The sequence below is a fragment of the Conexibacter sp. CPCC 206217 genome (genome assembly GCF_030646165.1).
GTDB lineage: Bacteria > Actinomycetota > Thermoleophilia > Solirubrobacterales > Solirubrobacteraceae > Conexibacter.
In genome coordinates this window covers 509,350-623,590 of the sequence record NZ_JAUTDO010000002.1, presented here as the reverse complement: position 1 = coordinate 623,590, position 114,241 = coordinate 509,350, and the positions used below count along the sequence as shown (strand labels likewise).

At 72.3% G+C, this 114,241-nt stretch carries 97 protein-coding genes and 1 pseudogene (2 of these 98 running past the window's edge); 77 read left to right on the top strand and 21 right to left on the bottom strand.

The genetic code is table 11. From position 1 onward, the window contains the following. From Q7L65_RS07555 to Q7L65_RS07530, 6 genes are all read left to right on the top strand, one after another. Positions 1-518, top strand: partial view of a LysR family transcriptional regulator gene (locus Q7L65_RS07555; protein ID WP_304719979.1) — the 3' portion only. 394 nt of this gene lie to the left of the window's left edge; 518 of the gene's 912 nt are visible here — the last part of the coding sequence; its start codon lies off the left edge, out of view; it ends in the stop codon at positions 516-518. Between the two features lie 130 nt (positions 519-648). Next, a complete protein-coding gene (locus tag Q7L65_RS07550; RefSeq protein ID WP_304719977.1) occupies positions 649-1,572 on the top strand; it encodes an alpha/beta hydrolase in 924 nt (307 codons plus the stop codon). Between the two features lie 194 nt (positions 1,573-1,766). Continuing rightward, positions 1,767-2,570 carry a CDP-alcohol phosphatidyltransferase family protein gene (locus Q7L65_RS07545; protein WP_304719975.1) on the top strand — a complete coding sequence of 268 codons (804 nt, stop codon included), beginning with the start codon at positions 1,767-1,769 and terminating at the stop codon, positions 2,568-2,570. A gap of 54 nt (positions 2,571-2,624) precedes the next feature. After that, positions 2,625-4,202 carry a triacylglycerol lipase gene (locus Q7L65_RS07540; protein WP_304719974.1) on the top strand — a complete coding sequence of 526 codons (1,578 nt, stop codon included), beginning with the start codon at positions 2,625-2,627 and terminating at the stop codon, positions 4,200-4,202. A gap of 411 nt (positions 4,203-4,613) precedes the next feature. Beyond that, on the top strand, positions 4,614-5,642 hold the full coding sequence (locus Q7L65_RS07535; RefSeq protein ID WP_304719972.1) for a dimethylarginine dimethylaminohydrolase family protein: 1,029 nt from the start codon (positions 4,614-4,616) through the stop codon (positions 5,640-5,642). Next, the gene (locus Q7L65_RS07530; RefSeq protein ID WP_304719971.1) at positions 5,629-6,903 is read left to right on the top strand and encodes a hydantoinase/carbamoylase family amidase; all 1,275 of its coding nucleotides are present in this window, start codon (positions 5,629-5,631) and stop codon (positions 6,901-6,903) included. Before Q7L65_RS07535 ends, Q7L65_RS07530 begins: the two co-directional genes overlap by 14 nt. A gap of 3 nt (positions 6,904-6,906) precedes the next feature. Here Q7L65_RS07530 and Q7L65_RS07525 read toward each other — a convergent pair whose 3' ends face one another. Next, the gene (locus Q7L65_RS07525) at positions 6,907-7,335 is read right to left on the bottom strand and encodes an Lrp/AsnC family transcriptional regulator (RefSeq protein ID WP_304719970.1); all 429 of its coding nucleotides are present in this window, start codon (positions 7,333-7,335) and stop codon (positions 6,907-6,909) included. 120 nt (positions 7,336-7,455) lie between these two features. Here Q7L65_RS07525 and Q7L65_RS07520 point away from each other — a divergent pair, with 120 nt between their 5' ends. Further along, on the top strand, positions 7,456-8,913 hold the full coding sequence (locus Q7L65_RS07520) for an aminotransferase class I/II-fold pyridoxal phosphate-dependent enzyme (protein WP_304719969.1): 1,458 nt from the start codon (positions 7,456-7,458) through the stop codon (positions 8,911-8,913). A gap of 27 nt (positions 8,914-8,940) precedes the next feature. Here Q7L65_RS07520 and Q7L65_RS07515 read toward each other — a convergent pair whose 3' ends face one another. The 3 genes from Q7L65_RS07515 to Q7L65_RS07505 all read right to left on the bottom strand — a co-directional run bounded on the left by Q7L65_RS07515 (position 8,941) and on the right by Q7L65_RS07505 (position 11,404). Next, on the bottom strand, positions 8,941-9,843 hold the full coding sequence (locus Q7L65_RS07515) for an arginase family protein (protein WP_304719968.1): 903 nt from the start codon (positions 9,841-9,843) through the stop codon (positions 8,941-8,943). Between the two features lie 155 nt (positions 9,844-9,998). Further along, on the bottom strand, positions 9,999-10,922 hold the full coding sequence (locus tag Q7L65_RS07510) for a LysR family transcriptional regulator (RefSeq protein ID WP_304719967.1): 924 nt from the start codon (positions 10,920-10,922) through the stop codon (positions 9,999-10,001). Continuing rightward, positions 10,919-11,404: a DUF6265 family protein gene (locus tag Q7L65_RS07505; protein WP_304719965.1), complete on the bottom strand. Its 486-nt coding sequence runs from the start codon at positions 11,402-11,404 to the stop codon at positions 10,919-10,921. The genes Q7L65_RS07510 and Q7L65_RS07505 overlap by 4 nt, the downstream gene beginning before the upstream one ends. 216 nt (positions 11,405-11,620) lie before the next feature. Here Q7L65_RS07505 and Q7L65_RS07500 point away from each other — a divergent pair, with 216 nt between their 5' ends. From Q7L65_RS07500 to Q7L65_RS07460, 9 genes are read left to right on the top strand one after another with little or no spacing between them, the layout of a single operon-like run. After that, a complete protein-coding gene (locus Q7L65_RS07500; protein ID WP_304719963.1) occupies positions 11,621-13,306 on the top strand; it encodes an ABC transporter substrate-binding protein in 1,686 nt (561 codons plus the stop codon). Between the two features lie 36 nt (positions 13,307-13,342). After that, on the top strand, positions 13,343-14,299 hold the full coding sequence (locus tag Q7L65_RS07495) for an ABC transporter permease (RefSeq protein ID WP_304719960.1): 957 nt from the start codon (positions 13,343-13,345) through the stop codon (positions 14,297-14,299). Beyond that, a complete protein-coding gene (locus Q7L65_RS07490) occupies positions 14,296-15,168 on the top strand; it encodes an ABC transporter permease (RefSeq protein ID WP_304719958.1) in 873 nt (290 codons plus the stop codon). The genes Q7L65_RS07495 and Q7L65_RS07490 overlap by 4 nt, the downstream gene beginning before the upstream one ends. Then, complete coding sequence (locus Q7L65_RS07485) at positions 15,165-17,225, top strand: ABC transporter ATP-binding protein (RefSeq protein WP_304719957.1); 2,061 nt, start codon at positions 15,165-15,167, stop codon at positions 17,223-17,225. Before Q7L65_RS07490 ends, Q7L65_RS07485 begins: the two co-directional genes overlap by 4 nt. Beyond that, positions 17,226-18,032 (top strand): hypothetical protein, encoded by an 807-nt coding sequence (locus tag Q7L65_RS07480; protein WP_304719956.1) that lies wholly within the window; start codon positions 17,226-17,228, stop codon positions 18,030-18,032. It begins immediately after the preceding gene. Then, a complete protein-coding gene (locus Q7L65_RS07475; RefSeq protein ID WP_304719954.1) occupies positions 18,029-18,955 on the top strand; it encodes a dihydrodipicolinate synthase family protein in 927 nt (308 codons plus the stop codon). Before Q7L65_RS07480 ends, Q7L65_RS07475 begins: the two co-directional genes overlap by 4 nt. Further along, on the top strand, positions 18,937-20,595 hold the full coding sequence (locus Q7L65_RS07470) for a thiamine pyrophosphate-binding protein (protein WP_304719952.1): 1,659 nt from the start codon (positions 18,937-18,939) through the stop codon (positions 20,593-20,595). Before Q7L65_RS07475 ends, Q7L65_RS07470 begins: the two co-directional genes overlap by 19 nt. After that, complete coding sequence (locus Q7L65_RS07465) at positions 20,592-21,317, top strand: ribonuclease activity regulator RraA (protein WP_304719951.1); 726 nt, start codon at positions 20,592-20,594, stop codon at positions 21,315-21,317. The genes Q7L65_RS07470 and Q7L65_RS07465 overlap by 4 nt, the downstream gene beginning before the upstream one ends. Further along, positions 21,314-22,867: an aldehyde dehydrogenase (NADP(+)) gene (locus Q7L65_RS07460; protein ID WP_304719950.1), complete on the top strand. Its 1,554-nt coding sequence runs from the start codon at positions 21,314-21,316 to the stop codon at positions 22,865-22,867. Before Q7L65_RS07465 ends, Q7L65_RS07460 begins: the two co-directional genes overlap by 4 nt. 23 nt (positions 22,868-22,890) lie before the next feature. On the opposite strand, the gene Q7L65_RS07455 is transcribed toward Q7L65_RS07460, so the two are convergent. Next, positions 22,891-24,372 (bottom strand): amidohydrolase family protein, encoded by a 1,482-nt coding sequence (locus Q7L65_RS07455; protein WP_304719949.1) that lies wholly within the window; start codon positions 24,370-24,372, stop codon positions 22,891-22,893. A 172-nt stretch (positions 24,373-24,544) separates the two neighbouring features. On the opposite strand from Q7L65_RS07455, the gene Q7L65_RS07450 reads away from it, so the two are divergent. The 13 genes from Q7L65_RS07450 to Q7L65_RS07390 all read left to right on the top strand — a co-directional run bounded on the left by Q7L65_RS07450 (position 24,545) and on the right by Q7L65_RS07390 (position 40,041). Continuing rightward, positions 24,545-25,717, top strand: a complete 1,173-nt coding sequence (locus Q7L65_RS07450) for a flavin reductase (RefSeq protein WP_304719947.1) — start codon at positions 24,545-24,547, stop codon at positions 25,715-25,717. Between the two features lie 84 nt (positions 25,718-25,801). Then, positions 25,802-27,022, top strand: coding sequence for a Xaa-Pro peptidase family protein (locus Q7L65_RS07445; RefSeq protein ID WP_304720251.1), 1,221 nt, complete (start codon positions 25,802-25,804; stop codon positions 27,020-27,022). Beyond that, complete coding sequence (locus tag Q7L65_RS07440) at positions 27,019-28,215, top strand: acyl-CoA dehydrogenase family protein (protein WP_304719946.1); 1,197 nt, start codon at positions 27,019-27,021, stop codon at positions 28,213-28,215. The genes Q7L65_RS07445 and Q7L65_RS07440 overlap by 4 nt, the downstream gene beginning before the upstream one ends. After that, positions 28,215-28,994, top strand: a complete 780-nt coding sequence (locus tag Q7L65_RS07435; protein ID WP_304719943.1) for an HpcH/HpaI aldolase/citrate lyase family protein — start codon at positions 28,215-28,217, stop codon at positions 28,992-28,994. Before Q7L65_RS07440 ends, Q7L65_RS07435 begins: the two co-directional genes overlap by 1 nt. A 66-nt stretch (positions 28,995-29,060) precedes the next feature. Further along, entirely contained in the window at positions 29,061-30,209 is a 1,149-nt protein-coding gene (locus Q7L65_RS07430; protein ID WP_304719941.1) for an ATP-binding protein, read from the top strand. After that, on the top strand, positions 30,202-30,915 hold the full coding sequence (locus Q7L65_RS07425; RefSeq protein WP_304719937.1) for a response regulator: 714 nt from the start codon (positions 30,202-30,204) through the stop codon (positions 30,913-30,915). Before Q7L65_RS07430 ends, Q7L65_RS07425 begins: the two co-directional genes overlap by 8 nt. Positions 30,916-31,174: 259 nt before the next feature. After that, positions 31,175-32,680: a sugar ABC transporter ATP-binding protein gene (locus tag Q7L65_RS07420; RefSeq protein WP_304719934.1), complete on the top strand. Its 1,506-nt coding sequence runs from the start codon at positions 31,175-31,177 to the stop codon at positions 32,678-32,680. Then, a complete protein-coding gene (locus Q7L65_RS07415; RefSeq protein ID WP_304719931.1) occupies positions 32,670-33,710 on the top strand; it encodes an ABC transporter permease in 1,041 nt (346 codons plus the stop codon). The genes Q7L65_RS07420 and Q7L65_RS07415 overlap by 11 nt, the downstream gene beginning before the upstream one ends. Further along, entirely contained in the window at positions 33,707-34,753 is a 1,047-nt protein-coding gene (locus Q7L65_RS07410) for an Ldh family oxidoreductase (RefSeq protein WP_304719928.1), read from the top strand. Before Q7L65_RS07415 ends, Q7L65_RS07410 begins: the two co-directional genes overlap by 4 nt. Further along, positions 34,746-35,963, top strand: a complete 1,218-nt coding sequence (locus tag Q7L65_RS07405) for an iron-containing alcohol dehydrogenase (RefSeq protein ID WP_304719926.1) — start codon at positions 34,746-34,748, stop codon at positions 35,961-35,963. Before Q7L65_RS07410 ends, Q7L65_RS07405 begins: the two co-directional genes overlap by 8 nt. Further along, a complete protein-coding gene (locus tag Q7L65_RS07400) occupies positions 35,960-37,348 on the top strand; it encodes an NAD-dependent succinate-semialdehyde dehydrogenase (RefSeq protein ID WP_304719924.1) in 1,389 nt (462 codons plus the stop codon). The genes Q7L65_RS07405 and Q7L65_RS07400 overlap by 4 nt, the downstream gene beginning before the upstream one ends. 32 nt (positions 37,349-37,380) lie before the next feature. After that, a complete protein-coding gene (locus Q7L65_RS07395) occupies positions 37,381-38,769 on the top strand; it encodes an amidohydrolase family protein (protein WP_304719922.1) in 1,389 nt (462 codons plus the stop codon). Positions 38,770-38,853: 84 nt separating this feature from the next. Further along, the gene (locus Q7L65_RS07390; protein WP_304719919.1) at positions 38,854-40,041 is read left to right on the top strand and encodes a sugar ABC transporter substrate-binding protein; all 1,188 of its coding nucleotides are present in this window, start codon (positions 38,854-38,856) and stop codon (positions 40,039-40,041) included. Positions 40,042-40,068: 27 nt separating this feature from the next. Here Q7L65_RS07390 and Q7L65_RS07385 read toward each other — a convergent pair whose 3' ends face one another. Genes Q7L65_RS07385 through Q7L65_RS07375 form a run of 3 tightly spaced genes read right to left on the bottom strand, consistent with a single transcriptional unit; the run spans position 40,069 to position 43,113 of the window. Continuing rightward, positions 40,069-41,952 (bottom strand): helix-turn-helix domain-containing protein, encoded by a 1,884-nt coding sequence (locus Q7L65_RS07385; RefSeq protein WP_304719914.1) that lies wholly within the window; start codon positions 41,950-41,952, stop codon positions 40,069-40,071. Between the two features lie 31 nt (positions 41,953-41,983). After that, positions 41,984-42,544, bottom strand: a complete 561-nt coding sequence (locus Q7L65_RS07380; RefSeq protein ID WP_304719913.1) for a hypothetical protein — start codon at positions 42,542-42,544, stop codon at positions 41,984-41,986. Between the two features lie 2 nt (positions 42,545-42,546). Then, complete coding sequence (locus Q7L65_RS07375) at positions 42,547-43,113, bottom strand: hypothetical protein (protein WP_304719911.1); 567 nt, start codon at positions 43,111-43,113, stop codon at positions 42,547-42,549. A 337-nt stretch (positions 43,114-43,450) separates the two neighbouring features. On the opposite strand from Q7L65_RS07375, the gene Q7L65_RS07370 reads away from it, so the two are divergent. Then, positions 43,451-44,872, top strand: coding sequence for a hypothetical protein (locus Q7L65_RS07370; RefSeq protein ID WP_304719908.1), 1,422 nt, complete (start codon positions 43,451-43,453; stop codon positions 44,870-44,872). Between the two features lie 102 nt (positions 44,873-44,974). On the opposite strand, the gene Q7L65_RS07365 is transcribed toward Q7L65_RS07370, so the two are convergent. After that, entirely contained in the window at positions 44,975-48,349 is a 3,375-nt protein-coding gene (locus tag Q7L65_RS07365; protein ID WP_304719906.1) for a hypothetical protein, read from the bottom strand. 195 nt (positions 48,350-48,544) lie between these two features. Here Q7L65_RS07365 and gcvT point away from each other — a divergent pair, with 195 nt between their 5' ends. From gcvT to Q7L65_RS07330, 7 genes are read left to right on the top strand one after another with little or no spacing between them, the layout of a single operon-like run. Continuing rightward, a complete protein-coding gene (gcvT, locus tag Q7L65_RS07360; RefSeq protein ID WP_304719903.1) occupies positions 48,545-49,615 on the top strand; it encodes a glycine cleavage system aminomethyltransferase GcvT in 1,071 nt (356 codons plus the stop codon). Next, positions 49,615-50,007 carry a glycine cleavage system protein GcvH gene (gcvH, locus tag Q7L65_RS07355; RefSeq protein ID WP_304719901.1) on the top strand — a complete coding sequence of 131 codons (393 nt, stop codon included), beginning with the start codon at positions 49,615-49,617 and terminating at the stop codon, positions 50,005-50,007. Before gcvT ends, gcvH begins: the two co-directional genes overlap by 1 nt. Continuing rightward, complete coding sequence (locus tag Q7L65_RS07350) at positions 50,004-50,288, top strand: hypothetical protein (RefSeq protein ID WP_304719898.1); 285 nt, start codon at positions 50,004-50,006, stop codon at positions 50,286-50,288. The genes gcvH and Q7L65_RS07350 overlap by 4 nt, the downstream gene beginning before the upstream one ends. Further along, a complete protein-coding gene (gcvPA, locus tag Q7L65_RS07345) occupies positions 50,273-51,652 on the top strand; it encodes an aminomethyl-transferring glycine dehydrogenase subunit GcvPA (protein ID WP_304719895.1) in 1,380 nt (459 codons plus the stop codon). Before Q7L65_RS07350 ends, gcvPA begins: the two co-directional genes overlap by 16 nt. After that, positions 51,649-53,157 (top strand): aminomethyl-transferring glycine dehydrogenase subunit GcvPB, encoded by a 1,509-nt coding sequence (gcvPB, locus tag Q7L65_RS07340; RefSeq protein WP_304719893.1) that lies wholly within the window; start codon positions 51,649-51,651, stop codon positions 53,155-53,157. Before gcvPA ends, gcvPB begins: the two co-directional genes overlap by 4 nt. After that, the gene (gene ilvA / locus Q7L65_RS07335) at positions 53,157-54,395 is read left to right on the top strand and encodes a threonine ammonia-lyase (protein ID WP_304719890.1); all 1,239 of its coding nucleotides are present in this window, start codon (positions 53,157-53,159) and stop codon (positions 54,393-54,395) included. The genes gcvPB and ilvA overlap by 1 nt, the downstream gene beginning before the upstream one ends. Before the next feature lie 46 nt (positions 54,396-54,441). Beyond that, on the top strand, positions 54,442-55,155 hold the full coding sequence (locus Q7L65_RS07330) for a FadR/GntR family transcriptional regulator (protein WP_304719888.1): 714 nt from the start codon (positions 54,442-54,444) through the stop codon (positions 55,153-55,155). 34 nt (positions 55,156-55,189) lie between these two features. Here the strand turns inward: Q7L65_RS07330 and Q7L65_RS07325 are convergent, their stop codons facing one another. Both Q7L65_RS07325 and Q7L65_RS07320 read right to left on the bottom strand, forming a co-directional pair. Next, positions 55,190-56,146 (bottom strand): LysR family transcriptional regulator, encoded by a 957-nt coding sequence (locus Q7L65_RS07325; RefSeq protein ID WP_304719886.1) that lies wholly within the window; start codon positions 56,144-56,146, stop codon positions 55,190-55,192. A 10-nt stretch (positions 56,147-56,156) separates the two neighbouring features. Next, a complete protein-coding gene (locus Q7L65_RS07320) occupies positions 56,157-57,326 on the bottom strand; it encodes a TDT family transporter (protein ID WP_304719884.1) in 1,170 nt (389 codons plus the stop codon). 345 nt (positions 57,327-57,671) lie between these two features. Between Q7L65_RS07320 and Q7L65_RS07315 the strand changes: the two genes are divergently transcribed. Genes Q7L65_RS07315 through Q7L65_RS07285 form a run of 7 tightly spaced genes read left to right on the top strand, consistent with a single transcriptional unit; the run spans position 57,672 to position 65,032 of the window. Next, positions 57,672-58,733, top strand: coding sequence for an LLM class flavin-dependent oxidoreductase (locus tag Q7L65_RS07315; protein WP_304719882.1), 1,062 nt, complete (start codon positions 57,672-57,674; stop codon positions 58,731-58,733). Positions 58,734-58,793: 60 nt separating this feature from the next. After that, a complete protein-coding gene (locus Q7L65_RS07310) occupies positions 58,794-59,849 on the top strand; it encodes an ABC transporter substrate-binding protein (RefSeq protein WP_304719879.1) in 1,056 nt (351 codons plus the stop codon). A 45-nt stretch (positions 59,850-59,894) separates the two neighbouring features. After that, positions 59,895-60,920 (top strand): sugar ABC transporter substrate-binding protein, encoded by a 1,026-nt coding sequence (locus Q7L65_RS07305; RefSeq protein WP_304719876.1) that lies wholly within the window; start codon positions 59,895-59,897, stop codon positions 60,918-60,920. After that, positions 60,917-62,425 carry a sugar ABC transporter ATP-binding protein gene (locus tag Q7L65_RS07300; RefSeq protein WP_304719872.1) on the top strand — a complete coding sequence of 503 codons (1,509 nt, stop codon included), beginning with the start codon at positions 60,917-60,919 and terminating at the stop codon, positions 62,423-62,425. Before Q7L65_RS07305 ends, Q7L65_RS07300 begins: the two co-directional genes overlap by 4 nt. Continuing rightward, positions 62,422-63,471, top strand: coding sequence for an ABC transporter permease (locus Q7L65_RS07295; protein WP_304719870.1), 1,050 nt, complete (start codon positions 62,422-62,424; stop codon positions 63,469-63,471). The genes Q7L65_RS07300 and Q7L65_RS07295 overlap by 4 nt, the downstream gene beginning before the upstream one ends. Further along, the gene (locus tag Q7L65_RS07290) at positions 63,468-64,028 is read left to right on the top strand and encodes an NADPH-dependent FMN reductase (RefSeq protein ID WP_304719867.1); all 561 of its coding nucleotides are present in this window, start codon (positions 63,468-63,470) and stop codon (positions 64,026-64,028) included. The genes Q7L65_RS07295 and Q7L65_RS07290 overlap by 4 nt, the downstream gene beginning before the upstream one ends. Positions 64,029-64,030: 2 nt before the next feature. Then, a complete protein-coding gene (locus Q7L65_RS07285; RefSeq protein ID WP_304719864.1) occupies positions 64,031-65,032 on the top strand; it encodes a flavin reductase in 1,002 nt (333 codons plus the stop codon). A gap of 37 nt (positions 65,033-65,069) precedes the next feature. Here Q7L65_RS07285 and Q7L65_RS07280 read toward each other — a convergent pair whose 3' ends face one another. From Q7L65_RS07280 to Q7L65_RS07265, 4 genes are all read right to left on the bottom strand, one after another. Beyond that, complete coding sequence (locus Q7L65_RS07280; protein WP_304719860.1) at positions 65,070-66,389, bottom strand: NHL repeat-containing protein; 1,320 nt, start codon at positions 66,387-66,389, stop codon at positions 65,070-65,072. 2 nt (positions 66,390-66,391) lie between these two features. Further along, positions 66,392-67,348, bottom strand: coding sequence for a hypothetical protein (locus tag Q7L65_RS07275; RefSeq protein WP_304719859.1), 957 nt, complete (start codon positions 67,346-67,348; stop codon positions 66,392-66,394). 177 nt (positions 67,349-67,525) lie between these two features. Next, entirely contained in the window at positions 67,526-67,963 is a 438-nt protein-coding gene (locus Q7L65_RS07270; protein WP_304719857.1) for a hypothetical protein, read from the bottom strand. 51 nt (positions 67,964-68,014) lie between these two features. After that, on the bottom strand, positions 68,015-69,277 hold the full coding sequence (locus tag Q7L65_RS07265; protein WP_304719855.1) for a ubiquitin family protein: 1,263 nt from the start codon (positions 69,275-69,277) through the stop codon (positions 68,015-68,017). 252 nt (positions 69,278-69,529) lie between these two features. Here Q7L65_RS07265 and Q7L65_RS07260 point away from each other — a divergent pair, with 252 nt between their 5' ends. Together Q7L65_RS07260 and Q7L65_RS07255 are read left to right on the top strand one after the other, a co-directional pair. Next, on the top strand, positions 69,530-70,582 hold the full coding sequence (locus Q7L65_RS07260) for a GGDEF domain-containing protein (RefSeq protein WP_304719852.1): 1,053 nt from the start codon (positions 69,530-69,532) through the stop codon (positions 70,580-70,582). Further along, positions 70,572-72,350: a bifunctional diguanylate cyclase/phosphodiesterase gene (locus Q7L65_RS07255; protein ID WP_304719850.1), complete on the top strand. Its 1,779-nt coding sequence runs from the start codon at positions 70,572-70,574 to the stop codon at positions 72,348-72,350. The genes Q7L65_RS07260 and Q7L65_RS07255 overlap by 11 nt, the downstream gene beginning before the upstream one ends. A gap of 117 nt (positions 72,351-72,467) precedes the next feature. On the opposite strand, the gene Q7L65_RS07250 is transcribed toward Q7L65_RS07255, so the two are convergent. Further along, positions 72,468-73,724 carry a Zn-dependent hydrolase gene (locus Q7L65_RS07250; RefSeq protein ID WP_304719848.1) on the bottom strand — a complete coding sequence of 419 codons (1,257 nt, stop codon included), beginning with the start codon at positions 73,722-73,724 and terminating at the stop codon, positions 72,468-72,470. A gap of 464 nt (positions 73,725-74,188) precedes the next feature. Between Q7L65_RS07250 and hydA the strand changes: the two genes are divergently transcribed. The 15 genes and pseudogenes from hydA (at position 74,189) to Q7L65_RS07175 (ending at position 90,483) form a co-directional block, all read left to right on the top strand. Continuing rightward, positions 74,189-75,610 (top strand): dihydropyrimidinase, encoded by a 1,422-nt coding sequence (gene hydA, locus Q7L65_RS07245; RefSeq protein WP_304719845.1) that lies wholly within the window; start codon positions 74,189-74,191, stop codon positions 75,608-75,610. Then, positions 75,607-76,428: a mycofactocin-coupled SDR family oxidoreductase gene (locus Q7L65_RS07240; RefSeq protein WP_304719843.1), complete on the top strand. Its 822-nt coding sequence runs from the start codon at positions 75,607-75,609 to the stop codon at positions 76,426-76,428. The genes hydA and Q7L65_RS07240 overlap by 4 nt, the downstream gene beginning before the upstream one ends. Beyond that, on the top strand, positions 76,425-77,360 hold the full coding sequence (locus tag Q7L65_RS07235) for an urea carboxylase-associated family protein (RefSeq protein ID WP_304719841.1): 936 nt from the start codon (positions 76,425-76,427) through the stop codon (positions 77,358-77,360). The genes Q7L65_RS07240 and Q7L65_RS07235 overlap by 4 nt, the downstream gene beginning before the upstream one ends. Continuing rightward, complete coding sequence (locus Q7L65_RS07230; RefSeq protein WP_304719838.1) at positions 77,357-78,202, top strand: urea carboxylase-associated family protein; 846 nt, start codon at positions 77,357-77,359, stop codon at positions 78,200-78,202. The genes Q7L65_RS07235 and Q7L65_RS07230 overlap by 4 nt, the downstream gene beginning before the upstream one ends. A gap of 4 nt (positions 78,203-78,206) precedes the next feature. Beyond that, a complete protein-coding gene (locus Q7L65_RS07225) occupies positions 78,207-79,817 on the top strand; it encodes an APC family permease (protein WP_304719836.1) in 1,611 nt (536 codons plus the stop codon). Beyond that, a complete protein-coding gene (locus Q7L65_RS07220; protein ID WP_304719834.1) occupies positions 79,814-80,791 on the top strand; it encodes a metallophosphoesterase in 978 nt (325 codons plus the stop codon). The genes Q7L65_RS07225 and Q7L65_RS07220 overlap by 4 nt, the downstream gene beginning before the upstream one ends. 27 nt (positions 80,792-80,818) lie before the next feature. Continuing rightward, positions 80,819-81,529, top strand: a pseudogene (locus tag Q7L65_RS07215) (nucleotidyltransferase family protein); the annotation flags it as partial. Continuing rightward, on the top strand, positions 81,526-82,554 hold the full coding sequence (locus tag Q7L65_RS07210) for a LacI family DNA-binding transcriptional regulator (RefSeq protein ID WP_304719829.1): 1,029 nt from the start codon (positions 81,526-81,528) through the stop codon (positions 82,552-82,554). The pseudogene Q7L65_RS07215 and the gene Q7L65_RS07210, both read left to right, overlap by 4 nt. A gap of 227 nt (positions 82,555-82,781) precedes the next feature. Further along, on the top strand, positions 82,782-83,801 hold the full coding sequence (locus tag Q7L65_RS07205; protein WP_304719827.1) for a thiamine pyrophosphate-dependent dehydrogenase E1 component subunit alpha: 1,020 nt from the start codon (positions 82,782-82,784) through the stop codon (positions 83,799-83,801). Further along, the gene (locus Q7L65_RS07200; protein WP_304719825.1) at positions 83,798-84,847 is read left to right on the top strand and encodes an alpha-ketoacid dehydrogenase subunit beta; all 1,050 of its coding nucleotides are present in this window, start codon (positions 83,798-83,800) and stop codon (positions 84,845-84,847) included. The genes Q7L65_RS07205 and Q7L65_RS07200 overlap by 4 nt, the downstream gene beginning before the upstream one ends. Before the next feature lie 42 nt (positions 84,848-84,889). Further along, positions 84,890-85,795, top strand: a complete 906-nt coding sequence (locus tag Q7L65_RS07195) for a mycofactocin-coupled SDR family oxidoreductase (RefSeq protein WP_304719823.1) — start codon at positions 84,890-84,892, stop codon at positions 85,793-85,795. A 35-nt stretch (positions 85,796-85,830) separates the two neighbouring features. Beyond that, complete coding sequence (locus Q7L65_RS07190) at positions 85,831-86,766, top strand: urea carboxylase-associated family protein (protein ID WP_304719821.1); 936 nt, start codon at positions 85,831-85,833, stop codon at positions 86,764-86,766. Further along, positions 86,763-87,542, top strand: a complete 780-nt coding sequence (locus tag Q7L65_RS07185; RefSeq protein WP_304719819.1) for an urea carboxylase-associated family protein — start codon at positions 86,763-86,765, stop codon at positions 87,540-87,542. Before Q7L65_RS07190 ends, Q7L65_RS07185 begins: the two co-directional genes overlap by 4 nt. After that, entirely contained in the window at positions 87,542-89,677 is a 2,136-nt protein-coding gene (locus Q7L65_RS07180) for an acetate--CoA ligase family protein (RefSeq protein WP_304719817.1), read from the top strand. Before Q7L65_RS07185 ends, Q7L65_RS07180 begins: the two co-directional genes overlap by 1 nt. Then, on the top strand, positions 89,674-90,483 hold the full coding sequence (locus tag Q7L65_RS07175; RefSeq protein WP_304719815.1) for an enoyl-CoA hydratase/isomerase family protein: 810 nt from the start codon (positions 89,674-89,676) through the stop codon (positions 90,481-90,483). Before Q7L65_RS07180 ends, Q7L65_RS07175 begins: the two co-directional genes overlap by 4 nt. Positions 90,484-90,493: 10 nt before the next feature. Here the strand turns inward: Q7L65_RS07175 and Q7L65_RS07170 are convergent, their stop codons facing one another. After that, positions 90,494-90,832: a helix-turn-helix transcriptional regulator gene (locus Q7L65_RS07170; protein WP_304719813.1), complete on the bottom strand. Its 339-nt coding sequence runs from the start codon at positions 90,830-90,832 to the stop codon at positions 90,494-90,496. A 62-nt stretch (positions 90,833-90,894) separates the two neighbouring features. Between Q7L65_RS07170 and Q7L65_RS07165 the strand changes: the two genes are divergently transcribed. Further along, entirely contained in the window at positions 90,895-91,779 is an 885-nt protein-coding gene (locus tag Q7L65_RS07165; protein ID WP_304719810.1) for a cyclase family protein, read from the top strand. Positions 91,780-91,889: 110 nt separating this feature from the next. Here the strand turns inward: Q7L65_RS07165 and ccrA are convergent, their stop codons facing one another. After that, a complete protein-coding gene (gene ccrA, locus Q7L65_RS07160) occupies positions 91,890-93,131 on the bottom strand; it encodes a crotonyl-CoA carboxylase/reductase (protein WP_370552524.1) in 1,242 nt (413 codons plus the stop codon). A gap of 206 nt (positions 93,132-93,337) precedes the next feature. Here ccrA and Q7L65_RS07155 point away from each other — a divergent pair, with 206 nt between their 5' ends. Genes Q7L65_RS07155 through Q7L65_RS07140 form a run of 4 tightly spaced genes read left to right on the top strand, consistent with a single transcriptional unit; the run spans position 93,338 to position 98,657 of the window. After that, complete coding sequence (locus Q7L65_RS07155) at positions 93,338-94,918, top strand: ABC transporter substrate-binding protein (protein ID WP_304719806.1); 1,581 nt, start codon at positions 93,338-93,340, stop codon at positions 94,916-94,918. Positions 94,919-94,927: 9 nt separating this feature from the next. Beyond that, positions 94,928-95,899 carry an ABC transporter permease gene (locus tag Q7L65_RS07150; protein ID WP_304719803.1) on the top strand — a complete coding sequence of 324 codons (972 nt, stop codon included), beginning with the start codon at positions 94,928-94,930 and terminating at the stop codon, positions 95,897-95,899. After that, positions 95,896-96,804 carry an ABC transporter permease gene (locus Q7L65_RS07145; protein WP_304719801.1) on the top strand — a complete coding sequence of 303 codons (909 nt, stop codon included), beginning with the start codon at positions 95,896-95,898 and terminating at the stop codon, positions 96,802-96,804. Before Q7L65_RS07150 ends, Q7L65_RS07145 begins: the two co-directional genes overlap by 4 nt. Beyond that, positions 96,801-98,657, top strand: coding sequence for an ABC transporter ATP-binding protein (locus Q7L65_RS07140; RefSeq protein ID WP_304719799.1), 1,857 nt, complete (start codon positions 96,801-96,803; stop codon positions 98,655-98,657). The genes Q7L65_RS07145 and Q7L65_RS07140 overlap by 4 nt, the downstream gene beginning before the upstream one ends. Positions 98,658-98,776: 119 nt before the next feature. Here Q7L65_RS07140 and Q7L65_RS07135 read toward each other — a convergent pair whose 3' ends face one another. After that, positions 98,777-99,196: a nuclear transport factor 2 family protein gene (locus Q7L65_RS07135; protein ID WP_304719797.1), complete on the bottom strand. Its 420-nt coding sequence runs from the start codon at positions 99,194-99,196 to the stop codon at positions 98,777-98,779. Positions 99,197-99,263: 67 nt separating this feature from the next. Continuing rightward, the gene (locus Q7L65_RS07130; RefSeq protein ID WP_304719796.1) at positions 99,264-100,511 is read right to left on the bottom strand and encodes an EAL domain-containing protein; all 1,248 of its coding nucleotides are present in this window, start codon (positions 100,509-100,511) and stop codon (positions 99,264-99,266) included. 271 nt (positions 100,512-100,782) lie between these two features. Between Q7L65_RS07130 and Q7L65_RS07125 the strand changes: the two genes are divergently transcribed. The 11 genes from Q7L65_RS07125 to Q7L65_RS07075 are packed head-to-tail and all read left to right on the top strand — an operon-like array spanning position 100,783 to position 113,346. Then, positions 100,783-102,585: a hydantoinase B/oxoprolinase family protein gene (locus tag Q7L65_RS07125; RefSeq protein ID WP_304719794.1), complete on the top strand. Its 1,803-nt coding sequence runs from the start codon at positions 100,783-100,785 to the stop codon at positions 102,583-102,585. Continuing rightward, the gene (locus Q7L65_RS07120) at positions 102,582-104,738 is read left to right on the top strand and encodes a hydantoinase/oxoprolinase family protein (RefSeq protein ID WP_304719792.1); all 2,157 of its coding nucleotides are present in this window, start codon (positions 102,582-102,584) and stop codon (positions 104,736-104,738) included. Before Q7L65_RS07125 ends, Q7L65_RS07120 begins: the two co-directional genes overlap by 4 nt. A gap of 4 nt (positions 104,739-104,742) precedes the next feature. Next, entirely contained in the window at positions 104,743-105,894 is a 1,152-nt protein-coding gene (locus tag Q7L65_RS07115) for an ABC transporter substrate-binding protein (protein WP_304719791.1), read from the top strand. A gap of 4 nt (positions 105,895-105,898) precedes the next feature. Next, complete coding sequence (locus Q7L65_RS07110) at positions 105,899-106,753, top strand: ABC transporter ATP-binding protein (protein ID WP_304719788.1); 855 nt, start codon at positions 105,899-105,901, stop codon at positions 106,751-106,753. Further along, entirely contained in the window at positions 106,750-107,679 is a 930-nt protein-coding gene (locus Q7L65_RS07105) for an ABC transporter substrate-binding protein (RefSeq protein WP_304719787.1), read from the top strand. Before Q7L65_RS07110 ends, Q7L65_RS07105 begins: the two co-directional genes overlap by 4 nt. Beyond that, positions 107,676-108,473, top strand: a complete 798-nt coding sequence (locus Q7L65_RS07100) for an ABC transporter permease (RefSeq protein WP_304719785.1) — start codon at positions 107,676-107,678, stop codon at positions 108,471-108,473. Before Q7L65_RS07105 ends, Q7L65_RS07100 begins: the two co-directional genes overlap by 4 nt. Continuing rightward, the gene (locus tag Q7L65_RS07095) at positions 108,470-109,321 is read left to right on the top strand and encodes an ABC transporter permease (RefSeq protein ID WP_304719784.1); all 852 of its coding nucleotides are present in this window, start codon (positions 108,470-108,472) and stop codon (positions 109,319-109,321) included. Before Q7L65_RS07100 ends, Q7L65_RS07095 begins: the two co-directional genes overlap by 4 nt. Beyond that, positions 109,318-110,091 (top strand): FCD domain-containing protein, encoded by a 774-nt coding sequence (locus tag Q7L65_RS07090; protein WP_304719782.1) that lies wholly within the window; start codon positions 109,318-109,320, stop codon positions 110,089-110,091. The genes Q7L65_RS07095 and Q7L65_RS07090 overlap by 4 nt, the downstream gene beginning before the upstream one ends. Continuing rightward, the gene (locus Q7L65_RS07085; protein WP_304719780.1) at positions 110,088-111,566 is read left to right on the top strand and encodes an amidohydrolase family protein; all 1,479 of its coding nucleotides are present in this window, start codon (positions 110,088-110,090) and stop codon (positions 111,564-111,566) included. Before Q7L65_RS07090 ends, Q7L65_RS07085 begins: the two co-directional genes overlap by 4 nt. Continuing rightward, on the top strand, positions 111,563-112,114 hold the full coding sequence (locus tag Q7L65_RS07080; protein ID WP_304719779.1) for a hypothetical protein: 552 nt from the start codon (positions 111,563-111,565) through the stop codon (positions 112,112-112,114). The genes Q7L65_RS07085 and Q7L65_RS07080 overlap by 4 nt, the downstream gene beginning before the upstream one ends. After that, positions 112,111-113,346, top strand: coding sequence for a Zn-dependent hydrolase (locus Q7L65_RS07075; protein WP_304719778.1), 1,236 nt, complete (start codon positions 112,111-112,113; stop codon positions 113,344-113,346). The genes Q7L65_RS07080 and Q7L65_RS07075 overlap by 4 nt, the downstream gene beginning before the upstream one ends. A 66-nt stretch (positions 113,347-113,412) precedes the next feature. On the opposite strand, the gene Q7L65_RS07070 is transcribed toward Q7L65_RS07075, so the two are convergent. Next, positions 113,413-114,241, bottom strand: partial view of a carboxypeptidase-like regulatory domain-containing protein gene (locus Q7L65_RS07070; RefSeq protein ID WP_304719776.1) — the 3' portion only. 2,501 nt of this gene lie beyond the right edge of the window; the window shows 829 of its 3,330 coding nt (coding positions 2,502-3,330); its start codon lies off the right edge, out of view — the gene reads right to left on this strand; the stop codon is at positions 113,413-113,415.

Sequence of the window (114,241 nt, the reverse complement as noted above, 5' to 3'; positions counted from 1 at the left end):
AGATCGTGCCGATGCTGCGCGCCGGCGCGCTCGACCTCGTGCTGAGCCGCGGCAGCGGGCGCGGCGAAGGGCTCCACAGCGCGCCGCTGCGCCCGACGCCGATGATCCTCTGCCTGCCCGCCGACCACCCGCTCGCGCGCGCCCCCGGCGAGGCGGCGGAGGGCGCGGACGGCGACCCGGATCCGATTCCGCTGATCGCGCTGCACGGCGAGCGGCTGATGACCTGGAGCCCGCCCGGCACCTCCTACACCGACGCGCTGCTGAGCGCCTTCGCCGACGCGGGCGCGACGATGACGCCGGTCGAGACGCGCGTCACCGGCGGCGGCGCGGCGCTCGCCGAGCTGTCGGAGATGGGCGCGGTCGCGCTGATGCCGGCCGGCACCGTCCCGCCGCCCGGCGTCGTCGTGCGCGAGCCCGCGCCGCCGATCGCGGTCCCGCTCACGCTGCTGTGGTCGGCCGCCCGCCCGTCGCCGGCGGCGAGCACGCTGACGATGCGGATGGGGACCTCCGGGGGGTGACGCGAGGGGCGCGGCGCGGGTTCTGGCAGGCCGACCGCCGGCCACCGGCTCTTCCGCGGCCCCGCGCGGCTCGCGCCATCGCGGCCGTCGGCGAACTGCCCGCAGCGCCGCCGCGGCTTACGCTGTGGCGATGAGCGACCTTCCCGACACGATCGCCGCCGACGTCCGCGCGGTCCTCGACGGTCTCGGGCCCGCCCCGACAGGCGCGCCGACGGCGGCCGCCTCGCGCCAGCGCCTGATCGACGAGACCCCGGCGATGTGGCCGCACCCGGAGCCGGTCGACGAGATCGCCGACGTGCTGGTGCCCTCGCCGGACGGCGGCGTGCCCGCGCGCCGCTACCGTGCGGGCGCGACCGACGGCCCGGTCGTCGTCTTCTTCCACGGCGGCGGCTGGATGAGCGGCGACCTCGACACCCACGACGGCCTCTGCCGCGCGATCGCGGTCCGCGCCGGGGCGACCGTGCTGGCCGTCGACTACCGCCGCACCCCCGAGCACCGCTTCCCCGCGGCGCTCGATGACGCGATCGCCGCGACGCGGTGGCTGGCGGCCGAGACCGGCCGTGCGCCGATCGTGATGGGCGACAGCTCCGGCGCCACGCTTGCGCTTGGAGTGGCGCTCGCCGCGCGCCGGGCGGCTGCCCAGCAGCCCGCCGGCATCGTCCTGATCTACCCGCCGCTGGAGCCGCGCACGGACTCGCCGTCGCACGTCCGCTTCGCCGACGGCCCGCGGCTCACGCAGGCCGCGATGGCGTGGTTCTGGCGGGAGTACCTCGGCGCGCAGGACACCGACGACGAGCTGGCCGCCCCGGCGCGCGCGTCCGACCTGCGGGGCTTGCCGCCGACGCTGATCGCGCTCGCCGACCACGATCCCCTCCACGACGAGGGCGCCGATTTCGCCCGCCGTCTCGCGGCGGCGGGCGTCGAGGTCGAGACGATCGCACCGGCCGGCATGGTCCACGGCTTCGCCCGTCTGCAGGAGACGGCCGGCGCCCAGCTCGTGTTGGACGCGGTCGCCGCGGCGACGCGGCGTTGGACCGCGGAGCGCGCCGGTTAGTGGCGTGTCAGGCCACGGTTGCCGGTGAGGGCGCTCGGCGCGAGCATGCGACGCACGTACGGCCGGATCCATCTGAGCACTGCGGCTCCGATCGTGGCTGGACCGTCCCATCCTGAGCTGGCGCGTCGGCGCGCGCCGCCAGTTGGCGCGTCAAGCGCCTGTAACGATCTTGCTGACCGGCGGTAGATAGCAGTATGAACGCTACTGACCAACGGTCGACAACGGCCGACACCGAGGCGCGTCGCACGTCGGCCGCCACCGACGCCCCGACCGCGGGCGTCAACGCGACCCGCGAGCCGAGCTTTCTGCTGGCCAAGCCGGAGAAGCGCGTCCTGCGAGCGATCGCACGACGCCTTCCCCGCTGGATCCTGCCCGACGACCTGACGCTGCTCGGCGTCGTCGCGGCGGCGGCGATCTGCGTCGCGTATCTGCTGTCCAACGGCAGCGACGCCTGGCTGTGGGTCGCCAGCGGCCTGCTCGTCGTCCACTGGCTCGGCGACTCGCTCGACGGCACGCTTGCGCGCGTGCGCGGGATCCAGCGGCCGCGCTACGGCTACTACCTCGACCACCTCGTCGACGCGGGCGCGACGGCGGCGATCGCGATCGGCCTCGGGTTGTCGCCGTACATGCTGCTGTCCGTCGGCATGCTGCTCGGCGTCGCCTACCTCGTCCTCTCCGTCAACGTCTACCTCGAGAGCCAGGCGCTCGGCCGCTTCTCGATCGGCTACGGCCTGATCGGCCCGACCGAGGTGCGTGTCCTCCTGATCGCCCTCAACACCGCGCTCGCACTCGGGCTCAACCTCCGCTTCGACGTGTTCGGCACCGACATCACCGCGCTCGACGTCACGGGCGTCGTGCTCGCCGCCGGCATGCTCGTCCTGCTGATCGGCCGCGCACTGAGAAACCTGCGCGAGCTGGCGGTCGCGGAGCCGGCGGCGCCGCGCGGACCGTTCCTCCACCGCTCCGTGCGCGGTCGCATCGCCACCCCTGCCCGCTGACCGTGCGACGCCAGCGCTCGACAGCGATCGGCCGCTTGCGTAGCGTCCCGCGCCATGCACGCTTCACGTCAGCTCCTCGCCTGTCTCGCCGCGGCTGTGCTCTTCGCTGCCGCCGCTCCGTCGCTCGCCGCCGCGGCGCCGGCCCCCGACAGCGCCGTCGTGTTCGTCTCCGGCTTCACGACGACGACGCCGTTCACCTCGTCGGCGCCGCAGTGCGCCGGCCAGGAGGGTCCGACGTGGGGCGCGCCGACGGGTGCGCCCGAGCAGTTGCGCGCGGCCGGGTACGCGGTCTTCACCGCGCCGGTCGGCAACCACGGCAAGGTGACGGCGCCGTGCACCGCGCCGGGGCAGCCGGTCCCGCCCGGCAGCGCCACGATCGACTCCAACGGCGACGTCGACGCCAACGGCCAGGCGCTGCTGACCTTCCTCAGCTTCCTGCGCGTCGACTACGGGATCACGAACGTCCAGTTGGTCGGGCACTCCGACGGCGGCCTGTGGTCGCGCTCGGCGATCACGCAGTACCCGACCGCGACCGCAGCGACGCCGACGATCCAATCGCTGACGACGCTCGGCACGCCGCACACCGGCTCGTTCGGCGCCGACCTGGCCGAGTACGTCCACGACGGCCGGTGCGACACGACCGGCATCGAGCAGGACATCTGCGAGGTGGTGCTGCCGGTCCTCGACGACCTGATCGCGAACCTCGGCGACGACGCCCTCAAGGAGCTGTCGAGCAGCTACCTCGCGGGCTGGAACAGACAGCAGACGATCGGCTGCCCGGTGACGGTCGTCGCCGGCACCTACGTCTCGCTGCCGTCATGGATCGGCTGGGCCGTGCCGAACTACTACGCCCCCGACGACGGCATCGTCGGCGAGGCGAGCGGCCTGAACGAGAACTCCCTGTCGCTCACGCTTCAGCAGATCTCGGCCGCCCCCTTCCAGACGATCGACGGCGGCGCGTTCCCGGTCGTCCACTCGGCGACGCTGTCGTCGCTGCTCGGCACCCCGAACACGCTGACGAACTACGCCGCGATCGCGACCCAGGTGCAGAACACGATCGCCTCGCCGCCCGGGTCGGCGGCGTGCGTCGGCGGGAGCGCGGGTGCGGCGAAGGCGGCTGGGGCCTCCCGGGCGGCGGCTGCCGTCAAGCCCTCCAGCGGCACCCTCCGCTCCCGCTTCGCGACACTGCTCGCGCCCGACAGAGCCGGCCGCTTCGCGGCGCGTCCGCGCGACATCGCGCTGCTGCCGGGCCGTGCCCGTGTCCGCTGCGGCAGACGATCGCTGGCGGCCGTTCCGTTGCTCGGCTCGCGCCGTCTGTTCGTGACCGTGCTGCCGCGCTGCAGAGGCGGGATCGCCGTGAGCGGTCGCAGAGCGCTGATCGTCCGCAGCGATGCCGCGGCGCGCTCGCTCGAGGTCGGCTGGAGAGGCACCGCCGTGAGCGCGACGGTCCGTGGCCGCGGCCTGCGCGACGTCCGGATCGAGACGAAGACCGGCACGCGCTGGCGGCCGCTGCCGAGATCCGGCCGCGCGCTGCTCCCGCTCACGTCCGCCGGCGCGCGCGTCCCGGTCCGCGCGATCGCCCGCGACGCCCGGGGCCACCGCTACGTCGCGACGGCGCAGCTGGCTCGCTGAGGAGCGACGGCGGACCGCGGGCTGCCGCACACGAAGGCAGCTGAGCAGCAGGGCGCCCCGGCCCTCCCTCGTGGGCCGGGGCGTGTCCTGCCGTGGTGGAGATGGCAGCGTCGTGCAGAGTTTGCACCCCCTGCACGCGTCGACAGACTGTCTATCGGCGTATCTGTCGCAGCGTTGAGGTGTGTCGATGTAGCCGGCGCGCAGGCGACGTCGAGAAACAGCGTGATTCATGATCCGCCCGCTCCGTGCGCGGAGTCGGATCGAGCGTGCCGATGGGAGCTGTCGATTCACCGATTGATCGCCGCGGCGCGGTGCGGGAGATTTAGCCGCGCTCCGCCGCGTGCGCCGCTGCTCACGCAGGCGGCCCGCGCCGATCGTCACGACGCCCTCTCACCGCCTGGACCTGCTCACATGACCGCACTGACTCCTTCGCTCGATGCCCTGCACGGTTACGCTCGTCTGCCGAGCGGCTTTCATCAGCTGTTGACCCCGCCGCAGCCGGATCCGCCGTTTCACGACCGCGACGAGCTGGAGCGGACGTGGGGCTGCCGGTGGGGCGCTGACGACGAGATCGCGAAGCTGCGGCGGGTGCTCGTCCGGCGGCCGGGACGGGAGCTGGCCGCGGTGCGCGCCGACGCCTACCGCCCGCAGCTCGACGCGCTCGTCGACGACGGCGGTGCCTGGCACTGGACCGGGTCCGCTGCGCCGGACCTGCAGCTGCTGCAGGCGCAGCACGCGGGTCTGGTCGCGGCGCTGGAGCGCGAGGGGGTCGAGGTGACGGTCGCCGAGCCGCTCGATCCGCGTCTGACGAAGGCGATGTACGTGCGCGATCCGGTCGTCACCGTCCGCGGCGGAGCGATCGTCGGCCGCCCGGCGCCGCGCATGCGGCGGGGCGAGGAGGCGGCGATCACGCGCGAGGTCGCCGCGCTCGGCATGCCGATCCTCGGCACGATCGTCGGCAGCGGCACGCTCGAGGGCGGCTCCTTCGCGAAGCTGCGGCCGGGGCTTGCCGCGCTCGGTACGTCGGTTCGCTGCAACGACGACGGTGCCGAGCAGCTGCGGGAGCTGCTGCGGCGGATCGGCTGGGAGCTGCTCGTGGTCCCGCTGCCGGGCTTCGTCGTCCACCTCGACATCCACTTCGCGATGGTCGACGTCGATCGCGCGCTCGTGAACGCCGAGGGCCTGCCGTACACGTTCATGGAGGAGCTGGCGCGACGCGGAATCGAGTGCATCTGGGCCGATCCCGACGAGCCGTGGGCACTGAACCTGCTCGCGCTCGCGCCCGGCCGCGTGCTCACCTCCGAGAGCGCGCCGCGCACGGCCGAGCTGCTGCGCGGCCACGGCGTCGAGGTCGTCACGATCCCCTACGACGAAGCCCACAAGAACGGCGGGGGCGTCCACTGCTCGACGCAGGAGCTGCTGCGTGATGACGCCGCCTGAGCGCCTCGTCGACCACGTCGACGGCTGGCGGGTGGTGCGCGACCTGCGGGTGCTGGCGAGAGCGACCTCCTCGCGCTCCGGCGCCCAGCGCGTCGCGTGGACCAAGCCCTGGAGCGACGCGCGCGACTGGCTGCGCGAACGCCTCTCCGGTCTTCCGGTCGCGATCGATCGCGACGAGGCCGGCAACGTCTGGGCGGAGCTGACCGGACCGCCGGGCGCGCCGGTGGTCGCGGTCGGCAGCCACTTGGACTCCGTCCCGGACGGCGGGTGGCTGGACGGTGCGCTCGGCGTCGTGGCGGGCGTCGAGCTGCTGCGCGCGGCCTGTGTCAGCCGCTGGGACGGCGCGACGCTGCGGCTGGTCGACTGGGCGGACGAGGAGGGTGCGCGCTTCGGGCACAGCCTGCTCGGTTCGAGTGCCGCGACCGGGTTGCTGGACGCGACCGCGGCGGCGAGGCTGCGCGACCGCGACGGCGTCACGCTCGCCGTGGCGGTGCGCAAGCTGGGACTCGACGTCACGACGATGCACAGGTCGGCCGCGCGCGTGGCCGACCTCGATGCCTTCCTCGAGCTCCACATCGAGCAGGGGCCCGTGCTCGAGCGGGCCGGCGCGGCGCTCGCCGCGCCGGCCGGCTCGGTCGCGATCTCGCGGCGCCGCTTCGTCTTCTCCGGCGCCGCCGGTCATGCCGGCACGACACCGCTGGAGGCGCGGCGCGACGCCGGCGCGGCGGCCGCGCGACTGCTGCTGGCCGTGCGCGAGGTCGCGCGCGATCACGGCGGCCTTGCGACGTGCGGCACGCTGGCGTTGTCGCCCGGCGTGGCGACGGCAGTCGCGGCGGGCGCGGCGCTGATGCTCGACGAGCGGCACGCGCTCGACGAGCGACTTGCGGCGATGGTCGAGGACTCCTCCGCCGTCGCGCGCGAGATCGCCGCCGACGAGGGCGTCGAGCTGGTCGTCGAGCCGGTGTGGTCGTTTCCCGCGGTCAGCTTCGACGCGTCGCTCGTCGCGGCCGCCGTGAGGGCTGCGGCGGCCGAGGCTCCGGTCGCCGCGGACGTCGAGCTCGTGTCCGGGGCGTTGCACGACGCCGTCGCGCTCGCGCGCGCTGGCGTGCCGGTCTCGATGTTGTTCGTCCGCAGTCGCGCAGGCGTCAGCCACAGCCCGGCCGAGGACAGCCACGAGCTCGACATCGTCGCCGGGACGCGCGCGCTCGCCGCGCTCGCCGACGAGGCGGCGCGGCGCGCCCGCTTCCGCTCCCGCGCCTGAACGTCACTGCGGTCGCGTGAGCGGCCGCTGCTCGAACGCGGTCGAGAGCACGATCGAGGTCGTCGGCTCGCCATAGCGCATCAGCTCGTCGATCAGCAGCTCGAGCGCGTCGATCGACGCGACGCGGACCTTGACGATGAAAGCGTCCCCGCCGGTGAGCCGGTGGCATTCGACGATCTCCGGGTACTCCAGCGCCGCCCGGCCGAAGTCGCGCGCCCGCGTCTGCAGGCGGATGAACGCGGTGATCGGCCGGCCGAGCGCCGCGTGGTCGACGCGTGCGCCGAAGCCGGTGATCACGCCGCGGTCGCAGAGGCGGCGCACGCGCTCGATCGTCGCGCTCGGGCTCAGCCCGACGCGCCGGGCCAGCGCGCGCATCGACAGGCGCCCGTCGCGCTCCAGCGCCTCGACGATCAGCCGGTCGAGCTGATCCACCGGCACCACGCTCGCGCGTTCGCGAAGATCGGCGACGACCGGACGTTTGTCTGGTCTGGTGCCCGGCGCGGCGCGCGAACAGCGTGGGCGCGCGGGCATCGCGACCGTAGCGTTTGCGTCATGAGAACGACGATCTCGCCGCCGCCTGCCGCGAGCGCCCCGACACGGCTCGCGGACGCGCTCGACGAGGTGCTGGCCGCCGACCTCGCCCACTTCGCGCCCCCGGGGCACAAGCGCAGCGCCGCGATGCCCTTCGCGCAACTGCTGCGCCACGACATCCAGCTGCTCAACGGCGTCGAGGACCAGCGGCTCTCGCGACGGCTGCTGCGCCAGGCCGAGGAGGCGCTGGCGGATGCCTGGGGAGCCAGTTGGGCGCGCCTCTCGGTCCAGGGCTCGACGCATGCCAACACGGCACTCTGCCTCGCGCTCGCGCGTGACGGCGGCGAGCTGGTCGTCGCTCGCCACGCGCACAAGTCGGTGCTCGCCGGGCTCGTCGTCTCGGGCCTGCGGCCGCGCTGGGTCGTGCCGGAGATCGACGCCGCCGGCGTCGTCGGCGGCATCGACCCGGATCGCTTCGCGGCCGCGCTGCGGGCCGCCGCCGACCCGGTCGGCGCGCTCGTGGTCGAACCGGCGTACACCGGCGGCATCTCGGACCTCGACGCGCTGCGAGCGCATGCCGCCGCACGCGGCGTGCCGCTGCTGGTCGACCAGGCGTGGGGCGCCCACCTCGGCTTCCATCCCGAGCTGCCGCCGTCGGCGCTGTCGCTCGGCGCCGACGTCGCGGTCATCAGCCTCCACAAGACGCTGCCGGCGTTCACGCCTGCGGCCGCCATCCTCGCCGGGCCGGGCGCGCCGGACCGCGGGCGGCTCGAGCTGGCGTTCGACGCGCTGCACACCACCAGCCCCTCCGCCGCGGTGCTCGCGAGCGCCGACCGCGCCCGCGCGTTCATGCAGCGCGACGGCAGCGCCCGCCTGCAGGCCGCGCTGGAGCTGGCGACCGCGCTGCGCCTGCGGATCGACGCGCTGCCGGGCGTGCGCTGCGACGATCCCGCAGCACCCCCGCCGGGCGCGCGCTGGAGCGATCCGCTGAAGCTCGTGATCGACGTCGGCGCGGCCGGCGTCGGCGGATTGGAGCTGGACCGGCGCCTGCGCGCGTCCGGCGTGCAGGTCTCGATGGCTGCGCCCCGCCAGCTCGTCGTGCTGATCACGGTCGCCGACGACGCGCGCGCCGCCGACCGCCTCGTCGTCGCGCTGGAGCGGGCGCTCGCCGACGGCGCGGACGGGAGCCTCAGCGGTGGCGCGTCGAGCGCGACGGCGCTCGCGCTCGCGCTGCCGCCGGTCGCGCTGACGCCGCGCGAGGCGTTCCTGGCCGCACACGACACGGTCCCGCTGAGGGCGGCCGCCGGTCGCATCGCCGGGGAGCTGGTCGCCCCGTACCCGCCCGGGGTCGCGGCGATCGTTCCCGGTGAGCTGATCGCCGCGGACACCGTCGAGGCGCTGTGCGAGCTGGCGGCGGCGGGCGTGCGCATGACCGGCTGCGCCGATCCCGCCCTGCGAACGCTGCGCGTGGTCGCATGAGCGAGCGGGGCGACGCCTGCGGGACGGCTACCGCGCAGGGTCCGCGACACGATCGCTGACGAGCGCGGGGGCCGTCGCGCGGGCGCGGGCGACCGCGAAGTCGAGCACGAGGCGGGCCGCGATCCCGGCGGTGACCCCGAGCGGGTCGCGCATCGGATTCAGCTCGGCGACGTCGAGCGCGTCGACGTGCGGCGCGAGGCGGCGCACGACCGCGCTGACGAACGCGAACGGGAGGCCGCCGGGCTCCTGGTGACCGACGCCGGGCGCGACGCCCGGATCGAGGCAGTCGAGGTCGACGGTCAGGTACAGGCGTGCGCCGTCGGCGGTCGCCGTCGCCAACGCCGCTTCGGCCACCTGGTCGGCGCCGCGCGCCACCGCCTGCGCGGCCGTCAGCTGCGTGATGCCCTTCTCGCGGCACCAGGCATGGAACTCCGGGTAGTTGAAGCTGCGCAGCCCGATCTGCACGAGCCGCCGCGCGGAACCCTGCTCCAGCTCGATCGCCCGCCGCATCGGACTGCTCTGCGACAGCCGCCCCTGCGCGGGCGAGTCGTCGACGAGATCGAGATGCGCGTCGAGCTGGACGACGCCGAAGCGCTCGGAGCGGTCGGCGAGCGCCTGCACCGCGGGGATCGTGATCGAGTGGTCGCCGCCGATCACGATCGGGATCTCGCCGGCGTCATGCGCCGCGCCGATCAGCTCCGCGGCGGCCGCGAAGGTCGCCTCGGTGTCATGGCCCGCGATCGCGACGTCGCCGCGATCGCGCAGCCGCAGGCCGCCGAGGTCCACGACGTCGCCCGCCTCGACGTCCCAGATGCGATCGCCGCGGACGCGATCGAGCCACCAGCCGATCGCCCCGCGCACCGCGTCGGGTCCGTAGCGGCCGCCGGGCGCGCCCAGGGACGCGCCGCCGTCCCACGGGAAGCCGATCAAGCTCAGCCGACACGTCGGCGCTGCCGATCCTGAGAACGAAGCCTGAGCCACACCTGCTCCTTGTCGAGTTCGAGGGCGCCCCGCAGGGGCGGGGCGGCGATGCTAGCCCCGGCCCGGCCTCGATCTCTCGTGTCGATCAATCGAGAAGATCGATGTCACGCCCCGCGCACGGCCTCTTCCCACGAGGTGATCGCTCGCAGGTGGCGCATGAACGCCGTCGCCGCCACGGAGCTGCCGTCGCCGAGCACGATCGCCGAGACGTCGCGTGCGACCGGCTCGCCCTGCAGCGGCACGAGCGCGAGATCGCCGCGCAGCCTCGGCACCGCCAGCTGCGGGATCAGCGCGATCCCCAGCTCGGCGGCGACCCAGTCGCCGGTGACGGTGTAGTCGTCGGTGCGCCCGGCGATGCGCGGCTCGAAGCCGACGCGCTGACCGGCGCGCATCAGCAGCCGGTGGCACGGATGCTCGTCCGAGCTGGCGGTTATCCAGCCCTCGCCGGCCAGCTCGGAGATCTCGACCGCGTCGCGGTCCGCGCAGGGATGGCCGGCCGGCAGCAGCAGCACGAAGGGGTCGGAGAAGAGGCGCACGACCGACAGGCCCGGGACGGGGCGGACCCAGTACTCGGGCGTCGTGTAGACGACGGCGACGTCGAGCCGCCGCTCGCGCACGTCGTCGACGGCGGCGGACGGGATGTCGCACTGCTCCAGCGAGATGCCGACGCCGGGGTGCTCGTTGCGGAACGCGCGCAGGATCCGCGGCACGAACGTCATCCCGGCGGTGCCGAAGGTCGACATCCGCAGCATCCCCTCGCGCAGCGACGCGGAGTCCTGCACGGCGCGCTCGGCGGCGACGAGCTGGCTCAGGATCAGCTCGGCATGGTCGAGCAGGACGCGGCCGCGGTCGGTCAGCTCGACGCCGCGGCGGCTGCGCACGAAGAGGATCGTCCCGAGCTGCTCCTCGAGCGCGGCGAGGTGGTGGGAGACGGTCGACTGGCTGTGGCCGAGCACGTGCGCGGCGCCGCCGAAGGAGCCTTCGCGCGCCACCGCCTCGAAGACGCGCAGGTGGTTGCTGCTGATCATGGGAGGAGCGTGCCGCGGTCGGCGGGAGCGGGTGCTTGCAGCGGCGCGGCGCGGTGCTGCTGGGGAAAGATCTCCATGCGCCCGTCGGCTTCGCGCTCGAGCGACGTGTAGAGGCGGTCCGGGTGGGTGCGGCGGTAGGTGATGCGGGCGAGCCGCCCGTCCTCCTGCCCCTCGAAGATCGCCTCGTCGGCGCGCGAGCGGACGAGCAGCCAGCGAACCGGGCGACCGACCTGGCGCGGCGCCAGGCCGTGCGGCCCGAAGGCCCGCAGCGACAGCATCACGCCGCTGGGGCTCGGCTCGATCGTGAGGAACTCGAACAGCTGCACGCCGCCCGGCCCCGACCAGCAGTACATCCCCATCATCACGTCGCGCGAGACGCGCGTCCACGTCTCCTCGATGGCGTCCTGCGAGCGGGCGCCGATCCAGCGTCCGACCATGAACGCCAACGCGTCCAGTGGCGCCTCGTCATCGTGGTTGGTCACGCCGCCAGCGTACTCGCTCGACGGATTGATGCAACGATGTTCTCGATCTAGTCGATAGAAGGGATGCAATCCATCGATTGCCAGGATTCGCGTGTCCCGCCTACACTCGCCGCTCGCCGGATGCGCTTGGGGTCGTCGTCCGGTGAGGGCCGGCCGCCCGTCAGGCCGGCGCCGAGGTGAAGGTCCAAGCGAGCGGATGAACTGATGGGAGTGGCGATGTTGCGAGAGGACGCGCGGCTTGCGCAGATGCGCAGCCAGCACAGTGAGTTGGAGAACCACCTGATCGACGAGCTGCTGGCGGCTCGCGTCGACCGCCGCGGCTTCGTGCGGCGGGCGACGGTGCTCGGGATGTCGATGCCGGCGGTCGCGGCGGTGCTCAGCGCATGCGGCAGCGACGACGGCCCGAGCGCCGGCACCGGGACCGGTGGCGGCACCGGCGCGGGCGTCAGAGGCGGCCTGCTGAGAGCCGGCGCGATCACGCCGGGTCGCGCCGTCGACCCGCTCAAGCTCGGCGACACCGGTTCGGTGACGCTGCTGTCGCAGACCGGCGAGTACCTCGCGCTCTCATACGGCGAGCCGGACCTCAAGCCCGTGCTCGCCGAGAGCTGGGAGCCGAACGCCGACTCCAGCGTGTGGACGTTCAAGATCCGCCAGGGCGTCAGATTCAACGACGGCCGGCCGATGACGACCAGAGACGTGGCGGCGACGTTCAACCGCCTCGCCGACCCGAGAAACGGCACCAACGCGCTCGAGGTCTTCGACGGGATCCTCTCCCCGGGCGGCACCAGAGCGGTCGACGCGACGACGGTCGTCTTCGAGCTCGACCAGGCCAACGGCTCGTGGCCGTGGCTGGTCTCCTCCGACAACTCCAGCGCGATCATCCTGCCGGCCGACTACGACGGCGACTGGGAGAGCACGTTCATCGGCACCGGCCCGTGGAGAAAGGAGTCGTACACCCCCAAGGTGCGGGCGTCGTTCGTGCGCAACGACGACTACTGGGGAGAGCCTGCGCTGGCGGACCGCCTGGAATACACGCTGTTCGAGGACGAGGTCGCGATGGTGCTCGCGCTGCAGGCGGGCAACGTCGACCTGATCGGCAGCTTCAGCGTCGGCGCCGGTCAGTCGCTGCTGAGAAGAGACGGGCGCTTCACGGTCAACGCGATCAAGTCGGCCGCCCACTCGAACTGGACGCTGCGGACCGACAGACCGCCGCTCGACGATCCGCGCGTGCGGCGCGCGCTGGCGCTCTCGCTCAACCGCGACGAGCTGGTCAGAGAGCTGCTGAAGGGCTACGCGGACCTCGGCAACGACAGCCCCTTCGCGCCGGTCTTCCCGATGACGAACACCGACGTCCCGCAGCGTGCGCAGGACATCGAGCAGGCGAAGGCGCTGCTGTCGCAGGCCGGGCTGACCGACGGGTTCGACCTCGAGGTGACGGTCTGGAACGTCGGCGTCAACGCCGCCTACGCCCAGTTGGCGCAGAACTCCGCCAGAGACGCCGGCATCCGCCTGAGACTGACGATGCAGGACACCGCCACGTTCCTCGGCACCGGCGAGTTCGGCAGCTCCCCCCAGCTGGACGTGATGTCCGGCATCGGCGACTGGGGCAGCCGCGGCGTCCCCAACGCGTACCTGACCGCGCAGCTGTCGCCGGGCGGAGTGCGCAACGCGGCGCACTGGAGAAGCGCCGACTACGCGCGGCTGCTGAGAACGTACATGGGCGAGTCCGACCTGCAGGCGCAGCGTCGCACGGCCGGCCAGATCCAGGAGCTGCTGCTCGAGCAGACGCCGGTGATCTACGCCTTCTTCCCCAACTACCTGACCGCCACCACCGCCAGCGTGCAGGGCGTCGTGCCGACCGCGATGGGCCACATGCTGCTCGCGCAGGCATCGAGAGCCTGACGCGCTGAGCCTCTGCTCGCAGGGCACCATCCGACGATGACGCGATTCCTGATCCGCCGCGCCGGCCTCGGCCTGATCACGCTCTGGCTGTTGAGCGTGGGCGTGTTCCTCGGTGCGCAGGTGCTGCCGGGCAATCCGGCGCGGGCGATCCTCGGCCAGGACGCGGCGCCGGCCGCGGTGGCGCAGCTCAACAGCCAGCTCGGCTACGACCGGCCGCTGCTGGAGCGCTACTTCGACTGGCTCGGCGGCGTCCTGACCGGCGACTTCGGCACCTCGTACCTCTATCAGTCCTCCGCCGGCGATCTGATCGCCACCGCGCTCGGCAACTCGCTCAAGCTCGGTCTCTTCGCGGTCGTGCTGATCGTGCCGCTGTCGCTGGCGGGCGGCGTCTTCGCGGCGCTGCACCGCGGCAGATTCGCCGACAAGGCGATCACGTTCGGCGGGATGGTCGTCTCCGTGCTGCCGGAGTTCGTCACCGGCATCGTCCTGCTGCTGGTGCTCGGCATCTGGTGGCCGGTGCTGCCGATCACCGCGACCGCGCCGGCCGGCGCCGGACCGCTGGAGGAGCTGAAGTACCTCGTGCTGCCGGCGCTGGCGCTGATGGCGGGGCTGTTCGGCTACATCGCGCGCGTCGCCCGCGCCGGGACGATCGAGGTGCTCGACGCCGACTCGACGCGCACGGCGACCGTCAAGGGGCTGCCGCGGCGCCAGGTGATCCGGCGTCACGTGCTGCGTAACGCGCTGCTGCCGAGCATCACGGTCACCGCGACGCAGATCGGCTACATGGTCGGCGGGCTGGTCGTGATCGAGCGGCTGTTCAACTACCAGGGCCTCGGGCTGCTGATCTTCAACGCGGCGCAGCGCAAGGACTTCCCGCTGCTGCAGGGCGCGGTGCTGATCGTCGGTGCGCTGTACATCGTGCTGACGCTGCTGGCCGACGTCGTGCAGGCGGTCGTCAACCCGCGTGTGCGCGCACAGGTGACGGGCCGATGACCGCGACCTCCACGCCCTTGGCGGCGCCGTCCGCGCGCCGCGCCCGCCGCGTCGCGACGGTCCGGGCGCTGCTGCGCCGCCCGAGCTTCCTGATCGGCGCCGGGATCCTGCTTTTCTGGGTCCTCTGCGCCCTCTTCGGGCAGGCGCTCGTGCCCGACGACCCGTACGCGACCAACCCGGCCGACTCGCTGGCGGCGCCGTCCGCGGCGCACTGGTTCGGGACCGACGCGCTCGGGCGCGACGTCTTCTCGCGCGTGATCGTCGGGGCGCGCGCGATCCTCACGATCTCGCTGCTGGCGGCCGGCCTGGCGACGCTGCTGGGCACGACGATAGGGCTCGTGATGGGCTACGTCGGCGGGCTCGTCGACGACGCGCTCTCACGCCTGGCCGAAGCGGTGATGGCGCTCCCGAGCGTGATCCTCGCGCTGCTGGCGCTGACCGCGCTCGGCCCGTCGAACCTGACGCTCGTGGTCGTCGTCGGCTTCGCCTACAGCTGGGTGATCGCCCGCACCGTGCGGGCGGCCGTGCTGACCGAGCGCGAGGGCGAGTACGTCGCCGCCGCGCGCGTGCGCGGCGAGCGGGCGCCCTACATCATGTTCGGCGAGATCCTGCCGAACGTCGTGCCGATCGTGATCGTCGAGTTCACGGTGCGCGTCGGCATGGCGGTCTTCAGCGTCGCGAGCCTCTCGTTCCTCGGCTTCGGCGTCCAGCCGCCCTCGCCCGACTGGGGGCTGCAGATCGCCGACTCCTACGGCGTGCTCGCCGCGGGCGCGTGGTGGACGGCGCTGTTCCCGGCGCTGGCGATCGCGTCGCTGGTCGTCTCCGTCTTCCTCGTCGCAGACAACGTCCAAGGAGCGCTGAGCGAGTGACCGCATCGATCGCCCCGGCCGCCGCCGCGGTCCGTGCCGAGCAGCTCGACGTCGTCTACCGCGTCCGCGGCCGCGACCGCCGCGTGATCCGCGGGCTCGACCTCGCGATCGCCCCCGGCGAGTCGTACGGCCTCGTCGGCGAGTCCGGCTGCGGCAAGTCGACGATGGCGCTCGCGCTCGTCGGCGCGCTGCCCGCGAACGGCCGCGTCAGCGGCGGCGCCCTCACGGTCGCCGGCCGTGACGTCGGCGCCGCGCGCGGCGAGGAGCTGCGGAGGCTGCGCACCGACGTCGTGGCGATGGTCTACCAGTCGCCCGGCCGCGCGCTGAACCCGACGATGCGCGTCGGCGACCAGATCGCGGAGGCGTTCGTCGTGCGCGGGTCGCGCTGGGAGGAGGGGCGCGAGGGCGCGCACGAGATGCTGCGCAAGGTCAAGATCGCCGACCCGGACCTGGTGATGCGCCGCTACCCGCACGAGCTGTCGGGCGGGATGCAGCAGCGCGTCGTGATCGCGATGGCGCTCGCCAAGCGGCCGGAGCTGCTGATCCTCGACGAGCCGACCACGGGCCTGGACGCGACCGTGGAGGCCGAGGTGCTCGACCTGATCGCCGAGCTGCGCGCGGAGCTGCGCACCAGCGTGCTCTTCATCTCGCACAACCTCAACGTGATCGCGCGGATGTGCGACCGCGTCGGCGTGCTCTACGCCGGCCGGCTGGCCGAGGAGGGGCCGGTCGGCGACGTCTTCCGCGAGCCGCGGCACCCGTACACGGCCAGCCTCGTCGGCTGCATCCCGAGAGCGGGCATGCGCAAGGACGACGGTCGGCTCGTCGCGATCCCCGGCGCGCTGCCGACGCTCGGATCGGTCGAGCGCGGCTGCGTCTTCGCCGCACGCTGCCCCGTCTCGGAGGAGCGCTGCGCGACCGACGAGCCCGCCCTCGCACCCGCGGGCGGCCGCGCCTACCGCTGCCACTATCCCGAGCGCGCCGGCGCGCTCGCGCGCCCGGCGGCGGCGGTCGCCGTCGCGCCGGCCGACCGCATCGCCGCGGCCGCGCCGTTGCTCGAGGTCGAGCAGGTCGCCAAGACCTTCGGCCACGGCGGGCGCGCCGTGAGAGTGCTCCAGGACGTCTCCTTCGCGCTCGCCGCGGGCGAGACGCTCGGCGTCGTCGGCGAGTCCGGCAGCGGCAAGTCGACGCTGGCGCGCGTGCTGCTCGGGCTCGAGGAGCCCGACGACGGCGCGCGTCTGCGGCTCGACGGCAGACCGCTGCGCGCCGCGGTCGCCGCGCGCGAGGACGACCAGGTGCGGACGCTGCAGATCGTCTTCCAGAACCCTGACTCGGCGCTCAACCAGCGCCACACGATCCGCCGCATCCTGCGCCGCGCGCTGCGCAGACTCAGCACGTTGCCGGCGCGTCGGCGCGAGGAGCGGATCGGCGAGCTGGCCGAAGAGGTGCGGCTGCCGGTCGCACAGCTCGACGCACGTCCCGCGGGCCTGTCCGGCGGCATGAAGCAGCGTGTCGCGATCGCGCGCGCCTTCGCCGGCGCGCCGCGCGTCGTCGTCTGCGACGAGCCGACCTCGGCGCTCGACGTCTCCGTGCAGGCCGCGATCGTCAACCTGATGGTCGCGCTGCAACGCGAGCACGGGACGGCGTTCGTCTTCATCTCGCACGACCTCGCGATCGTCCAGTACATCGCCGACCGGATCATGGTGATGTACCTCGGCCGGGTGATGGAGATCGGCGCCGCCGCCGACGTCTTCGTGCCTCCCCATCACCCCTACACGGAGGCGCTGCTGTCGGCGCCGCGCGACGCCTTCGGCGAGCAGGCGCCGACGCGTGTCCGGCTCCAGGGCGATCCGCCCAGCGTCGCGGACCCGCCGAGCGGCTGCGTCTTCCAGACCCGCTGTCCGCGCAAGCTCGGAGCGATCTGCGAGACCGAGGCGCCGCCGTGCCAGCAGCTGCCGGGCGGCCGTCAGATCAGTTGCCACATTCCCGCCGCCGAGCTCGAGCGGCTCCAGCGTGCGGCGCCGTCGGCGCCGGCGCACCGATCGAAGGAGACCTGAATGGCCCGTGCCCATGTCGAAGACCTGCACTACCGCGACGTCCCGCTCGCGGAGGCGGCCGACGGCCCGTTCGCCGGCGCGCCGTGGCGTGTCCTCTCGCGCGACGAGGAGACGGGAGCGTTGACGGCCCTGGCGGAGCTGCCGGCCGGCTACGCGGTCGACCAGCGGCTCGACCGCGGCTACGAGCTGCTGGTCCTGGACGGCGGCCTGACGCTCGACGGCGAGGCGGTCGGCGCCGGGCGCTACGCGTACGTGCCGACGGGCGAGAGCGCTCGCGTGGAGGCCGCCGGGCCGACGCGCGCGCTGATCGTGATCGGCGCGCCGGGTGCGGGCGGGGGCGAGCGGATCGTCGTCGATCCGGAGTCGATGCAGTGGATGGTGCGCGTCACCGAGGCGAGAACCGACACCGGCTTCACCGAGCCGATCCTGCACGTCGTCAAGATCCTCCGCCGCGACCCGGTCAGCGGTGACGTCAGCGGCTTCTCGGCGCTGCCGGCGGGGATGGGCCAGGTCACGGCCGAGTGGCACGACCCCGCCGACGAGGGCTTCATGCTGCGCGGCGACATGATCGTGCTCGGGCCCGACGGCGAGCCGGCCGAGATGGTCGTCGGGACCTACAACTGGCGTCCGGAGAACGCGCGCCATCTGCCGAAGTACACGCACACCGGCAACCTCCGCTTCTTCCGCGCGACCGGCGGCGGCTTCGACGGGACGGTCACCGTCACCTACGTCGACGAGCCGCGCTGGCCGCAGCTGCTCGCCGCCTACCAGGCGAGATTCCCCTTCTTCGGCGAGCAGGCGTCGTGACGACCACCGATCAGGCGCCGGCGGCGCGGGAGCTGCCGCAGCTGCTCAGCGGCGTCGTGGCGGTCCTGCCGACGCCGTTCGAGCGCACCGGCGGCGAGGTCGACCTCGAGGCGCTGGAGCGGCTCACGGCCGTCCTCGACAGTGCCGGCGTGCACACGCTGACCGCGCTCGGCAACACCGGTGAGGTGTTCCAGCTGAACGCCGAGGAGCGGCGCGCGGTGCTCGCCGCGACGGCGCGCGGGCGCACGCGCGCCGGCCTGATCGCGGGCGTCACGGGGGCGCTCTCGGAGGCGCTCGAGTCGGCCTCCGAGGCCGAGCGACTCGGCTACGACGCGGTGATGCTGCACGACCCGCCCGATCCGCTCGCGGGCGAGCGCGGCATCGTCGGGCTGATCACCGAGTTCGCGGATCGCTCGCCGCTGCCGGTCGTGCTGTACGTACGCACCCCCCGGCTCGGCGCCGACGCGCTCGCCGAGCTGGCGCTGCATCCGCAGATCGTCGGCGTCAAGTACGCGCGGCACGACCTGCACGTGCTCGGCACGCTGCTGGAGCGTCCGGGCGTGCGCGACGCCTGCACGTGGACATGCGGGCTGGCGGAGTCGATGGTCGCGCCCATGCGGGCGCTGGGTCTGGTCGGCTTCACCTCGGGCATCGCCAACGTCCGGCCCGACCTGTCGCTGGCCGTCTGGCGCGCGAGCCGTGCCGGGGATTTCGATGCGCTGGCCGCGGCGCTGCGGCCGCTGCTGCCGTTCGAGCTGCTGCGGACACGCGCGGGCGGACGTCACAACGTCGCCGTCGTCAAGGCGGCGCTCGCGCTGACGGGTGCCGACGCCGGCGAGGTGCGCGCACCGTGCGAGCCGCTCGACGCGCGCGCCGCGGAGGCGCTGGCGGGGATCGTGCGGGCATGGCCGGCGAGCGTCTGAACGCTGCCGAGGCGGCCTGCGAGCTGCTCGCCGCGGCCGGTGTGCGGCGTTGCTACACGGTGCCCGGCGAGTCGTTCCTCGGTCTCCTGCTCGCGCTCGCCGACGATCCGCGGATCGAGGTCGTCTCGACGCGCCACGAGAGCGGCGCCGCCTTCATGGCCGACGCCGAGGCGCGCTTGACGGGCGGGATCGCGGTCGCGCTCGCCAGCCGCGCGCCCGGCTCCTCGAACCTCGCGATCGGCGTGCAGACGGCCCACGAGGACGGGACCCCGCTGCTGGCGATCCTCGGGCAGGTGCCGGTCGGCCGGATCGGCAGCGGCGCGCTGCAGGAGATCGACCTCGCCGCCTTCTACGCGCCGATCACGAAATGGGCCGTCACCGCGCGCACGAGCGCGGAGCTGCCCGCACTGCTGGCGAGAGCGCTCCGGGTGGCGCGTGAAGGACGGCCCGGCCCGGTCGCGGTCGCGGTTCCGGAGGATCTCTGGCAGGGCGTGGCAGGACCGCTGGACGCGCGCGGCGTGCAGCCGCGGCAGGCGTCGGCGGCCGACCCGTCCGCACTCGACGCAGCCGCCGCGGCGCTCGCGGCGGCGCGCCAGCCGGTGATGATCGCCGGAGGCGGCGCGGCGCACGCGCGCGAGCAGCTCGTGGCGCTGGCGGAGCGCGCCGGGCTCGGCGTGCTGACCGCCTTCCGGCGCCAGAACGTCTTCCCCGACGCGCATCCCAACTGCATCGGGCAGCTCGTGATCGCGACGCCGCCGCAGCTGCTGGCGCCGGCGCTGGAGGCCGATCTGCTGCTGCTGGCCGGGACGCGCCTGGACGACCTGACCGGGCAGCAGGGGCGTCTGCCTCAAACGGGTCAGCGGGTCCTCTCGATCGGTCCGGACAGTGCCCTCCCGCCCGACGCCGAGGGTCTCGGCGAGGACGTCGCCGAGACCCTGCAGGCGCTGCTCGACCGCCTTCCCGACCGTACGAGCGGACGCGATTGGTCAGATGCGCACGGCGCGTACCACGCCGCCGCTCAACCGCCGCCGTCCGCGGGCGACGGCGCCGGCGTCGACCCCGCGCGCGCGGTCGCGGCGCTGCATCGCGCGATCGGCGGTGCGGCGATCGTCACCAACGACGCGGGCAACTTCTCCGCCTTCCTGCACCGCCACTGGCGCTTCGAGCCGGGTGGCGCGCTGCTGGCGCCGGCCAACGGCGCGATGGGCTACGCGGTGCCGGCCGCCGTGGCAGCGAAGCTCGCCGACCCCGCCGCACGCGTCGTCGCCGTGGTCGGCGACGGCGGCGCGCTGATGACCGGCCAGGAGCTGGAGACGGCCGTGCGCTGCGGCGCGGACATCCTCGTCGTCGTCTTCCAGAACGGCCTCTACGGGACGATCGCGATGCACGAGGCGCGCGCCGCCGGGCGCGTCGAGCCGGCGACCGAGATCGGCCTGCCCGACTTCGGTCGCTGGGCGACCGCGCTCGGTGCGCACGGCTGGACGGTCCGGACGGAGTCGCAGCTCGAGGCTGCGCTGCAGGCCGCGCAGGCGATGCCCGGGCCCGCGCTCGTGGCGGTGCGCACCGACCCCGACCTGATCGCGCCCGGCGTGCGCCTGGCCGAGCTGCTCGCGTCCCCACCTTCCAGAGGAGAACGATGACTTCCACACCGCAGGTCGCCGAGCCGCTCGGCGCAGAGGTGATCGCCGCGCTGCGGCAGACGAGCACCGCCACGATCACGACGCAGCTGTTCGCGCGCGGGTTGCGCAACACCTACCTGGCAGGCGTTGCGCCGCTGAACCCGGCCAACGCGAACATGGTCGGCGAGGCGTTCACGCTGCGCTACGTGCCGGCGCGCGAGGACGTCGACGTGCTGGCCGTCTTCAAGGACTACGACCATCCGCAACGGCGCGCGGTCGAGTCGGTCGGACCGGGGCAGGTGCTCGTGATGGACTGCCGTGGGCAGGGTCGCGCGGCCTCCGCCGGCAACATCCTCGCCACGCGCCTGATGCGCCGCGGCGCCGCCGGGCTGGTGACCGACGGCGCCCTGCGCGACACGCCGGAGATCCGCGAGCTGGCGATGCCGGCGTTCGCCGCCGGCGCCTCGGCGATGACGAACCTCGCCCAGCATCACGCGGTCGACATGCAGGTGCCGATCGGCTGCGCGGAGGTCGCGGTCTATCCCGGGGACGTGATCGTCGGCGACGGCGAGGGCGTCGTCTGCATCCCGCGCGAGCTGGCGGCCGAGGTCGCCCATGCCGCCGCCGAGCAGGAGCGCCTGGAGGAGTTCGTGCTCGCCCAGGTCGACGGCGGCGCGCCGCTGCGCGGCACCTATCCGCCCGGCGAGGAACTGCTGCAGCGCTACCGCGACGGCAGCCGATGACCCCCGAGACGACGATCTCCGCCACCGATCCGCGTTCCGGCGAGCGCCTCGACGCCCACCCCGCAACGCCGCCGTCGGCGATTCCCGAGCTGACCGCCGCGGCCGCCGCCGCGTGCTCCGACGCACGGCTCCACGACACCGATCGCCGCGCCGCTGCGCTGCGCGGCGCCGCCGCGCGCCTGCGCGCGGACGGCGAGCGGCTGCGAGATCGCTTCCAGCGGGAGTCCGGCTTGCCCGCCGCGCGCGCCGCGGGAGAGCTGGAGCGCACCTGCGTTCAGCTGGAGGCGCTCGCGGACGTCGTCGCCGACGGCGCGCATCTCGAACCGATCATCGACCGCGCCGATCCCGACGCCGCGCCGGCACCCCGCCCAGACCTGCGGCGCATGCTCGTCCCGGTCGGGCCGGTCGCGGTCTTCGGCGCCAGCAACTTCCCGTTCGCCTTCGGTGTCGCCGGCGGCGACACCGCGGCCGCGCTCGCCGTCGGCTGCCCGGTCGTCGCGAAGGGGCATCCCGCTCAGCCGGGCTTGAACCGCGCGGTCGCCGACCATGTCGCCGCTGCGATCGAGGAGGCGCAGCTGCCGGCGGCGGCATTTGCGCTCGTGCAGGGCGACACGCCGGAGATCGGGGCGGCGCTCGTGCGCGCGCAGGAGATCGCGGCCGTCGCCTTCACCGGCTCGACGAAGGGCGGCCGGGCGCTGTTCGACCTCGCCGCCGCACGCGAGCGGCCGATCCCCGTGTTCGCGGAGATGGGCAGCGTCAACCCGGCCGTCGTGACCGCAGGAGCCCTGCGCCGACGCGGCGCGGAGATCGCGCAGACGTTCGTCGCCTCGATCACCGGCGCGGCCGGGCAGCTCTGCACGAAGCCCGGCGTCGTGCTCGTGCCGGAGGGGGAGGAGGGCGATCGCTGGTGCGCCGACGTCGCCGAGCGACTGGCCGCGGCGCAGCCGCTGGTGATGCTGACGGCTCGCATGCGCGACGCGCTCGTCGATCAGCTCGCCGACCTCGCCGCGCGCGACGACGTGCGCCCGCTGACGCCGTCGTCGGCTCGTCAGGAGCCCGGCTTCCGCATCGACGCGGCGACCTACGAGACCAGCGCCACGGCGCTCGCGACCGCGCCCGCGTTGCGCGAGGAGTGCTTCGGGCCGTTCGCGCTGCTGGCCCGCTACGCCTCCCAGGACGAGCTGCTGACGGCGGTGCGCGCGTTCGACGGTCAGCTCGCGACCGCGCTGCACGCCGACGTCGCCGCCGAGCCCGAACTCGCACAGCAGCTGTCCGCCGCGTTGGAGCGCCGCTGCGGCCGCGTCGTCTTCGACGGCTGGCCGACCGGTGTCGCCGTCACGTGGGCGATGCAGCACGGAGGCCCCTATCCCGCGACGACCGCGCCCGGCGAGACCTCCGTCGGAATGACCGCGACCCGTCGCTTCCAGCGGCCGGTCTGCTGGCAGGACGCGCCGCAGGAGCTGCTGCCGCAAGCCCTGCGCGACGCGAACCCGCGCGGGACGTGGCGACGTGTCGACGGCCAGTTGACGAACGCGTCGATCGGAGCCTGAGCGCTACGCCGCGCGCACCCGGATCAGACGAGCGGGTCGAGGTCGAAGCCGCTCTCGCGCAGGATGCGGTCGAACGACTCGTGCGCGAGCGAGCGGATGCGATTGAGGTCCTGGCCGACGAGGCGGCCGCGCCACTTGCGCGCGTCGCCGGCGACGAAGACGGTGTCGACGTTGCTGGTGTCGGCGCCGCTGACGACGGTGCCGAGCGCGGTGTTGAGCGGCATGTTGTTGATGTCCTCGGCGCGGATCAGCACGATGTCCGCCTGCTTGCCGGGCGTCAGCGAGCCGACCTTGTCGGCGAGCCCGTTGGCGCGCGCTCCCTGCAGCGTCGCGAACTCGAGCACGTCGCGCGTCGTGATCGCGTGGAGCCCCTGCTCGCCTTCGTGACGGCGCTTGAAGACGCCCATCCGCTGCACGTTCAGGATGAAGCGCATCTGCGTGAACATGTCGCTGCTGAGCGTCGCCTCGGTGTCGACGCTGAGGCTCGGGCGGATGCCCATGTCGAGCGCCTTCTGGATCGGTGGGAGCGCATCGAGGATGCCGATCTGGGCGTCCGACGTCGGCGTCAGCGAGATCGCCGTCCGCGAGTCCGCGATCAGCTCCCACGCGCGGTCTGACATCGCGGTCATGTGGATCAGCGTGATGTCCGGGCCCAACAGGCCGGCGGTGCCGAGCGACTCGACGTTCGCCGACGCCTCCGTGCCGAGCACGCCGTCGACGCTGATGCCGATCCCGAGGTCACGCGCGAACGCGATCTTCGCCGGGTCGAGCGTCACCGACGGCAGCCCGTCGTCTCTGTCGCGCGCCGCCGCCGCATCGGAGCCGTGGCAGGCCAGACGCAGCGTGACGAGCGCGTCGTCGTCTCCGAAGTACTCCTCGCGCAAGCGCACGAGGTCCTGCGGCCACAGCTCGTCCCAGTCGCCGAACAGCGCGCCGTGCGCGCCGTAGACGCTGCGCGCGCCGGAGTCGAGGTGGCCGCGTACGGCCTCGTCGCGGTGCGCGGCCGAGCGTGAATTGTGTGAGATGTCGACGATCGAGGTGACGCCGCCGTCGAGCCCGCCGAGCGCCGCCAGCAGGTTGCCGACGTAGACGTCCTGCGGCTGGTAGGCGAACGCGAGCGTGCGGTGCGTCGCCGCGACGTAGGCGGCGAGGTCGGCGACGTCCGGGATCGCCCGGCGGAACTGCGTCTGCCAGCAGTGACGGTGGCTGTCGCACATACCCGGGATCACGACCATGCCGGCGGCGCTCACCTCGACCGCGTCGCGTGCGCGCTCGTCGTCGGCGAGCCGCGGCCCGACGGCGACGATCCGTCTGCCCTCGATCAGGACGTCGCCGGCCGCGAAGTCGCCGATCGCGGCGTCCATCGTGATGACTGCCCCGCCGCGGATCAGGACGCGGCGGTCCGCGCGGGTCTGCTCGCGGACGAGTCGCTCGCCGATCTGCTCGGCGGCGCGCGGATCTTCGTCGTAGTACGGCACGGGCTGGTGCGGTGCGTCGGTCGCCACGTTCTGTCTCCTCTCGCTCCTCGCGACGCGGGATGCCGTGCGAGGCTCGCCCCGATCCTCCTCGGTCGCGGGCGCCAGCAGGGTATTCGCTCGCGCGGCAGCGATCACAACGGCGGCGCGCGCGCACTCGCGCCTACCGTCGGTCGCCGTTCGAGACGAGGAGACGAAGCGCATGGGCGAGCCCGACGACGCCGCGATCGCGACCGCGACGACCGCAGCCGCGACGCTGACCCCCGACCAGTTCCGCGACGTGATCGGACGGTTCGCCAGCGGGGTGACCGTCATCACCGCGACCGCTGCTGACGGCACGCCGTTCGGCGCGACCGCGAGCGCGGTCAGCTCGCTGTCGCTGGAGCCGCCGATGCTGCTCGTCTGCCTCAGACAGGGCTCCTCGACCGGCTCCGCGATCGCTGCGTCGGGACGCTTCGCGGTCAATGTGCTGAGCGAGGACCAGGCGGAGCTGGCGGTGCGCTTCGCGGGCCGCGCGGGCGACCGCTTCGCCGGCGTCGGATGCGACCTCGGCGACCACGGCATCCCGCTGCTGCACGATGCGCTCGCGACGCTCGAATGCCACGTGACGGAGACGGTGACCGGCGGGACGCACGCGGTCTTCCTCGCGCGCGTCGAGCGCGCGAGCGGCTCCAGCGGCGCGCCGCTGGCGTACTACCGCGGCCAGTTCGGCCGGCTCGAGCTGGCGCAGGACGAGGCCGCGTCGCGCGAGGTCCGCGCGCGGGTGCTGCGGCGCGAGCTGCCGGTGCAGCAGCCGGTCGACGTGGACGCGCTCGCGGCCGCGCTGTCGGTCACGCGCGGCGCCGCCTACCAGGCGCTCGTGAAGTTGACGGGCGAGGGACTCGTCGAGCGCGATGCGGACGGCTGCTTCGTCGTGCGCCCGGTGACGCTCGCGACGGTGATGGACTCCGTCCGCACACGCTACGCGCTGTTGGTCGGCGCGGTCACGCTGGCGCGCGAGCGGCCCGGCGCGCCGCAGCTGGCGAGCCTGCGTGAGCTGGCCCGCGCGAGCGCTCCGCCGGCCGGGCCGTCCGACGCCGGCGCGTGGAACGACGCGCGCGCCGCGTTCGGCGACGCGCTGATCGCCGAGGTCGCCGGCCCGGCCGCGCTCGACGCCTTCCGGCGCGCCGACGTGCCGGGCCTGATCGTGCGGCTGTGGTCGGGGTCGGCCGCCGCGTCCGCGCCCCGGCGGGCGCAGCTGCGCGACGGCGTCGAGCGGCTCGTCGATGCGCTCGAGCGCGACGACCTCCCGGCGCTGGCGGCGACCGCCAGGCAGCTCGTGGACGTCTACGAGCAGCTGTACGGCGCGGCGTTCGCCGACCGCCTGGAGATCTGAGATGCGCGCCTGCCCGATTTGCTCGCGCCGCGGCGAGGACAACGTGTCCGGCGCGGCCGCCGGACGTACGGTCGCTGCGTGACCATGACCAACGAGCGATCGACCACCACCGGCGTCCCGCCCCAGACGCCCGCGATGCCGTTCGACCAGCAGCGCTTGGACGCCGCGATGCGCGCCGCCGGCCTCGACGTGATCGTCGCGACCGCGCCGTACGACGTGCGCTACCTGCTCGGCGGCTACCGCCACCACTACTACGTCAACGACGACGCGCTCGCGCTGACGCGCTACCAGCCGATCGTCGGCTACGTCGCCGGGGCGCCGCAGGAGGCGTTCTTCATCGGCAACTGGATGGATGCCGATCCGCTGGAGCTGCATCCGATCTGGGTGCCGGACGTCCGCGCCGAGAGCCCGGACGGCCGCGCGAGCGCGCGGCTGCTGCTCGACGCGCTGCGCGCCCGCGGGCTCGACGGCGCCGCGATCGGGATCGAGCCGCCGTTCCTGTCGCTCGAGCTGTACGGCCCGCTCGGCGAGCTGAGCGGCGCGCGCCTGCTCGACGCGATGCCGGTGCTGGAGCACCTGCGCGCCGTCAAGCGACCGCACGAGCTGCAGCTGATGCGCGCGGTCTCCGAGCGGATCGTCGAGTCGATGGAGGCCGTCTACGCGCGCGCCAGCGTCGGCGACAGCTCGCTCGACGTCGAGCGCTGGATGGCGGCCGAGCAGCGCCGCCGCGGCGTCGAGTTCGGCTTCTCGTTCGTCGCGATCGGCGCCGACCGCAACCGCACGCCGTCGCTCGCACGGCTCGTGCCAGGGTCGACGCTGAGCATCGACTCAGCCGGCAAGATCGACGGCTACATCGGCGATCTCGCGCGCATGGGCGTCGTCGGCGGGCCCAGCGACGGGCAGGTCGAGGCGCTTGCCGCGGTCGACGCGGTGCAGCTGGCGGCGCGTGCGCCGCTGCGCGCCGGCGCGACCGGGGCGCAGCTGTACGAGGCTGCCACGTCGGCGATCGCCGAGACGCCGTACGGCGACCGGCTCGACTTCATCGCGCACGGGATCGGCGTCGTCTCGCACGAGGCGCCGCGGCTGGCGCTCGACGCGCCGCACGGCTACGCGGCCGCGCACCGCGACCGACCGCTGGAGGCCGGGATGGTCGTCTCGATCGAGACGACCCTCGCCGACCCGCAGTTGGGCTACGTCAAGCTCGAGGACACGGTCGCCGTCACCGCGACCGGGTGCGTCGGACTCGGCGACGCCGCTCGCGGCTGGAACATCATCAACGACGGAGAGAGACGAGGCACGCGATGACGACGATCGACCGCGACGAGGCGCTGGCGTCCAGCAGCAGCCTGAAGGAGGAGGTGCGCTCGCGCGCCGCCGCGCTCGCGCCGCAGCTGGCCGAGCAGGCGCGCGCGATCGACGAGGCGCGGCGCGTCCCGCAGGAGCTGGCCGACCGGCTCGCCCAGGAGGGCTTGCTCGCGATCGCGCACCCCTGGCGCCACGGCGGCGAGGGCGAGTACGACACGCTGCTGGCAGCGACCTACGAGCTCGGCCGCGGCAGCGGCTCGGTCGCGTGGTGCCACGCCGTCTGGACGCAGCACAACTGGATGATCGGGCTGTGGCCCGAGCAGATGCGCGCCGAGTACTTCGCCGACGGCCCCGACGTGCGCTGCTCGTCCGCGTTCAACCCGGTGGGCGCGCAGGTCGAGGCGGTCGACGGCGGCTATCGCCTCAGCGGCAGATGGAGCTTCTCCAGCGGCTGCGACAACGCGCAGTGGCTGATGCTCGGCGGCTTCCTGCGGGAGCGGCAGGTCGGCTACCTGATGGTCCCCCGCGACGAGGTCGAGATCGTCGACACGTGGTTCGTCTCGGGGCTGAAGGGGACCGGCAGCAAGGACGTCGTCGTGCGCGACGCGTTCGTGCCGGAGCACCGCGTCGTGACCGCCGCGTCGCTGAGCGAGGCGCGCGTGCCGGAGGACGTCGGCGAGCGGCCGTCGTACGCGCTGCCGGTCTGGCCGCTGGTCTCGTTGAGCCTCACCTACGCGGTGATGGGGATGACGAAGGGCGCGCTCGACGCCGTCGAGGAGCGGCTGCGCGCGGGCCTCACCGGGATCGCCGGCAACCGGCCGGTCGACTCCGCCACGATGCAGCTGCGCGTCGCGCAGGCGGCCGCCGAGCACGACGCCGCGCTGCTGTTGTCCGAGCGCGCGACCGACGACATGCTGTCGCGCGCCGAGCAGGGCCTCGAGGTGTCGCTGGAGGACCGCGCCCGCTGGGCGCGCGACCGTGCCTTCGCCGCCCGCCTCTGCGTGCAGGCGGTCAACCGCCTGTTCGACGGCAGCGGCGCGTCCGGGCTCTACGAGCAGTCGCCGATTCAGCGCTTCCACCGCGACGTCCATGCCGGCTCGCACCAGCCCGCGCACGTGTGGGACGTCTTCGGGGTCTACTACGGGCGCCAGGTGCTCGGACTCGACCTCGGTCCCGCGGCGCGCCTGATCTGATGGCCGGGCTGCGCACGGCGCTGCGCGACGGGCCGCCGCTGGTCGGCGCCTGGCTGCAGCTGGAGAGCCCGATGGCGGCGGAGATCGCCGGTCGGCTCGGCTTCGACTGGGTCGGGATCGACACGCAGCACGGGCTGATCGGCTACGACGGCATGCTGCGGATGCTGCAGGCGCTCAGCATCGGCGGGACGCCCGCGCTCGTACGCGTGCCGAGCGCCGAGCCGGCCGCGATCGGACGCGCGCTCGACAGCGGCGCGGCGGGCGTGATCGTCCCGCTCGTGGAGACGGCGGAGCAGGCGGTGACCGCGGTCGCCGCCTGCCGCTACCCGCCGGCCGGGCGTCGCAGCTGGGGTCCGATCCGCCTCGCGCTGGCCGGCGGCTACACGCCGCAGGAGGCCGACCGCGACGTCGCCTGCATCGTCATGGTCGAGACCCGCAGGGGTGCCGAGGCGGCGGCGCAGATCGCTGCCGTGGAGGGGGTCGACGGCGTCCTGATCGGTCCGTCGGACCTCGCGCTGTCGCTCGGCGGCGCACCGACGGCGGCGCTCACCGACGCCGTCAACGCGCCGTTCGTGCGGCCGATCTTCGACGCCTGCGCCGTCGCCGGCGTCGCGGTCGGCGCGATCGCTCCCAGCCCCGCGCACGTGGCGGCGTACCTCGACGCCGGTTGTCAGCTCGTCTCCGCCTACCGCGACGTGCAGGGGATGACGGCGGCCGCCGCTGAGGCGCTCGCGGCCGCGCGCGCGGCGAGCGGTGGGCGCGCGCCCGGTGCCGGGTGAGGGGCGGGGGCGGCTACGATGGGCGTCGCGGCAGCGGACCAAATGCCGCCGCCCCCGAGGAGTGCGATGTACACGGACGAGCAAGTCGGCGCCATGCTGGCAGTCAGCCGGGTCGTCGCCAGAGGCGATTCGCTGCCCGTCACGCTCGACGCGATCGCGGCGCTCGCCGCCGGCGTGGCGGACGGCGCCCGCGCCACCAGCATCATGCTGATGACGACGCCCGGCGAGCCGTGGCTGATCGCCGGCGCGCACGGGCTCAGCGACGGCTACAGGCAGCTCGCGCAGGAGTGGCCGACGCTGCCGCGCAGAGGGCGGACGCTGACGCAGCTGCTGTTGGAGCCCGGTCGCCCGATCGTCGTCGACGACACCGAGGCCGACGCGCGCTTCGAGGTCTGGCGCGGCATCGCCCGCGCCGAGCGCTTCCGCGGCTTCCTGTCGGTGCCGCTCGGCGGCGGCGAGGGCTGGCTCGGCGCGCTCAACGTCTACCGCTCCGCGCCCGGCCCGTGGGCGCGGGCGCAGATCGAGCTGATGACCTTCTTCGGCGAGCACGCGGCCAGCGCGATCCGCGCGGCGCAGCTGCTCGACCGTCAGAAGCGCGAGGTGGTCGGCCTGCGCCGGCTCGTGCGCGTGCTGGAAGAGCAGGGGCACGAGCACTCCAACCGCCTGCACACCGTCGCCGGCCTGCTGTCGCTCGACGCCGTCGCGGAGGCGCGCGAGTTCCTCGACGAGCTGGAGGTCGCGCACCACGACCGCACCGCGGCGGTTCGCAGCCGCATCAGCCACCCGATCCTGACCGGGCTGCTGCTGGCCGAGAGCGCGATCGCGCACCAGCGCAGCATCGAGCTGGAGATCGATCCGGCCAGCCACGTCGACGTCGTCCCCCAGGCGCTCGGCGACGCGCAGCTCGTGACGATCGTCGGCAACCTGCTCGACAACGCGTTCGACGCCGTCGCGCACCTGCCCGCGCAGCGGCGCAGGGTCGCGCTGCTGCTGAGAGCGGATGCCGAGCGCGCGACGATCCTCGTGCGCGACTGGGGCGAAGGGCTGCCGGCGGAGTTCGAGCAGATCTTCGAGCGCGGGGTGTCGAGCAAGGGCGGGCACCCCGGCGTCGGCCTCGCGCTCGTGCAAGACAGCATTCGGGCGGCCAACGGCAGCATCGACGTGCGCCGCCACGTGCAGGGGACCTCGTTCGCCGTGGCGGTGCCGCGTGCGTGAGCCGTGGCGCGTGCTGGTGATCGAGGACGACCGCTCGGTCGCGAGCATCCACTGCCGCTTCGTCAGCCGCATGGACGGCTTCACCGTCGTCGGCGCCGCGTGCACCGCGGCGCAGGCGCGCCCGATGCTCGTCAACCTGCGGCCGCATCTGGTGCTGCTCGACCTCGGCCTGCCGCGCGAGAACGGCGTCGAGTTGCTGCGCCGGGTGCGCGGCAGCGGCCATCCCGTCGAGGTGATCGCGGTGACGGCCGCATCGTCTCCCGAGGTCGTGCGGGCGTGCTTCCAGCTCGGCGTCGTCGACTATCTGGTGAAGCCGTTCAGACCGGAGCGGCTGCGCCAGGCGATGGAGGCGTTCGAGCGCCACATGGCCGTGTTCGACGGTCCCGACCTGCCGCAGTCGACGGTCGACGCGATCCGCGTGCGCGGCCGCCAGCTGCCGAAGGACATCGCGGAGGGCCGGCTGGAAGAGGTGCGGCGGATCCTCGCCGGCGCCCGCGGTCCGCTGTCGGTCGCGCAGGTGAGCGCGGCGAGCGGCCTCGCGCGCAGCACGGCACGGCGCTACCTCGACTTCCTCGTCGGGCTGGGGCAGGCCGACGTGATGCCGTCACCGGGCCAGCGCGGGCGCCCGAGCAACCTCTACTCGGCGACGTTCACGCCGCCGATCGCTGATCGTGCGCGGCGTGAAGCGCTCCCGCCGGAGCAGTAGTGGCACGATGGCGCTGGTGTTGTCTCTGAAGACAACACTCACCTGAATCTCCTGTCTCAACAGACATTGCCGGGTCTGCTTGGCTTGATCAGAATCGCCCAGCGCGATGCAGAGCGGTCCCCCTCCGCGGCGCACGCGACCGCAGGCGGCACGCGCCGCCGCGGGACGGACGAGGAGAGATTCGATGGAACAGTTGGGCACACCAGCGGCGTCGCCGCGCGCTCGCGCACGGGCTGCGACGGATGAGCCGATCATCCGCATGCAAGGCGTCTCGAAGCGGTTCCCCGGCGTGCAGGCGCTCGCCGAGGTCGACGTGGAGATCCGCCCCGGCGAGACGCTCGGCCTCGCCGGTGAGAACGGCTCCGGCAAGTCGACGCTCGTGAAGATCCTCGCCGGCCGCTACGAGCCGGACGCGGGCGCGATCCTGGTGGACGGCGAGCCGGTCCACTGGGGCTCCGCCGCCGCCGGGCTGCGCGCGGGCGTCGCGCTCGTCTCGCAGGAGGTGCTCGGCCATCCCGACCTGTCGGTGATGGAGAACCTCTTCTTCGGGCACATGCCGCGCCGTCGCGGCCGGCTCGACTGGCGTGCGGCCCGCCGCGACGCCGTCGCGCTGCTGGAGCGGCTGCGGCTCGACGTCGAGCCCGAGCGCCGGCTCGGCACGCTCGCGCTGCACCACCAGCACATGATCGCGATCGGCAAGATGGCCAGCCGCGCGCCGCGGGTGCTGGTGCTCGACGAGCCGACCGCATCGCTGAACCTGCGTGAGGTCGAGACGGTCACCGGCATGGTGCGCGAGCTGCGCGACGCCGGTACCGCGATCGTCTACATCACGCACCGCCTGGAGGAGTACTTCGAGCTGTGCGAGCGCGTCGTCGTGCTGCGCGACGGCCACCGCGTTGCGGACTACGCGGTCGGCGAGCTGGACGAGCCGACGCTGATCCGCAGCATGGTCGGGCGCGAGGTCGCGGCCGTCTTCCAACGGCCCGACAAGTCCGCGCTCGTGCGGCCCGCCGCGCCCGCGCCGGCGCTCGCCGTGCGCGGCCTCTCGACGCCGCGCAAGCTGCGCGACGTCTCGCTGAGCGTCGCGCCCGGAGAGATCCTCGGGATCGCGGGCCAGGCGGGCGCCGGGCGCTCGTCGCTGTGTCGCGCGCTCGCCGGCGCGCTGCCGCACAGCGGCAGCGTCGAGCTCGACGGCAGGACGGTGCGGCTGCGCTCCCCGCGCGAGGCGATCGCCGCCGGCATCGGCTACGTGCCCGAGGATCGCAAGGGCCAGGGCCTCGTGCTCGGGCGCAGCGTGCAGGAGAACCTGACGATGCCGATGTGGTCGCGCACGTCGCGCTGGGGCGTTCGCTCCCCGCGCCGCGAGCGCGAGATCACGCGCACGGCGGTGCAGCGGTTCGGGATCCGCGCCGCCTCCGTCGACGTGCTCGCCGGCGGCCTGTCGGGTGGCAACCAGCAGAAGATCGTGCTCGCGCGCTGGCTCGCGCGCAGACCGCGCGTGCTGCTGCTGGACGAGCCGACGCGCGGCGTCGACGTCGGCGCCAAGGAGGAGATCTACCGGATCGTCGACGAGCTGGCGGCCGCCGGCATGGCGGTCGTCGTCTGCTCCTCAGAGCTGCTGGAGCTGCTGCGACTGGCCGATCGCATCGTGGTGATGGCCGCCGGTCGCGTCGTCGGCGAGCAGGGCGGCGACGAGGCGACGGAGGAGTCGATCACGGACATGGCATTCAACGGGCTGCAGGAGGCCACGACGCATGGAGTCTGACGTGCAGGTCCGGCAGCGGGAGCTGCCCGCGCCGCCCCCGGCGGCGCATCCACTCAAGCGCGCCGCGACGCGCGTGCTCGGCGGGACGTTCGGGCCGATCGTCGGCGTCGGCGGCGTGCTCGTCGCGCTCGTGCTGTTCGAGCTGTTGACCGAGCCGACGTTCGGCTCGGCCGACAACCTCACCAGCCTCGGCCGCGCGGCGGCCGTCCCGCTCGTCGTCTCTGCCGCGATGGCGCTCGTACTGCTGACCGGCGGCGTCGACCTCTCGATCGGCTCGACGCTCGCGCTGACGGGCGTGCTCTACGCGAAGCTCGTGACCGGCGGCGCACCGGCCGGCCTCGCGCTGATCGCCTGCCTGGTGTTCGGCGCGGTCGTCGGCTTCACCGTCAACGGGATCCTGATCGGCCGCCTCGACATGTCGTTCTTCGTCGTCACGATCGGGACGATGTCGCTGTACCGCGGCATCGTCTATCTGTGGACGGACTCGTCCACGATCGACATGTACGGCGATCGCGTCTCGAGAGCGCTCGGCAACGACACGATCCTCGGCGGTCACGTCCCGATCGGGCTGCTGGTCGGACTCGCGCTGGTGCTCGCGCTGTGGTGGGTCCTGCGCTGGACGACGTTCGGTCGCTCGATCTATGCCGTCGGCGGCAACCGGGAGGCGACCGAGCTGGCCGGCGTGCGCGCCGGTTGGGTGACGGCCGCGGTCTACGGCGTCAGCGGCCTCTGCGCCGCGCTCGCCGCGGTGATGACGATCGGCCGCTCGACGATCGCCGATCCCAACATGGGGCTCAACCTCGAGCTGACGGCGGCGGCCGCGGCGCTGCTCGGCGGTGTCGCGCTGTCGGGCGGCGTCGGCTCCGTCTGGGGCGCCGTGCTCGGCGTCGCATTCCTGCAGGCGCTGACGAACGCGCTCTCGCTCGCGGGCGTCTCGACGAGCTGGCAGCTGATCGTCACCGGCGCGATCCTGATCATCGCCGTCTACCTCGACCGCGTCCGCGCTCGTGCCGGGGTGGCGGGCGGATGACCGCCGCGACGACCGAGCTGCGCGTCGACGCGCAGCGCGCACGGAGACTCGGCGAGGCGGTGCTGCACGCCGCGGGCGCGCCGGCCGCCCACGCCGCGATGCAAGCCGGCGCGCTCGTGGAGGGCGACCTGCGCGGGCGACCGTCGCACGGGCTGCAACGGCTGCCGACGCTGGTGCAGCGGATCCGCGCGGGCGTCCTCGATCCCGCCGCGACCGCCGCGCTGCGGTGGACCGGCGAGGCGTTCCTCGCAGTCGACGGGCGCGACGGATTCGGCCCGGTCGCGGCGAACGCGGCGATCGACGCGCTTGCGGAGCGCGTCCCGCGCAGCGGGATCGCGCTTGCGGCGATCCGTCGCAGCGGCCACATCGGCATGCTCGCGCCATACCTGGAGCGGATCTGCGCCGCGGGCTTCGCGGCGATCGTGCTGACGACCAGCGAGGCGCTCGTGCATCCGGCCGGCGGGCGCACCGCGCTGGTTGGCACCAACCCGATCGGCATCGGCGTCCCGGCCAAGCCGCAGCCGTTCGTGCTCGACATGTCGACCGCCGCGATCTCCGCGGGCGAGATCATCGCTCACGCCCATCGCGGCGCGACGTTGCCGCAGGGGCGCGCGGTCGACGAGGCCGGCCGTCCGACGACCGATCCCGAGCGCGCCCTCGCCGGCGCGATCTCGCCCTTCGGCGGCGCCAAGGGCTACGGCCTCGGCGTCGGCTTCGAGTTGCTCGTCGCGCTGCTGAGCGCGACCGCGCTCGGGCGCGACGTGCACGGGACGCTCGACGTCGACCAGCTTGCGACGAAGGGCGACGTGCTGATCGTGCTCGACCCGCGCGCGTCCGTCGGCGACGCCGTCGCGTCCGTCGCGTCGCGGATCGACGACTACCTGGACGAGCTGCGCGCGGCCCCGACCGCGCCCGGCGTCCCCGCCGTGCTCGTGCCCGGCGACCGCATGCGCGGCGCGCGTGCGCGCCGGCAGCGCGACGGCATTCCCTACCCAGCGGCGCTGTGGGCGCAGCTGGAGCGACTCGAGGAGTCAGATGTCTGAGACCGGACTGCTGCGCGCCCCGAGAGAGATCCTCTTCGGCGCGGGCGCCGTCGACGCGCTCGGCCGCGTCGTCGCGCGGCTCGGACAGCGCGTGCTCGTCTGCACCGACGACTACCTCGCGGGCGCGGCGCCCGGCCGCCGCACGCTGGCCGCGCTGCGCACCGCCGGGCTCGACGTGCACATGCTCACGACCGCGTTCCCGGAGCTGCCGAAGGCGAACGTCGAGGAGACGATCGCGCTCGCGCGCGCCTATCGGCCGGACGTCGTCGTCGGGCTCGGCGGCGGCAGCTGCATCGACCTCGCGAAGCTCGTCGCGCTCGGGCTCTCGCACCCCGGTCCGCTCGACGCGTTCTACGGCGAGAAGGGCGTCCCGGGACCGGTGCTCCCGCTCGTCGCCGTCCCGACGACCGCAGGCACGGGCTCAGAGGTGACGCCCGTCGCGGTGCTGGGCGATCCAGAGCGCGAGCTGAAGGTCGGCATCTCCAGCCGGGAGCTGATCCCGTGGGCGGCGGTCTGCGATCCCGTCCTCACGCATGGGGCGCCGCCGCACGTGACCGCGTACGCGGGGATCGACGCGCTTGCGCATGCGATCGAGGCGTACTGCACGACGCGTGCGCAATCGGTCGACGCCGTCGCCGATCGCATCTTCACGGGAGCGAACGCACTCACCGACGGCTTCGCGCTGCAGGCCGTCGAGCTGCTCGCGGGCGGCCTGCGCGGCGCGCTCGCCGACGAGCCCGCGGGACGCGCCGCCACGATGCAGGGCAGCCTCGCCGCCGGGCTGGCGTTCGGCACCGCGGGCACGGCCGCCGCGCACGCGCTGCAGTACCCGCTCGGCGCGCGCACGAAGACGCCGCACGGGCTCGGCGTCGGACTCCTGCTGCCGTTCGTGATGCGCTTCATCATGCCGGCCAGCGAGACGCGGCTGGCGGCGGTCGCGACGGCGATGGGCGCCGGCGACACGCCCGCGGACGCGATCGACGCCGTCCGCACGCTCGCGCACGACCTCGGGCTGCCGTCGTCGCTGGAGGCGATCGGCGTCCAGCCGGAGGAGATCGCGCCGATGGCGCGCCAGGCGGTCGGGATCGATCGCCTGATCCGCAACAGCCCGCGCCCGCTCGACGCCGGCGACGCCGAGGCGATCCTCGCCGCCGCACTGCACGGCGACCTCGAACGACTCGACCTGACGACCCCGGAGACACAGCGATGAGCACGACGACCGCCGAGTACGTGGAGAGCGTCGACCCGGCGAGCGGCGAGGTGATCGCCCGCCACCGGCTGCACGGAGCCGACGAGGTCGACGCCGCGCTGGAGCGCGCGCACACGCGCCAGCGCGCGTGGCGCACGACGAGCTTCGAGGAGCGTGCCGCCGTGCTGCACGCGATCGCCGCCGAGTTGCGCTCCGCGCGTGAGGACGCGGCCGCGCTGATCACCGCGGAGATGGGCAAGACGCTGCACGAGGCGCGCGCCGAGATCGACAAGAGCGCCTGGTGCTGCGAGTACTACGCGGAGAACGGTGCCGCGCAGCTGGCGCCCGATCCGATCGCGACCGAGTGGCGCGACTGCTTCGTGCAGTTTCCGCCGCTCGGGGTGGTGCTCGCGATCATGCCGTGGAACTACCCCGTCTGGCAGCTCGTGCGCGCCGCCGCGCCCGCGCTGATGGCCGGCAACACGGTCGTGCTCAAGCACGCCTCCAACGTGACGGGCAGCGCGCTGCTGCTGGAGCGGTTGTTCGCGAGCGCGACGCCTTCGCTGCTGGAGACGATCGTCGTGCGTGCCGGCACCGTCGCGGGCGTGATCGCGGACGCGCGCATCGCGGCGGTCACGCTGACCGGCTCGGAGCAGGTCGGCAGAAGCGTCGCGGGCGTCTGCGCGCAGCAGCTGAAGAAGTCGGTGCTCGAGCTGGGCGGCAGCGACGCCTTCATCGTGCTCGCCGACGCCGACGTCGAGCAGGCCGCGGCGATGGCCGTGAAGGCGCGCTTCGTCAACGCCGGTCAGAGCTGCGTCGCGGCGAAGCGGTTCGTCGTCGTCGAACAGGTCGCGGACGCGTTCGCGGAGGCGTTCGTCGAGGGCGTGCGCGCGTTGCGCGTCGACGACCCGGCTGCCGACGGCGTCGACCTCGGGCCGATGGCGCGCGCGGACCTGCGCGACGAGCTGGCGGCGCAGGTGCGCGCCGGCGTGCGGGACGGCGGCGCGCTGCTGACCGGCGGCGACCCGCCGCAGCGCGCCGGCGCCTGGTTCACCCCGACCGTCGTCGCGGTCGAGCCCGGCAACGCGCTCGCGCGCGAGGAGACGTTCGGGCCGGCCGCGGCGCTGTTGCGCGTGCCCGACGCCGAGGCCGCGATCGAGCTGGCGAACGCGAGCCCGTACGGGCTCAGCTCGAGCCTGTGGACGCGCGACCTCGAGCTGGCGCGCGCGCTCGCGCCGCGGATCGAGGCGGGCGCCGTCTTCGTCAACACGATGACCGCGTCCGACCCGCGCGTGCCGTTCGGCGGCGTCAAGCGGTCGGGCTGGGGACGCGAGCTCGGCTCCTACGGGATCCGCGAGTTCGTCAACGCCCAGGCGGTCACGATCGCGCCGCGCCGCGCCGGCTGAGCGGGCGGCGGCGTGCACGGAGGAGCGAACGGATGAGAGGCAAGCTGCTGCTGCGCGGCGGAACGGTCCTGACGATGGTCCGCGGCGACGAGCCGCGCGTCGCGGACGTGCTCGTCGAGGACGGCCGGATCGCGGCGATCGGCACGGCGCTGCACGCCGACGCCGAGCTGATCGACGTCAGCGACCACATCGTGATGCCGGGCTTCGTCGACGCGCACCGCCACGCGTGGCAGACGCAGCTGCGCGGGATCACGCACAGCTGGGGGCTGAAGGACTACATCCGCTCCGTGCGGATGCGCTGCGGCCCGCAGTACACGCCGGAGGACATGGAGATCGGCAACCGCGCCGGGATGCTGGAGGCGCTCGCCGCCGGCGTCACGACGGTGCTCGACTACTGCCACAACCTGCCGACGCGCGACCACGCCGAGGCGGCGCTCGACGGCACCTTCGCTGCTGGCATCCGCTCGACGTTCGCGTTCGGCCTGACCGGCAACTACGGCGTTGGCACGAGCTTCGAGCTGGACGACCGCGTCGCGTACGTGGAGGAGTTGCGCGCGCGCCGCTTCTCCTGCTCGCGCGGGCTCGTGCAGCTCGGGCTGAACGCCTCCGACCTCGCAGCCGAGGGACCCGAGCGGCTGATCCGCGAGGTCGAGATCGCGCGCGAGCTGGAGCTGCCGATCACGCTCCACGCGCTCTCGTACAACCTGCCGGGGATGCGCGCGCCCGGCGCGCGCACGGAGGTCGACGTGCTGCGCGACGCCGGCCTCTGCGGCGCGGACATGGTGTGGGTCCACATGAGCCTCGCGACGCAGGGGGAGTGCGACCACGTCGTCTCCAGCGGCGGCGCGATCGCCTCGACACCCGAGGCGGAGATCCAGATGGGCATGGGTCGCCCGGTCGTCGCGCGCACGCTCGCCGCGGGCGGTGAGCCGTGCCTCGGCGTCGACGTGACGGCGAACAACTCCGGCTGCCTCTTCTCGCAGATGCGGATCGCGCTGCAGGTCGAGCGGATGATCGCCAACGACCCGATCCTCGAGCGCGGCGAGGCACCCGACGCGATCTCGCCGTCGACCGAGCAGATCGTCCGCGCGGCGACGGTCGGCGGGGCCAAGGCGATGGGGCTGGACCACGAGATCGGCACGCTCGAGGTCGGCAAGCAGGCGGACGTGATCACGCTCGACGGCGGCGACGTCAACCTGCTGCCGGTCAACGACGTGCTCGGCGCGGTCGCCTTGCACGCGCACCCCGGCAACGTCTCCAACGTGCTCGTCGCCGGCACCGTGCGCAAGCGCGCCGGGCGGCTCGTCGACGACCTCGCCGACGTGCGGCGGCGCGTGCGCGACTCCAACGCGCGGATCTTCGCCGAGCTGGAGCGGACGGGCGGGCTGATCGCCCAGCCGCCCGTCGACCTCGGCTTCTGACGCTTCACACGGCGCCGCGAGGCGGCGCGCAACGTCCTCGGTCGCGACGCCGTCGCGACCTCTCACGAGCAGGAGGAGAGCAGCATGAGGCAGTTCACGAGCAGACGCCGGGCGCGCGCGCTGGCATGCGCGGCGGCGACGGCCACCGTCGCGTTGGCGGCGGTCGGCTGCGGCAGTTCCAGCGACAGCGACAGCAGCAGCGCTTCGACGCCGGCCGCGACGCAGGGGTCCGCCGCGCCGGCCGCGTCCACCGCGACGAGACCGGAGCAGATCGGCAGAGGGATGCGGATCGGGTTCGTCTCGATCACCAACTGCGCGAACCCGCTGATCTGCGCCGTCGGCAGAGCGTTCGCGGCGGAGGCGAGAGCGCTCGGCGCGCAGGCGACGGTGCTGCAGGCCGGCGCCAGCGCGAACGTCGTCGACGCCAACATCTCCAACATGGACCAGCTGACCTCGCAGAAGGTCGACGCGATCGCCGTCTGGCCCGCTGACGAGGGCGCGATCAAGTCGCCGACGCAGCGCGCGGCGCAGGCGAGAATCCCGGTCTTCGGCTACGACCTCTACCAGCCGTTCGACAGATCGATCGTGATGACGGTCAACCAGGGCCGCGCGCTGCAGGCGAAGCAGTCCGCCGAGCTGTTGTGCAGAGAGCGGCCCGACGGCGGTCCGGTGCTGTTCGGCAACTACGCGCTGCCGCTGCCGAGCATCACCTACCTGCGCGACAGATTCGAGCAGTACCTGAAGCAGTGCAGCGGCGGCAGACTCGACGTCGCGGCGGAGTTCGCGAACAGAACGGACGACGTCTCGGGCGCCCGCACGGCGGCCGAGCCGGCGATCCAGGCCAATCCGGACGTCGTCGGGATCGCCAGCTACAACGACGCGACCGCGATCGGCGCCTCGCAGGCGGCGCAGTCGCTCGGCAAGCGCGAGCAGGCGTGGATCTCCGGCTACAACCTCGCCCCGGACGGCGTCGACGCGCTGAAGGAAGGGCGGATCGACGTCTCGTGGGACTACCAGCCCGCCGTCGCCGGACAGGTGCTGGCGCGCGCGATGATCGAGTACCTCGCGGGCAAGCAGAGAAGCCCGCCGAGCGTCGTGATGGTGTGGCCGAAGTGCTACACGACGAAGACGATCGACGAGATGGTGCCGCAGCAGGAGCAGGTCGACGCGATCGCCGCAGGCGTCGACGTGGCTGCCAGAGCAGGCCCGCTGGTGCAGAGCGGCGACGCGATACCGGCGCCGGGCGACGACCTGCCGGGGTGCGACGGGTAGCGACGCCTGCCGTGCGATCGCGCTCGCTCAGTCCTGCGGCTCGACGAGCCGCAGGCTGAGCGTCGCGATCGTCAGCTCGAGCAGGTCCTGTGGCCGCGCGAGGCTGAGGTCGCACAGCTCCTCGATCCGTCTGATGCGGTACTTGACCGTGTTCGGATGGACGAACAGCGCCGCAGCGGTCGCGCGCACGTCGCAGCTGCGATCGAGGTAGGCGCGCAGCGTCGCCAGCAGCGCGCCGTTCGATCTCGCGTCGCTCGCGAGCACCGGACCGAGCACCGCGTGCGCGATCCCGACGAGCTGCTCGGGCCGCCCGTGCTCGACGAAGAGGCCGAGGATCCCGAGCTCGTCGATCGAGATCGTGTCCCCGCCGCGGCCGAGCCGGCGCAGCAGCGCCAGGCACTGCTGCGCCTGCGTGAAGGAGGTCACGAACGCGGCCGGCTGCGCGGCCTCGCCGCCGATGCCCGATGTGAGCGTGACCGTCGGCGCGTAGCGGCGCACGGCGGCGCCGACGTCGTCGACCGCGGCCCGCAGCGCGTCGACCGAGCGCGGATCGAGCGCGGCGAGCGGCACCGCGGCGGAGACGAACCCGCTTACCTGGCCGACGAGCGCCGCCGGCAGGCGCTTGTGCAGCGAGTCGGCGACGAGCCGCAGCAGCTGGCTGCGGTGGCTCTTGGCCGCTGCGGCGCCTGCTTCGGCTTCCTCGACGGCGATCGTGACGACGCGATGCGGCTGGTCGAGCACCATCCCGTAGTGGCGCGCGCGCTCGACGGCGCGCTCCTCGGGATCACGCCCGGACAGCAGGTCGGCGAGGAAGTCCGAGCGCAGCCGCTCCTCGGTCGCGCGCTCCGCGCGCGTCTTGACGATGTGCAGCGCGAGCACCGTCGCGGCGTGCTCGACGGCGCGCACGTCCAGCGCCCGCGAGGCGGCGTCCGCCGCCGGGACGACGACGTAGCCGAGCGTGTCGGAGGCGATCCGGATCGCGGCGACGATCGCGTCGGCGCTCGTCGGGTCGGGCTGCATGCCGAGCTCGCCTCCCGCCTCGGCGCCTGCGAGCGCGCGTGTGCGTTGCGCAGCCGCGTCGAGGTCGTCCATCCGGTCCGGCAGGAGCTGCTCGGCGGCCAGCTCGGGCGGCGTCTCGGAGCGGCTCACGATCCGGCCGTCGGCGTCGGTGATCAGCACCGGCCGGCCGACGACGTTGGCGAGCGTCTGCGCGACGGACTGAAAGCCAGCGCCTTCGAGCACGGCGCCGGTGAGCCTCAGGTGGATCTGGTGGGCGCGCTCGAGCATCGCGCGGTGCGCTTCGAGTTGGTCGTTGGCTCGCTGCAGCTCGTCGATCGTCTCCTGACGGCTCTCGACGAGCATCGTCAGCTGCACGGCGAGCGAGGCATGTCCGGCGAGCGTCTCGATCGAGTCGAGTCTGATCGCCTCCAGCGGCACCGGTCGGTTGGAATACCCGTTGAGCACCCCGACCGCACTGCCGTGCGTGATCAGCGGGACGCTGAGGATCGAGCGGAAGCCGAACTCGGCCGCGAGCGCACGCCAGTCGGTGTAGGACGGGTCGCTCTCGGTGTCGGCGATCAGGATCGAGCGCCGCTCCGCCAGCGCTCGCGCCGTCGGCGACGTGTTGATCTCCTGGATCGCCGCGTCGAACACGTGGCTGGCGCGCTCCGCATACCGCGGCGGGAAGTTGTACGAGCCCCCGATCCGCACCTTGCGACCGTCGCCCTCCGGCAGCACGATCGCGCAGAAGTCGAACGCCCCCAGCTCGGAGACGCGCCGCGCGATCAGGTCGAGCGTCTCACCGAGCGGCCGATCGTCCAACACGCTCTCCAACACGTCCTGGAAGATCGCGACCGCATCGTCTCCGCTCGTGCCGTCCTGCGCTTCTGCACGGACACCCGCCTTCTGCATCTCAGGAGGGTATCCCGCGGTGCGCTGTCCGCTATCTGCCGGCTCTGCGCTTGGCGACCGTCGCCGGGCACTTCGACGCGGCCGGGATGCCGACCGCCGCACCGGCGCCCGCGCCGCCGCCGTCGACGTAGACCGGGTAGGTGACGCCCGCTCCCTGGGTCGACGGGACGCGGCTGAGCCCGGACAGGCAGTACGTCTGGTGCTTGCCGGGCTTGATCGTCTCGCTGCAGCGCGTGATGAAGTACGGCCCCTCCTGGTACTCCGGAGCGTTGCCCTTGCCGTGCGCCTTGCAGATCGACGCCGGGCGCAGCTTCGTCGCCGCCGTTCCCGACCACACGTCGAAGCGCTTGACGGTCACGTCGCTCGGTGCGAAGACGGTGACGACGAACGTGCCGGTCCCGTCCTTGGTCGGCTGCACCGTCGCGCAGATGGCCTGCAGCGGGGCCTTGCAGTAGGACGCCGGATTCGAGCCGCTCGTCCGCAGCGGCGTCGCGCCGACGTCCTCCGCGCTCGCCGGGGTCGCGCCCAGCAGCGCTGCGCCTGCTGCCAGGCTCACGGCCCAGATCGTCAGCAGGGTGATGCGCGCCCGCATGGTCAGCCCTTCTTGACGTAGACGGTGATCGCCTGGAATCCGTACATGCCGAGCGTTCTGCCCTCGAAGTCGCTGAGGTCCTGGTCGTCGGAGCCGAGGCGCTTGGGCATGTGGACTCTGATCGTCTCCTTGCCCTTCGGGTCCGTCGAGCCGCGCAGGCGGCCGGACGTGTAGGAGACCCACGAGAGCAGCTGCCCGCCCTTGGTGTCCGGGCCGGCCAGCGCCGCGAACGCCTCGACCCCGCAGATCTTGTATCCCGCCTTCGCGGTCCAGCTGAACGTCGGGAAGCCCGCGGTGTCGACTCTGAACGTGACGAACCGGTGCGTGCTCGGCGTGGTCGTCTGCCGGCCGTCGAGCAGCGACGTCGGGAACCACTGCTCGTCATATCTGTTGCAGCCGTGGAACTGGGAGGTCGAGCTCTGACCACCGAGGTAGCGGCCGGCGCCGTCGCCCGGTCCGAGGCTCTTGTCAGTCTCCGGGCTGGGCTTGTGCTTCGTGGCGGCGACGGCCGGCGAGGCGCTGAACGCCGCGACGATCGCGAGGGTGAGGACGCGTGCGGACAGGGGCATCGCGCGAGAATAGTGTCCGTCTCGATCCAGGACGAGCGACTGGCCGGCGTCTTCGGTCGCGGCCCTACGCAGAGTGCGTAGCTGTGGCGCATTCACGCTCGCTCCGGCCCTCGCAGGACCGCGACGGGTCAGGGCAAGACAGGTCAGGGTCGTTCGAACAGCGCGCGCGTACATGTCGCGCACCATCGCAGTCGCTTCCGGCCGCGCAATTGGGACTCAGGTCCCGTCTTTCGACCCCGTGGCGTGTCTCGTCGTGCGCGGCGACGAGGGCGGATTTCGTGCATGTTCCGTGGTATCGCGGATGCGGAGCGCGCGGCGGTACGGCATCGTCGGCGGGATGCGGTCACTGCTCCTCGCGCTCGCTCTGGTCGGCGCCGGCGCCGGCACAGCCGGCGCAACACAGGTCTCCTACATCGACGGCGGCCAGGTCTGGGTCGCGACGCTCGACGGCGCCGCCAAGCGGTCGCTGTCGGGCCCCTCGCCGGATGCCTACACCTGGTCGCAGCAGGCGCAGTCCGACGACGGCTACGTGATCGCGTACCGCTGGACGCCCGGGAACTACGTGCTGACCGGCAACGCCGGGCAGGAGTGGGGGCCGGACGGCGCGCCCCAGACGTCGGGCGACAACCTCGCCCAGTATCTGACGGGCGCCACCGGGGACATCCTCCCGGTGCATATGAACCTCGCGCCGGGCGGCGCGTTCTTCAGCTACGGCTACTCGAACTACCAGTACGCGTATCCGGTGGGAACGCTGCGCACCGGCACGTACGCCCGCGGCGTGAGCTGGGTCATCAGACCGTTGGACATCTCCGGGGTCGAGTGGCCGGGCCTCGCGGGCGACCGGATCGTCGGCGTCCAGAGCGATCAGGTCGTGGTGCAGGACTCCGGCCCGATGCAGCCGGACGTCACCCCGTGGCCGGGCTTCAGCGTGCCGAGCGGATACGAGTCGAACGGGATCGACGCGTCCGCCGACGGCAGGGTCGTGGCATTCGCGATCGATCCGCGGCTGGGCGACGGGAGCCGCGGCGACGGGATCGTCGCCATGCAACCGGTCTCCGGCGGCTTGGGCGCCGCGCCGACCGACGACGACGACCTCAACGGCTGCCTGCTGCCGGTCCAGGGGGACGCCGACGAGGTCAACGTCTCCGCCGACGGCAGATGGCTCGCCTGGCACGACGGCCGCGGCGTCGTCGTCGCCGGCGCACCGGTCTGGTTCCCCTCGGCGGAGGTGACGACGTGCAACCTCTCCTCGCCGCCCGTCGTGATCTCGGCGACCGGCAGGAGCCCGCAGCTGGGCGCCTCGACAGCCGCCACGCCGCCGCCCGCTCCGCCCGCCCCGAACCCGCCAGGGAGCGGCACGCCGGCACCGCCGGCGAGATCGGCGCCGGGGGGCGGCTCGGCCAACCCGGGGACGGGTTCGACCAAGCCGGGGGCCGGCGCGGCCAAGCCGGGGACGAGGGCGACCGCGGGCAAGCCGAAGGCGACCGTCGCCGCGACGGTCAGGGCGGCCGCCTTCTCCAAGGGGCTGCCGCTGACGGTCACCGTTCCCGCGAAGGGGACGGTCACCGCGACCGCCAAGGTCGGCCGCACCGTGCTCGCGACGACCTCGAAGAAGGCGAAGCGGGCCGGCAGGCTCACGTTCACGCTCAAGGCGTCCAAGCGGACGGCCGCCCGGCTCGAGCGCTACCGCGGCAAGACGCTCGTGATCACGATCAAGGCCCCGGGCGGGACCGTCGCGATCAGACGCACGCTGCGCTGAGCGCCGACGTCGCAGCTCAGACGCGCCGTCCTCGCGCCCGCAGTCGTGCGCAGTCGTGCGCAGTCGTGCGCAGTCGTGCGCAAGGGGCCTCCCAGGAGCCGATCAGCTCCCGCTGGCGTTGCAGATCGAGCTCGTGCTGCGCTTGCCCTCTCCCGCCGAGCTGTGGGTGACCGTGATCGTGTTCGTCGCCGCGTTGGCGTAGGTCTCGATTGCGAACTGGCCGCCGTTGAACAGCGGCGTGTTCGGCGGCTGGTACGGATCGCCCTGGGACGGGTTGCCGAAGATCGCGGCGAGCAGCGACGCGGAGGGCGTGCCGATCGTCTTGTTCACCTTCGACAGCGGCGACGTGTCCGGCTGCCCGTAGACCCAGTCCTGCATCGTGCCCGACGCCGTGGTGGGCAGATCGACGCTCCCGTACTGCTGGATGCCGGAGAACGGGCTCCAGACGACGAAGTAGCCGTTGTAGAGGGTCGCGCACTGATAGGTCGCCGGGTTGGTCGGCAGAGAGCCGGTGCCGGGCTGCAGCCGGTAGAGCGAGTAGGCGGTCGGGAAGAGGGTCTCGTAGGACTCGCGGCGCACGGACATCATGAGCGCGTCGGCGGCCGCCGCCGCCTGCGTTGCGCCCCACGTCCAGTCCGCTGCGGCGTTCGTCACGTCCTTGCCGTTCTCTGCGGCGGTGGCGAGCTTGGTCCAGTCGCCGAGCAGGATCTCGCGCTCCCGGGCCAGAAACTGCGTGTCCTCGGTGAGCTGCTGCGAGAGCGAGGTGGCGAAGTTCACCGCGGTCGTGGTCGTCTGGGATGCGCTGCTGCCGTTCGCGTCCTGGTTCAGGTCGGATGCGAGACCCAGCGACGCCGCGACGAAGTTGATCACGTTCGACTCCTCGGAGAAGCCGGGGATCGTGCTCAGCGCCCACAGCGCGTCGCTCGCGATCTCGTCGGCGTCGTAGCGCGCCGGCCGGGAGCTGTCGCCGGCGACGCTCCTGTTCACGGCCAGCGCTACCGACGCGACCTCGTCGCTCGCGGTCGAGGACGCGTTGAGCACCGTCTGCAGATTGTCGATCTCGGCCCAGATCACCGGTACCGCGCTCCACTCTCTGTCGAGCTGGTCGACCACGGTCCTGAAGTCGCTCTGGGTGAACGGTCCGCAATCCGTGTACGAGGAGAGCGTGTCGAAGTAGCCCGCCGCCATCATCTTCGTGTCGTAGGTCGACCAGCTCGACACGTCGTTGGCGTTGAGGTAATTGGACCGGATCGGCGTCGGCAGCCCTCCGAGCGGGTCGATGTGCGCGGCGATGCAGCTCTCGACGTTCTGCTCGCCGGTCGTCCAGTCGTCCTCGGGCCACCCGGTCTGGGGCAGCGAGACGATCCCGGCGAGCGTGCCGGCGAGCGGACGCGTCGGGTCTCTGAGGCCGACCGGCACGGACTCCTTCGCGTAGAGCTGACCGAGGTCGTCGCGGGCGAGCAGGCCGGAGATCCGGCCGCCGTTGCTGTGCTGCGCGCTCGCGAACCGGGTGTACGGCGCAGGGTACGTCGAGGCGGAGGGATCGCTGCCCGGCGCGACCTGCGCCCACGCGGCGCTGCTCGTCCCGTTCAGCATGTTGAAGTAGTACTTGCTCGCGCCGAGCAACTGCAGGTCGGAGGCGACGTCGTCCCACGCAGGGGTGTTCACGCGTGCCACCGCGCCGATCGACCGCACGACGATGAGCGCCTTTCGCTGCGCGTAGTCCGCGAGCATCGTGTGCATCGCCGCGAGGCCCGCCGCGTCGTCGGAGAACGTTTGCTGCGCATACACGCCCAGGTTGCCTGCGGACAGCGCGAGCACGAAGAATCCGGAGCTGCCGGACGGGATCGCGTCCGAGGTGTAGGTGCGCAGCGGGAACGGGCTGCCGGGCTCGTTCGATCCTGCCGTGACGACCGCTGGGTTGGCGGCCGGATCGCCGGTGTCGAGCGGGACTCGCTCGGTGTTGACGAACGTGTAGCCGGAGCTGTCGAGGTTCTCCTGGAAGTAGCCGTGCAGGCCGCCGGAGGCGGGCGCCTGCAGACCGGACAACCCGTCGTTGAGCGAGCCCTGGCCGACAGGGGATCCGGGGACGCCGATCGCCGAGAAGACGCTGCACGGCTCGGCGCCGTCGCACGGCGTCGTCCCGTTGGTCACGACCTGCGAGGCCGGCTGGACCCCGATCTGGGCGAGCGCCTTGTTGATCGTCGCGTTCGCCGTCGTGTCGGTCGCGTTGTTCGTCGTCGCGCTCGGCTTGGCGATGATCGCCAGCGCGTCGCTCGTGAGCCCCTGGACGGCGCTCAGCAGCGCGCTGGCGCCAGCGTCGCTGTTCGCATAGGAGGCGTTCGAGACGCTCGCGAGCGTGCTGCGGGAGAGCACGAGCAGTTGCAGCGCGTTGGTGGAGGCCGGGTTCGCGTACTGGCTCGCGCCGACCTGGATGCCGCTGGAGGTGATCGTGTCGACGGGCACGCCGAGCGCGCCGTCGTCCGGCGTCGCGTCGAGCGTCGTCGTCGCGCTGTCGGACTGGAGCGCGGCGGCGTGGGCGCCGCGTCTGATGGGCATTCCGAGGACCGTGAGGCGCAGCACGTAGCGCCCGATGCGGTCGGGATGCAGGGTCGGATGCGCGGTCGCGGCCCGATGCAGCCGCGCGTGTGAGCCCGCCGGCCGTCTCGCGATCGTCCAGCGGTAGCGCGTCCGGCCGAGGCCGGCGGCCTTCGATCGGGCGGCGCTGAACCGCACCGCCTCGCCGGTGCGCGCCCGGCGGCCCGCACCGGCGCCGGCGACGGGCGTGGGCATGCGGACCGTCATCCGGCGCACCTCGTAGCGCCCTCGCGCGGCGTTGAGCGCCCGCACGCGGATGCGGTTGACGCCCGGATGCAGGCCGGCGTCCGCTGTCAGGTGGAGCACGTGACGGCGACCGGAACCGGGAAGCGCGACGCTGCGCCCGCCGTCGACCCGCAGGCTCACGCGGACCTTCGCGCTGGCGGTGGTCACGGCGATGTTCGCCCCGGCGCCCGGGACGCGCTGCGCTGAGGCACGGGTGACGAGGCCGCTGCCCGGGCGGGCGAGCACCACGGTGCGCTCCGTCCACCAGCGCTGGCCGTGGCGACCGAGCGTCTCGACGGAGAGCCGGTGGCGGCCCCACCGCAGGGCGGGCGTGCTCCCGACGCGCAACGTCGCCTCGCGCAGAGAGCCGTTGCCGGCCGGGCGGAACGCGCTCGTGACGCGCGAGTCGTCGATCCACGCGCGGAACTCCCTCACCCCGGGCGCGACCTCTGCAGTGACGTGGAGCGCCCCGTTGGTCACGACGCTGCCGGTGCGGGGGTTGACGATCCGCGACGCCCACGGCTTGCGCCATTCGGGCTGCGCGACCTTCGCCGCGCTCGCCGAGGTCGCATTGGCGCCCAAGCCGACGACGGCGAAGACGAGCACCGCGGCGAACGCCGGCCGACGGGCGGGGTGATGCTTCCAGCGTCTCATGGAGTTCCTCAGTGGTTCGTGTCTGCGCGCGTGCGTTCGGTGCCGATGCGCATCTTGACGCCGGCGCCGTGCGTGCGGGCACGGTCGCAGAGGGCGCTCTCATGGCGCTCTCACGGTCGGCGATCAGCCGCGCCGCAGCCGCCTGCCCACGCAGTCGCTGGTACAGTGGTCCAACCACTGGAGGAGCAAGCCACTATGAGATCGACACCCCTCAACGCCATCCACCGCGACGCCGGCGCGAAGCTCGTGTCGTTTGCGGGTTGGGAGATGCCGGTCCAGTACCCGGCCGGCATCAAGGCCGAGCACCTGTCCGTCCGTGACGCCGTCGGCGTCTTCGACGTCTCCCACATGGGCGAGGTCGAGACGCGCGGTCCGGGCGCGCTGCGCTTCCTGCAGCGGATCCTCTCCAACGACGTCGAGAAGATCGCCGTCGGCGGCGCGCAGTACAGCGTGTTGTGCAAGGAGGATGGCGGGGTGCTGGACGATCTCTTCACCTACCGACTGGGCGAGGATCGCTACCTGACGGTCACCAACGCTGACAACCACGAGAAGGACTTCGCGTGGTTCGTCAAGCAGGCGCGGGCGTTCGACGATGTCGAGGTGGTCGATCGTGCGGCTGACTACGCGATGCTCGCGGTTCAGGGTCCGCGGGCGCGTGGTCTGGTGCAGCGGTTGCTGGCCGGTGGCGAGGCGCTGCCGGCCCGTTTCAGGACGGCTGAGTTGACGGTCGCGGGTGTGCCGGCGCTCGTCTGCGGGACCGGCTACACGGGTGAGGACGGTGTCGAGCTGCTGCTGGCGCCGGCGGATGCGCCGGCCGTCTGGGATGCCGTGACCGCGGCCGGCGCGGCGCCGGTTGGGCTGGCTGCGCGTGACACGTTGCGTTTGGAGGTCTGTTTTCACCTCTACGGCAACGACCTGATGGAGTCGCGTGGTCCGATCGAGGCGGGTCTGGGCTGGTGTTGCAAGGAGCAGACCGGTTTCATCGGCTGCGACGCCGTCGCGGCCGTCCGGGCGGCGGGGCCGAGTGAGTTGCTCGCGCCGTTCGTCTTCACCGGCCCGGGTATCCCGCGCCAGGGCAACGCCGTCGTCGGTGGCGGCGAGGTCACGAGCGGGACGTTGTCGCCGAGCCTGGAGATCGGCATCGGGATGGCGTACCTGCCGCTGCAGCGGGCCGTGCCGGGGACGGAGATCGAAGTGGACGTGCGCGGCAAGACGCGCGCGGCCGTCGTCAAGGAAAAGCCCATCTACAGAACGAAGGAGGGCTGATGCCCGCGGACGCGAGCTATCCCGAGGACCTGCTCTACCACCCCGAGCACGACTGGGCCCGGATCGACGGCGACATCGCCACGTTCGGCGTCACCTGGTTCGCCCAGGACTCACTCGGCGAGATCGTCTACTGGGACGGGCCCGCGGTCGGTGCGACGGTGACGCAGGGGGAGCCGTATGCCGAGCTGGAGTCCGTCAAGGCCGTCTCCGACGTGATCGCCCCGCTGTCGGGCGAGGTGGTCGAGGTCAACGCCGCCCTCACGGAGGCGCCCGAGCAGGTCAACGCCTCGCCCTACGCGCAGGGCTGGCTCGTGCGTGTGCGACTCGCCGACGACCCCGCCGAGCGCGCGCGGCTGCTCGATGCCGGCGCCTACCAGGAGCTGTTGCGATGAGCGCGACGCTCGCACCGAACTTCTTCGACCTCCCGCTCGCCGAGGTCGACCCCGAGATCGCCGCGGTGCTCGCGGGCGAGCTGGAGCGAGAGCAGCGGACGCTGGAGATGATCGCCTCCGAGAACTTCGCGCCACGGGCGGTGCTCGAGGCGTCCACCGAGTTGGGCGACGTGATCCGCGTCACGCTCGGTGACGACTTCGAGGCGCGACGCGACGAGCTGCGGGCTCGCTGCTCAGCGATCGCGGAGCGCCATCCCCTCTACCCGTGGGCGACGAGATGACCGGCTACACCGCTGCGACGGACGCCGACCGGCGCGCGATGCTCGACACGATCGGGGCCGAGTCGGTCGCCGCGCTGTTCGCCGACATCCCGCCGTCGCTGCGGCTGGACCGGCCGCTGCGGCTGCCGCCGGGCCAGACCCAGCAGGCCGTCGAGGCCGAGCTGCGCGCGCTGGCCGCGCGCAACGTCAGCACCGAGGACGAGATCAGCTTCCTCGGCGCCGGCATGTACGACCACTACGTGCCGGCGTTGATCGACATGCTGACGTCGCGGTCGGAGTTCCTGACGCCGTACACGCCCTACCAGCCCGAGGTCTCGCAGGGGAACCTGCAGGTGATGTTCGAGTACCAGACGGCGATCTCCGAGCTGACCGCGCTGCCGGTCGTCAACGCCTCCGTCTACGACGGCCCGAGCGCGCTCGCGAGCGCCGGCTACCTCGCGAAGCTCGCCAACGGCCGGCCGCGCTTCGTCGTCTCGGCCGGGGTGCATCCGCACGCGATCGCGGCGTTGCGCACGTACGCGCACGGCTTCGGCTGCGAGGTCGAGCAGGTCCCGCTGCGCGACGGCGTCACCGACCTCGCCGCTTGGCGCGCGGCGATCGACGCGGACACGAGCGCCGTCTTCCTGCAGCAGCCGAACTTCCTCGGCGCCGTCGAGGACGTCGCCGCGCTGGCGCAGGCCGCGCCCGACGCCGTCGTCGTCGGCTCCTACGACCCGATCGCGCTGGGGATCCTCCCGCCGCCGGGCGAGTGCGGCGTGGACGTCTGCGTCGGCGAGGGCCAGCCGCTCGGCAACCGGCTCGACTTCGGCGGTCCGTCGTTCGGCTTCTTCGCCGCGACGCAGGAGCACATCCGCCGCATGCCGGGCCGGATCGCCGGCGAGACCGTCGACGCCGACGGCCGCCGCGGCTTCGTCTTGACGTTGCAGACGCGCGAGCAGCACATCCGCCGCGAGAAGGCGACCTCCAACATCTGCACCGCGCAGGCGCTCAACGCGCTCGCGGGCGTCGTCTATCTGTCGTGGCTGGGCCGCGAGGGGCTCGTCGAGTTGGGCGAGCTGCTGCTGCAGCGCACCCATTACGCGCGCGAGCGGCTGTGCGCGCTCGACGGCGTGACGCGGCTGCACGCGCAGCCCGTCGTGCGCGAGTTCGCGATCGGCCTCGACGTGCCGGTCGCGGCCGTCGTGGAGCGCTGCGCGGCGGCCGGCGTGAACCCCGGTCTTGCGCTGCCGCAGCACAACGCGCTGCTGGTCGCGTTGACGGAGCGGCGCACACGGGCCGAGATCGACCGGCTCGTGGAGGTGCTGGGCGACGCGCTCGCCGCGGAACGCGCCGACGCGACCGCCGCGGCCGGAGCGACGGCATGACCGCCCCGCGCGAACAGCCCGCCGAACGGCCGCTGCGAACGATCTTCGAGCTGGGCGCCACCGGCCGCCGGGCGTTCGTCGCGCCGCCGCTGGACGTCCCGCACGTCGACGGCCTGCTGCCGCCGCACCAGCGCCGTGCGGTGCCGGCGCGATTGCCGCAGGTCAGCGAGCCGGAGATCGTGCGCCATTACGTGCGCCTGTCGAAGCGCAACTTCGACCTCGACACTGGCTTCTATCCGCTCGGGTCGTGCACGATGAAGCACAACCCGAAGTTGCATGAGCGGGTTGCGGCGTTGCCGGGCAATGCGCGGTTGCATCCGTTGCAGGATCCGCGGCGGGCGCAGGGTGCGTTGGAGCTGATGTACGGCCTGCAGCAGTCGCTCGGCGAGATCGCCGGCCTGCCGCATGTGTCGCTGCAGCCGAGCGCGGGTTCGCACGGCGAGCTGGCGGGTGTGCTGTTGACGCGGGCCTACCACGAGGACCGCGGCGAGAAGCGCACGAAGGTGCTGACGCCCGACACTGCGCATGGCACGAATCCGGCGACGGTGACGATGGCGGGGTATGAGGTCGTCAAGGTCGGCACCAACGCGGACGGCGGTGTCGATGTCGAGGACCTGCGCGCGAAGGCTGATGCGTCGGTTGCGTGCCTGATGCTGACGAATCCGAACACGCTGGGCGTGTTTGATTCCAACATCGAGGAGATCGCGAGGATCGTGCATGGCGTGGGGGCGACGTTGTATTACGACGGCGCGAATCTGAACGCGATCATGGGTGTGACGCGGCCTGGTGACATGGGCTTCGACATCGTGCATTTCAACCTGCACAAGTCGTTCACGCAGCCGCATGGTGGTGGGGGGCCGGGTGCGGGGCCGATCGCGGTGTCGGAGCGGATCGCGCCGTATCTGCCGGTGCCGCAGGTCGTCAAGCGCAGCGAGTCCAACGGGACCGTGGCGGTCTTCGATCTGGAGCATGACATCCCGAAGTCGATCGGCAAGCTGCGCGGTTTTCAGGGCAACTACGGCGTCTTCGTGCGCTCCTACGCCTACATCCGCTCGCTCGGGGCGGAGGGGTTGAGAGAGGCGTCGGAGGTCGCGGTCCTGAACGCGAACTATCTGTTGGCGCTGCTCAGAAGAGCGGGGATCGCCGAGTATCTGCCGGCCGCGTTTGACCGTATCTGCATGCATGAGTTCGTGTTGTCGGGCGCGCCGATGAAGCGCGAGTTGGGGATCAGAACCTTGGATCTGGCCAAGCGGCTGCTGGATCATGGTGTGCATCCGCCGACGGTGTATTTCCCGTTGCTGGTGGACGAGGCGTTGCTGTTGGAGCCGACTGAGACGGAGACGAAGGAGACGCTCGACGACTTCGCCGCCGTGATCGCGGAGATCCTCGCGGAGGCCAAGCAGGACCCGCGGATCGCGCGCAACGCGCCGTACACGACGCCGGTCCGGCGCCTGGACGAGGCCGGCGCAGCAAAACGACCCATCATCCGCCAGCCGCTCACGTGATGGGCGCGCCGCGCAGCAGCGTTGCGGCCGCAGTACGGATCGACCGCATCGTGGCCGCGCACGCCGCTTCGGCGACGGTCGTGCGTCGCACGCCGTTGCTGACCTCGGCGAGCGTCTCGCAGTTGTGCAGCGGCACGGTCGCGCTGAAGGCCGAGTGCCTGCAGCGGACCGGTTCGTTCAAGCTCCGTGGCGCGCTCAACAAGCTGCGCGCGCTCGGCGCCGAGGCGTCGCGCGGGGTCGTCGCCGGCAGCGCCGGCAACCATGCGCAGGCGCTCGCCTACGCGGCGCGGCATCACGGTGTGCCGTGCGAGGTCTTCATGCCGCTGGAGGCGGCGGTGTCGAAGCTCGACGCCGTCCGCGCCTTCGGCGCCGAGGTCCACCAGCGCGGGAGCTCGGTCGACGAGTGCGTCGCGCTCGCGCGCGAGCACGCGCAGGCGACGGGGCTCACCTTCGTGCACTCGTTCGACGACTACGACGTGATCGCGGGACAGGCCGGCCTCGGCGTCGAGCTGGCCGAAGACGCCGGCGACCTTCGCCAGGTCGTCGTGCCGGTCGGCGGCGGCGGGCTCGCGAGCGGTGTCGCGCTGGCGCTGGCGCAGCTGCGCCCGGCGGTGCGCGTCGTCGGCGTGCAGGCCGCGGCGTGCGCGCCGTTCGTCGCCGACCGGCGCGGCGGCGCGCGCGTGCCGCCGCCGAGCACCCGCACGATCGCGGACGGGATCGCGGTCAAGCGGCCGGGCGCGCTCACGCGGCCGCTCGTCGAGGAGTGGCTCGACGACGTCATCACGGTCGACGAGGAGGCGATCGCGCAGGCGATGGTGCTGCTGCTGACGCGCTCCAAGCTGCTTGTCGAGGGCGCCGGCGCCGCCGCGCTGGCCGCGCTGCTGAACGGGGCGATCGCTCCCGTCACGGGCGGCACGACCGTCGCGATCCTCTCGGGCGGCAACGTCGACGTCGGCATGATCGCCGGGATCGCGGCTCACCAGGAGACGCGCGCGGGCCGCCGCAGCCGCCTCTTCACGCGCATCGACGACCGCCCGGGCGGCCTCGCGGGACTGCTCGCGGCGGTCGCGGACGCGAGCGCGAACGTGATCGCCGTCGAGCACGTGCGCGACGGCGTGCCGCTCGCCGTGCGCGAGACCGGCATCGAGCTGATCGTCGAGACGCGCGGCGCCGGGCATCGCCTCCAGCTGCTCAGCCGCCTGCACGACGCCGGCTACGCCGTCGACGTCGCCGACTGAACGCCGGGTTCGGCGGTCGCCGGCTCTAGACTGCCACGCAGCCGACGTGTCCAGAGCAGGCCTTCAACCGATCCCGCGCAGCCCGCTCTACGAGCAGGTCGCCGAACGCCTGCGCGACTTCATCGACGCCGAACGGCTGCAGCCCGGCGACCGTCTGATGTCCGAGCGCGAGCTGGCGGAACAGCTCGGGGTCAGCCGCACGTCCGTGCGCCAGGCGCTGACCGCGCTGCGCGTGCAGGGGCTCGTCGAGATCAAGCACGGCGAGGGCGTCTTCCTGCTGCGCCCGCCCGGCGACCTGATCCCGTCGCTGGCGTCGGAGATCGTCGACAGCGAGGTCGACCACCCGATGATCTGGGAGGTGCGCGAAGCGATCGAGGTGCAGGCGGCACGACTCGCCGCACGCCGCCGCAGCGACGCCGACCTGCGCTCGATGGACGACGCGCTCGCCGAGATGGCGCGCTCGATCGCGGCCGGCGAGGACGGCATCGAGGGCGACCGCCACTTCCACCGAGCGCTCTCCGACGCAGCGCACAACGCGCTGCTCGCCCAGCTGACCCGGCAGCTGATGGACGTGATCGATCGCACCTCCGCCGCGTCGCTGACGCTCGCGGGCCGCCCGCAGATCTCGCTCGACAGCCACCGCGCGATCCTCGCCGCGATCGAGCGCCAGGACGAAGCCGCCGCCGCCGAGGAGATGCGCCAGCACGTGATGACCTCGGGCCAGCGCGTCGTCGACGCGGCCGGGCGCGGGAGCGCCTGAGCGGGCGCGCACGATCGTCCGCGGCGATGCTCGCTCACGCAACCGGACCCGCGTCTCCGGAGAGGTTCGAGAGCCAGTGCCAGAAAGCGGCGGTGTCGGTGTCGCGCGCCGGCGGATTGCTGGCGTCGCGCACCGCTCGCAGCTCGCGCTTGAGCTGGAGATCGCGAACCGGCAGCGCGTGCAGGGTCCCGGCGGCGACCTCGTCGGCGACGGCGAGGTGCGACATGAGCGTGAAGCCGCCGTCCGCGAGCGCCCGCTTGAGGCTCTGGTGGCTGGCGACCTCGAACGCGGGCCGCAGCTCGATGCCCACGCGTGCGAGCGCGGCCGTGGCGATCGCCCGCGTGCCGGAGCCGTTCTCGCGCGCGAGGTAGCGATCGGAGCGCAGCTCGCGCGCGTCGACGCCCTGGCGCCTGCCCCAGCGGTGGCAGGAGGCGACGACGGCGACGATCTGGTCGCGCTGGACCGTCACCGTCTCGAGGCCGTTGAGCGGGTCGAGACCCTCGACGAACCCGATCTCGGCCGTGCGGCTGCGGACCGCCGCGATCACGCCGGGCGAGTTGACGATCTGGATCTGCACGTGGGACTCGGGCCGCTCGCGGCGGAAGCGGGCGAGCCAGTCGGGCAGCAGGAACTCGCCGATCGTGTGGCTGGCGGCGAGCAGCAGGCCGTGCAGGTCGTCTTCCAGGTGCTTGTAGAGGGATCGCTCCGCGACGGCGAGCCCGCGCAGCACGTCCTTCGCGTTCGGGTACAGGACGCCCGCCGCGCCGGTGGCGCGCAGTCCGTTGCGCCCGCGTTCGAAGAGGCTGGTTCCGACGCGCCGCTCGAGCGACTGCAGGCGCTTGGTCACGGCCGACGGGGTCAGGTCGAGCGCGCTGGCCGCGCCGTGTACGCTGCCGGCCTCGAAGGCCGAGACGAACGCGGCGAGATCGGCGGACGAGAGCGGGTTGGCGTCGACCGCGATCCCGCTCGACAGTGCTGGGCGCATGCTCATCGGATGCTCGTCAGGTCATCGTCACGCGTGGGTCCGGCGTCGCCGGAGACAACAGCAGGCGGCCGGACAGCGCCCCCCGGGCGGTGTGGACGAACGCGGTCGCCCAGGCCACGAGCAGCAGGCCGAAGAGCGCGACGGCCAGCCAGACGAGCGCGTCGGCGCCGGTGCGCGCGGCGAGCGCGCTCGTCCCGGTGACCATCGTGCCGACAGGGAAGGTGAAGCTCCACCAGGTGAGGCTGAACGGCAGGTGCCGGCGCGCCGTCTGGAGCGTGATCGCGCCGGCGATCGCCATCCACAGCAGCGCGAATCCGAGCGCCGGTAGGCCGAAGACGACGCCGAACGCGCTGAGACCGGCGCCGAAGGGAGCTCTGAGGACCGTGGGGGCGACGGCGCCGAGCAGGTTGACGGCGGTGATCGACTGCCCGAGCGGACCGAGCACGATCCACAGCGTCGGCACCGTGCGAGCAGGACCCGGCCCGTGGAACGCGAGCCGCGCCCACAGCAGCGCGATCGTCATCAGCGCGGCGAACAGGCTCAATCCGAACATCGCGTAGCAGGCGAGCAGGAGCGTGAGGCGCGCCTGGCCGGCGGGAACGTGGGACAGCAGCGCGGCACCCGTCGCGGCCGAGACCATCGGCGGGACGACCGGCATCAGCCAGGAGCCGAGCACGTCCTCCAACCGCAGCGGATGGCGCGTGAACATCAGGTAGGGCGTGACGGCCGCCGCGGCCAGGCCGCCGATCGTCCCGAGCGTCCACAGGAAGCTGTCGAGCACGACTGCCGCGTCCATCCCGATGACCCGGTGGCCGACCAGCAGCGCGCCCGCGCCGACGGTCATCAGCGCCATCGGCGGGGCGCCGTAGAACGGAACCATCGCCGGGTCGGAGGCGTGGCCGCGCGCGACGCCCGGATGGCGCAGCCAGTGCGCCGCGGTGGCGGCGACGAGGACCACCAGCAGCGTCGCCGCGACCAGCCAGATGACGAGCGCGGCGTCCTGCAGCAGCGGAACCTCGCGTGGCAGCAGCATGATCGCGTTGGCGACGATTCCCGTTCCCATCACCGACGCGAACCAGTTCGGGCCGAGATAGGCGACCGCGTCCGCGGGCCGCGCGAGCGCACCCAGAGGACGCCGCCGCGCGCGTCCGACGTCCGCGGCGGTGACGTTGCGATTCGCAGGCATGCACCAATAGTGCTTGCAATGCGCTGGGATTCCAGTCGCATTCGGCAGTGAATATTTCCAGCATGGAATTCGTGATTAATAGTGTTGCGCACACCACGTGTGATGTCACCCGGACGAGCGGCCTAGGTTCCTTGTACATCGGGATAGTACGGTTTCCAGATTGGAAAGGGATGCGTAGGGATGCGACTGGAACCGGGGCGGATCTCGTGAATGATTAATGCCGTTGCGGTGCTCGGGCGTGTCACCTAGACAATCAACTACCGCCTAAGGGTGACGCACAGCACTTGAACCGCATTCACCAATCAACGACGGAAGTGACCCATGTCCAGCACCGACTCTTTCGACGTGAGTGAGAGCGCCCCCCGTTTTGGTGTGTGGGCGCTCGAGGAAGGGGCCTTCGGCTCGCCCCACCATCCGGAGGATCCACATGACGCGAGCTGGGAGCGGATCAGGGCGCAGGTCCTGCTGGCGGAGGAGCTGGGGTTCGACTCGACGCTGATCGCGCAGCTCTTCATCAGCCCGTGGGGGGAGGAGTACGACCAGGGAGAGGCGTGGTCGCTGGCGGCCGCGCTGGCGGCGTTGACCTCCAGAATCGAGATCATCGCGGCGATCAAGCCGTACGCCTACCCGCCCGCGGTCGCGGCGAAGATGGCGCTGCAGATCGAGGAGATCAGCAAGGGCCGCTTCGCGATCAACTTCGTCAACGGCTGGTTCGCGACCGAGGCCAGACGCCTCGGGCTCGAGTTCTACGAGCACGACCAGCGCTACGACTACGGTCGCGAATGGATCACGATCGTGCGCGAGCTGCTCGCCGGGCGCCCGACGCGCTTCGAGGGGCGCTGGTTCAAGGCCGACGACTACCAGCCGCGGCCGGCGTCGCGCTGGCGCGAGCGCCCGACGATCTACGCCGGCGGCGAGTCGCCGCCGGCCCGCGCGCTGGTGGCGGACACGTGCGACACGTGGTTCATGAACGGCCAGCCGATCGAGCGCGTCGCCGATCTGATCGCCGACGTGCGCGCCCGCCCGCGCGTCGGCCCGCCCGTCCAGTTCGGGCTGTCCGCCTTCGTGATCGCGCGCGAGACCGAGGAGGAGGCCGAGGAGGCGCACCGCTACGCGTGGGAGATCAACAAGTCCGACGCGGCCGAGGAGGCGTGGCTGGCCCAGCAGGTCGACGCGAAGGTGCAGATGATCCAGACCTACGCGAAGTACCCGCACATCGGCTCCAATGGCGGGACCGCGGCCGGCCTGGTCGGCAGCTACGACGTCGTCGCCGAGCGGATCCGCGCCTTCCACGAGCTCGGGATCGAGCTCTTCATGCTCCAGTTCCAGCCGTTCGAGGACGAGATGCGCCGCTTCGCCGAGCACGTGATCCCGCGGGTCCGACGCTCCTCGCCCGTGCGCGCGTAGCGCCGCCCGCGCCCGCAGCCGTCAGATCCATCTCCAAGTCAGAACGAGGAACGACCCGCCATGAGCCACGACACCATCTGGTACAGCCGTTGCCCGGTTCCGAGCGCCGCGGGACTGGCGATCCAACTGGGAGCGATCGACGACGAGTTCGAGCCCGACGGCATCGTCGTGCGCTCGCTCGGCTCCTCGCCCGACCCCGCCGTGCGCAGCGCCCACTACATGCAGGTAGCGACCGACCTGTTCCGCCAGGGCGGCAACACGCCGCCGCTGATCGCCGCCTCCAAGGGCGTCGACCACCGCTTCCTCGGGCTGTCGTGGACGTACACGAGCCAGCCCGTCTACGTCCTGCCGGAGTCGGACGTCAGAACGGCCGCGGACCTGCGCGGCAAGCGGCTGTCCGTCCCGCGGCGTCCGAACGACCTCGTCGACTTCTGGTACGGGACCTGCATGCGGACGTACGAGCAGGTGCTCGCGACCGCCGGGCTGACGTTCGACGACGTCGAGCTCGTCGACGTCGAGGTCGAGCGCTCGGCGCTCGACGACGCGAAGCCGAACCCGACGCAGCGGGGCGCGCTGTGGGGCGCCTACGCGAACGCCGGCCACCAGAACGCCGAGGCGCTCGCGCTCGCGCGCGGGGAGGTCGACGCCGTCGCCAGCGAGGCGGCGATCGGCGCCAGCCTCGCCGCGACCCTGCGGCTGCGCGCGATCGGCAACGCCGGCGACCTCGAACAGCCGTACAACAACCTCGTACCGCTCGTGATGTCGGTCAGCGGGCCGCTGCTGGACCGCAGCCCCGAGATCGTCGAGCGCTTTCTCGTGCGGGTGCTGGAGACCGCGGAGTGGGCGGCGGAGAACGAGACGGAGACGAAGCGCAACATCGCGGCCGAGTCGGGCATCGCCGAGGAGTTCGTCGACGCGGCCTGGGGCGCGGACGTCCACCTCCGGCTCGACCTCAGAATCGACGACTTCACGCTCGCGGCGCTGCGCTCGCAGGCAGAGCACCTGCTGAAGATCGGGTTCCTCGACAGAGCCGTCGACGTCGACGCGCTGATCGACCCGGCGCCGCTGGCCGCGGCGCGCGCCCGCCTCGCCGAGCGCCGCCAGATCACGGCCTGACCGACCGCTTCGCTCTCCCCTCACCAGCCAAAGGAACGTCGCCCGATGCGAAGAACGCCAGTAGCCCGCGCCGCCCTGCTCCTCCTGCTGCTCGTCGCCGCGCTCGTCGCCGGCTGCGGCAGCAGCGACTCTGGCGGCGGCTCCTCGTCGTCGACCGCCGGCGCCTCCGCTGACGGGGGCGGGGGCGGGGACGACACGTCGATCTACATCAACCAGTTCGCCAAGGGCGTGCGCGCGTTCACACGCCGTGCGGAGGGGATCGTCGACTACGCCGACAGCAGAGGCTGGAAGGTGATCGACAACGCCTACGGCGACAACACGCCCGAGACCCAGGTGCAGCAGATCCAGAACGCGCTCACCAAGCGCCCGTCGGCGATCTTCCTGATCCCGATCAACCCCGCGGCGTTGACGCCGGTGATCGCGCAGGCCAGACAGCAGGGCGTGCAGGTGATCACGATGGGCAGCAACCTCTCCGACCCGGCAGACGTGCTCAGCTTCGTCTCCTACACGCCCGAGTCGATCGGGCGCCAGAAGGCCGCGTTCGTCGCCAAGGCGCTCGACGGCAGAGGCCGCGTGGGCGTGATCGGCGGCCCGCGCGGAGCGAACTTCGCCGAGGGCCAGGCGACCGGACTGAAGGCCGAGTTCGCCAAGAGCCCGGGGATCGAGCTGTTCGACGCGGGCAACAACGACTGGAGCCCGGACGCCGGCTTGAAGGCGACGGAGAACCTGCTGCAACGCACCGGCGGCAGACTCGACGCGATCTACTTCAACAACGACGACCAGGCCGTCGGCGGCATCCAGGCGATCAGAGACCGCGGCATCGATCCGAGAGCGATCGTCACGGTCAGCTCGGACGCCAGTCCCGCCGCCGTCGACCTGATCAGAAGAGGCGACCTGACGTACACGACCAGCTCGTGCAGCTTCGCGGCTGGCCGGCTGGCCGCCGACCAGCTCGAGGCTCACCTCAGAGGCGAGACGCCGCCGAAGGAGGTGCCGGTCAAGCAGCTGCCGGTGACGAGCAGAAACGTCGACGAGGTGCTCGGGCTGCCGGACGACGAGTGCGGATCATGAGCGGGCGCTTCGCCGCCGAGCATCTCGTCCACGCCTACGGCTCGGCGGTGGTGCTCCACGACGTCGGCTTCGTGCTCGAGTGTGGGCGCGTCGCCGCGCTCGTCGGCGAGAACGGCTCCGGCAAGAGCACGCTGCTGAAGATCATGACCGGCGCGTTGACCCCCAGCGACGGCCGCCTGCGGATCGACGGCGAGGAGGTTTCGTTCGGCGGCCCCGCCGACGCGGGACGGGCCGGGATCGCGGTGGTGCATCAGGACTACAACCTGATCGGCGACCTCAGCGTGGCCGAGAACGTCTACGCGCTGGGGCACACGCTGCCGCGGCGCGGCATCGCCCGGCGGGTCGACCGCCGCAGGGTCGACGCGATCGTCGGCGGGCTGCTCGACGGGCTCGGCATCGAGATCCCGCCGGGACGGCTCGTGCGCACGCTCGACGCCGTCGAGCGCAAGTTCGTCGAGATCGCGCGGGCGATGGTCGTGCGGCCGCGCTTCCTGATCCTCGACGAGCCGACCGCCTCGCTGGAGCCGGCCGCCGCGGCGCGGGTGCTCGCGCTGATCGAGCAGCTGCGCGACGGCGGCACGGGCGTGGCGCTCGTCAGCCACCGCCTCGACGAGATCATCCGCGTCAGCGACGAGGTGACGGTACTGCGCGACGGCCACCGGATCGCGACGCTGGCGGCCGAGACCGTCGACGCGGACGAGCTCGGCCGCCTGATCGCCGGACCGAAGGCGCAGCGGACCAGCGGGCGCGCTTCCCGCACGCGACCGGGCAGCGACCGCCGGCCCGTCCTGAGCATGCGCGGGACGCGCATCTCGGCGACCGCGCCGGCGCTCGACCTCGACGTGCGCGAGGGTGAGATCGTCGGGCTGACGGGGCTGCTCGGCTGCGGGGCCGCGCAGCTGCTGGCGATGGTCGGCGGCGCGGTGCCGGCGAGCGGCGCGATCGAGGTCGACGGCCGCGCGGCGCGAATCCGGACGCCGATCGACGCGCAACGCGCCGGCGTCGGCTACGTCGCGGAGGATCGCAAGGGCGCCGGGCTCGTGATGGAGCTGAGCGTGGCGGACAACATCGCGCTCGCGTCGCTGGAGCGGACCTCGCGCGGGCCGTTGCTGGACCGGCCGCGGATCGACGCGCAAGCGCGCCGCTTCCGCGACGAGTTCGACATCCGCCTCCCGTCGATCCACGCGCCCGTGCGCTCGTTGTCGGGCGGCAACCAGCAGAAGGTGCTGCTCGCCCGCCGGCTTGCGGCGAGCCCGCGCGTGCTGGCGATCGACGAGCCGACCCACGGCGTCGACGTCGGCGGCAAGGCACAGATCCACGCGCTGCTGCGCGCGCACGCCGAGCGCGGCGGAGCGGTGCTCGTCGCCTCGACGGACGTCGACGAGGTGCTCGACCTCTGCGATCGGGTCGGCGTCATGCGTCACGGCATGCTCGCGTCGCTGGGCCCCGCCGACGAGCTGTCCCATTTCGACCTCACCATGCTCGGCGTGAAGGAGGCTGCATGAGCGCCCTGAGCGACACACGCGACCGGCTGCTGGAGCGCTCGCGGGTCGACGGCTGGTTTGACCTGCTGTTCGTCCCCATCGTGCTGCTGCTGATGGTCGTCTACCTGTCGATCACCAACCAGTACTTCCTCGACTCGATCAACATCAGAAACATCCTGCTGCAGGGCTCGGTCCTGGCGCTCGTGTCGTTCGGGATGACGTTCGTGATCCTGACCGGCGAGCTCGACCTGTCGGTCGGCGCCGTCGTCGCGCTTAGCAGCGTCGTCGCGGCGTACGTGATGCGCGACACCTCCGTCCTGATCGGTTTCGCCGCGGGCGTCGGTGTCGGCGCCGTCGTCGGCGCGGTCAACGGCTTCATCGTCACGGTCCTGCAGGTGCCGTCGTTCATGGCGACGCTGGGCACGATGGTGACGGCGCAGGGGATCGCGCTCGCGGCGACCGACGGAACCGTGATCGCGCCGCTGCCGCCCGGCGTCGGGACGCTGGCGACCGGCACCTTCCTCGGCGTCAACTGGCTGATCTGGCTCACCGTCGTCGTCTTCCTGCTGCTGTTCGCGCTGCAGACCCAGACGCGCTTCGGCCTGCGCGTGTTCGCGATCGGCGGCAACCGCGAGGCCGCCCGGCTGGCGGCCGTGCCCGTCGCCCGCGTGCGCTTCCTCGTCTTCATGCTGAGCGGCGTGATGGCCGGCCTCGGCGGCGTCGTGCTGACGGCCCGCGTGCAGTCCGGCCAGCCGACCGCGGGCGGTCTGCTCGCGCTGACGGCGATCGCGGCGGTCGTCGTCGGCGGGACCGACGTGTTCGGCGGCAAGGGCTCCGTCGTGCGCACGGCCTGGGGCGTGCTGCTGATCTCGGTGCTCACCAACGGGCTCGACCTGATGGGTGTCAACGACGATCTGCAACAGGTCGTCGTGGGCGTCGTCTTCGTGCTGGCCGCGTCGACCGGCTTCGTGCGGCGGCAGTTCGGCCGGCGGCGCCGAAGAGCGTTGGTCGCCGTCGAAGAGGAGCCGCGCGAGCTCGCCGTGCCGGTGCAGGGAGCGTCGACATGAGCGGGCCGCTGATCGTCGCGGTCGTCGGCTCGGCCGAGGGCGGGACGACCCAGACACTGGTCAGACAGGTGCTCGATGGCGCCCGTGCGCACGGCGCCACCGCGGACGTCTTCTGCGTCGGCCGCGGCGCCTACCTGGCCGAGGTGGCCGCCGCGGCGCGGGAGCGGGCCGCGGCGGCCGACGCCTTCGTGCTCGGCACGCCGATGTACCGCTCGTCGTTCACCGGGGTGCTGAAGCAGTTCCTCGACGAGCTGCCGCGCGTCCCGCACGGCGATTTCGACAGCGTGCTGCTGGGCAAGCCGGTCGCGGTCGTGGGGACCGGCGGCTCCGACCATCACTACCTCGGCATCGACGCCCTGCTCGGCATCCTGCCGCGCTTCTTCGCTGCCTACGCCGTCCCGCCCGGCCTCTACGGCCGTGCCGACCAGATCAGGGACGGAGCCGTCGTCGATCCGGCACTTCGCGCCGCCGCGGACAGCCTCGGAGCGGCGACGGTCGCGTTGGCGTCGAGCGTCGGCGCCGACCTGCGCCTGAGCGCCGTGCGGCCCCAGTTCTGACCATGTCGCGCTCGATCGGACAACTGACGCGCCCGTCGACGGACGGTGTCGCGCAGCAGTGCGCGCTGCGGCGCGGGCAGCCGCTGACGGTCGGCGAGGTCGTCGTCGTCGCGGCCGAGGCGGTCACGCCGGAGCTGCTCGGGACGCTGCTCGAGCCGGACGCGGAGCCGCTCGTCGCAGTGGGCGCCGACGTCTACGAGCGGCTTGGGCTCGGGCACGACGGGACCGCGGTCGTCAACGCCTTCAGCGTCAGGACGGGGCGGACGCTCGACGACCGTGCGCGCACGATCCGTGCGCTGGCCCGGCGCGACGCCTCCGCGACGGACTTCTTCGCGCCCGGGCACGTGCGCTGCGTGCGGGGCGAGCGGGCCGGGTCCGACGTGTCGGCGGCGCTCGAGCTGCTGCGCGGCGCCGGTCTCGCAGCGGCCGGGCTCGTGGTCGACACCGGGACGGACGATCGCGCGACGCGTGCGGGCGGCGGACGCCTCGATCGCGCTGCGCCCCCGCCAGCGGACGTTCCGCCGCTGCCTGCGCCTCCGCCACCGGACGCCGAGACGTTCCGGGCGGTGCTCGGGCACCTGCCGACCGGCGTGACGGTGATCACCGCGGCCGGACCGGTCGGGATGGCGTGCAACTCGTTCTGCTCGGTCTCGCTGAGACCGGCGCTGGTCGCGTTCTGCGCCGCGACCACGTCGAGCACGTGGCCCCGAATTCAGGCGACCGGGCGGTTCTGCGTCAACGTCATGGCCTGCGGCCACGGCGACCTGACCCGCGCCTTCTCCCGGCGCGGCGTGGATCGCTTCGCGGACGTCGCCTCCCACCAACGCCTCGGCGGTCCCGGGCTCGACGAGGCGGTCGCGTGGATCGACTGCGAGATCGAGGCCGAGCACCGCGCCGGCGACCACATGATCGTCGTCGGCCGCGTGATCGGGCTCGAGGCGGCGGCCGAGCGCGAGCCGCTCGTCTTCTCACGCGGCGGCTTCGGCCGCTACGTTCCGGAGTAGGGCTGGCCCAGCGCGGCGCGGCGCGCGGCGGGTCGGGTCATCTCAGCTCGTAGGTGCGGGTGCGCACGACTTTGCGGCCGGTGAGGTCGCGGACGACGAGTCTGATGGCGGCGGTCATCCGCTGGCGCCGCTCGAGGGCCGCGACGACGATGTCGGTGCCGCGCTCGGTCGGAGCGATGTTGCTGACGGCCGGGCCGGGGAACTCGCGCGCGATCGGCTCACTCGTCAGCAGGATCGGCTCCTTGCGGCCCCTGATGACGATCCGGCCGGAGAGCGTGCCCTTGCACGGCCGGTCGCAGCTGACGACGGGGGTGACCGCGAACGCCTCGCGGAACCGCAGCTGCCGCTTGCCGGCGAGTCTGATCACGAGGCGCTCCTGCTTGTCCTTGCGCACGTCGCCGCAGGCGGCTGCGCCGGGCGCGCCGAAGCGCTGGACGCGGTGGTTGCCGGCATCGGCGACGTACAACGTGCCGCGGCAGTCGGTCGCGATCGCGTTGGGCTCGGTGAGCTGGCCGGGCTGGCTGCCGGGGGACTGGCCGACAGCTCCCTTCAACGAGCCGGCGGGATCGAAGGCGAGGATGCGGGACATGCGGCTGTCGGCGACGTAGACGGTGTCGCCGGTTGTGGCGATGTCCGACGTCGTGCCGAAAAGCCCGTCGGAGGTGTCGGTCGCACCGCCGAAGCGGGTGAAGGTGGACGGGGGCGTGAGGACCGCCACCTCGTCGCCGAGCGCGACATAGAGGTTCGCGCCGATCGATCCGATCCCGCGGGAGGAGATCGGCAGCTCGCCGACCCAGTTGCCGCCCGGTCCGAACCGCCCGATGCGGTCGTTGCCGGAGTCGGAGACGAGCACCTCGCCCGACGAGGTGAAGTCGATCGCCTCGACATTGCCGATCTGCCCGGGTCCGCTGCCGCCGGAGGCGAAGCTGCGCAGGTATCTGCCCAGCGGGGACCAGACGCTGATGCGGGTCCGCTCGCCGCTCTCGGCGACGTAGACGTTGCGGTCGGGGCCGACGCCGAGCGCGGTCGGGTCGGCGATCGCGTCGACGATCTCGTCGGCGTCGTAGCGGTCGTCCTCGTCGGCGGGCACGCCGAACTGGCGCACGAGCTTGCCGGAGGTCGTGAACTTCTGGACGCGGCCGGGGCCGGCGGAGAGCTCGTCGAGCACGTAGACGTACCCGCGCGAGTCGACGTCGAGGTCGATCATGTCGCCGAAGCGGCCGGGCGTGGGGTCCTTGTCGGCGAGCACCGATCCCCAGCGACCGATCAGGCCCTGTGCGTCGGCGGACGCCGCCAGCGCCGAGCTTGCGATCCCGGCTGCGGCGAGCGCGGCGGAGAGGGAGGTGAGACGCCGCACGTCTACTGCCCTCGCGTCCAGCTGGGACCGGTGAGCGTCGCGCCCCGCTTGACCAGCTTGGGCCGTCCGCCCTTGACCGCGCGGGTCAGGATGTCCTTGCCGCGTTGGAAGGCGACCGTCTTGCCGTCGGGGCTGAAGATCGGCGTGTCGTCCTTGGTGCCTTCGGTCAGGTTGCGCAGCTTGCGTCCGTTGGCGGCGTTCCAGATCTCGATCCGGCCCTCGAAGTCCATGTCGCCGTTCTCCGGCGGGACAGGCTCGGAGACGACCGCCAGATAGCGACCGTCGGGGGAGGTGGAGGGGCTGGAGTACGCCCGTGCCGGATCCTGCGCGACCGTGCGCGTGCAGTCGCCGTCGTCATCGATCACGCAGATGTAGTCGGCCTCGCCCTCTTCCGGCTCCGTCTGGGCGACGAGCTGGGTGCGGTACCAGCCGGCGGTGGTCGACGGTCTCCCGTGCGAGTCGGCTTCGCGCTCGCTCAGACCCTGGCTGTACAGATTGGTGTACGTGACAGGCGTGCAGATGTAGTTGAGGTTGAAATCGGTGAAGCACTGCTGCGAGTTCACGCGCGCGAACCACGAGACCGAGCGTCCGTTCGGACTGACGGAGAGCCCGTAGGTGCCATAGCCGCTCTGGTCGAGCTCGTGCCGGCCGCGTCCGTCGCGCCCGCTGCGGAAGAGGTCTCCGTCGTAGACGAACGCGAGCGTCTGCCCGCTCGGCGAGGCCGCGACCGACGCGTACTCCTTGTCGGTCGAGCGGCGCAGCACGATCGTCGATCTGCGCGTCGCGACGTCGATGCGGCAGACGTTCGGGCCGCACAGCGCGTAGATGCTCCCGGCTGCGCTCTCGCGCCCGCCGGGCTTTCTCGCGTCCGCCGACGCGGCGAGCGCGGCGAGCGCGAGCGCCGCTCCGGCGACTCCCGTCGCGACGCCCGAGCATGACCTCGACGTACCTTCCAGCATGGGTGAGATGACCTCCGTCCGACGACCGGCAGCACCATATCCAGAGGAGTCGGCAGAAGGGCAGCGGGAAGCGGTGGGTGTCCGCGCTCAGACGCTCCCCGGCCGCGCGTGTGGCATCGCGTCGCCAGGGCAGCCGCTGCCGGCGACCTGTGAGCGCGTGGTGCGTCGGGTCGGCGCTCAGACGGAGACGAGCGTGACCGTGACGCGACCGGGGTTGCCCTGCTCGCCGGGCGCGATGAAGTCGATCACGTAGGCGTTGCGGCGCAGCACCACGTCGGCTGCGGTGATCGTGATCGCACAGCGGTCGGCACCTCTGAGCACGAACGTCCCCACGACCGGCGTCGTGCCGCTGGGCGCGCGCACGACGATCGAGCCATAGCCGACGAACCCGACGGTTCTGGTGATCTTCGGCGTGACCGTCCGCTCCAGCGGTGTGTAGCTCGTGGTCGAGATCAGCTTTCTCACCAGCCGGCCGGCGGCGGCGTTCTCTCTCGCCACGGCGGGCAGGACCGACTGACATCTCGCGGCCGCCTGCGCGCCCGCCGGTGCCAGCGCAGCGCCCACGATGGCTGTCCCCGCTGCTGCGGCGACGATGTGACGGAATCTGCTGTGCATCTCGTTGCTCCTTGCTCTGACGTTGTTCTCAGGTACCGACCGATCGACGGTTCAGCTCCGATGCGAGCGGGGCTGGTCGGTCAGCCGCGCGCAGCGCCCGACGCCGACCGTGAAGCGGGCCGTCGCGAGCTTGGTCCTGCTGCCGTGGGCGCCGCGAGCGGTGAGGCGCAGGGCGTAGCGACCGGCGGCGAGGCCGTGGTCGTGACGCACGTCGCGCAGCGTCATCCGGGTCAGGCCTGCGGGCAGCTTGCGGCTGCCTTGTCGCACGACGCGCTCACGGCCGCCACGGCGCAGGAGCACGTAGTCGACGGTCGCCGCGGCGGAGAGGCGGAAGCGAAAGAACGGGACGCGTCTTGCGCTCGGCGGGCGCGGCACCAGCCAGCCGCTGCGGTCGACACACTGCGCGCCTGCCGAGAGATGAGCGATCGTCGGGGCAGACGGTCGCGAGTCGGCTGGAGGCCGGCCCGTTGCCGCCGGGAGCCCGGGGCAGCTGCCGTCCGTGCTGGGCGCCGCCCCGCTGGGGCAGGCGATCGGGGGGCCTGGGCAGCGGCCGTCCGCATCGGCCGCCGCTCCGTCGGGGCACGCGACCGGCGGTCCGGGGCAGCCGCTGGCGCCGGCCGCGCTGCCGTCGGGGCAGGCGATCGGGGGGCCTGGGCAGCGGCCGTCCGCATCGGCCGCCGCTCCGTCGGGGCACGCGACCGGCGGTCCGGGGCAGCCGCTGGCGCCGGCCGCGCTGCCGTCGGGGCAGGCGACAGGGGGCTCCTCGACTGTGACGCGTGTCGGCGGGGAGAGCCGGCTCGGGTCGCCCAGCTCGCCTGTGTTGCTCGCGGTCAGCTGATGCTCGCCCGGGGTGAGCGTGGCGGTCGTGCTCCAGGCCCCAGCGGCGTCGGCCGCGGTGGTCGCGATCGGGACGGCGTCGGCCAGCACCGTGAGACTTGCCAACGGGTCGGCGGTGCCGGAGACCACGACCGTCAGCCCGTCGACGGTCGTCGATGCGATCACGGGGACGGTCCCCCCTCGGAGTCGCAGGACGAGGTGCAGCGTCGACTCCCTCTGGATGTTGTAGTCGGCGAGGGTGCGGCCGTCCTCCAGCTGCTTGCCGGCGAAGATCAGCCGCTGCTGGTCGGGCGGGATCCCTTCCTTGTCCTGGATCTTCTGCTTGACGCTTTCGATCGTGTCGCTCGGCTCGACCTCGAGCGTGATCGTCTTGCCCGTGAGCGTCTTGACGAAGATCTGCATCGCCGACGCGGCCGCCACCGGGCCCAAGAACGCGAGCAGCGCCGCAAGGAGTCCTGCCAGTGCGAGCCGTCTCATAGCGGCATCGTGCCACACCTCAAGCGGGCGCAGGAGGGGAGCTGGACAGACGTGCGGGCGCAGCAGCGGCGACAGGCCCCGAACAGACGCGAGAGCTGCCGGCCTACGACATCGATCGTTGAGCGGATCATCGCACCGGACGGACGTTTCGCAGGGGGTCCGTCGTATGACTGCGTCGCTCAGACGTGCATCCCCACAGGTCGACACCTCAAGCATGCCGCTCGTCGTCGCGCTCGAGTCTCGTCAGCCGTCATGAGCGACCGTGACGTAGATCAGCGTGTCGCCGCATTCAGCGCTGCGGCGATCTTCGCGGGCGCGGCGTTCCTCGGCGTGACCGAGAGCCTGATCCCGGGCGGCGAGTCGTTCTCCCCGGCCCCGGGATTGGCTGCCGGTGCGCTGATGCTGACCGCTGCACTCGCCGGGCCGCGGATGCCGCGCCTGGCGCTGGCGTCGCTCGGTCCGTTGGGCGCGGCGCTCGTCGCGGTGGCGCTCGTTCAGACGCACGAGTACGGCGACGGGGCCGTCCTGTACATGTTGCCGGCGTTGTGGATGGCGCTCTTCTTCGGCGTCGGCGGGACGGCGTTCATCGTCGTCTGGATCGGCGCGGTGCAGGCCGTCGCGCTGGCGCTGATGCCCGCGGGGCAGGGGAATGTGGATCGGTGGCTCGACGTGCAGGTCGCGGTGCTGGTCGTGGCGTTGGTGGTGCGCGTGCTCGCGACTCGCAACGACCGGCTCGTGAAGCGGCTCGTCGATCAGGCGCGCGTCGACCCGCTGACCGGTCTGTTGAATCGGCGCGGGTTCGACGAGCGGATGGCGGTCGAGCTGTCGCGCGCGATCCGCGAGCGGGGCTCGGTCGCGATCGCGACCTTCGACCTCGACCACTTCAAGCGCGTCAACGACGAGCACGGTCACGAGATGGGCGATCGCGTGCTCGCGTGGGTCGGGCAGGTGCTCAGCGAGCAGGTGCGCGGCATCGACGTCGCCGCGCGGTTCGGCGGGGAGGAGTTCGTCGTCGCGCTGCCGCGCACGGACCGGTCCGCGTGCGTCGCCCTCGCCGAGCGCGTGCGCACGGCCGTCGCATCCGGCGGCGGCGGTCGCGCTCGCTTCGGGATCTCCCCCGAGCTTCGCGTGACTGTCAGCGGCGGAGTCGCGGCGGCGGTCGCCCCGATCGACGTGCAGGCGCTGCTGGCCGCCGCGGATCGGGCGCTGTACTCCGCCAAGGACGCGGGACGGGACCGCATCGCCGTCGACTGGCCCGCCGCGTGGCCGGATCGCTTGCATGGAGAGGTGCGCGATGCCGGGTAGCCGGGTGCTCGACGGGTTCCGTCTGGCGGCGCTGCGCGACAGTGGCCTGCTCGACATGCCGCCGCAGGCGTCCTTGGAGCGTCTGAACCGGCTCGCGGCCGAGCTGCTCGGCGTGCCGGTGTCGCTGGTCTCGCTCGTGGGGGAGAGACGCCAGTTCTTCGCGGGACAGACCGGGCTGTCGCAGCCGTGGGCCGCGCACCGCGAGACGCCGCTGTCGCACTCGTTCTGCAAGCACGTCGTCGCCCGCGACGCGCCGCTGCTGATCGACGACGCGCGCACCGATCCGCTGGTCGCCGACAATCTCGCCGTGCGCGACCTCGACGTGATCGCGTACGCCGGGGTGCCCTTGCGGCTGGACGGCGGGGAGACGCTCGGATCGTTCTGCGCGATCGACAGCAGACCGCGCTGCTGGAGCGGCCGCGACCTGCAGATACTGACCGATCTCGCGGCATTGGCCGCCGATGCGATCGAGCTGCATCGCGCCCGCACCGTCGATCCGCTCTGCGACCAGCTCACGGGGCTGCCGGGTCGTGCCCTCTTCGAGACGTTCCTCGCACGCGCACTGGAGCGCGTCGTGCGCCGGGAGGGAGCGGTCGCGGTCGTCGCGCTGGACCTGATGGACTTCCGTCTCATCAACGACGCGCTCGGACACGACGCGGGCGACACGCTGCTGCTCGCCGTCGCCGACCGCCTGCGCGACACGCTGCGCACCGAAGACGCGGTCTGCCGCTCAGACGCGGACCACTTTCTCGTGCTGTGCGACACGGTCGACGACGAGGCCGACGCGCTGCGCGTCGCCGAGCGCCTGCACACGGCGATCACCGCTCGTCCCTACGGGCTCGGCGCGGAGCCTCAGCTGATCACCGCGAGAGTGGGCCTCGCCGTCTCGACCTGCGCCGACGCGGTCCTCGACCCGGCCGAGCTGATCTCGTCCGCGACGACGGCCCTCGCCGACGCCGACGCCGCGGTGGCGCGCACGGACCGCTCCTGCCGCGCGAGAGCGGGCAGCCGGCTGCGACTGCGCAACGCGCTGCACGGCGCGTATCGCCGCGGCGAGATGACGCTCGAGTACCAGCCGCTCGTCGACTTGCGGACCGATCGCGTCCGCGGCTTCGAAGCGCTCGCCCGCTGGCATCACCCGCAGTTCGGCAACGTGGCCCCGTCGGACTTCATCCCCGTCGCGGAGGGGTCCGGCGAGATCGTCGCGCTCGGCGAATGGATCCTCCAGCGCGCCTGCGCCGACCTCGCCCGCTGGCGGCGCCAGCACCCTGACGCGGATCTCTCCGTCGCGGTCAACATCGCGCCCGTGCAACTGCGCACCGCCACATTCTTCGACACCGTCGCCACGGCACTCTCCGACACCGGCGTCCCGCCCGACGCGCTCACGCTCGAGGTCACCGAACGCACGCTGCTCGACGATCGCACCGCCCACGCACAGACGATGCACCGCCTCCGCCGACACGGTGTCAGGATCGCGCTCGACGATTTCGGCACCGGCTACTCCTCGCTTGCCTACCTCACGCGCTTCCCGATCGACCTGCTGAAGATCGACCGCTCCTTCGTCGCGGCGCTCGGCGACCAGCAGAACGCCGCCGCGCTCTTGCACGGAATCGTGACGATGGCGAACGGAATGGACCTGCGCACCGTCGCCGAGGGCATCGAGACCGAGACGCAGCGCGAGCAACTCCGCGATCTCGGCTGCACGTACGGCCAGGGCTACCTGCTTGGCCGCCCGAGCGTCGCCTCCGAGATTCCCGGACTGCTGTGAGGGTCCGGATCGCGGCACGATCGTCGCGCAGGAGCTGCGGGGCGATGGCGTCGATCCAGCGCCGCGGATATCCGACGCGGCGGGCGAAGGGGCGCTTCGCGCGCGGCCGGGCCGCGCTCACGCTCGGCCGATGAGGGCGCCGATCGCGTCGAGCGTGATCTCGGCGGCGAGGGCCGCGTCCGACGGATGGGCCCGTTCGAGCGGCGAATGGCTGATGCCTTCGTCGCAGGGCACGAAGACCATTCCCGTAGGACGGTGCGCGGCGACGCACATCGTGTCGTGCGCCGCACCTGACGGCATGGCGCGGAACGGCTCACCGCAGCGCTCGGCCGCAGCGTGGAGCGCGTCGAGAATCGAAGTATCCATCGGCGTGGCCGGCACGTGGACCCGCCGGCGGTAGACGGCCTGCCCGCCGCGCCCGAGCGCGGATCGCTCCGCGAACGCGACGATGTCGCGCATGACGACGGCGACCGCCTCGTCGTCGGTGCCGCGCACGTCGAGCGACATCCGGGCGCCACCGGGCACGACGTTGATCCAGCCCGGCTCGAGCGTGAGCTCTCCCACGGTTCCGACCGTGCCCCTGCCGGCCGCGATCGCAAGGCGCTCGAGCTCGACGGTCGTCTCGGCGGCGACGAGGGCGGCGTCGACCCGCATCCGCATCGGCGTGGCGCCCGCGTGATCGGCGCGACCCTCGATCGTGACGTCACCGTGCTCGTAGCCGGCGATCGCCGTGACCAGGCCGATGGGTTCGTCCGCGTCGTGCAGCACGCGACCCTGCTCGATGTGGATCTCGATCCAGCCGACGAGATCGTCGAGGAAGCGGCCCGACGCGCGCCAGTCCTCGGGCGCATAGCCGGCATCGCGGGCGTGCTCGAAGAAGGTCCGCTCGTCGTCGATCGCGCGGATCTGCGCCAACTCGTCATCCGAGATGAGGCCGGCCATGATCCGGCTGCCGAGCAGCATCTGCCCGAAGCCGGATCCCTCCTCCTCGAGGAAGGCGATCACCTGCAGGGGATGGTCGAGGCCCTGCTCGCGGTTCATCCGGCAGATCTCGAGGGCGGTCACGACGCCGAGGGTGCCGTCGTACGCCCCTCCGTTGCGGTTGGAGTCGCAGTGTGACCCGATGCCGAACACCGGTGTCCCGCTCTGTCGATTGCGAGCGACGAACGTGCCCACCGGATCGTGCTCGACGGTGAAACCGAGCGCTCGGAACTCCGTCGCGAGGAAGTCGAGTGTGGCGCCGTACTCGGGGACGTAGGCGTACCGGCGGATCGCGTGATCCGCGGACGTGTAGCGCGGTCCCGACAAGACGTCGATGTCGGCGGCGATGCGTCCGGTGCTGCGGAGACGGGCGTCGAACTGCAAATCGGACACAGGCTCCCTCACGGTGGCAAAGTAAGAACGATATGCGTACAAACGCTACCGAGGGCGCGCGCACCGGTCAACGGGTCGTTCCTCCTGTGCGTACGCATGAAAGTCCTTGTACAAAGGGATAAGTTGACTGACTATGGGCGGCGCGCCGGGTATGCAGAGCGCGAGTTGGGGAGGCATTGACAACGGGCAAAGTCATGTGAGAGTGTCCAAAACGACAACGTTATTAGTACCGGTGCGAGAGGTTGTCAGCTCACCTGGCACGCCGTGACGCATCGCCGCCCGAGCCGGAGGTTCGCATCCATGCGCAAGCTCAACGATCAAGGCGCACCCGTCGCCACACGCGACCGCGGGCACGGCGCGGCACCGCCCCGAGGCACGCCGCCGACCTGGCCCGAGCGCCTCGCCGCCGCGATCTGTCGCAAGGGGGGGCGCGACCTCCCGCGGCGGACGTGAGGACGCCGACCATGGTTCTGGTTCGCGGCGGCCGCATCATCACCGAGGTCGACGACTACGTCGCCGACATCCTCGTCGACGAGGGTCGCATCGTCGCCATCGGACGCAAGATCGAGCCGCCTGCCGGGACGGAGGTGGTCGAGGCGGCGGAGCGCCTGGTGCTGCCCGGCTGCGTGGATCCCCACACGCACATGGACATGCCGTTCGGGCCGACGTTCACCTGCGACGACTTCACCAGCGGCACCGTCGCGGCCGCCTTCGGCGGAACCACCTGCCACGTCGACTTCTGCATGCAGCAGCCGGGGCAGTCGATCCCCGAGGCGCTCGACGCCTGGTTCGAGAAGCTGCGCGTCGCGCCGCCGGTCGTCGACGTCGGCTTCCACGTCGCGGTGACCGACCTGTCGTCTCCCGCGCGCATCGACGAACTGCGCGAGCTGCCGGGTCGGGGCATCACGAGCTTCAAGGTGTTCATGGCCTACAAGGGCTCCTTCATGGTCGACGACGCCGGCCTCCTGCAGACGATGGAGGTCGCCGCGGAGTCCGGCTCGCTCGTGATGACGCACTGCGAGAACGGCGACGTCGTCGACCTGCTCGTGCGGCGCGCGGTCGCGGCCGGGGACGTGAGCCCACGCCACCATCTGCTCACGCGGCCGCCGCTCGTGGAGGTCGAGGCGACCGCGCGCGCGGTGCGGCTCGCCGAGCTCGCCGGCGCGCCGCTGTACGTCGTACACGTCTCCTGCGGGGAGGCGGCGGCGGAGATCGCCGCGGCCCAGCGGCGCGGCCAGGCGGTGTGGGGCGAGACCTGCACCCATTACCTGGTGGTCGACGACAGCGTCTTCGCGACCGACGACTTCGCGGCGGCCCGCTACGTCTTCAGCCCGCCCGCGCGCGATCGCAGCGAGCACGACAGGCTCTGGGACGCGATCCGCGCGGGCACGCTCTCGGTGATCGCATCCGACCATGCTCCGTTCAGCTTCGAGCAGCGTGAGCTGGGTCGCGGCGACTTCTCGAAGATTCCCAACGGGGCGGCGGGCGTCGAAGAGCGTCTGCTCGTCGTCCACGAGCTGGGCGTCCGCGGCGGCCGCATCAGCCTCAACGAGATGGTCGGGCTGCTCTCGACGCGTCCGGCGAAGCTGTTCGGCCTGTACCCGCGCAAGGGCACGATCGCCGTCGGCGCCGACGCCGACCTCGTGATCTTCGATCCCGAGCTGAGGCTCTCGATCGGTCCGGAGTCGATGCGCACCCGCTGCGACACGTCGGTCTTCGACGGCATGCAGGTGACCGGCGCTCCCGAGACCGTCCTGGTGCGCGGCATCCCGGTGGTCCGCAACCGTGAGCTGGTCGCCGAGCCCGGGACGGGGCGGTTCGTGAAGCGCGGTGCGCCGATGCTCGGAGCGACACCAGCGCGGGTCGCCGCGGAGGTGGCGCGATGAGCGCCGAGGCGAGACAGCCGCTCGAGGGGCGCGTCGCGCTCATCACCGGCGGCGCCCGCGGTCAGGGGCGCTCGCACGCGCTCACGCTGGCGAAGGCCGGTGCCGACGTGGCGATCTGCGACATCGCCGGCCCGATCGACACGATCGAGTATCCGCTCGCCACCCCCGGCGAGCTGGCCGAGACCGTCAGCCTGGTCGAGGGGGCCGGCCGCCGGTGCCTCGCAGCGGTCGCGGACGTGCGCGACCTCGACGCGATGCGGGAGTTCGCGTCCCGCACCGCGAGCGAGCTGGGCCGCATCGACGTCGTCGTCGGCAACGCCGGCGTCTACAGCCACGCTCCCAACACCTGGGAGCTGACCGAGCGGCAGTGGGACGTGATGCTGGACGTCAACCTCAGCGGCGTGTGGAAGACCTGCGTCGCGGCGATCCCGCACATGCTGGACGGCGACGGCGGCGCGATCGTGCTGATCTCGTCGGTCAACGGGCTGCGCGGCGTTCCCGGGGTCGCGCACTACAACGTCGCCAAGCACGGACTCGTGGGGCTCGTCCGCACGCTCGCGATCGAGCTGGCTGCGCACGGGATCCGCGTCAACGCGCTCCATCCGACGGCCGTGCGCACGGCGATGGTCGAGAACGACGTGATGCCGCGGGCATTCGCCACGATCGAGGCCGCCGGCATCGATCTGCGCAACCTGCTCGACGTCGAGATGCTCGACCCCTCCGACGTCAGCGATGCGCTGCTGTGGCTCGTATCGCCCTCGGCCAGGCACGTCACCGGGATCTCGCTGCCCGTCGACGCGGGGAACCTCGTCCGATGAGCGGCACGTCAGCGAAGCAGGAGGAGCCGATGCATCCGCCGGTCGCAGCCGCCAACGCCCTGCTCGGGAGATCTCCGCAGCTCGTCCCGACGCCGATCGACCTGCGCTTCTACGAGCGCGCGATCGCGGCGCTCGACGGGGCGCCGACTCGCTGGCAGACCACGCTCGACGATCTCAGCGGCGCCGCGATCGAGGTCGCCGCGGGCGAGACGATCTCGATCGAGCTGCTCGAAGGCCCGCAGATCGTGAACATGTTCGCCTTCAACCGCGCCGACCCCGATGAGCGCATCTGGCACCAGACGGTTCTGCGCGAGGGCCTCTGGATGCGCAGGCTGACGCGAATCTACGGGACGATGGCGCGGTCGCGCCCGCTGCTGACCGTGCTGCGGGACACGGTCGTGACCGATCCGCGCGGCCCGTTCGGCCAGCACCACATCTACTTCGGCGGCTCGGGCACGCCGGCCGAATGGCGCTTCGCCGGTGGACCCGACGGCGTGCGGACGACATGGGAGCAGTTCGCCGGTGCGCTGGAGGACCGCGGCCTGGACCCATCGATCCTGATCGAGCACGTCTGCCTGTTCCAGAAGTCGACGATCGAGCGCAACGCCCAGCGCGTCCAGATCCTGCCCTCGGATGCTCGGGCCGGCGACGTGGTCACGCTGTTCGCGGAGATCGACCTCGTCGTCCTGCTGGCGCTGAGTCCCTACGTCGACGGCACGCGACCGGCTTCGGCGCCCGGCCTCCCGCAGCCCCGGCCGGTCGCGATCCGCGTGGGAGGCAGAATCGCCGAGCCGCTCGGTTGGCCCCACCCCGACATCTCCTATCCCGACCTCTCGCGCTACCTCGACGAGCGCGGCGTGCGCACCCGCGAGGTCGTCCCGACGCCGGGAATCGACTATCGCCTGAACCCGACCGAGAAGGAGCACGCGTGACCATCGGCGAAGCGGTGCTCGAGCGGGCCGAATACCCCTTCGACTCCGCCTTCTATGACGACCTCTACCGGCGCCGGTCCTCGTTCGCGCTGGTCAGCGAGCACGACACCGAGGAGACGGGCTACGGCTTCCGCGTGCGGGCGGGGCAGGCGTGGCGCCTGACGCTGCTGGAGGGCGCGCAGATCCTCGACGTCTGCATGGTCAACGGCGACGATCCGCGCGAGCGCTTCTTCAGCGCCGCGCAGATGTCCAACGAGGGCGGCAAGGTCACACGCGGCATCCGGCTGTGGGGCACGCCGCCGCGCAGCCGGCCGCTGGCGACCTGCATCGCCGACACCGTCCGTCCGCGCGAGAACCCGCGCGCAACGCGCGACCATTACGCCTACGGCGCGCACTGCAACGCGCACCTCTGGCACCTGTACGCCGGGGTGCACCACCGGCCCTGCTACGACAACCTCCGCTACGGCTTTGCGCAGATGGGTCTCGACCAGTACGCGGTCCACGACAACGTCAACCTCTTCCAGAAGGGCGCGTACGACCCCTGGACCGGCGCCCACCTGGTCGAGGAGAGCGACTCGGTGCGCGGCGACCACATCGAGTTCTTCGCCGAGATCGACCTGATCGTGTCGGTGTCGCTGTGCCCCAACGGCGCCGGCTCGGACGCGCTGCGCGGTTCCTGGAGCGAAAGCGGGCCGACCGTCCCGGTCCACCCGATCCGCGTCTCGATCCTCGACACCGGCAGCACCCCGCTGCGATGGCCGCCGACCGACATCTCCCGCACGTCCCGGCCTGTCACGACGGCGCACCGCGCCGCGACCACGAAGGAAGTGAATCGTGAGTAGCCACGTGTCACCAGCAGACCCCGCCGACGGGCCCGCTCCGAGCCTGTACGAGCGCAAGGCCACGGGTCTGGTCCGCTCGATCTCGCTGCGGTCGAGCGTCTTCTTCAACGTCACGACGGTCGGAGTGATGTGGTCGGTGCTCGCGCTGACCCAGATCGCGGGCGCTTTCAGCGACGCCAACCCGCTGGTCACGGCGGTCATCGCGTGCGTCCTGTGCCTCTTTCCAGTGCTCCTGTACGGCGTCTTCACAGCGGCGATCCCGCGGTCCGGTGGCGACTACGTGTGGGTTGGTCGGACGTTCCACCCGTGGGTCGGTCTCGCGGTCAACGCCAACGCGACCACTTGGTTCGTGCTCGCGAACGGCTTCCTCGCCTTCCTCGTCGCGCAGGACGCCCTGCCGACCGCCTTCGCGACGCTCGGCACGGCCTTCGGCTCGGACACGATCGCCGGCTGGTCGGTCACGATCTCGCAGAAGGGCTGGACCTTCGCGATCGGCGTGGCGGTGCTGCTGGGCGCGGGCCTGCTCGCCGCCACCGTCTCGATGCGACGAGCGATGAAGGTGAACGCCGTCTTCTTCTTCGTCACCGTGGCCGGTCTGCTCGTGGCCATCCTGGCGCTGCTGTTCTCCGATCGCGGCGACTTCGTCTCCGGCGTGGCCCAGGCGGGGGGAAGCTATGACGCGATCGTCGCGGCCGGTCAAGCGGCCGGATTCGGGAGCGGCGACTACTCGTTGTGGGCGTCGCTGCTGGCGATCCCGCCGCTCTACCTGGCGCTCGCCTACACGGTGGCGGGCGCCTACACGGGCGGGGAGGTGCGCACGCCGCGTCGGACGGGCATCCTGGGCCCGCTCATAGCCTCGCTCTTGGTGGGCGCGATGGTGATCGTGGCCTTCGCTCTCTGCAGCCGCGTGATCGGCTTCGAGTTCATCGGCTCGGCCTCGCATCTGAGCGGGAGCGGCGACCCCGGCTACACGCTCGGCCAGGGGGCGTCGTTCTTCTACTTCGTCACGCTCGTGACGCACTCCAAGATCGTCCTGACGATCCTCGCGATCGCCTACTTCGCCGCGCCGATCTCCACGATCCTGGCGACGGCGCTGTTCGCGACCCGCAACCTGTTCGCGTGGTCGTTCGACCGGATGCTGCCGGAGAAGGTCGCGGAGGTCAGCCCGCGAACGGGCACGCCGGTGGTCACGCCGATCATCGTGACGGTCGTCTCGATCCTCTACCTGATCTTTCTCGTGTGGGGGAGCCCGACCTTCAGCGCGGCGTTCGGAGCGATCATCCTGGGCACGACGATCTCGTTCATCGTCACGGCGATCGCGGCGATCGCGTTCCCGTTCCGGCGCCGCTCGCTGTACGCGTCCTCGGCAGTGCGCGGCAAGATCGCGGGCCTGCCGGCGATCACGCTCGTCGGCGGCTTCGCGCTCGCCGTCTACCTGTTCGTGTTCTACTCTCTGGTCTCGCAGGATGCGCTCGGCGTGAACAACTCGACTGGTTTCATCGCCACCGCCATCGTGCTGACCATCTCGCTGGTGTTCTATCCGATCGCCTATGCGATCAACAAGAGCCGGGGCGTCGACCTCGCGCTCGTCGGACGGGAGCTGCCGCCCGAATGACCCTCTTCAAGCGACGCCGCGAGCGCGGCATGCGCATCTTCTTCGCGACCGACGTGCACGGGTCGGAGCAGTGCTTCCGCAAGTGGCTGAACGCGCGCGAGGCGTACGAGGCCGATGTGCTGATCCTCGGCGGGGACGTCACCGGCAAGGGGCTGGTGCCGATCATCGACCACGGCTCCAGCTGGACGGCCGTCGTGCGCGGCGTCAGCGAAACGGCGAGCACGGCAGGCGAGCTCGCCGAGCTGCAGCGCAAGATTCGGATGATGGGTCTGTACGACCTCGTCGTCCAGGCCGACGAACAGGCGGCGATGGACGCGGATCCCGAGCTGCTGAAGACGCGCTTCGAGGCCGCGATGCGCGACAGCCTGAGACGCTGGACCGAGCTCGCGGCCGAGCGGCTGCCGGACGGCTACCCCGCCTACATGATGCTCGGCAACGACGACTACACGGTGTTCGAGGAGGTGCTGCGCGAGGCCGACGCGATCCGATACGCGGAGGACGGCATCCATGCGCTGCCCGACGGCTGCCAACTCGTCTCGCTCGGCTACTCGAACCCGACGCCATGGAGAACGCCTCGCGAACTCACGGAGACGGAGATCACCCGTCGCCTGGAGGAGCGGCTGAGAGAAGTCGCCGACCCGCGGCGGGTGGTCCTCAACGTGCACTGCCCGCCGCACGACACCAAGCTCGACCGGGCTCCGCTGCTGGACGAGCTGATGCGGCCGATCGTCGGCGGTGACGGCGGCGTGGAGCTGGGGCCGGTCGGCTCGAGCGGCACGCGCGAGGTGATCGAGCGCTGGCAGCCTGCCGTCGGCCTGCACGGCCACGTGCACGAATGCGCCGCGGGCGACCAGCTCGGACGGACGCTGTGCGTGAACCCCGGTTCCGACTATCCGGTCGGCGCGCTGCGCGGAGCCATCATCGAGATCGACCGACAGGGGGAGGTGCTGCGATGGCAGCTGACGCAGGGATGACAGGGCCACCGGCGTGCGAGGCGGTGCGTCATGGCTGATGCTGCGGCCCAGGTGGCCGAGGGTGTGGAGATCGTCGAGAGCTGCCGCGCCGCCGGGGCCGCGGTGCGCCTCATCGGCGGCGCAGCGATCGCGCTGCACAGCGGCCGCGGCGATGCGCCGCATCGCGCGTTCAGCGATCTCGACCTGATCGCGGCGCGCCGCTCCACGAAGACGCTGACGCAGGTGCTGGAGGCGCACGGGTTCGAGGGCGAGCGCCAGTTCAACGCGCTCAACGGCGACCGACGGCTGGTCTTCCACGGGCCCGCGGGGAAGCTCGACGTCTTCGTCGACCGCTTCGAGATGTGCCACGAGATCCCGCTCGTCGAGCGCATCGAACTGGACACCCCGACGATCACCGTCACCGACCTGCTGCTGACCAAGCTGCAGGTCGTGGAGCTCAACGAGAAGGACGCCCAGGACGTCGCCCTGCTGCTGACGGCGCACGAGTGCGGGAGCACGGAGGGCGATGTGGTGAACGTCGACTACCTCGGTCGCCTGCTCGGCAACGACTGGGGGCTGTGGCGCACCTTCACGAACTCCCTGGAGACGGTCGCCGCGACAGCGCCGGCGGTGCGGCCGCGGGCCGACCGCATCCTGGAGGCCGTGGAGGCCGCGCCGCGAACACGCAGATTCAGGCTGCGCGCCCGCATCGGAGAGCGCAAGCGCTGGTACGACATCCCCGAGGAGGTGGGCGGGTGACCGCGCCGACCGCCGGCAACGACGGCATCCCGAGACTCGGCGACGTCGCCCGCCTCGCCGGTGTCTCCGTCTCCACGGTGTCACGCTACGTCCGCAGACTCCCGGTCCGACGACCGGATGAGATCGCAGCCGCGATCGAGCAGCTCAACTACCGGCCCAACGAGATCGCGCGCGGATTGCGCTCGCGTGTGACGCACGCGATCGGGGTCGTCGTCGCGGACATCACCAATCCGTATCTCGCATCGGTGGTGCGCGGCATCCAGTCGGTCGGCGGCACCAGCGAGTACAAGCTCTACCTCGCCGGATCCAGCGAACGCCTGCCCGAGACGATCGCCGACCTCGGCAGCCGCATCGACGGCTTCATCTGCGCAGCGGCCTCCGAGCCCGAGGTGGTCGAGGCGCTGCGCGCGACCGGTCAGCCGACCGTGCTGCTGGAGTTCGAGCCGATCGGTCATCCGCATCCATTCGACGTCGTCGTGGTGGACGACTTCGGGGGCGCGCGCCTGGCCGGCGATTACCTGCTGCAGCTGGGGCACAAGCGGATCGGCATCATCGGAGGCCCGATGACCACGTCGCCGGGCAAGCAACGTCACGACGGATTCGTCAGCGCGCTGGACGCGGCGGGCCTGGAGCTCGACGAGTCGTACGTCGAGTACGGCGACTTCAGCGCTGCGTCCGGCTACCAGGCCGCCGCGCGTCTGCTCTCCCGCGATCGGCCGGCGACGGCGATCTTCTCCGTCAACAACATGATGTCGCTCGGTGCGCTCAAGTACATGCACGACCTGAAGGTCAGGATCCCGGGCGACGTCGCCTTCATCGGCTTCGATCCGATCGATTGGTCTGAGCTGATGCACCCCGCGCCGACGACGGTCGAGCGACCGCGCAGCGAGCAGGGGGCGATCGGCATGCGGCTGCTGCTGGATCGGATCGCGGGCAGGGGCCCCACGGGGCCCCGCCGGATCGTGCTCGACGCGCACCTCGCCGTGCGCGGGTCGTGCGGGCCGCCTCCCGCGGATGCGAGCTGAGCGGGAGGCGGCCCGCACGACCCGCGTCCCCCCGCCGACTGTCTGAAATCGCCCTTGAAAGCTCGTCACCGGATGGTTAACATTGTGTACTAAGAACGTTATTAGTAGCTCGGACGAGGACGCCAGCGTTGAGTAGAGATCGAAGTACGCAACCGCCGGGGCAGACGCTCGCCGATCGCCCCGAAGGTGTGTCGGATGGCGATTTCAGTCTGGAGGTCTATGCGTGCATGGTCCGCATCCGCCGCTTTGAGCTGGCGCTGGCCGACCTCTTTCAGGACATGCGCCGCCGCATCGCCGCGGCGGGCGGCGATCGCCTGCGCGTCTTCGACGACCCGATCGCCAGCGCGGAGGCCGAGCTGCAGGGCAATCTCGAGAGCGCGGTCGGCCAGGAGCCGGTCGCGGCCGGGATCCTGCACCTGCGCGCCGACGACTACCTCGGCTCGACGCACCGCTCGCACCACGTGGCGCTGGCCAAAGGCGTCTCGCTGCGGCGGCTGGTCGCCGAGCTGTTCGGCCGGGTCGACGGCACCAACCGCGGCAAGGGCGGCGACTTCAGCCTGCACGACACGACCGTCAACTTCGAGACCTCGGTGATCATGGCTCAGCTGCTGCCCGTCGCCGCCGGCCACGCGCTCGCGGCGCAGACGCAGGGCCGCGACGCGGTGGCGATGGTGTGCCTCGGCGAGGGCGCCTCCAACCAGGGCACCTTCCACGAGGCGCTCAACCTCGCGAGCCTGTGGAAGCTGCCGGTGGTCTTCGTGGTGGAGAACAACGGCTACGCGCTCAGCGTCCCGGTGGCGTCCAGCGCCGCCGTGCCGCGGATCGCCGAGCGCGCCGTCGGCTACGGACTGCCCGGCGTGCACGTCGCCGGCAACGACCCGATGGCGATCTCGGCGGCGGCCGCGGCAGCGATCTCACGCGCGCGTGCGGGCGAGGGTCCGACGTTGCTCGAGGTCGAGACCGATCGGATCCGCGGCGGCTTCGAGGGCGACAGGCAGCAGTATCGCGACGCGGCTGAGCTCGACGCGGTTCGTCAGCGCGACGCGCTCATGCGCTTCGAGCGCGAGCTTCTGGACGCGGGCGCCTTGGACGAGCAGCGCCGGCACGCGATCCAGGATGCGGTCGACGCCGAGATCGCCGACGCGTTCGCGTTCGCGCGCGACAGTCCTTATCCGCCGGTGCAGGACGCAGCTCGTCACGTGTTCGTCGAGTCGCGCTCGCCGGTCGCTGCCGGGAGCGCCCGATGAGCGGGGTCGGCGGCCCCGCGTCTGTCGCGGCCCGGGCGATCACGCAGGTCGAGGCGATCCGGGAGGCGATGCTCGCCGAGATGGAGCGTGACGAACGCACGATGCTGTTGGGCGAGGACGTCGTCGGGTTCGGCGGCATCTACGGTCAGTACGCGGGCCTGCGCGAGCGCTTCGGCGCCGCGCGCGTGCGCGACACGCCGATCTCCGAAGCCGGCTTCATCGGCGCCGCCGCGGGCGCGGCCGTCGCGGGGATGCGACCGATCGCCGAACTGATGATCGTGGACTTCTTCGGCGTCGCGATGGACCAGATCGCCAACTACGTCGCCAAGGTCCATTACTCCTCGGCGGGAACGCGGCGAGTCCCGCTGACGCTCATCACCTCGGCCGGCAACCCGCTGCGACAGGGAGCCACCCACGGCCAGACGCTGCACGGCATGTTCGCGCACATCCCCGGGCTGAAGGTCGCGCTGCCGGCGACCTCCCACGACGCCAAGGGCATGCTGATCTCGGCGATCCGGGACGACGACCCGGTTCTCTACATGGTCCATCGCGCGCTGCTCGGCGAGAGCGGGCTGCCCGGGGACCCCGACGACGCGCTGCGCAACCCGGCGGTCGCGCGCGAGCCGTACGAAGTCGAGTTCGGCAGAGCGGCGGTCCGCCGCCGCGGCAGCGACGTGACGATCGTGGCGTTCTCGTTGATGACGCACACGGCGGTGCTCGCCGCGGACGTCCTCGCCGAGGAGGGCATCGAGGCCGAGGTGCTCGATCCGCGCACCCTCGTGCCGCTCGACACCGACGCCATCCTCGAGTCGGTCGCCAAGACCGGGCGCCTGCTGGTGCTCGACGAGGACTACCGCAGCTTCGGTGCCAGCGGGGAGATCGTCGCCCGCGTCGTCGAGAGCGGAGCGGTCGCGTTGAAGGCGCCGCCGCGCCGCCTCGCGCGGGCCGATCGCCCGATCCCGTACAGCCGCGTGCTCGAAGCCGCTTCGCTTCCAGGTCCGGACGCGGTGGCCGCAGCCGTCCGTGAGCTCGTCGGCGCGGCCTGAGCCAGTTCGCATTCCATCCCCAGCCAAGACATCGGAGATCTCATGGATCGTTTGAAGGGCAACGTTGCGTTCATCACCGGCGGCGCGCGCGGTCAGGGTCGCGCGATGGCGCTGAAGTTCGCGTCCGAGGGCGCCGACGTCGTCATCTGCGACATCTGCAGCGACGCCGAGACCGTGCCGTATCCGCTCTCCACCAGCGCGGATCTGGCCGAGACGCGCAGCCGCGTCGAAGCGCTCGGGCGTCGCTGCGTGGCGGAGGTCGCCGACGTCCGCAGCCAGGAGCAGCTGGATCGCGTGGTCGAAAGAGGCATCGACGAGCTGGGTCACATCGACATCGTCTGCGCGAGCGCCGGCGTCCACAGCTTCCTGCCGTTCTGGGAGATGCCCGAGGAGATGTGGCAGGAGGTCATCGACACCAACCTCACGGGCGTCTGGCACACGGTCAAGGCCGTCGCGCCGCACATGATCGAGCGCGGCGAGGGCGCGGCGATCCTGACCTCTTCGGTGATGGGCAAGGAGACCGGTCCGGACCTCGCGCACTACGCCGCCGCCAAGCACGGCGTGATCGGGCTGATGCGCAGCTTCGCCTTCGAGCTGGGCCCGCACAACATCCGCGTCAACGCGATCCTTCCCAGCGTCGTGCACGACAAGATGGGCGACAACCCGGCGACGCGCGAGTGGGTCTTCGGGCGCTCGGATGCGACGACCGAGGACTACGTGGCGGCCACGCGCAACTGGCATGTCCTGCGCGGCCGCGCAGCGCTGCCGGCCGCCGCGATCGCCGACGCGGCGCTGTTCTTCGCGTCTGCCGAGTCCCAGCACATCACCGGCACCGAACTGGTCGTCGACGCGGGGCACAGCATCCTGCCCGGGTTCAACCACACCCCGATCCACGACGAGCGCATCGCGGTCGGCCCGTACCCCAACGACGGCGTCACGGTCGGTTAGCGCGGCCCCGGTCCTCGGCGACGAAAGCGAGCTTCGTGAGCAACCAACAGCACAGCCCCGCCGGTCGAGCGCCGTCGCAGGCCGACCACAGCGACCTGCTTGCGGCGTCACCGCACCTCGTGCCGACGCCGCTGGACCGGAGCTTCTACGACGAGCTGATCGCCGCGCTGGCGACGGCTTCGCGCAGCTCGACCGTCACGCTCGACGACCTGTCGGGCGCGACGGTCGACCTGCGAGCCGGGGAGACGATCACGATCGAGCTCGTCGAGGGACCGCAGATCGTGAACCTGTTCGCGTTCAATCCGCACGATCCCGACGAGCGGATGTGGCACATGTCGGTGCTGCGCGACGGGCTCTTCCCGACTGTGGGCAATCGCATCTGGAGCACGATGGCGCGCAATCGCCCGATGCTCACCTTCTTGGAGGACACGGTCTGCGCGGACCCGCGCGGGCCGTTCGGGCAGCACCACCTCTACTTCGGCGGGTCGGGGACGCCGGCGGACTGGCGCTTCGGCGGCGGAGACGAGAGCGTGCGCACCACCTGGCAGCAGTTGGCCGAGCAGCTCTCGGCGCGCGGGGCGTCCCCGTCGCTGTTGCTGGAGAACCTCTGCCTCTTCCAGAAGGCGACCGTCGACGTGCGTCCGATGCGGGTCGAGATCCTGCCCTCGGATGCGGTCGCGGGCGACCGCGTGACGCTGTTCGCGGAGATCGACCTCACGGTCGCGCTGGCGCTGAGCCCGTACATCGACGGAGCGCGGCCCGCCTCGACGCCGGGGCTGCCCGCCCCGCGCCGCGTCGACGTGCACGTCGGGGAGCGCCTGGCCGCCCCGCTGCCATGGCCGTACCCCGGGCTCTCGTATCCCGACCTGTCGCTCTACCTCGACGAGCACGGGGTGCGCAGCCGCGAGCCGGTGACGACGGCCGGGATCGACTATCGCGTCCGCCGCGAAGGCAAGGAGACCACCGCATGAGCGCTGCCGACGGCTCGACCCTCACGCGCGCGACCTATCCGATCGATCAGCCGTTCTACGACCGCCTGATCGGATCGCGCGACCAGTTCACGGTCGTCAGCGAGACGGTGACCGACCACACCGGCTACGGCTTCCGTGTGGCGGCGGGGCAGGCGTTCCGACTCACCATGCTGGAGGCGCCGCAGATCCTCGACGTGTGCATGGCCAACGCCGACGACCCGACCGAGCACTTCTTCAGCGGCGCGCAGATGACGATCGAGGGCGGCAAGATCACGCGCGGCATCCGACTCTGGGGCACGCCGCCGCGCAGCCGGCCGATCGCGACCTGCATCGCCGACTCGGTGCGCGTCCAGGAGAACGTGCGCGGCACGCGCGACCACTTCGCCTACGGCGCGCACTGCAACCCGCACCTCTGGCATCTGCACGCCGGCGTCCACCATCGGCCGTGCTACGACAACCTCCGCTACGGCTACGCGATGCTGGGCCTCAGCCAGCACGCGATCCACGACAACGTGAACCTGTTCCAGAAGGGCGCGTACGACCCATACACCGGCTCCGCGATGGTCGAGGAGAGCGACGCGCGGCGCGGGGACCACATCGAGTTCTACGCTGAGATCGACCTCGTCGTCTCGGTGTCGCTCTGCCCCAACGGCTCCGGGTCGGACGGCCTGCGCGAGTCGTGGAGCGAGTCGGGACCGCTCGTGCCGGTGCATCCGATCGGCGTGACGGTGCTCGACACCGCGACGCGTCCCCCGGCCTGGCCGCCGGAGGAGTGATGGTCCGCGACGAAGTCGTGGACGAACTGACGCCCGTCGCAGCGCGGGCGCTGCTGGCGCCGCGCTCGGTCGCCGTCGTCGGCGCGTCGGAACGGACCGACGCGCTCGGCACCGTCGTCGTCGAGAACCTCCGCGCATTCGGCTTCGACGGCTCGCTGTACCCGGTCAACCCGCGCTACCGCGAGGTCTGCGGCCTGGCGTGTCACCCGTCGCTGGCGGATCTGCCGGAGGTGCCCGACTGCGCGTTCCTCGCCGTGCCGGCCAGCGCCGGGCCGGAGCTGATCGAGCAAGCGGCCGCGCTCGGCGTCAGCGCCGCGTTCGTCAACGGCGGCGGTTACGCGGACGCCGGCGCGGAGGGCGCGGCCCTCCAGCGGCGCGTCGTCGACGCTGCGCGCGCGGCTGGGATGGCGGTGTGCGGACCCAACAACCTGGGCCTGATCAGCTATCGCAGTCACGCCGCGCTGTGGGCGGCGCCGCTGCCGCCCGCCGCGGTCGAGGGACGCACGGCGATCGTCACGCACAGCGGCTCCTCCTCGCTGGCGCTGGCGCAGGCGCTCGGCCCGCGCGGCCTGTCGCACGTGATCACGGCGGGCAACGAAGCGGTCCTCGGGCTTGGGCACTATCTCGACGCGGTGCTGGACGATGGGGACGTCGACCTGGTCGTGCTGTTCATCGAGACGATCCGCGACCCGCGCCACGTCGCTCGCTCGCTCGCGCGCGCGAGCGAGCTCGGCGTTCCCGTGGTCGCGCTCAAGGTCGGTCGCTCACAGCGCGGCACGGCGATGGTCGCGGCGCACACCGGTGCGCTGGCCGGCGACGCAGCCGCATGCGACGCCTTCCTGGACCGCTGGGGCGTGGCCCAGGCTCGGGACGTCGACGAGCTGATCGCACTGGCGACGCTGTTCAAGCGCTTCCCCGCCGGTCCGCGCCGACCGTCCGCAGTCGGCATGACGCTCTCGGGCGGGCAGGCCGGCCTGCTCGCCGACCTTGGCGAAGCGGCAGCGCTGGACCTGCCGCAGTTCAGTGAGCGGACCGAGGCGGCGCTGACGCCGATCGTCTCGGCGGTGACGTCGCTCAACAACCCGCTCGACGTCTTCGGACTGGGATTCGACCTCGACGGATTCAGCGGCATCGTCGACGCGCTGGTCGCCGATCCCGAGATCGGGACGGTCGCGGCCTTCTTCGACATGCCGCCGACGATGCAGATCGACAACGACTTCGCGCGTGGGGTCGTAGCGACCTTCGCTGACACGGCACGACGCACCGACGCCGCTCTGGTGCTCGTCAACAACGTCGCGGGCAGCGGCCTGGACGAGAGCGTGCTGGCGCTCGAGCGAGCCGGGACGGCGGTCCTCAACGGGATGGCGCCGGCGGTGGCGGCGCTGGCCACGTGGGCGAGGGGCCGGAGATCCGTCGCGCCCGCCGAGACGGCTCGCCGGGATCTCGCGGGCGTCGAGCGTCTGTGGTCCGCGACGGACGCAGAGCGCTTCGCCGTGCTCGCGCAGGCCGGACTGGCCGTGCCGGCGATGGCGACCGCGACGACGCCGGAGGCCGCGGCTGCTGCCGCGGCGCGCATCGGCTTCCCGGTCGTCTTGAAGGGCACGGCTCCGACGCTCCTGCACAAGACCGAGCTGGACGCGGTGGCGCTCGGCCTCGACTCGCACGATGCCGTGCTGGAGGCCGGACAGGAGATCCTCCGTCGCGTGGCCGGGCACGAGGGCGCGGGCCTGGTCGTGCAGCGGATGGTCGGGCCCGCCGTGGAGCTGATCGTCGGCGCGCGCGTCGACCCGGTCTTCGGCGTGCTGCTCGTGGTGGGCGCCGGCGGCGTCCTCGTCGAGCTCGCGGCCGAGGTCGCGGTCCGGCTCGGGCCGGTCGGGCCGGAGCTGGCCGAGGAGATGCTGCGTGAGACTGCCGCCTGGAAGCTGCTGCAGGGCGTACGCGGCGCACCGCGCGCCGACGTCGCCGCGGCCGTCGCGGCCGTCGTCGGCTTCTCGCGACTCGCCGTCGCGGCGCAAGGCCGAATCTCCGCGATGGAGATCAATCCGCTCATGGTCCTGCCGCAGGGGCAGGGGGCGGTGGCGGTCGACATCGTGGTCGAGCGCGCGACTGAAATCGAAAGTGGAGAGAACCGATGAGTTACCAGCACCTGCTGTACGAGACCGACGACCGGACCGCGCTGATCACCCTGAACCGGCCGGACAAGATGAACGCGCTCAGCCTCGAGCTGTGCGATGAGATCGAGCGTGCGGTGGCCGCTGCCGACGCGGACGAGGACGTGCGCGTCGTCGTCGTCACCGGGGCGGGCGGCAAGGCGTTCTCCTCCGGTTACGACCTCGTCGGCGACGAAGAGGTGCCGTCGATCGACTTCTATGCGGATCGCCTGCGCGGCGATCTGCGGTTCACCTACTGCGCGTGGAACTGCAGCAAGCCGGTGATTGCGATGATCGACGGCTACTGCCTGGCTGGAGGGCTGGAGTTCGCGCAGATGTGCGACATCCGCTACTGCTCAGACGACGCGAGGTTCGCCGTCATCGAGACGCGCTTCTCTGCGGGCGTCGCGACGCTGGCGATGCCGTGGGTGATCGGGCCGATCAGCCGTGAGCTGATCTACAGCGGCGACATGATCGACGCGACGGCCGCTCTGCGCGTCGGCTTGGTTAATAGGGTCTTCCCGAAGGACGCGCTGCATGCCGAGGTGATGAAGACGGCCAAGCGCATCGCCCGCGTATCACTGACGACGCTGCAATGGAACAAGCGGGCGATCAACGAGACCTATGAGGCGATGGGCTTCGGCACCGCGATGCGGTCGGCGATGCAGGCCTGCGTCATCGCCGACTCCACGCAGACGCCGGAGTACGCCGACTTCCATCGCATGAAGAGCGAGCGTGGTCTTGCCGCTGCGCTGAAATGGCGCCGGGAGCAGTTCGCGGCCTATGAATAGGCCGCGAATCTCAACCCGTCGTTATGCGTTCGAGGAAGCCTGGAACGAGCCGGTCCAGATGGGCGCGACGCAAGCTGTAGTGGTAGTTGCGCCCCTCCTTGCGGACATCGATCAGGTGCGCGTGATTGAGCACCTTAATATGATAAGAGATCGTCGATCTGGTGATCGGCAGACTGTCATCAAGGGCAGTACACGGGAGTTCGTCGACGTTGCCGATCTGCCGGATCATGTCGATGCGCAGCGGCTCGCGGAGCGCGTCGAAGAGGACACGATAATCCTCCTCGGTGGGTTCCGGCTCGACCACGGACGCCGTCGCGCGTCCGCTCAGGTGGGGGGCATTGATGGACACATTTGAAAGCGTAGCATCGGCATTGGGCTGTCCATCAAGCAGCCGATCGAAGGGACGTCGTGTTGAACGGCCGCGGTGACCGGGCCCGGCACGTCGGCCGGCTCGCGGACGTCGATCTGTCCGCGGTCCAGCCGCTCGTGCGCCGGGCGGACCTCTCCCGCGGGATCTTCGACCTCGCCGTCGAGCTGGCCGAGGGCATCCCGACCTGGAGCGAGTCCGGGGATCCGCCGTTCCTGCGGTGGATGACGATGACGCCGGCGGCCGGAAGGGTCGACCAGCCGCAGGAGGGCTGGGCGCGCGCCGGACGCGCCTACCTCAGCGACTGCTTCACGATGCCCACGCACGCCGGCACCCACATCGACTGCCTCAACCACGTCGGTCGCGACGGCAGGTTCTGGGGCGGGGTGGAGATCGACGACGTGCTCGGCTCGCGCGAGGTCGCACAGCTCGGCGCACAGCACCTGCCGCCGCTGGTGATGCGAGGAGTGCTCGTCGACCTCGCGCCCGGCGGCACGCTCGAGCGAACCCGCGGCGTCGGGCCGGAGGAGCTGGAGACGGGGCTCGCCCGCGCCGGCGTGGGGATCGAAGCGGGGGACGTGGTCCTGCTGCGGACAGGGTGGATGCGCAACTGGCGCCAGCCGTTCTATCTCGGCGCCCAGCCCGGTCTCACGCGGGCCGGCGCCGAGTGGCTCGCCGAACGCGGGGCGGCCGCGATCGGGGCGGACAACGCCGCGCTGGAGTTGCAGCCGTCGCCTGAACCGGATGACGCGGTGCCGGTGCACACCTTCCTGCTCTACGAGCGGGGCATCCCGATCATCGAGAACCTGGCATTGGACGAGCTGTCGGAGGCGGGCGTTCACGAGTTCCTCTTCGTGGCGCTCCCGCTCAAGCTGCGCGGGGCGACGGCTGCGCCGTTGCGGCCGATCGCGATCGCGCTGGAGCGCTGAAGGGAGGGCGCGGAGTGCCGGATCGACGCGGTCACCGCGCCCTCGCAGGAGCCTCGCCGGGGTCTGCTCGTGGATGGGCAGACCCCGGCGCCGGGCTCGCGGACGCCCCGCTACGACGCCGCTCCGAGGCCCGGCTCCGGCGCGCCGACGAGTGCGACGCGGTTCCCGAACACAGCGACGCCGGCGCCCATGTCCGCATGTGCCGCGGGGATCCCCTCGAACGGCAGGACCTCGCCGACGGCTGGGTCGATCCGCCGCTCCAGCAGGAGCCGGTTGTACGCGCGGGCCTGCTCGTCGTTGGTGCCGTGAGCTCCCTGCAGCCGCTTCTGCATGACCCACTGGTGACGCAGGTCCAGCGTCGCGCTGTACCCGGTCGTGCCGGCGCAGATCACGACCATCCCGCCCCGTGCGCAGACGAAGGCGCTGGTCGGGAGCGTCGCCTCGCCGGGGTGCTCGACGACGATCGCGGGATCGCGGCCGAGCAGGTCGCGGACGCGTCGCTTGAACGCTCGCGCCTCCTTCTGCCACGCCGTCTGCCGCGTGTCGTCCTGCCAGTGAGGGGCCACTCCCCAGTGCGAGAACTCGGTGCGGTCGATGTATCCGACGGCGCCGTGGTCGACTGCGTAGCGCCCGCGCTCGTCGTCGGACACGACGGCGACGGCCGTGGCGCCCGCGGCCCGGACGAGCTGGATCGCCTGGACCCCGACGCCGCCGGAGCCGCCCCAGACGAGGACGCCGTCTCCCTCGTGCAGCTCGTTGCCCGCCCAGCCGTGGAGCATCCGGTAGGCGGTCGTGCCCACGAGCGTCGACGCGGCGGCCTCCTCCCAGGTGAGGTGGGGCGCCTTCGGCAGGATCTGGTGTTCCTGAGCCAACGTGAACTGAGCGAAAGACCCGAAATTGGTGTCGTAACCCCAGATGCGTGCCGACGGCGCGAGCATCGGGTCTCGCCCCGCCGCCACCCAGGCGTCCGCCGGGTCCCAGCAGCCCGGATGGACGACGACCTCGTCACCGACCGCGACCGACGTCACCTCGTCACCGACGGCGTACACGATGCCGGACGCGTCGCTGCCGCCGATGTGGAAGTCGTGCGGCTCGCCGGCGCGCTGCCGCAGGCCGATCACGTCCACCGGCAGGCCGCGAGCTGCCCAGACGTTGTTGTAATTGATGCCCGCCGCCATGACGGCGACGAGGACCTCGTCGGCGCCCGGAGCGGGGACGTCAACCTGTTCGACCTGGAAGGCGGTGCGCGGGTCGCCGAAGCGATCCTGCCGGATCACCTGCGCGTACATGCGGTTTGGGACCTCTCCGAGGCTCGGCAGTTGTCCGACCGGGAGGGTGCTCGAAGCAGTCAATTGACGGTCCTAACGTTCGATAGTCATAGTTCTATGCGACTGATTCCTATCAGAGTTCGCGCTGGGTGTGGTGTTCGATCAGCGTGGCGCGAAAAGGGGGCTTGTCACGGTTACCCTCCAGTGATAGATTTCGAACTATCGAACCTTTGGCGCGGGGCTGGAGGTCGACTGAGCATCCGATCACGCGCTTCCGGGACGAGGTTTGAATGACTGGTAGAGCCGACCACAACATGGGCGACCGCACGCTGACGCGGCGCAGCGCCATCGGGCTTGCAGCCGGCATCGCCGGCGCGGGTCTCCTCGCTGGCTGCGGCGGCGCAAGCGGCGGCGCCGACACCGGCGCGACGACGGCGACCGCTGGTACGGGGCGCGGCGGCGGAACGCTGCGGCTCGGCGCGCTCGGCGGCGGGAGTGCTGAGACGCTGAATCCGTGGGTCGGCAACTCGGCGTGCGACTACGCCCGTGCGTACCAGGTGTACGAGCCGTTGGTGCGGTTCGAGGGCACGGACCTCACGAACGTGCTGCTGGACTCCTACGAGGCCAACGCCGACGCCAGCGAGTGGACGCTGCGGCTCGTCGACGCCACGTGGCACAACGGCAGACCGCTCACCGCCGACGACGTGATCTACTCGATGCGCTACGCGGTCGAGACCAAGGCGTACTCGAGCGATGCCTACAAGAACATCGACCTCCGCGGCCTGAAGAAGTTGGATGCGCGCACCGTGAAGGTGCCGCTCAGATCGCCGAACTTCCTGTTCCTGGGAACGCTGGCCACCGTGTACGGCGCGATCATCCAGGACGGGTTCACCGACTTCGACAAGCCGATCGGAACCGGGCCGTTCGAGTTCGTGTCCTGGGCGCAGGGCGAGCGGGCCGCCTACAAGCGCTTCGGCGACTACCGGCTCAGCGGTCAGCCGCTCCTCGAGGGCATCGAGATCCTCTCGCTCAACGATCCGCAGGCGCGGATCAACGCGCTCATCTCCGGACAGGTCGACGCGATCGCGACTGTGCCCGCCGCCAACGCGAGCTCGCTGGCGTCGACCAAGAACATCAAGCTGATCGACACGCCGTCCGGCAGCGCAGCCTCAGTGGCGATGCGGACCAACCAGGCTCCGTTCGACGACGTCCGCGTCCGTCAGGCGCTGCGCCTGCTGGTCGATCGGGAGCAGCTCGTGTCGGCCGCCTTCAGCGGCAAGGCCCGCGTGGGTAACGACCTCTTCAGCTGGTTCGACCCCGATTATGCCTCGCAGCTCCCGCAGCGCGCCTATGACCCTGAGCAGGCGCGCTCGCTGCTGCGGCAGGCGGGACAGTCCGACCTGCAGGTCGAGCTGTTGTTGGCAGACCAGTTTCCCGGTCACGTCGAGCTCGGCGAGCTGTACGGACCCTCAGCCGCCAAGGGCGGGGTGAAGGTGAAGATCAACAAGGTCACGCCGGCCGCGTTCGGCGACCAGTACACGAAGGCTCCGTTCTTCGTCGGATACTGGACGGCCCGTCGTCTCGGCCCGCAGTGGGACGCGACGCTCGTCAGCGGCGCGGTCTTCGACGAGACCGACTGGGACAACCCGAGATGGGCCTCCGCCTACGCCGCCGCTCGCAGGACGCGGGACGAGGCGAAGCGCAAGCAGCACATGCTCGACGCGCAGTCGATCCTCTACGAGGAGGGCGGCTACATCATCCCGTACTTCCCGAACTTCATCGACGCGACCGCGTCGAAGGTGTCTGGCACGCGCACGAGCATCCAGCACTCGTTCGGCATGTTCGACTTCCGCGGCACGTCGGTCGCCTGAATCGACGTGATGCTGCGTCTCGCCACCGGCCTTCGCACCGTTGCGACGCGGGTCGCGGTGGCCGTCCTGACGATCGCCGCGGTCTCGCTCGTCGTGTTCGTCGGCGTGAGCTTGCTGCCAGGCAACGCGGCCCAGCGAGCGCTCGGGGTCCAGGCCGCCGATCCGCAAGCGCTGCAGGCTCGCATGCACGAGGTCGGGCTGGACCGCCCGGTGCTCGTCCGCTATGGCGACTGGATGAGCGGTTTGGTGCGCGGGGACCTCGGTCGGTCGCTGGTGAGCCAGCGGCCGATCAGCGATGAGCTCGGAACGGCCTTCCGCAACACCGGCGTGTTGAGCGCGTTCGCGCTGCTGTTCATGGTGGTGCTGGGCACGACCTTCGGGATACTGGCCGCGCTGGCGCACGGGCGTCCCGCCGATCGGGTGGTGGACGTCGTCACGCTCGCCTTCATGGCGGTGCCGGAGTTCGTCATCGGAACCCTGCTCGTGGCGGCGTTCGGAACCGGGCTGGGTGTGCTGCCGGCGGTTTCGCTGATCGACTCGAGCCGGCCGATCTTGGATCAGCTCGATCTCGTCGTCCTGCCGGTCGCGACGATCGTGATCGTCGCGGTGGGGCAGGTGACGCGAATGATCCGCGCGGCGACGATCGACGTCCTGCAGGCGCCCCACATCGAGATGGCCGCGCTACGGGGCGTCGGCGGCTGGCGGCTGCTGCTGCGCCACGTGCTGCCGAACACGATCGGTCCGACCATCCACGTGCTGGCGCTGATCGTCGCGTTCCTCGCCGGCGGCATCGTCGTCACCGAGACGGTCTTCCAGTACCCGGGAGTGGGCATGGCCTTCGTCACCGCCGTGTCCAACCGCGACGTCACGACCGTCTGCGCGATCGCGGTGATCATCAGCGCCGTCTACGTCGTCGCCAACCTGCTCGCGGACCTGGCGCAGATGGCCTTGAACCCGAGACTGCGGGCGGCGGCGAGATGACGGCGCCCGCGGATCCCGTGGCACCCGCGGAGGCGGGCGTCGGGACGATGAAGCCGCCCCGTTCCGCGGCCGCGGAAGGGCGCAGCGCTCGCCGCTCCGTCGCCAGAGGCTGGGGACTGATGTGCCTGATCGCGTTCGTCGGCATCGTCCTGGTGGCGTTGGTCGGACCCTTCCTGGCCCCGCACCCGATCACAGAGGTGCTGGGCGCGCCGTACTCGCCGCCGAGCGGGCCGGCGCCGCTCGGGACCGACTACCTCGGTCGGGACGTGCTGAGCCGGTTCCTCAGCGGCGGGCGGCTGCTGATCGCGGTGTCGCTGGGCTCGACGCTGCTCGCCTATGTCGTCGCGGCGCCGATCGGCATGCTGATGGGATACGTCCGCGGCCTTCCGGACCGGATCGCCGGCGGCGCCGTCAACGTGCTGCTGTCGATCCCGCCGGTCGTCTTGGCGCTGCTGATCGTCGCCGGCCTGGGGACGAGCCCGCTGGTCGCCGGTCTCGCGGTCACGATCGTGCTGATCGCGCCGATCGTCCGCATCGTGCGGGGGGCGACCGCGGAGATCGTCACCTCGGAGTACATCGAGGCGGCGGTGATGCGCGGGGAGACCGGCGCCAGAGTGATCTTCCACGAGGTCCTTCCGAACATCCGGCCGACGCTCGTCGCCGACTTCGGCGTGCGGCTCGCGTACACGGTGATCCTCTACGCCTCGCTGAACTTCCTCGGCCTCGGTCAAGCTCCGCCGGCGGCCGACTGGGGTCTGATGGTCAGCGAGAATCGAGGCGGGCTGCTCGTCATGCCATGGGCGGTCGTCGTGCCCGCCCTCGCGATCGCCGGGCTCACCGTTGCCGGCACCGGGGTCGCGGAGGCCGTCTCACGCAGCCTCGGTCGATCGCAGGGGAACGCATGACCGCCAGTCCCGCCGCCGGCCTTGCCGTCGAGCACCTGCGCGTGGAGGGCGACGAGGGCGTCGCGATCGTGGAGGACCTGAGCTTCGAGGTGATGCCGGGCGAGCTGATGGCGCTCGTCGGCGAGTCCGGGTGCGGCAAGACGAGCGTCGGCATGTCGCTGCTGGGTCACGCCCGGCGGGGAACGAGGATCGCCGGTGGGCAGGTCGTCATCGGCGGTCGTGACATCCTCGCGATGTCGAGACGTCAGCGGCGCGACGCGCGCGGGCGGCTCGTGAGCTACGTGCCGCAGGATCCGTCGACCGGTCTCGGTCCGCGGCGGCGGATCATCCGCCAGATGGTCGAGAGCGCGGTCGTCCACGGCGTCGCGACGGACGAGGCGAGACGCCGGGCGATGGAGCTGCTCGCGCGCGTGCACCTGCCCGAGTCGGTCGCGGACCGCTATCCGTTCGAGCTGTCCGGAGGGCAGCAGCAGCGGGTGCTGATCGCGATGGCGCTGATGTGCGAGCCGCAGGTGGTCGTCTTCGACGAGCCGACGACGGGTCTCGACGTCTCGACGCAGGCTCGCATCATCGAGCTGATCCGGGAGCTGCTGCGGGCGGCGGCCAGCTCGTTCGTGTACATCACCCACGACCTCGCGGTGGTCGACGCGCTCGCCGATCGCGTCGCAGTCATGTACTCGGGCGCGATCGTGGAGGTGGGTGATGCGCGCGAGGTGTTCTCCGCGCCATCGCACCCTTACAGCCGCCTTCTGCTCGACTCGACCCCGAGCGTGCGCACGCGGCGCCGCTTGGCGGGCATCCCCGGCGCTGCCGCGCAGCCGGACGAGCGGCCGTCCGGCTGCTCGTTCCGGGCGCGATGCCCACTGGCGGTCGAGCGCTGCGCCGTCGAGTCGCCGCCGCCCCTGCCGGCGCACGGCGGCGGATCCGTTCGCTGCCACCGGCCCTCTGAGCTGCGCACGAGCGTCGGCCTGCAGCAGGCCGAGCATCCTCCGCGCGACGGTCTGGCGGTGCTCGAGGTGGAGGGTCTGCGCGCCGGCTTCGGCTCGGGCTCAGGCTACGTCGAGGTCGTGCACGACGTCTCGTTCACGGTGAGAGCGGGGGAGTGCATCGCGCTCGTTGGCGGCAGCGGCAGCGGGAAGACGACGACCGGCCGCTGCGTGGTCGGCCTCCACGCCGCTCAATCCGGCGTGATCCGGCTCGAAGGCGAGCAGGTCGCGTCCGAGCTGCGCCGGCGGACTGCGGGGCAGCTCGCGCGCCTGCAGATGATCGTCCAGAACCCGGATCGCTCTTTGAACCCTTCCAAGACAGTGCGCCAGAGCATCGAGCGGCCGCTCGTCCTCCGTGACGAGCCGGGCACGGCCGCCGAGCGCGCGGGACGGGTCCGGGAGCTGCTGGAGCAGGTGCGGATCTCGGCGCGAACCCTCGATCGCTATCCGGCCGAGCTGTCGGGGGGCGAGAAGCAGCGGGTCGCGATCGCGCGCGCGCTGGCCTCCGAGCCGCGCGTGCTGCTGTGCGACGAGGTGACCTCGGCGCTGGACGTGTCCGTCCAGGCTGCCGTCCTCGATGTCCTGGATGTCTTGCGCGCCCAGGGCATCGCGATGGTCTTCATCACCCACGACCTCGGCGTCGTGCGGTCCCTGAGCGACCGGGTCCTGGTGATGAGCGCCGGTCATGTCGTCGAGCAGGGCACCACCTCAGAGGTGATCGAGGCGCCGCGACACGCCTACTCGCGCGAGCTGCTCGCGGCGGCGGTCGAAATCGGCGAGCGGCCCGATGGCAGGTCGCGACGACCGGGCGAGCGCGCCGTCGGCGAGAGAACCGATCCGGCGGACCGCGCGCTTCGAGCGCCTTGAGTTCAGAGGGGCAGTGCCGCTGCGACGCGGCAGCAGCGCCACGCGCGCCTTGGCGGGGAAGAGCGGGGGACGATCGCGTCGACGTCGACGTCGCGCGGCGCTGATCGGCGGCGCGTCCCTCAGGCCGTGCGATCGCGCGGTTCGTTGCGCTCGACTGTCCAGGTGACCATCGCCGAGTCGAGATAGGCGCGCACCTCGACGATCCGGTCGCCGTCGATCCGGCACACCCAGCAGAGCGTGTTGTCGTACGGGGCGCCCTCGAGCGTCGTCGAGCGCGCCCGCATCTCGGCGATCACGGTGTCGCCGTCGACGAAGAGGCTCGTCAGCGTCAGATGGATGCCGTCGCGCATGACCGCTCTCAGGCGGTCGAAGGTCGCGGCGGCGAAGCGAGCCTTGTCGGTGTAAGTCCCGGAGATCGGATGGGTGCCCATCACCGTCCATCTGACGTCGTCCGCGACGCGCTCGAAGAACGCCGCCGCCGTCTCCGGCTGCTCCAGCAGCCGGAACAGCGCTTCGCCTTCCGATCGATCGATCGCCACGTGCATCGCTCCTCGAGTCGCGTTCCTGGACGGACGTGACGGTAGCGACCTTCGACCCGCGCGGCGGTCAGCCGAGCGGAGCGATCCGGCGCAGGAGGGTCGCCGCGGCGGCGACGACGAGGTCGCGATCGTAGGTGACGGCGAAGTCGAACCTTCGCTGCGCCTCGGAACCCTCGTCGCCGAGGTCCTGGGCGACGAGAGCGCCGGCGAAGTGGTGGCCGATCACGACGACGCTCCACTCGTCCGCAAGACAGTCCGACGGCGACAGCCGCCCGCCGCGCACGCCGGGCACGGGCTCGGCCGGCAGGTCGAGACCGAGAGCACCGACGAACGCGGCACGAGCGGCAAGCTCTGCGTAGCGCCGAGCGGTCCCGGCGGTGAAGCGCTCCGCGGTCTGGAAGGCGGAGATCACGACCACGTCCCGGTCCAGGCCCTTGGCCGCCTCCTCGAGCTGCTCGGTCATCGCCAACAGCAGTGGCTTGGTCGAGCGTTCGACCGGTCGAAGACGGCGCACCACCTCGAACGGCGTCGTGCCCGCCACGGGACGAGCCGCGCAGACGCGCGGCACACGACCGGCGACCGGCTGCGCCGGCAGCGGCCCGGGCCGACCGAACAACCATCCCTGCCCGAGCGTCGCGCCGACGGCGCGCGCGATCTCACGATGCTCCTCGGTCTCGATCCCCTCCGCGATCACCTGCGCCCCGGTGCGCTCGCGGTGCGCACGGACGGCGTTCACGATCGCCGCCAGCTCGCGGCTCGGGTGCTGCTGAACAAGTCGCAGGTCGAGTTTCACGACGTCAGGCGCCAGCAGCGGCAGCAACGCCAGCGAACTCGTCTGCGCGCCGACGTCGTCGACCGCGATGCCCAGCCCGTGCGCGCGCAGTCCCTCAACGGTCCCCAACAGCTCGGCGGGACGCGCCGCGAGCTCACGCTCGGTCAGCTCGACGACGATGTCGCGGCCTCGCAGCGCCGCACCGACCCGCTCACGCATCCCGGCCGGCGCCACGCTGCCGAGCGCCTCAGGCTCGACATTCACGAACAGGGTCGCTTCGAGACCGCGCGAGCACTCGAGCGCGGCGAGCCGGCAGGCCCAATCGAGCTCGACCAGACGACCAGCGGCACGCGCCACCGCGAACAGCTGATCGGGACGAACCAGGGCCGCACCCGGAGCCCCGCGCGCGAGCGCCTCGTAGCCGACCAGCCGACCGGTCCCCAGATCGACGATCGGCTGGAACGCAGGTCGTAACCCTCCGGGGCCGAGAGCGACGTCGAGCGCGCCAGCGTGAGGCGTGACTGCGGAGACGGACTCGGACACCCAGCAAGCATCGGCGGAACGCCCGACCGACTCAAGCGCACCGGTGCGCGTCGGTCACCCAACAAACGCGCGCGGGCGCATGTCGGCGCCCGTCACAAGGCAGCAGCGCGACGCGCGATCGCACCCCTCACGGCGCGCGACGACGGCCACCCGGCGCCACGACGCCACGTGTGAACAACGACGTTCCCGGTGCGCTCAGGAATGCCAGATGTCGGCGCTTTGGACATCTGTCCAAAGCGACAGGGTCGCCGGTATGGATCACTACTCATCGATGAGTGATGATCTTGAGCAGCAGCTGATCGACCCGGTGACCCTGTCCGTCGTGCAGGGTGCGCTGCAGGCGACGCAGCGGGCGATGACGCTGACGATGGAGCGCACCGGGCGCTCACCCGTCTACTCGGTCGCCCGCGACTACTCCAACGCGATCTTCGACTGGGACGCGCGCATGGTCCTGCAGGGCGAGGACCTGCCGACGCACCTCGGCAGCCTCGTGCTCGCGACGAAGGCGGTCGCGGGCTGGTTCGGCGACGACGTCGCGCCCGGCGACGTGATGTTCCACAACGACCCCGTCTACGACGGCAGCCACATCGCCGACATGTGCATGTACAAGCCGGTCTTCTTCGAGGGCGAAGTGGTCTTCTGGGCCGTCTCCAAAGGCCACGTGATCGACGCCGGCGGGCCCGTGCCCGGCAGCTACAACGCCGAGGCGAAGGAGATCTGGGCCGAGGGGCTGCGGATCCCGCCGCTGAAGATCGTCGAGCGCGGCCGGCGACGCGAGGACGTGATCAACATGATCCTCCTCAACGTTCGCTCCCGCCGCAACCAGGCCGGCGACATGAACGCGCAGATGGGCGCCGTGCGGCTCGGCGAGCAGCGGCTGCTCGCGCTGCTGGAGAAGTTCGGCGTCGCGACCGTCAGAGCGGCGATCGAGCGGCTGCTGGAGCTCGCGGAGGAGCACACGCGGACGATCGTGCGGGCGCTGCCCGACGGCGTCTACCGCAACGCCGTGATCTCCGAGGACCCGGGCCACGGACACGGCGACCAGACGATCGCCGCCGAGGTCGAGATCCGCGGCGATCGCGCGACGGTGCGCATCAGCGGACCGCCGCAGATCGACTTCTACATGAACTCCTACCGCTCGAACACGCTGTCGGGCATCTACGCCGGCTTCCTGATGTTCGCGCAGGTGCAACCGCCCTTCAACGAGGGGCTCTACCGGCCGCTGGAGGTCGACTTCGGCCCGCCCGGGACGATGGTCAACGCGGTCGAGCCCGCGCCGCACGTCAACTGCACCGGCGGGATGCAGGAGACGATCTGCGACGCGGTCCGCGGTGCGTTCACGCAGGCTCGGCCCGAGCGTGCGCTGGCCGGCTGGAACCACACCTGCGGGATGAACATCGCCGGCGTCGACCCCCGCAGCGGCGAGTCGTACGTCGACCTGCGCATGTCGACGGTGATCGGCGGCGCGGGCGCGCTCGCGGGAGTCGCCGACGGGTGGCACGCGATCGGCGCGCAGGCCGCGCTCGGCGCGCAGCAGACCGGCGAGACGGAGCTGGTCGAGCACATCTCGCCGGTGATCATCCACGAGCTGTCGATCGCGCAGGACTCCGCCGGTCCCGGCACCTTTCGCGGCGGCTGCGGGCTGGTGACCGAGTTCGAGCCGATCGGACACGACATGTCGGTGATCGTGTGGGGGGAGGGCTTCGCCCATCGGCCGCCGAGCGTGGACGGCGCCTTCGCCGTGCTGCCCGACGCCAAGCTCGCGCGCGGCTGGCACATCGTCGAGGACGAGGCGGTCGACGAGGTGCGCACCAACCGCACGCTCGTCGTCAGACCGGGGGAGCGCTTCCGCTTCCGCAACCCAGGCGGCGGCGGCGCCGGCGACCCGTTCGCGCGGCCGCCGGAGCTGGTCGCCGAGGACGTCCGCAACCGCAAGGTCTCCGCCGCCGCGGCGCGCACGGAGTACGGCGTCGCGATCGATCCGGCCAGCGGCGAGCCGGACCTCGCCGCGACGATCGCGCTGCGCGCGCTGGCGGCGGCGCCGTCGGACGCGAGCGAGGAGGCCGCACGGTGAGCGGCTACCGCGTCGGTGTCGACACCGGCGGCACCTTCACCGACCTCGTCTCGATCGACGCCGACGGCGCGATCGCGATCCACAAGGTCCCGTCGCGACCGGACGCGCCGTCGCAGACGATGCTCGCCGGGCTCGCGGGTCTGGCGGCCAAGGCCGGCCTCGAGCCGGCGGACTTCCTGCGCCGCTGCGAGACGATCGTCCACGGCACCACCGTTCCGCTCAACACCGTGATCCAGCAGCGGGGCGCGCGCACCGCGCTGCTGACGACGGCCGGCCACGAGGACGCGATCGAGATCCGCCTCGGCCACAAGGAGGACGGCCATCGCTGGGACTTCGCCTATCCGCAGGCGACGCCGCTGGTGCCGGCCGCCCGGCGCCTCGGCGTGCCCGAGCGCGTGCTCGCCGACGGCACCGTGCTGCAGCCGCTGGACGAGGCGCGCCTGGAGCAGCTGATCGACCGCCTCGTCGAGGAGCGCGTCGAGGCCGTCGCCGTCAGCTGCCTGTGGTCGTTCAACCGACCCGAGCACGAGCTGCGGATCGCCGAGCGGCTGCGCGCGCGGCTGCCCGGCGCATACGTGTCGACGTCGGTCGAAGCGCTGCCGCGAATCGGCGAGTACACGCGCACGAGCACGACCGTGCTCAACGCCTACGTCGGCCCGCGCCTGCGCGCGTACATGGCCGACCTGGAGTCGGGTCTGCTCGACGCCGGCTTCGCGGGGTCGATCTTCTACATGCAGTCCAACGGCGGGGTCGCCACGCGCGCGGTGCTCGAGCGGCGTCCGGTCGCGGCGATCAGCTCCGGTCCGGCCGCCGGTCCGACGGCCGCGCTGCACTTCGCCGCCGTGATCGGCAGCGAGGACGTGATCTCGGTCGACATGGGCGGCACCAGCTTCGACATCTGCCTCGTCCACGGCGGTCGGCCCGACGTCGTCTCCGACGTCGACGTCGACCGCTATCGGGTCGGGCTGCCGATGGTCAACGTGACCTCGATCGGCGCCGGCGGCGGCAGCATCGCGCACATCGACGCGCGCGGCCTGCTGCAGGTCGGCCCGCAGAGCGCCGAGGCGTTTCCCGGGCCGGCCTGCTATCGGCGCGGCGGCGAGCGCCCGACGGTCACCGACGCGCTCGTGACGCTCGGCTACCTCTCCGGCGAGGCGCTGCTCGGCGGCCGCCTCGAGATCGATCCGGCGCTCGCCGCGCAGGCGATCGAGCGCGACGTCGTCTCCGCGATCGGCGGGACCGTCGCCGACGCGGCCCAGGGCATCCTCGAGCTGGCGATCCGCAGCATGGCCGACGGCATCGAGATCGCCTCCGTCGGGCGCGGACACGACCCGCGCGACTTCACGCTGCTGGCCGGCGGCGCCGCCGGGCCGACCTTCGGCGGCCTGCTGGGCCAGGAGCTCGGCATCGCCGACGTGCTCGTGCCGAAGGTCGCCGGCGTGCTGTGCGCCTTCGGCGACACGCTCGCCGAGCTGCGCTACGACGTCGTGCGCTCGTGCCCGGGCGCGCTCGACGCGCTGGAGCAGGCGACCGTCGAGCGGCTGTTCGCGGAGATGGCGCTGGAGGGCCGCGAGGCGCTCGGGCTGCCGGCTGGCGCGGACGTGCGGCTGGAGCGGGTCGCGGAGATGAAGTACGTCGACCAGGTCCACTACTGCGACGTCCCGGTGCCGGACGCGCCGGACGGCGGCCTGCTCGACGCACTCGCCGAGGCCTTCCACGCGCGTCACCGCCAGCTCTATGCCTACGCGGAGCCCGACAACCGCGCCGAGCTGCTGTCGCTGCGGCTCAGCGTCGTCGCCGCACACTCTGCCGGCGCGGTGCGGATCGGCGGGGGACGGACGAGCGCCGAGCCCACCGCGCCGGCGGCGGCGGGCCACCGCCAGCTGCTGCTGCGCGGGGCGCAGCGCCCGGTCGCGGTGCCGATCCACGACGGCGCCGCCTTCCCCGTCGGCGCGAGCGCCGCCGGGCCGCTGATCGTCGAGGAGGAGACGACGACGATCTTCGTCCCGCCGCGGGCGCGGATCGCCCTGATCGAGGGCGGGATGTACCTGATTCACACGCAGGACCCGTCCCCCGCGGGGGACGACAGCCCCCCGTTGCTGGCCGGCGTCGCCGGTCCCGTCACTTCCCTGACCCCACAGATGACGAGGTAACGCCGTGCTGCATCATCGCTCCGACTCCTCCATCGACCGCGCGACCTTCCTGCGCGCCAGCGGCCTCTTCGTCGCCGGCGCCCTGGGCGTCGGCGGGCTCGCCGCCTGCGGCTCGGAGGAGGCGACCACCGCCGCGACGGGAACCGGTGCGACCACCGGCACGAGACCGCTGAAGAAGGCCTCGATCCAGCTCAAGTGGGTGCTGCAGAACCAGTTCGCCGGCGAGCTGATGGCCCGCGAGAAGGGCTTCTACGCCGACGCGGGCCTCGACGTCGACATCCGTCCCGGCGGCCCGGACATCCAGCCCGAGCGCGACGCCGCGACAGGCGCCGCCGACATCGCGATCGGATTCATGTCGACCGCGCTGGCCAACCGCGAGCAGGGCGCGCCGGTCGTCAACATCTCGCAGCTGCACCAGCGCGGCACCGCCGGCATCATCGCCTTCAAGGACAGAGGGATCGACTCCGTCGAGAGAATGAAGGACAAGAGCTTCAGCACCTTCCTCGGCGGCGGGCAGTTCCCCTACTTCGCCGACCTCTCGCTGCACGGGCTCGACCCGGCCAGCGACGTCGACGTCGTCAACCAGGGCGTCAACATGCAGGTGTTCCTGCAGAGAAAGGTCGACGTCGCGTCGGCCGGCGTCTACAGCGAGCTGCTGCAGGTCTACGAGTCCGGCGTCAGACCGAGCGACGTGTGGTTCTGGAAGGTCGGCGACGACGGCATCAACTTCCTCGAGGACGGCTACTACACCAGTCAGGACAACCTCGACGACCCGGACAAGAGAGAGACGCTCGTCGGACTCGTGAAGGCCGGTCTGCGCGGCTGGGACTACGCCTTCAACAACGTCGACGAGACCTCCGAGGTCGTCTTCAGACTCGCCGGCGACGGCGCCGTCAGCCTCGCGCACCAGAGAGAGCAGCTGAGAGTGATCCGCGACGACCTCGTGCTGCAGGGCGCCACGCTCACGCACGGGATCGGCTACATGGACCCGACGGTGCTCGACGACATGTACTCGCTCTGTCGCAGATACGGCGTGCTGAGAAAGGACCAGGACCTCGACGCCGCCTACAGCCACGACATCTGGCAGGCGGCGGTCGCCTCGCTCAGAGCGGACGGTCTGCAGTTCAGACAGGGCAGACTGGTGAGAGCGGCGTGATGCGATGCTGACGAGCGTCAAGCGACGGCGCGCCGACGCGCGCGCGGCGGGCACCTCGCTGCCGGACGCGCAGGCGGCGGTGCTCGACTGCCGCGACCTGCGCAAGGAGTTCGCGGGCGGCGACGTGGTCGCGCTCGCGCGCACGAGCTTCTCCGTGCGCAGAGGCGAGGTCGTGTCGCTGCTGGGGCCTTCCGGCTGCGGCAAGACGACATTGCTGCGGATCCTCGCCGGACTGACCGCGCCGAGCGACGGCGCGGCGCGCGTGAACGGCCTGACGCCGGCCGAGGCGCGCCGCGCCAAGTCCTACGGGATGGTCTTCCAGCAGGCGAACCTGTTCGACTGGCGCACGGTGCGCGAGAACGTCGAGCTGCCGCTGGAGCTGCTCGGCGTCGGGCGCCGCGAGCGGCGCGCGATCGCCGCCGAGGCGCTCGAGCGCGTCGGGCTGGCGCCGTTCGCCGCGCGTCGCCCCTGGGAGCTGTCGGGCGGGATGCAGCAGCGCGTCGCGATCGCTCGCGCGCTCAGTTTCAGACCGGCGCTGCTGTTCATGGACGAGCCGTTCGGCGCGCTCGACGAGATGACGCGCGAGCAGATGAACCTCGAGCTGCTGCGGATCGCCGGCGACGCCGGGGCGACGGTCGTGTTCGTGACCCACTCGATCGCCGAGGCGGTCTTCCTCTCCGGCCGCGTGCTGGTGATGACGGCGCGTCCGGGGCGGATCGTGCGCGACGTGACGATCGACCTGCCGTATCCGCGTACGCCGCAGACGCGCGAGCTGCCGCGCTTCTTCGAGCTGGCCAACGAGGTGCGCGAGACGCTGCGCGGCGGCAGCGCGCCCCGCAACGAAGTGGAGACGCTGTGAGCACGACGGCCTCGACCATGCGGATGATCGGCGTCGCCGACGCCGCCTACTACGCGCCCCAGATCGCCGCCGAGCAGCTCGGCTTCTTCGCCGACGAGGGGATCGCGCTGGAGTACGACGGCGGCAGCGATCGCGCCGGCCTGTCGGTCGCGATGGAGCGCGGCGACTTCGACGTCGTGCTGGGCGGGCTCTGGCGGCCGATGCGGCGGCTGCTCGACGGCCGGCCGATGCGCGTCTTCGGCCAGGTCAACGAGCAGTGCGACCTGCTGCTGTTCGCGCGCCAGCCGCGCGAGCTGTTCGACTGGAGCGCGCTGGAGGGCGGCATCTTCCTGCACGCGACCGGCGGCGCGCCGTCGCCATGGTTCGCGCTGCGCCACCTGCTTCGCATCAAGGGCGTCTCGCTGGAGCGGATGCGGCTGATCCCGCAGCTGCCCGTCGACGAGTCGCTGCGGATGTTCCGCGAGGGCTACGGCGAGCTGCTGGAGATCGGCGACCTCGACGCGGGTTCGGCGCTGCTGGACGAGGGCCTGCACCAGGTCGCCTGCTGGCGCGAGGACATCGGCAGGCTGCCGTGGAGCGTCTACTACGCGACCCCGGAGCTGGTCGATGCGCGACGGCCTCAGCTGGTCGCGCTGATGCGGGCGCTGCACCGCGCCCAGCGCTGGCTCGAGGGCCGCCCGACCGGTGAGCTGGCCGAGCTCGTGCAGCGTCACTTCCCGGCGCGCCCCGCGGCCGAGGTCGAGGCGGTCGTCGGCGCCTATCGGGGGCAGCGGGTGTGGTCCTCGAGCCCGCGGGTCGATCGCGGCGCCGCCGGGCGCTGGAGCGCGATCCTCGCGGCCGCCGGCTGGCTCTCGCGCCCGGTCGAGCCCGACGAGCTGGTCGACGACGAGATCGCCGCGCTGGCGGTCGAGGGGGTGGGTGGATGACGGCCGCCCGCGTCCGCCTCGCCCGGCCGCTGCTGCCGGCGCTCGTCGCGCTCGCCCTGGTGGCGGCGGCCGAGCTGGCGCTCGTGCTCGCCTCGGCCGCGTCGCGCGAGCCGCTCTCGCCGGTCCAGTATCCACGCCCGTTCGCGGTCGCCGCGGCGTTCGCCGACCACTTCGGCGCGATCGCCAGAGCGGCCCCGCAGACGCTGCTCACCGCGCTGATCGGATTCGTCGGCGGACTCGCGCTCGGGATCGCGGTCGCCTGTCTGCTGTGGGCCTCGCGGCTGCTGCGGATCGCGGTCGCGCCGTACCTGATCCTGATCCCGATGCTGCCGGTCGTGGCGGTCGCGCCGCTGCTGACGATCATGGTGCGCGACGCGTTCATGGCACGGATCCTGCTGGCCGCCTACGTGACCTGCTTCCCGGTGATCGTCAACACGGCGAAGGGGCTGCAGGCGCTCGACGACGGCAAGGCGGACCTGATGGCCAGCTACGGCGCCGGACGCTGGCAGCTGCTGCGCAAGGCAGCCTGGCCGGCCGCGCTGCCGTACGTCTTCGCGGGCGCGCGGATCGGCGCGACGTGGAGCGTCATCGGAGGGATCATCCTCGAGTTCACCGGCGCTTCGCGCAACGGTCTGGGCGTGCTGATGCTGCAGCTCTCCTACTTCGGCAACAGTGCCGACTCGGCCTACTTCCTGTGGGCCGCCGCGCTCGGCAGCGCGCTGCTGGGCCTGCTGCTGTCGGCAGCCGTGGTGCTGTGCGAGCGGTGGGCGCTGAAGGGTCGGCGGCCGTCATGAGCGTCGTCGCGGAGCAATCGCTGGAGCGGGCCAAGGCGCGCCATGCCCGGCGCGCGCTGGCGCGCCGGCGCGGCGTCGGCCGTGCCGTGCTGCTGGCGCTGGTCCCGCTCGCGCTGCTGATCGGCGCGTGGTCGCTGCTGGCCTACGTGCTCGATGTGCCGCCGTACATCGTGGCGCGGCCGCTCGACCTGCTCGACCAGCTCGCCGAGTACCGCGGCCCGATCGTGCAACGCAGCCTGCGCACCGCGCTGGGCGCGCTCGGAGGCTTCGCGGTCGGCGGCGTCGCGGGCTTCGTGCTGGCCTGCCTGGTCTGCAGCCGCAAGGCGCTGATCGACGCGCTGCTGCCGCTCGCGGTCGCCGCCAACGCCGTCCCGCTGCTGGTCTTCGCGCCGGTCTCGGTGCTGATCTTCGGCTTCGGCGCGACTTCGGTGATCGCGGTCGTCGCGGTCGTCTGCTTCTTCCCGGTCTTCTCCAACGCGCTGATCGGCCTGCGCTCGCTCGACGCCGGCGCGCTCGACCTGCTCGCCTCGCTGAGCGCCTCGCGCGGGGCGGTGCTGCGCAAGGCGCGGATTCCCGCGTCGGCGCCGTTCGTGTTCGCCGCCCTGCGGACGACCGCGGCGGTCAGCGTCAGCGCCGCGCTCGTGGCCGAGTACTTCGGCGCGGGCAAGGAGGGGATCGGCGACTGGCTGCTGCTGCGGCTGCGCCTGCTCGACCTCGCCGGCGCCTTCGCCGCGCTGCTGGTGATCACTGCGATGGGCGTGGCGCTGTACGGCGCGGTTGCGCTCGCCGAGCGCCTTCTGGCACCCTGGCAGCCGCACACGCGCCGTTCAGGGGAGGACCGACGATGACGACCGCCGACAACAGTCCGCGCGCGACCGCGCAAGAGCTGGAGCGCGCGATCCTGCGGATGCTGCGCGACACCGATGTCGCGATCGGCGCCGGCAGCATCTGCGCCGGGCTGCGCGACGCCGGCCACGAGATCAGCGAGGCGACCGTCGGCCGGCTGCTGCGCGAGCTCGACCGCCGCGGGCTGACCTCGCGCGACAGCAACCGCGGGCGCGTGCTGAGCGCCGCGGGCGTCGCGCGGCTGCGCGAGCTGGACGACTCGCACGCGCGCACCGCCAGCGGCGCGCGTGTCGCGCAGGCGCTCGACCCGCGCACCCTGCGCGAGGTGATCGACTTCGTCTACGTCCGCCGGGGGCTCGAGCGCGAGGCGGCCCGGCTGGCCGCGATCCGCGCGACGGAGGACGACATCGCGCACCTGCTCGCGCTGGTCGCCGCGCAGGAGGCGGCCGACCACGACGACTGGGAACACGGCTGGGCGTTCCACGAGGCCGTCGCGGCGGCCTCCCACAACGAGGCCGTGATCTCGCTGTTCGCGATGTTCTCCGACACGCAGGAGGCGGTCGGACGCCTGTCGCACGACGCCGACCCGGCCCACGAGGACCGCCGTTGCCGTCACCACGAGCAGATCGTCGCGGCGATCGCCGCGCACGACCCCGATGCCGCCGAGGAGCACATGATGGAGCACCTGACCGAGGTGGTGGTCGGCTTCGAGCAGGCACTGCACGGCGCCGCCGCCGAGCTCGAGCCGCCGCTGACGAGGGACGCGCCGTGAGCGGCTCGGCGCGCGAGCGCGAACAGCTCGACGTGGCCGTCGTCGGTGGCGTCGTCGTCACCGGTGCCGGCATGCGGCGCGCCGACGTCGGCGTGCACAGCGGTCGCGTGGCGGTCGTCGGCGACCTGGCGCACACGACGGCGCGGCGGCGGATCGACGCCACCGGCAGCTACGTGCTGCCCGGCGCCGTCGACGAGCACGTCCACCCGGTGTACCTCGACGACCCGGCGCGGACGGCGCGCGTGGCCGCCCGCGGCGGCACGACGACCGTCATGCACTTCGCCTATGCCAAGCCCGGCACGCGCCTCGACGACGCCGCGCGCGCGATGATCGCCGACAGCGAGCAGGGCGTGCTCGACTTCGCGATCCACGCCGGCATCTTCGACGCGGCCGTGCAGCTCGACGACGTCGAGCGGACCGCGGCGCTCGGGGTGCGCTCGTTCAAGATGTTCCTGACGTACATGGCGCTCGGCTGGATGACCGACGACTATCAGCTGCTGCGCGCGATGGAGCGGATCGCCGCCGTCGGCGGGCTGGCGATGGTCCACGCCGAGAACGGGCCCGCGATCGAGTATCTCGAGAGCCGTGCGCAGGAGGCGCCGCGGGACGGCGACGACGTCGCGCGCTGGCTCGGCACGCGGCCAGACGTGCTGGAGGCCGAGGGCGTCTATCGCGCGATCGCGATGGCCGAGGTCTCCGGATGTCCGCTGTGGATCCCGCACGTCACCTGCCGGCGCGCGCTGGAGGTGGTGCGCTGGGCGCGCGGACGCGGCCTGCCGGTCGTCGCCGAGACCTGTCCGCACTATCTCGCGCTGACGAGCGCGGCGCTGGACGACCGCGGCGCGCTCGCGAAGGTCGGCCCGCCGCTGCGCACCGACGACGACGTCGAGGCGCTGTGGGAAGGGCTGCGCGACGGCACGCTGAGCGCGATCGGCTCCGACCACGCGCCGAAGAAGCGCGCCGACGACGGCGGCGCACCGCTGCTGGAGGCGGGCTTCGGCGCGCCGGCCGCCGAGACGCTGATGACCATCGTCCACGACGCCGGCGTGGTGCCGGGCCGGATCAGCCTCGTCGAGATGGTGCGGGCCGTCGCCGAGCACCCGGCACGGATCTTCGGGCTGTACCCGCGCAAGGGCGCGATCGCCCCGGGCTCAGACGCCGATCTGGTCGTCTGGGATCCGGCGCGCGAGATCGTGCTGGACGAGCGCGACGGGCGCTCGGAGGCCGGCTACTCGCTCTACCACGGCCGTCGCTGCCTCGGAGCGCCACGGCTGGTGCTGCGGCGCGGGGAGACGCTCCTCAGCGACGGCGAGGAGCACGACCCCGCCACGCGCGGCGAGCATCTGCCGACGGGCCCGTTCGACCTGCTCGTGCCCGCGGGCGCGACGGCCGGCGCGCACGCGCTGCCGCCGGCCCCGGCGACCGCGGGGCGCGCGGGCGGCGGCACCGACGTCGGCGGAGCGCTCGCGGCATGAGCGTCGTGCCGAGCGTCACGCGCGAGGCGCTGCGCGCGGAGCTGGCCGCCGACCTCGGCCGCGGCGGCTACGTGCTGCGGGCGGGCGGCGCGCCGCACGAGCGGCGCTGGTTCGAGAAGGCGCTCGTGCTGTCGCGGCCGGGCCTGCTGCAACGCGCCGCCGCGCTGATGGCGGCGCTGCTGCCGCCGGGCTGCGAGCGGCTCGCCGTCACGTCGGTGCCGTCGGCGGCGCTCGGCGCGGCGCTGGCGCAGGCGACCGGCGTGCCGCTGCTGCTCGGTTCAACCCGCGACGACGGGACGATCGCCTTCGAGGGCGAGGCCTATCCGGGGATGCGGACCGTGCTCCTGGAGGACGTCGTCTGCACCGGCGGCTGGGCCGCGCGCGGCGCCGCCGCCCTGCGCGAGCAGGGCGCCGAGCTGTCGGCGGTCGTCGCGCTGCTGGACCGCGACGCCGGCGCCGCCACGCGGCTCGCCGACGCCGGAGTGCCGCTGCGGGCGCTGTTCGGCGAGCGCGAGCTGCTCGAGCTGGCACACGTCCCCGCGTCATGAGCCCGATCGCGCAGACGAGCGAGGCCGAGCTGGCCGAGCGCATCGACGGCCGGCTCAGCCGCCTGGCGCGGATCGGAGCGCAGGCCTCCGGCGGCGTCACGCGACTGGCCTACAGCACGCTGGAGCGGGACGCGCACGAGCTGTTCGCGGCCTGGGCGGCGGAGGAGGGCTGGGACGTGGAGGTCGACGCGGCCGGCAACAGCGTCGCGGTCGCCCGCCCCGGCGCTCCCTACGTGCTGCTCGGCTCGCATCTGGACACCGTCTCCGACGGCGGCGCCTACGACGGCGCGGCCGGCGTGGTGGCCGGGTTGGAGGCGGCACGGATCGTCGCCGCAACGGTCGCCTGCGGGGTGCGCGTGGTCGCCTTCGCGGCCGAGGAGGGCGCACGCTTCGGCCGCCCGACGCTCGGCAGCGCGGCCGCCGCAGGCCTGCTGCCGACGACAGCGCGCACGCTCGCCGACGGCGACGGGGAGACGCTCGCGGAGGCGGCCGCGGCGCTCGGGCTCGACCCGTGGGCGGCACGCCCGTGGCTGGACGAGCGGGTTGCCTGCTTCCTCGAGGTGCACATCGAGCAGGGCCGGCAGCTGGAGGGGGGAGCGGCGCGGATCGGGCTCGTCGACGCGATCGCGGGCAGCGTGCGCGCTCGCCTGACCCTGAGCGGCCGCGCCGACCACTCGGGCGCGACGCCGATGGAGCTGCGCGCCGACGCGCTGGCGGCCGCGGCCGAGATCGTGCTCGCGGTCGAGGCGGCCGGACAGCGCTACCGCTCGACGGTCGCCACGGTCGGACGGCTGGAGGTCGACCCCGGCAGCGTCACGACGGTTCCCGGCACCGCGCGCCTGTGGATCGACGTGCGCGACGTCGACCCAGAGGTGCAGCGCACGACCGCGCGCGAGCTGCTGGCGCGTGCGGAGGAGATCGCGCGGGCGCGCGGCATCCTGCTGCGGTCCGAGCTCCTGTCCGAGCTGGCGCCGGTCGTGCTGGAGGCATGGCCGCGGGCGCTCGCGCACGAGGAGAGCATCCGCCTCGGGCTGCCGTATCGCGTGCTCTCCAGCGGCGCGGGGCACGATGCCGCGATCGTCGCGCGGCGGGCGCCGTCGGCGATGCTGTTCGTGCCCTGCGCCGACGGGATCAGCCACTCCCCGCGCGAGCGCGCCAGCGCCGCCGACATCGCCTGCGCGGCGCTGCTCGCCGCAGCCGCCATGCACCGCACCGACGCGCTGCTCGGCTGAATCCGAGCGCGCCCGCTGGTGGTATGAGCACCCTGATCGGCAACAGATCGGCGGCCTGAGGCAGCCTCAGCGTGCGAACAGTGCCTTTCGCTCGACGCCGTCGCTGAGTAGAATCCTCAGCTCCACGCAGCTGCTGGCCGGCAGGTCGGTCGCGACGTCCCAGGGGATGCCGTAGCGGCCGTTGACCGCGTCCCAGGCGAGCGTGCCGGCGAGGCTCGCCGGGCTCGCTGCACCGCCGGCGACGCCGGTCGTGCAATCGATCGGCTCGACCTGCGGCCATCCGCTCGTGACCAGGTCAGGGCCTTGGTCGCCGCCGATCGAGAACCAGATCGTCTGCGTTCTCACGCCCGGGGCGACGGCGTTGAGGGCTGGTGCGGTCTGCACGCCGCCGCGCCAGGCGAAGGCGTAGACGACGCTGTATCCGCAGGTGCTCGTCGCCGTGTGGCCGACGCGGTCGACCGCAGCGTGTCTCGCTCCGTAGGAGCCGATCGCCGAGCTGTCGAGCGCGACCGTGCCGCTCGCGCCGGCCGTCAGGCCCGACTGGCCGTCGGCGTCCTGCCATCTCGCGGTCGCTCTCGCGCCGAGGATGACCGGGTTGGTGGGGCAGATGAGCGTGCTCGTCGGAGGATCGGCGTCGACCTTGACGGTCAGTCTGCCCGTCGTGGAGGTGCGCCCGGCACGGTCCGTCACCGTGCCGGACGCGACGTGGCTGCCGCTCGTGTCGTAGGTGACCGCCGCCGGCACGCTGTCCGGGTCGACGCCGCTGCCGGCGCTGCCGTCGGCCAGCAGCGGGTCGCCGTTGTCGGCGAACGTCACGGTCACCGTGTCGGCGAACCAGTTGCCGGTCACGGACTCGGGCGCGCGGTCGGCGCTGCCCGTCGGCGCGGCCGGGTTC

Coding starts and splice junctions, on each gene's coding strand:
- Q7L65_RS07550 (WP_304719977.1), top strand. CDS start 649: ATGAGCGACCTTCCCGACACGATCGCCGCCGACGTCCGCGCGGTCCTC.
- Q7L65_RS07545 (WP_304719975.1), top strand. CDS start 1,767: ATGAACGCTACTGACCAACGGTCGACAACGGCCGACACCGAGGCGCGT.
- Q7L65_RS07540 (WP_304719974.1), top strand. CDS start 2,625: ATGCACGCTTCACGTCAGCTCCTCGCCTGTCTCGCCGCGGCTGTGCTC.
- Q7L65_RS07535 (WP_304719972.1), top strand. CDS start 4,614: ATGACCGCACTGACTCCTTCGCTCGATGCCCTGCACGGTTACGCTCGT.
- Q7L65_RS07530 (WP_304719971.1), top strand. CDS start 5,629: ATGACGCCGCCTGAGCGCCTCGTCGACCACGTCGACGGCTGGCGGGTG.
- Q7L65_RS07520 (WP_304719969.1), top strand. CDS start 7,456: ATGAGAACGACGATCTCGCCGCCGCCTGCCGCGAGCGCCCCGACACGG.
- Q7L65_RS07510 (WP_304719967.1), bottom strand. CDS start 10,922: ATGATCAGCAGCAACCACCTGCGCGTCTTCGAGGCGGTGGCGCGCGAA.
- Q7L65_RS07500 (WP_304719963.1), top strand. CDS start 11,621: ATGTTGCGAGAGGACGCGCGGCTTGCGCAGATGCGCAGCCAGCACAGT.
- Q7L65_RS07495 (WP_304719960.1), top strand. CDS start 13,343: ATGACGCGATTCCTGATCCGCCGCGCCGGCCTCGGCCTGATCACGCTC.
- Q7L65_RS07490 (WP_304719958.1), top strand. CDS start 14,296: ATGACCGCGACCTCCACGCCCTTGGCGGCGCCGTCCGCGCGCCGCGCC.
- Q7L65_RS07480 (WP_304719956.1), top strand. CDS start 17,226: ATGGCCCGTGCCCATGTCGAAGACCTGCACTACCGCGACGTCCCGCTC.
- Q7L65_RS07470 (WP_304719952.1), top strand. CDS start 18,937: ATGGCCGGCGAGCGTCTGAACGCTGCCGAGGCGGCCTGCGAGCTGCTC.
- Q7L65_RS07465 (WP_304719951.1), top strand. CDS start 20,592: ATGACTTCCACACCGCAGGTCGCCGAGCCGCTCGGCGCAGAGGTGATC.
- Q7L65_RS07460 (WP_304719950.1), top strand. CDS start 21,314: ATGACCCCCGAGACGACGATCTCCGCCACCGATCCGCGTTCCGGCGAG.
- Q7L65_RS07450 (WP_304719947.1), top strand. CDS start 24,545: ATGGGCGAGCCCGACGACGCCGCGATCGCGACCGCGACGACCGCAGCC.
- Q7L65_RS07445 (WP_304720251.1), top strand. CDS start 25,802: ATGACCAACGAGCGATCGACCACCACCGGCGTCCCGCCCCAGACGCCC.
- Q7L65_RS07440 (WP_304719946.1), top strand. CDS start 27,019: ATGACGACGATCGACCGCGACGAGGCGCTGGCGTCCAGCAGCAGCCTG.
- Q7L65_RS07435 (WP_304719943.1), top strand. CDS start 28,215: ATGGCCGGGCTGCGCACGGCGCTGCGCGACGGGCCGCCGCTGGTCGGC.
- Q7L65_RS07430 (WP_304719941.1), top strand. CDS start 29,061: ATGTACACGGACGAGCAAGTCGGCGCCATGCTGGCAGTCAGCCGGGTC.
- Q7L65_RS07420 (WP_304719934.1), top strand. CDS start 31,175: ATGCAAGGCGTCTCGAAGCGGTTCCCCGGCGTGCAGGCGCTCGCCGAG.
- Q7L65_RS07415 (WP_304719931.1), top strand. CDS start 32,670: ATGGAGTCTGACGTGCAGGTCCGGCAGCGGGAGCTGCCCGCGCCGCCC.
- Q7L65_RS07410 (WP_304719928.1), top strand. CDS start 33,707: ATGACCGCCGCGACGACCGAGCTGCGCGTCGACGCGCAGCGCGCACGG.
- Q7L65_RS07405 (WP_304719926.1), top strand. CDS start 34,746: ATGTCTGAGACCGGACTGCTGCGCGCCCCGAGAGAGATCCTCTTCGGC.
- Q7L65_RS07400 (WP_304719924.1), top strand. CDS start 35,960: ATGAGCACGACGACCGCCGAGTACGTGGAGAGCGTCGACCCGGCGAGC.
- Q7L65_RS07395 (WP_304719922.1), top strand. CDS start 37,381: ATGAGAGGCAAGCTGCTGCTGCGCGGCGGAACGGTCCTGACGATGGTC.
- Q7L65_RS07390 (WP_304719919.1), top strand. CDS start 38,854: ATGAGGCAGTTCACGAGCAGACGCCGGGCGCGCGCGCTGGCATGCGCG.
- Q7L65_RS07385 (WP_304719914.1), bottom strand. CDS start 41,952: ATGCAGAAGGCGGGTGTCCGTGCAGAAGCGCAGGACGGCACGAGCGGA.
- Q7L65_RS07380 (WP_304719913.1), bottom strand. CDS start 42,544: ATGCGGGCGCGCATCACCCTGCTGACGATCTGGGCCGTGAGCCTGGCA.
- Q7L65_RS07375 (WP_304719911.1), bottom strand. CDS start 43,113: ATGCCCCTGTCCGCACGCGTCCTCACCCTCGCGATCGTCGCGGCGTTC.
- Q7L65_RS07370 (WP_304719908.1), top strand. CDS start 43,451: ATGCGGTCACTGCTCCTCGCGCTCGCTCTGGTCGGCGCCGGCGCCGGC.
- Q7L65_RS07365 (WP_304719906.1), bottom strand. CDS start 48,349: ATGAGACGCTGGAAGCATCACCCCGCCCGTCGGCCGGCGTTCGCCGCG.
- gcvT (WP_304719903.1), top strand. CDS start 48,545: ATGAGATCGACACCCCTCAACGCCATCCACCGCGACGCCGGCGCGAAG.
- gcvH (WP_304719901.1), top strand. CDS start 49,615: ATGCCCGCGGACGCGAGCTATCCCGAGGACCTGCTCTACCACCCCGAG.
- Q7L65_RS07350 (WP_304719898.1), top strand. CDS start 50,004: ATGAGCGCGACGCTCGCACCGAACTTCTTCGACCTCCCGCTCGCCGAG.
- gcvPB (WP_304719893.1), top strand. CDS start 51,649: ATGACCGCCCCGCGCGAACAGCCCGCCGAACGGCCGCTGCGAACGATC.
- ilvA (WP_304719890.1), top strand. CDS start 53,157: ATGGGCGCGCCGCGCAGCAGCGTTGCGGCCGCAGTACGGATCGACCGC.
- Q7L65_RS07325 (WP_304719886.1), bottom strand. CDS start 56,146: ATGAGCATGCGCCCAGCACTGTCGAGCGGGATCGCGGTCGACGCCAAC.
- Q7L65_RS07320 (WP_304719884.1), bottom strand. CDS start 57,326: ATGCCTGCGAATCGCAACGTCACCGCCGCGGACGTCGGACGCGCGCGG.
- Q7L65_RS07310 (WP_304719879.1), top strand. CDS start 58,794: ATGAGCCACGACACCATCTGGTACAGCCGTTGCCCGGTTCCGAGCGCC.
- Q7L65_RS07305 (WP_304719876.1), top strand. CDS start 59,895: ATGCGAAGAACGCCAGTAGCCCGCGCCGCCCTGCTCCTCCTGCTGCTC.
- Q7L65_RS07300 (WP_304719872.1), top strand. CDS start 60,917: ATGAGCGGGCGCTTCGCCGCCGAGCATCTCGTCCACGCCTACGGCTCG.
- Q7L65_RS07295 (WP_304719870.1), top strand. CDS start 62,422: ATGAGCGCCCTGAGCGACACACGCGACCGGCTGCTGGAGCGCTCGCGG.
- Q7L65_RS07290 (WP_304719867.1), top strand. CDS start 63,468: ATGAGCGGGCCGCTGATCGTCGCGGTCGTCGGCTCGGCCGAGGGCGGG.
- Q7L65_RS07285 (WP_304719864.1), top strand. CDS start 64,031: ATGTCGCGCTCGATCGGACAACTGACGCGCCCGTCGACGGACGGTGTC.
- Q7L65_RS07275 (WP_304719859.1), bottom strand. CDS start 67,348: ATGCTGGAAGGTACGTCGAGGTCATGCTCGGGCGTCGCGACGGGAGTC.
- Q7L65_RS07270 (WP_304719857.1), bottom strand. CDS start 67,963: ATGCACAGCAGATTCCGTCACATCGTCGCCGCAGCAGCGGGGACAGCC.
- Q7L65_RS07265 (WP_304719855.1), bottom strand. CDS start 69,277: ATGAGACGGCTCGCACTGGCAGGACTCCTTGCGGCGCTGCTCGCGTTC.
- Q7L65_RS07260 (WP_304719852.1), top strand. CDS start 69,530: ATGAGCGACCGTGACGTAGATCAGCGTGTCGCCGCATTCAGCGCTGCG.
- Q7L65_RS07255 (WP_304719850.1), top strand. CDS start 70,572: ATGCCGGGTAGCCGGGTGCTCGACGGGTTCCGTCTGGCGGCGCTGCGC.
- hydA (WP_304719845.1), top strand. CDS start 74,189: ATGGTTCTGGTTCGCGGCGGCCGCATCATCACCGAGGTCGACGACTAC.
- Q7L65_RS07240 (WP_304719843.1), top strand. CDS start 75,607: ATGAGCGCCGAGGCGAGACAGCCGCTCGAGGGGCGCGTCGCGCTCATC.
- Q7L65_RS07235 (WP_304719841.1), top strand. CDS start 76,425: ATGAGCGGCACGTCAGCGAAGCAGGAGGAGCCGATGCATCCGCCGGTC.
- Q7L65_RS07220 (WP_304719834.1), top strand. CDS start 79,814: ATGACCCTCTTCAAGCGACGCCGCGAGCGCGGCATGCGCATCTTCTTC.
- Q7L65_RS07205 (WP_304719827.1), top strand. CDS start 82,782: ATGGTCCGCATCCGCCGCTTTGAGCTGGCGCTGGCCGACCTCTTTCAG.
- Q7L65_RS07200 (WP_304719825.1), top strand. CDS start 83,798: ATGAGCGGGGTCGGCGGCCCCGCGTCTGTCGCGGCCCGGGCGATCACG.
- Q7L65_RS07195 (WP_304719823.1), top strand. CDS start 84,890: ATGGATCGTTTGAAGGGCAACGTTGCGTTCATCACCGGCGGCGCGCGC.
- Q7L65_RS07185 (WP_304719819.1), top strand. CDS start 86,763: ATGAGCGCTGCCGACGGCTCGACCCTCACGCGCGCGACCTATCCGATC.
- Q7L65_RS07180 (WP_304719817.1), top strand. CDS start 87,542: ATGGTCCGCGACGAAGTCGTGGACGAACTGACGCCCGTCGCAGCGCGG.
- Q7L65_RS07175 (WP_304719815.1), top strand. CDS start 89,674: ATGAGTTACCAGCACCTGCTGTACGAGACCGACGACCGGACCGCGCTG.
- Q7L65_RS07155 (WP_304719806.1), top strand. CDS start 93,338: ATGACTGGTAGAGCCGACCACAACATGGGCGACCGCACGCTGACGCGG.
- Q7L65_RS07150 (WP_304719803.1), top strand. CDS start 94,928: ATGCTGCGTCTCGCCACCGGCCTTCGCACCGTTGCGACGCGGGTCGCG.
- Q7L65_RS07145 (WP_304719801.1), top strand. CDS start 95,896: ATGACGGCGCCCGCGGATCCCGTGGCACCCGCGGAGGCGGGCGTCGGG.
- Q7L65_RS07140 (WP_304719799.1), top strand. CDS start 96,801: ATGACCGCCAGTCCCGCCGCCGGCCTTGCCGTCGAGCACCTGCGCGTG.
- Q7L65_RS07125 (WP_304719794.1), top strand. CDS start 100,783: ATGAGTGATGATCTTGAGCAGCAGCTGATCGACCCGGTGACCCTGTCC.
- Q7L65_RS07110 (WP_304719788.1), top strand. CDS start 105,899: ATGCTGACGAGCGTCAAGCGACGGCGCGCCGACGCGCGCGCGGCGGGC.
- Q7L65_RS07100 (WP_304719785.1), top strand. CDS start 107,676: ATGACGGCCGCCCGCGTCCGCCTCGCCCGGCCGCTGCTGCCGGCGCTC.
- Q7L65_RS07095 (WP_304719784.1), top strand. CDS start 108,470: ATGAGCGTCGTCGCGGAGCAATCGCTGGAGCGGGCCAAGGCGCGCCAT.
- Q7L65_RS07090 (WP_304719782.1), top strand. CDS start 109,318: ATGACGACCGCCGACAACAGTCCGCGCGCGACCGCGCAAGAGCTGGAG.
- Q7L65_RS07080 (WP_304719779.1), top strand. CDS start 111,563: ATGAGCGTCGTGCCGAGCGTCACGCGCGAGGCGCTGCGCGCGGAGCTG.
- Q7L65_RS07075 (WP_304719778.1), top strand. CDS start 112,111: ATGAGCCCGATCGCGCAGACGAGCGAGGCCGAGCTGGCCGAGCGCATC.